Annotated in this window: 95 protein-coding genes, 6 tRNA genes and 2 rRNA genes (2 of these 103 only partly in view); 56 read left to right on the top strand and 47 right to left on the bottom strand. The window is 42.0% G+C overall.

Annotated elements, in window-relative coordinates:
- From DRZ93_RS08175 to DRZ93_RS08165, 3 genes are all read left to right on the top strand, one after another.
- Positions 1-1,273 (top strand): 23S ribosomal RNA (locus DRZ93_RS08175); it begins 1,608 nt to the left of the window's first position.
- A gap of 86 nt (positions 1,274-1,359) precedes the next feature.
- Positions 1,360-1,475: ribosomal RNA gene (gene rrf, locus DRZ93_RS08170) — 5S ribosomal RNA — on the top strand.
- A gap of 245 nt (positions 1,476-1,720) precedes the next feature.
- Positions 1,721-2,620 carry a flagellin N-terminal helical domain-containing protein gene (locus DRZ93_RS08165; RefSeq protein WP_113746287.1) on the top strand — a complete coding sequence of 300 codons (900 nt, stop codon included), beginning with the start codon at positions 1,721-1,723 and terminating at the stop codon, positions 2,618-2,620.
- A 130-nt stretch (positions 2,621-2,750) separates the two neighbouring features.
- On the opposite strand, the gene DRZ93_RS08160 is transcribed toward DRZ93_RS08165, so the two are convergent.
- Together DRZ93_RS08160 and xpt are read right to left on the bottom strand one after the other, a co-directional pair.
- Positions 2,751-4,112 carry a nucleobase:cation symporter-2 family protein gene (locus DRZ93_RS08160; protein ID WP_113746286.1) on the bottom strand — a complete coding sequence of 454 codons (1,362 nt, stop codon included), beginning with the start codon at positions 4,110-4,112 and terminating at the stop codon, positions 2,751-2,753.
- A gap of 2 nt (positions 4,113-4,114) precedes the next feature.
- A complete protein-coding gene (gene xpt, locus DRZ93_RS08155) occupies positions 4,115-4,705 on the bottom strand; it encodes a xanthine phosphoribosyltransferase (RefSeq protein WP_113745078.1) in 591 nt (196 codons plus the stop codon).
- A 195-nt stretch (positions 4,706-4,900) separates the two neighbouring features.
- Between xpt and DRZ93_RS08150 the strand changes: the two genes are divergently transcribed.
- The 17 genes from DRZ93_RS08150 (at position 4,901) to DRZ93_RS08070 (ending at position 22,497) form a co-directional block, all read left to right on the top strand.
- The gene (locus DRZ93_RS08150; protein ID WP_113743990.1) at positions 4,901-5,686 is read left to right on the top strand and encodes a DnaA ATPase domain-containing protein; all 786 of its coding nucleotides are present in this window, start codon (positions 4,901-4,903) and stop codon (positions 5,684-5,686) included.
- Positions 5,686-6,105: a Holliday junction resolvase RuvX gene (gene ruvX / locus DRZ93_RS08145; protein WP_113743991.1), complete on the top strand. Its 420-nt coding sequence runs from the start codon at positions 5,686-5,688 to the stop codon at positions 6,103-6,105. Before DRZ93_RS08150 ends, ruvX begins: the two co-directional genes overlap by 1 nt.
- 5 nt (positions 6,106-6,110) lie before the next feature.
- On the top strand, positions 6,111-6,434 hold the full coding sequence (locus tag DRZ93_RS08140; protein ID WP_146740833.1) for a YqcC family protein: 324 nt from the start codon (positions 6,111-6,113) through the stop codon (positions 6,432-6,434).
- 198 nt (positions 6,435-6,632) lie between these two features.
- Positions 6,633-8,705 carry a flagellar biosynthesis protein FlhA gene (gene flhA / locus DRZ93_RS08135; protein WP_113746735.1) on the top strand — a complete coding sequence of 691 codons (2,073 nt, stop codon included), beginning with the start codon at positions 6,633-6,635 and terminating at the stop codon, positions 8,703-8,705.
- Positions 8,706-8,941: 236 nt separating this feature from the next.
- Positions 8,942-10,525 carry a flagellar biosynthesis GTPase FlhF gene (gene flhF / locus DRZ93_RS08130; RefSeq protein WP_113743993.1) on the top strand — a complete coding sequence of 528 codons (1,584 nt, stop codon included), beginning with the start codon at positions 8,942-8,944 and terminating at the stop codon, positions 10,523-10,525.
- A gap of 21 nt (positions 10,526-10,546) precedes the next feature.
- A complete protein-coding gene (locus tag DRZ93_RS08125; protein ID WP_113743994.1) occupies positions 10,547-11,455 on the top strand; it encodes a MinD/ParA family ATP-binding protein in 909 nt (302 codons plus the stop codon).
- A 77-nt stretch (positions 11,456-11,532) separates the two neighbouring features.
- On the top strand, positions 11,533-12,270 hold the full coding sequence (locus DRZ93_RS08120) for an RNA polymerase sigma factor FliA (RefSeq protein WP_113746285.1): 738 nt from the start codon (positions 11,533-11,535) through the stop codon (positions 12,268-12,270).
- A 170-nt stretch (positions 12,271-12,440) separates the two neighbouring features.
- Entirely contained in the window at positions 12,441-12,836 is a 396-nt protein-coding gene (gene cheY / locus DRZ93_RS08115; protein ID WP_113743996.1) for a chemotaxis response regulator CheY, read from the top strand.
- Between the two features lie 14 nt (positions 12,837-12,850).
- Positions 12,851-13,612, top strand: coding sequence for a protein phosphatase CheZ (locus DRZ93_RS08110; protein ID WP_113743997.1), 762 nt, complete (start codon positions 12,851-12,853; stop codon positions 13,610-13,612).
- Positions 13,613-13,635: 23 nt separating this feature from the next.
- Positions 13,636-15,723, top strand: a complete 2,088-nt coding sequence (locus DRZ93_RS08105) for a chemotaxis protein CheA (RefSeq protein WP_113746284.1) — start codon at positions 13,636-13,638, stop codon at positions 15,721-15,723.
- Between the two features lie 28 nt (positions 15,724-15,751).
- Positions 15,752-17,110 carry a protein-glutamate methylesterase/protein-glutamine glutaminase gene (locus DRZ93_RS08100; RefSeq protein WP_113743999.1) on the top strand — a complete coding sequence of 453 codons (1,359 nt, stop codon included), beginning with the start codon at positions 15,752-15,754 and terminating at the stop codon, positions 17,108-17,110.
- 14 nt (positions 17,111-17,124) lie between these two features.
- The gene (locus tag DRZ93_RS08095) at positions 17,125-17,868 is read left to right on the top strand and encodes a flagellar motor protein (protein ID WP_113746283.1); all 744 of its coding nucleotides are present in this window, start codon (positions 17,125-17,127) and stop codon (positions 17,866-17,868) included.
- Between the two features lie 11 nt (positions 17,869-17,879).
- Positions 17,880-19,067: an OmpA family protein gene (locus DRZ93_RS08090; protein WP_113746282.1), complete on the top strand. Its 1,188-nt coding sequence runs from the start codon at positions 17,880-17,882 to the stop codon at positions 19,065-19,067.
- Positions 19,068-19,093: 26 nt separating this feature from the next.
- Complete coding sequence (locus tag DRZ93_RS08085) at positions 19,094-19,993, top strand: ParA family protein (protein WP_113744001.1); 900 nt, start codon at positions 19,094-19,096, stop codon at positions 19,991-19,993.
- A gap of 21 nt (positions 19,994-20,014) precedes the next feature.
- Positions 20,015-21,154: a chemotaxis protein CheW gene (locus tag DRZ93_RS08080; RefSeq protein WP_113744002.1), complete on the top strand. Its 1,140-nt coding sequence runs from the start codon at positions 20,015-20,017 to the stop codon at positions 21,152-21,154.
- Between the two features lie 101 nt (positions 21,155-21,255).
- Positions 21,256-21,744 carry a chemotaxis protein CheW gene (locus DRZ93_RS08075; protein WP_218564293.1) on the top strand — a complete coding sequence of 163 codons (489 nt, stop codon included), beginning with the start codon at positions 21,256-21,258 and terminating at the stop codon, positions 21,742-21,744.
- 33 nt (positions 21,745-21,777) lie between these two features.
- Complete coding sequence (locus DRZ93_RS08070; RefSeq protein ID WP_113746281.1) at positions 21,778-22,497, top strand: hypothetical protein; 720 nt, start codon at positions 21,778-21,780, stop codon at positions 22,495-22,497.
- Between the two features lie 551 nt (positions 22,498-23,048).
- Here DRZ93_RS08070 and DRZ93_RS08065 read toward each other — a convergent pair.
- The 10 genes from DRZ93_RS08065 to DRZ93_RS08020 form a co-directional block, all read right to left on the bottom strand.
- On the bottom strand, positions 23,049-24,080 hold the full coding sequence (locus tag DRZ93_RS08065) for an aldose epimerase family protein (RefSeq protein ID WP_113746280.1): 1,032 nt from the start codon (positions 24,078-24,080) through the stop codon (positions 23,049-23,051).
- Between the two features lie 205 nt (positions 24,081-24,285).
- Positions 24,286-24,900, bottom strand: coding sequence for a 3-isopropylmalate dehydratase small subunit (leuD, locus tag DRZ93_RS08060; protein ID WP_113744006.1), 615 nt, complete (start codon positions 24,898-24,900; stop codon positions 24,286-24,288).
- Position 24,901: 1 nt separating this feature from the next.
- Positions 24,902-26,302 carry a 3-isopropylmalate dehydratase large subunit gene (leuC, locus tag DRZ93_RS08055; protein ID WP_113744007.1) on the bottom strand — a complete coding sequence of 467 codons (1,401 nt, stop codon included), beginning with the start codon at positions 26,300-26,302 and terminating at the stop codon, positions 24,902-24,904.
- A 17-nt stretch (positions 26,303-26,319) separates the two neighbouring features.
- Positions 26,320-27,417 carry a 3-isopropylmalate dehydrogenase gene (gene leuB, locus DRZ93_RS08050; RefSeq protein ID WP_113744008.1) on the bottom strand — a complete coding sequence of 366 codons (1,098 nt, stop codon included), beginning with the start codon at positions 27,415-27,417 and terminating at the stop codon, positions 26,320-26,322.
- 3 nt (positions 27,418-27,420) lie between these two features.
- Positions 27,421-28,974 carry a 2-isopropylmalate synthase gene (gene leuA, locus DRZ93_RS08045; protein ID WP_113744009.1) on the bottom strand — a complete coding sequence of 518 codons (1,554 nt, stop codon included), beginning with the start codon at positions 28,972-28,974 and terminating at the stop codon, positions 27,421-27,423.
- Positions 28,975-29,249: 275 nt separating this feature from the next.
- On the bottom strand, positions 29,250-31,133 hold the full coding sequence (locus tag DRZ93_RS08040) for an acyltransferase family protein (RefSeq protein WP_172458134.1): 1,884 nt from the start codon (positions 31,131-31,133) through the stop codon (positions 29,250-29,252).
- 294 nt (positions 31,134-31,427) lie between these two features.
- A complete protein-coding gene (gene rpsT, locus DRZ93_RS08035; RefSeq protein WP_113745080.1) occupies positions 31,428-31,691 on the bottom strand; it encodes a 30S ribosomal protein S20 in 264 nt (87 codons plus the stop codon).
- 403 nt (positions 31,692-32,094) lie between these two features.
- Positions 32,095-32,928 (bottom strand): preQ(1) synthase, encoded by an 834-nt coding sequence (gene queF / locus DRZ93_RS08030; protein WP_113746279.1) that lies wholly within the window; start codon positions 32,926-32,928, stop codon positions 32,095-32,097.
- A gap of 2 nt (positions 32,929-32,930) precedes the next feature.
- Positions 32,931-33,665 carry a 16S rRNA (uracil(1498)-N(3))-methyltransferase gene (locus tag DRZ93_RS08025; protein WP_113744012.1) on the bottom strand — a complete coding sequence of 245 codons (735 nt, stop codon included), beginning with the start codon at positions 33,663-33,665 and terminating at the stop codon, positions 32,931-32,933.
- 10 nt (positions 33,666-33,675) lie between these two features.
- Complete coding sequence (locus DRZ93_RS08020) at positions 33,676-34,479, bottom strand: endonuclease (RefSeq protein WP_245933791.1); 804 nt, start codon at positions 34,477-34,479, stop codon at positions 33,676-33,678.
- Positions 34,480-34,711: 232 nt separating this feature from the next.
- Between DRZ93_RS08020 and DRZ93_RS08015 the strand changes: the two genes are divergently transcribed.
- The 3 genes from DRZ93_RS08015 to araD all read left to right on the top strand — a co-directional run bounded on the left by DRZ93_RS08015 (position 34,712) and on the right by araD (position 37,205).
- Complete coding sequence (locus tag DRZ93_RS08015) at positions 34,712-35,554, top strand: DUF5718 family protein (protein WP_113744013.1); 843 nt, start codon at positions 34,712-34,714, stop codon at positions 35,552-35,554.
- Positions 35,555-35,568: 14 nt separating this feature from the next.
- The gene (locus DRZ93_RS08010) at positions 35,569-36,150 is read left to right on the top strand and encodes a flavin reductase (protein WP_113744014.1); all 582 of its coding nucleotides are present in this window, start codon (positions 35,569-35,571) and stop codon (positions 36,148-36,150) included.
- 347 nt (positions 36,151-36,497) lie between these two features.
- On the top strand, positions 36,498-37,205 hold the full coding sequence (araD, locus tag DRZ93_RS08005) for an L-ribulose-5-phosphate 4-epimerase (RefSeq protein ID WP_113746278.1): 708 nt from the start codon (positions 36,498-36,500) through the stop codon (positions 37,203-37,205).
- 381 nt (positions 37,206-37,586) lie between these two features.
- Here araD and DRZ93_RS08000 read toward each other — a convergent pair whose 3' ends face one another.
- From DRZ93_RS08000 to yiaK (DRZ93_RS07985), 4 genes are read right to left on the bottom strand one after another with little or no spacing between them, the layout of a single operon-like run.
- Positions 37,587-38,585 (bottom strand): TRAP transporter substrate-binding protein, encoded by a 999-nt coding sequence (locus tag DRZ93_RS08000; protein ID WP_113744022.1) that lies wholly within the window; start codon positions 38,583-38,585, stop codon positions 37,587-37,589.
- Positions 38,586-38,615: 30 nt separating this feature from the next.
- Positions 38,616-39,896, bottom strand: a complete 1,281-nt coding sequence (locus DRZ93_RS07995; protein WP_113744023.1) for a TRAP transporter large permease subunit — start codon at positions 39,894-39,896, stop codon at positions 38,616-38,618.
- On the bottom strand, positions 39,897-40,367 hold the full coding sequence (locus DRZ93_RS07990) for a TRAP transporter small permease (protein ID WP_113746277.1): 471 nt from the start codon (positions 40,365-40,367) through the stop codon (positions 39,897-39,899).
- 2 nt (positions 40,368-40,369) lie between these two features.
- Positions 40,370-41,386, bottom strand: coding sequence for a 3-dehydro-L-gulonate 2-dehydrogenase (gene yiaK / locus DRZ93_RS07985; protein ID WP_113744025.1), 1,017 nt, complete (start codon positions 41,384-41,386; stop codon positions 40,370-40,372).
- Positions 41,387-41,993: 607 nt separating this feature from the next.
- Between yiaK (DRZ93_RS07985) and yiaK (DRZ93_RS07975) the strand changes: the two genes are divergently transcribed.
- The 4 genes from yiaK (DRZ93_RS07975) to ulaD are packed head-to-tail and all read left to right on the top strand — an operon-like array spanning position 41,994 to position 45,656.
- Complete coding sequence (yiaK, locus tag DRZ93_RS07975; RefSeq protein ID WP_113746276.1) at positions 41,994-42,983, top strand: 3-dehydro-L-gulonate 2-dehydrogenase; 990 nt, start codon at positions 41,994-41,996, stop codon at positions 42,981-42,983.
- 9 nt (positions 42,984-42,992) lie between these two features.
- Entirely contained in the window at positions 42,993-43,472 is a 480-nt protein-coding gene (locus DRZ93_RS07970; protein ID WP_113744028.1) for a NanQ anomerase/TabA/YiaL family protein, read from the top strand.
- A gap of 21 nt (positions 43,473-43,493) precedes the next feature.
- A complete protein-coding gene (locus DRZ93_RS07965; protein WP_113746275.1) occupies positions 43,494-44,987 on the top strand; it encodes an FGGY-family carbohydrate kinase in 1,494 nt (497 codons plus the stop codon).
- Between the two features lie 15 nt (positions 44,988-45,002).
- The gene (gene ulaD / locus DRZ93_RS07960; protein WP_113746274.1) at positions 45,003-45,656 is read left to right on the top strand and encodes a 3-keto-L-gulonate-6-phosphate decarboxylase UlaD; all 654 of its coding nucleotides are present in this window, start codon (positions 45,003-45,005) and stop codon (positions 45,654-45,656) included.
- A 57-nt stretch (positions 45,657-45,713) separates the two neighbouring features.
- On the opposite strand, the gene DRZ93_RS07955 is transcribed toward ulaD, so the two are convergent.
- Positions 45,714-46,544 carry an IclR family transcriptional regulator gene (locus DRZ93_RS07955; RefSeq protein WP_113746273.1) on the bottom strand — a complete coding sequence of 277 codons (831 nt, stop codon included), beginning with the start codon at positions 46,542-46,544 and terminating at the stop codon, positions 45,714-45,716.
- A gap of 291 nt (positions 46,545-46,835) precedes the next feature.
- Positions 46,836-48,623, bottom strand: a complete 1,788-nt coding sequence (locus tag DRZ93_RS07950; protein WP_113745559.1) for an IS1634 family transposase — start codon at positions 48,621-48,623, stop codon at positions 46,836-46,838.
- A gap of 452 nt (positions 48,624-49,075) precedes the next feature.
- On the opposite strand from DRZ93_RS07950, the gene DRZ93_RS07945 reads away from it, so the two are divergent.
- Entirely contained in the window at positions 49,076-50,659 is a 1,584-nt protein-coding gene (locus DRZ93_RS07945) for a xylulokinase (RefSeq protein WP_113746272.1), read from the top strand.
- Between the two features lie 238 nt (positions 50,660-50,897).
- On the opposite strand, the gene DRZ93_RS07940 is transcribed toward DRZ93_RS07945, so the two are convergent.
- The 4 genes from DRZ93_RS07940 to DRZ93_RS07925 all read right to left on the bottom strand — a co-directional run bounded on the left by DRZ93_RS07940 (position 50,898) and on the right by DRZ93_RS07925 (position 55,907).
- Complete coding sequence (locus DRZ93_RS07940) at positions 50,898-52,361, bottom strand: FGGY-family carbohydrate kinase (protein WP_113746271.1); 1,464 nt, start codon at positions 52,359-52,361, stop codon at positions 50,898-50,900.
- A 76-nt stretch (positions 52,362-52,437) separates the two neighbouring features.
- Positions 52,438-53,418: an ABC transporter permease gene (locus DRZ93_RS07935; protein WP_113744034.1), complete on the bottom strand. Its 981-nt coding sequence runs from the start codon at positions 53,416-53,418 to the stop codon at positions 52,438-52,440.
- Position 53,419: 1 nt separating this feature from the next.
- Positions 53,420-54,916: a sugar ABC transporter ATP-binding protein gene (locus DRZ93_RS07930; protein ID WP_113744035.1), complete on the bottom strand. Its 1,497-nt coding sequence runs from the start codon at positions 54,914-54,916 to the stop codon at positions 53,420-53,422.
- Positions 54,917-54,986: 70 nt separating this feature from the next.
- On the bottom strand, positions 54,987-55,907 hold the full coding sequence (locus DRZ93_RS07925) for an ABC transporter substrate-binding protein (protein ID WP_113746270.1): 921 nt from the start codon (positions 55,905-55,907) through the stop codon (positions 54,987-54,989).
- A 338-nt stretch (positions 55,908-56,245) separates the two neighbouring features.
- Between DRZ93_RS07925 and DRZ93_RS07920 the strand changes: the two genes are divergently transcribed.
- The 4 genes from DRZ93_RS07920 (at position 56,246) to DRZ93_RS07905 (ending at position 60,404) form a co-directional block, all read left to right on the top strand.
- The gene (locus DRZ93_RS07920; protein ID WP_113746269.1) at positions 56,246-57,256 is read left to right on the top strand and encodes a LacI family DNA-binding transcriptional regulator; all 1,011 of its coding nucleotides are present in this window, start codon (positions 56,246-56,248) and stop codon (positions 57,254-57,256) included.
- 110 nt (positions 57,257-57,366) lie between these two features.
- Positions 57,367-58,443 (top strand): alcohol dehydrogenase catalytic domain-containing protein, encoded by a 1,077-nt coding sequence (locus tag DRZ93_RS07915; RefSeq protein WP_172458132.1) that lies wholly within the window; start codon positions 57,367-57,369, stop codon positions 58,441-58,443.
- Positions 58,444-58,526: 83 nt separating this feature from the next.
- Entirely contained in the window at positions 58,527-59,516 is a 990-nt protein-coding gene (locus DRZ93_RS07910) for a galactose ABC transporter substrate-binding protein (protein WP_113746267.1), read from the top strand.
- Positions 59,517-59,546: 30 nt separating this feature from the next.
- Positions 59,547-60,404 carry an L-ribulose-5-phosphate 3-epimerase gene (locus DRZ93_RS07905; protein ID WP_113744040.1) on the top strand — a complete coding sequence of 286 codons (858 nt, stop codon included), beginning with the start codon at positions 59,547-59,549 and terminating at the stop codon, positions 60,402-60,404.
- 109 nt (positions 60,405-60,513) lie between these two features.
- Here DRZ93_RS07905 and DRZ93_RS07900 read toward each other — a convergent pair whose 3' ends face one another.
- The 5 genes from DRZ93_RS07900 to metK all read right to left on the bottom strand — a co-directional run bounded on the left by DRZ93_RS07900 (position 60,514) and on the right by metK (position 66,704).
- A complete protein-coding gene (locus DRZ93_RS07900) occupies positions 60,514-61,449 on the bottom strand; it encodes a flagellin N-terminal helical domain-containing protein (RefSeq protein ID WP_113744041.1) in 936 nt (311 codons plus the stop codon).
- A gap of 330 nt (positions 61,450-61,779) precedes the next feature.
- Positions 61,780-62,694 carry a flagellin N-terminal helical domain-containing protein gene (locus DRZ93_RS07895; RefSeq protein ID WP_113744042.1) on the bottom strand — a complete coding sequence of 305 codons (915 nt, stop codon included), beginning with the start codon at positions 62,692-62,694 and terminating at the stop codon, positions 61,780-61,782.
- Between the two features lie 329 nt (positions 62,695-63,023).
- A complete protein-coding gene (locus DRZ93_RS07890) occupies positions 63,024-63,971 on the bottom strand; it encodes a flagellin N-terminal helical domain-containing protein (RefSeq protein WP_113746266.1) in 948 nt (315 codons plus the stop codon).
- Positions 63,972-64,329: 358 nt separating this feature from the next.
- Positions 64,330-65,244 (bottom strand): flagellin N-terminal helical domain-containing protein, encoded by a 915-nt coding sequence (locus DRZ93_RS07885; RefSeq protein ID WP_113746265.1) that lies wholly within the window; start codon positions 65,242-65,244, stop codon positions 64,330-64,332.
- A gap of 311 nt (positions 65,245-65,555) precedes the next feature.
- Positions 65,556-66,704, bottom strand: coding sequence for a methionine adenosyltransferase (gene metK / locus DRZ93_RS07880; RefSeq protein WP_113744049.1), 1,149 nt, complete (start codon positions 66,702-66,704; stop codon positions 65,556-65,558).
- A 638-nt stretch (positions 66,705-67,342) separates the two neighbouring features.
- Here metK and DRZ93_RS07875 point away from each other — a divergent pair.
- The 9 genes from DRZ93_RS07875 to DRZ93_RS07835 all read left to right on the top strand — a co-directional run bounded on the left by DRZ93_RS07875 (position 67,343) and on the right by DRZ93_RS07835 (position 74,871).
- Positions 67,343-69,028 (top strand): flagellar hook-length control protein FliK, encoded by a 1,686-nt coding sequence (locus DRZ93_RS07875; protein ID WP_113746264.1) that lies wholly within the window; start codon positions 67,343-67,345, stop codon positions 69,026-69,028.
- A gap of 369 nt (positions 69,029-69,397) precedes the next feature.
- Positions 69,398-69,958 (top strand): flagellar basal body-associated FliL family protein, encoded by a 561-nt coding sequence (locus tag DRZ93_RS07870; RefSeq protein WP_113744051.1) that lies wholly within the window; start codon positions 69,398-69,400, stop codon positions 69,956-69,958.
- 9 nt (positions 69,959-69,967) lie between these two features.
- Positions 69,968-71,011 (top strand): flagellar motor switch protein FliM, encoded by a 1,044-nt coding sequence (fliM, locus tag DRZ93_RS07865; RefSeq protein WP_113744052.1) that lies wholly within the window; start codon positions 69,968-69,970, stop codon positions 71,009-71,011.
- A 15-nt stretch (positions 71,012-71,026) separates the two neighbouring features.
- Positions 71,027-71,446 (top strand): flagellar motor switch protein FliN, encoded by a 420-nt coding sequence (gene fliN / locus DRZ93_RS07860; protein ID WP_113744053.1) that lies wholly within the window; start codon positions 71,027-71,029, stop codon positions 71,444-71,446.
- Positions 71,446-71,916 (top strand): FliO/MopB family protein, encoded by a 471-nt coding sequence (locus tag DRZ93_RS07855; protein WP_113744054.1) that lies wholly within the window; start codon positions 71,446-71,448, stop codon positions 71,914-71,916. The genes fliN and DRZ93_RS07855 overlap by 1 nt, the downstream gene beginning before the upstream one ends.
- A gap of 94 nt (positions 71,917-72,010) precedes the next feature.
- Positions 72,011-72,721, top strand: coding sequence for a flagellar type III secretion system pore protein FliP (fliP, locus tag DRZ93_RS07850; protein ID WP_113745082.1), 711 nt, complete (start codon positions 72,011-72,013; stop codon positions 72,719-72,721).
- Positions 72,722-72,732: 11 nt separating this feature from the next.
- Complete coding sequence (fliQ, locus tag DRZ93_RS07845; RefSeq protein ID WP_113744055.1) at positions 72,733-73,002, top strand: flagellar biosynthesis protein FliQ; 270 nt, start codon at positions 72,733-72,735, stop codon at positions 73,000-73,002.
- Position 73,003: 1 nt separating this feature from the next.
- A complete protein-coding gene (gene fliR, locus DRZ93_RS07840; protein WP_113744056.1) occupies positions 73,004-73,798 on the top strand; it encodes a flagellar biosynthetic protein FliR in 795 nt (264 codons plus the stop codon).
- Positions 73,799-73,953: 155 nt separating this feature from the next.
- Positions 73,954-74,871, top strand: a complete 918-nt coding sequence (locus DRZ93_RS07835; protein WP_113746263.1) for a flagellin N-terminal helical domain-containing protein — start codon at positions 73,954-73,956, stop codon at positions 74,869-74,871.
- 563 nt (positions 74,872-75,434) lie between these two features.
- Here DRZ93_RS07835 and DRZ93_RS07830 read toward each other — a convergent pair.
- The 9 genes from DRZ93_RS07830 to DRZ93_RS07790 all read right to left on the bottom strand — a co-directional run bounded on the left by DRZ93_RS07830 (position 75,435) and on the right by DRZ93_RS07790 (position 85,025).
- On the bottom strand, positions 75,435-76,340 hold the full coding sequence (locus DRZ93_RS07830; protein ID WP_113744058.1) for a flagellin N-terminal helical domain-containing protein: 906 nt from the start codon (positions 76,338-76,340) through the stop codon (positions 75,435-75,437).
- Positions 76,341-76,378: 38 nt separating this feature from the next.
- Positions 76,379-77,305 carry a flagellin N-terminal helical domain-containing protein gene (locus DRZ93_RS07825; RefSeq protein WP_113746262.1) on the bottom strand — a complete coding sequence of 309 codons (927 nt, stop codon included), beginning with the start codon at positions 77,303-77,305 and terminating at the stop codon, positions 76,379-76,381.
- Positions 77,306-77,343: 38 nt separating this feature from the next.
- Positions 77,344-78,255, bottom strand: a complete 912-nt coding sequence (locus tag DRZ93_RS07820; RefSeq protein WP_113744060.1) for a flagellin N-terminal helical domain-containing protein — start codon at positions 78,253-78,255, stop codon at positions 77,344-77,346.
- Positions 78,256-78,293: 38 nt separating this feature from the next.
- On the bottom strand, positions 78,294-79,217 hold the full coding sequence (locus tag DRZ93_RS07815) for a flagellin N-terminal helical domain-containing protein (protein ID WP_113744061.1): 924 nt from the start codon (positions 79,215-79,217) through the stop codon (positions 78,294-78,296).
- 405 nt (positions 79,218-79,622) lie between these two features.
- Complete coding sequence (gene pseG / locus DRZ93_RS07810; protein WP_113746261.1) at positions 79,623-80,630, bottom strand: UDP-2,4-diacetamido-2,4,6-trideoxy-beta-L-altropyranose hydrolase; 1,008 nt, start codon at positions 80,628-80,630, stop codon at positions 79,623-79,625.
- Positions 80,620-81,315, bottom strand: coding sequence for a pseudaminic acid cytidylyltransferase (gene pseF / locus DRZ93_RS07805; protein ID WP_113744063.1), 696 nt, complete (start codon positions 81,313-81,315; stop codon positions 80,620-80,622). Before pseF ends, pseG begins: the two co-directional genes overlap by 11 nt.
- Position 81,316: 1 nt before the next feature.
- Entirely contained in the window at positions 81,317-82,483 is a 1,167-nt protein-coding gene (gene pseC / locus DRZ93_RS07800) for a UDP-4-amino-4,6-dideoxy-N-acetyl-beta-L-altrosamine transaminase (protein WP_113746260.1), read from the bottom strand.
- A 13-nt stretch (positions 82,484-82,496) separates the two neighbouring features.
- Entirely contained in the window at positions 82,497-83,525 is a 1,029-nt protein-coding gene (pseB, locus tag DRZ93_RS07795; RefSeq protein ID WP_113744065.1) for a UDP-N-acetylglucosamine 4,6-dehydratase (inverting), read from the bottom strand.
- 9 nt (positions 83,526-83,534) lie between these two features.
- Positions 83,535-85,025, bottom strand: a complete 1,491-nt coding sequence (locus DRZ93_RS07790; protein WP_113744066.1) for a sigma-54 dependent transcriptional regulator — start codon at positions 85,023-85,025, stop codon at positions 83,535-83,537.
- A gap of 746 nt (positions 85,026-85,771) precedes the next feature.
- Between DRZ93_RS07790 and DRZ93_RS07785 the strand changes: the two genes are divergently transcribed.
- The 6 genes from DRZ93_RS07785 (at position 85,772) to fliS (ending at position 92,428) form a co-directional block, all read left to right on the top strand.
- Positions 85,772-86,773, top strand: a complete 1,002-nt coding sequence (locus DRZ93_RS07785; protein WP_172458130.1) for a glucosaminidase domain-containing protein — start codon at positions 85,772-85,774, stop codon at positions 86,771-86,773.
- A 619-nt stretch (positions 86,774-87,392) separates the two neighbouring features.
- The gene (flgK, locus tag DRZ93_RS07780) at positions 87,393-89,450 is read left to right on the top strand and encodes a flagellar hook-associated protein FlgK (RefSeq protein WP_113744068.1); all 2,058 of its coding nucleotides are present in this window, start codon (positions 87,393-87,395) and stop codon (positions 89,448-89,450) included.
- A gap of 25 nt (positions 89,451-89,475) precedes the next feature.
- Positions 89,476-90,681: a flagellar hook-associated protein FlgL gene (gene flgL, locus DRZ93_RS07775; protein ID WP_113744069.1), complete on the top strand. Its 1,206-nt coding sequence runs from the start codon at positions 89,476-89,478 to the stop codon at positions 90,679-90,681.
- A 15-nt stretch (positions 90,682-90,696) separates the two neighbouring features.
- Positions 90,697-90,984 (top strand): hypothetical protein, encoded by a 288-nt coding sequence (locus DRZ93_RS07770; protein ID WP_113744070.1) that lies wholly within the window; start codon positions 90,697-90,699, stop codon positions 90,982-90,984.
- Between the two features lie 299 nt (positions 90,985-91,283).
- Positions 91,284-91,844: a flagellar protein FlaG gene (locus DRZ93_RS07765; protein ID WP_218564279.1), complete on the top strand. Its 561-nt coding sequence runs from the start codon at positions 91,284-91,286 to the stop codon at positions 91,842-91,844.
- 161 nt (positions 91,845-92,005) lie between these two features.
- Positions 92,006-92,428 carry a flagellar export chaperone FliS gene (gene fliS / locus DRZ93_RS07760; protein WP_113744071.1) on the top strand — a complete coding sequence of 141 codons (423 nt, stop codon included), beginning with the start codon at positions 92,006-92,008 and terminating at the stop codon, positions 92,426-92,428.
- Between the two features lie 169 nt (positions 92,429-92,597).
- Here the strand turns inward: fliS and pykF are convergent, their stop codons facing one another.
- The 6 genes from pykF to asd form a co-directional block, all read right to left on the bottom strand.
- The gene (pykF, locus tag DRZ93_RS07755; RefSeq protein ID WP_113744072.1) at positions 92,598-94,025 is read right to left on the bottom strand and encodes a pyruvate kinase PykF; all 1,428 of its coding nucleotides are present in this window, start codon (positions 94,023-94,025) and stop codon (positions 92,598-92,600) included.
- Positions 94,026-94,247: 222 nt separating this feature from the next.
- The gene (gene frdD, locus DRZ93_RS07750) at positions 94,248-94,619 is read right to left on the bottom strand and encodes a fumarate reductase subunit FrdD (RefSeq protein ID WP_113744073.1); all 372 of its coding nucleotides are present in this window, start codon (positions 94,617-94,619) and stop codon (positions 94,248-94,250) included.
- Between the two features lie 10 nt (positions 94,620-94,629).
- Positions 94,630-95,085, bottom strand: coding sequence for a fumarate reductase subunit C (locus tag DRZ93_RS07745; RefSeq protein ID WP_172458128.1), 456 nt, complete (start codon positions 95,083-95,085; stop codon positions 94,630-94,632).
- Positions 95,086-95,089: 4 nt separating this feature from the next.
- Complete coding sequence (locus DRZ93_RS07740) at positions 95,090-95,818, bottom strand: succinate dehydrogenase/fumarate reductase iron-sulfur subunit (RefSeq protein ID WP_373854226.1); 729 nt, start codon at positions 95,816-95,818, stop codon at positions 95,090-95,092.
- Between the two features lie 11 nt (positions 95,819-95,829).
- Entirely contained in the window at positions 95,830-97,641 is a 1,812-nt protein-coding gene (gene frdA / locus DRZ93_RS07735) for a fumarate reductase (quinol) flavoprotein subunit (protein ID WP_113744076.1), read from the bottom strand.
- A 467-nt stretch (positions 97,642-98,108) separates the two neighbouring features.
- Positions 98,109-99,011, bottom strand: coding sequence for an archaetidylserine decarboxylase (gene asd, locus DRZ93_RS07725; RefSeq protein ID WP_113744077.1), 903 nt, complete (start codon positions 99,009-99,011; stop codon positions 98,109-98,111).
- Between the two features lie 670 nt (positions 99,012-99,681).
- On the opposite strand from asd, the gene DRZ93_RS07720 reads away from it, so the two are divergent.
- The 8 genes from DRZ93_RS07720 to DRZ93_RS07685 all read left to right on the top strand — a co-directional run bounded on the left by DRZ93_RS07720 (position 99,682) and on the right by DRZ93_RS07685 (position 104,222).
- Positions 99,682-99,757, top strand: a tRNA-Gly gene (locus tag DRZ93_RS07720).
- 31 nt (positions 99,758-99,788) lie between these two features.
- Positions 99,789-99,864: transfer RNA gene (locus DRZ93_RS07715), tRNA-Gly, on the top strand.
- A gap of 26 nt (positions 99,865-99,890) precedes the next feature.
- Positions 99,891-99,966, top strand: a tRNA-Gly gene (locus DRZ93_RS07710).
- Between the two features lie 31 nt (positions 99,967-99,997).
- Positions 99,998-100,073 (top strand) — tRNA-Gly (locus tag DRZ93_RS07705).
- A 197-nt stretch (positions 100,074-100,270) separates the two neighbouring features.
- On the top strand, positions 100,271-102,952 hold the full coding sequence (secA, locus tag DRZ93_RS07700) for a preprotein translocase subunit SecA (RefSeq protein ID WP_113744078.1): 2,682 nt from the start codon (positions 100,271-100,273) through the stop codon (positions 102,950-102,952).
- Between the two features lie 683 nt (positions 102,953-103,635).
- Positions 103,636-103,711: transfer RNA gene (locus DRZ93_RS07695), tRNA-Phe, on the top strand.
- Between the two features lie 23 nt (positions 103,712-103,734).
- Positions 103,735-103,810, top strand: a tRNA-Phe gene (locus DRZ93_RS07690).
- A 151-nt stretch (positions 103,811-103,961) separates the two neighbouring features.
- Entirely contained in the window at positions 103,962-104,222 is a 261-nt protein-coding gene (locus tag DRZ93_RS07685) for an RNA chaperone Hfq (protein WP_113746258.1), read from the top strand.
- 429 nt (positions 104,223-104,651) lie between these two features.
- Here DRZ93_RS07685 and DRZ93_RS07680 read toward each other — a convergent pair whose 3' ends face one another.
- The 5 genes from DRZ93_RS07680 to DRZ93_RS07660 form a co-directional block, all read right to left on the bottom strand.
- The gene (locus DRZ93_RS07680) at positions 104,652-104,900 is read right to left on the bottom strand and encodes a hypothetical protein (protein ID WP_113745863.1); all 249 of its coding nucleotides are present in this window, start codon (positions 104,898-104,900) and stop codon (positions 104,652-104,654) included.
- A 9-nt stretch (positions 104,901-104,909) separates the two neighbouring features.
- A complete protein-coding gene (locus DRZ93_RS07675; RefSeq protein WP_113745864.1) occupies positions 104,910-105,665 on the bottom strand; it encodes an ATP-binding protein in 756 nt (251 codons plus the stop codon).
- A complete protein-coding gene (locus DRZ93_RS07670) occupies positions 105,665-107,398 on the bottom strand; it encodes a Mu transposase domain-containing protein (protein ID WP_113746257.1) in 1,734 nt (577 codons plus the stop codon). Before DRZ93_RS07670 ends, DRZ93_RS07675 begins: the two co-directional genes overlap by 1 nt.
- A 74-nt stretch (positions 107,399-107,472) precedes the next feature.
- Positions 107,473-108,093, bottom strand: a complete 621-nt coding sequence (locus tag DRZ93_RS07665) for a hypothetical protein (RefSeq protein ID WP_113746256.1) — start codon at positions 108,091-108,093, stop codon at positions 107,473-107,475.
- Positions 108,094-108,879: 786 nt separating this feature from the next.
- A complete protein-coding gene (locus DRZ93_RS07660; RefSeq protein ID WP_113744080.1) occupies positions 108,880-109,509 on the bottom strand; it encodes an HAD family hydrolase in 630 nt (209 codons plus the stop codon).
- Between the two features lie 86 nt (positions 109,510-109,595).
- Between DRZ93_RS07660 and DRZ93_RS07655 the strand changes: the two genes are divergently transcribed.
- On the top strand, positions 109,596-109,657 hold the 5' portion of the coding sequence (locus DRZ93_RS07655; protein ID WP_146741105.1) for an FAD-dependent oxidoreductase. It continues 1,351 nt past the right edge of the window; only the first 62 of its 1,413 coding nucleotides appear in the window; its start codon is at positions 109,596-109,598; the stop codon falls past the right edge of the window.

Genomic DNA, 109,657 nt, shown 5'->3' with positions numbered 1-109,657 from the left:
CGGGTAGAGGATACCAAGGCGCTTGGGAGAACCCGGGTGAAGGAACTAGGCAAAAATGTACCGTAACTTCGGGAGAAGGTACGCTGTGAGCGGTGCAATCTGCACAGATGAAGCTGCACACAGCCGCAGATAAATGGTGGCTGGGACTGTTTAACAAAAACACAGCACTCTGCGAACCTGAAAGGGGAAGTATAGGGTGTGACACCTGCCCGGTGCCGGAAGGTTAAATGATGGGGTCAGACGCAAGTTGAAGCCCTTGAGTGAAGCCCCGGTAAACGGCGGCCGTAACTATAACGGTCCTAAGGTAGCGAAATTCCTTGTCGGGCAAGTTCCGACCTGCACGAATGGTGTAACCATGGCCACGCTGTCTCCACCCGGGACCCAGTGAAACCGAAATCGCTGTGAAGATGCAGTGTACCCGCGGCTAGACGGAAAGACCCCGTGAACCTTTACTGCAGCTTGACACTGAACCTTGAACCTGTTTGTGCAGGATAGGCGGGAGACATTGAAGTAGAAGCGCCAGCTTTTATGGAGTCAACCTTGAAATACCGCCCTGACATGTTTGAGGTTCTAACTAAGTACAACACATACGAGGACAGTGTCTGGTAGGCAGTTTGACTGGGGCGGTCTCCTCCCAAAGGGTAACGGAGGAGCACGAAGGTCAGCTGATCACGGTCGGACATCGTGAGGTCAGTGCAATGGCATAAGCTGGCTTGACTGCGAGAGGCACATCTCGAGCAGGTGCGAAAGCAGGTCATAGTGATCCGGTGGTTCCACATGGACGGGCCATCGCTCAACGGATAAAAGGTACTCTGGGGATAACAGGCTGATACCGCCCAAGAGTTCATATCGACGGCGGTGTTTGGCACCTCGATGTCGGCTCATCACATCCTGGGGCTGAAGTTGGTCCCAAGGGTATGGCTGTTCGCCATTTAAAGTGGTACGCGAGCTGGGTTCAAAACGTCGTGAGACAGTTTGGTCCCTATCTACCGCGGGCGTTGGATGATTGAGGGGGATTGCTCCTAGTACGAGAGGACCGGAGTGAACGCGCCTCTGGTTTACGGGTTGTCATGCCAATGGCACGGCCCGGCAGCCAAGCGCGGAACTGATAACCGCTGAAAGCATCTAAGCGGGAAGCAGGCCCCAAGATGAGTCATCCCTGAGCATTAAGCTCCTAAAGGTTCGTTGCAGACTACGACGTTGATAGGCTGGATGTGGAAGCGCAGTGATGTGTGAAGCTTGCCAGTACTAATTAACCGTGAGGCTTGGCCATACAACCCCGGAGGGCATGGACATTTAAAGACCTCTTTATACTCAAGAGTTAAAAATCAGTTTGTTATAAGTTTTTTACAGAATTTGTCTGGCGACCATAGTGCTGTAGAACCACCTGTTCCCTTTCCGAACACAGAAGTGAAATGCAGTTGCGCCGATGGTAGTGCAACGTACGATTGTGCGAGAGTAGGTCATCGCCAGGCTCACCTTTTAAAAGAAGCCATCTCATCCGAGGTGACTTTTTTTGCTATTGGCACATATATAATTTCATCCTTCCATTTCCAACAATTAAGATCTGACTCTCTGAACTTTGCCTTTTGGGATCTATTGCTTATTTTTAAAACTTTGTAAATTTATATCAAATATTTTAAATAACAGGTTAAATTACCAATTTGTGTAGCCGATAATACATATACTAATACTATTATATTTTAAAGAGAGAAAAAATATGGCCCTGTTTGTTAATACCAATATTTCTTCAATCAATGGTCACCGCAATTTGACCAATGCCACCAATAATCTTAATACAACCTATCAGAGATTATCATCTGGTCTGCGTATCAACTCAGCTAAGGATGATGCAGCTGGCCTGCAGATTTCTGATCGTTTAACAGCACAGATCAACGGCTTAAATCAGGGTAACCGCAATACAAATGACGGCATAGCTCTTGCTCAGACCATGGAAGGTGCCATGGATGAGATGACAAATATGCTGCAGCGTATTCGTACCTTAGCAGTTCAGTCATCAAACGGAACCAATAATGCAAAGGATCGTGATGCTATTCAGCAGGAAGTTACTCAACTGTCAAACGAGATTACCCGTATTGCAGAGCAGACAAAATTTGGTGGTAACACTATTTTAAATGGTAGTGGAGCCGGTAGTATTGTAGCGTCTGGCGGTGTTATAACAATTCAGGTAGGAGCCTACAAAGGTGATACTCTGCAGATGACAGGATTTAGTGTTGGATTTACTTTAAGTAAGTTTGCATCTACAGCTGTTGGAGCAGCAAATCTTACCGCTGACAACCATGGTTTTGATAAGACACAATTTGTTGTGACTTCACAGTCTCATGCAGCCGCTGCTATTACTACAATTGATTCAGTCATTGCAGGCATTGATAAGCATCGCGCTCACTTAGGCGCTATGCAGAACCGTATGGAATCATCAATCCGTAATCAGTCAAATGTTTCTATGAACGTATCTGATGCCCGTGCCCGTATCCGTGATACAGATTTTGCTGAAGAGTCTGCCAAGCTCTCACAGCAGACCATCATTCAGCAGGCAGCAGCTTCCATGCTGACACAGGCCAACTCAAGACCGCAGCTGGCTTTATCACTGCTACGCTAGTTTCTGTTAAAGGGAGCCAGTCTCCCTTTTTTAACTCTTAAACTAATGCCGAGATCATCTGATTTGAGGTATAAAAAAAGGCAGGAAATACTTTTCTAAATCCTGCCTTTTCTTGTATTAAAATTTTGCTCTAATCTTTAATTCTGATTAAAAGATTGGCAAGAATTGCAGTAATACCGCCAGTTGTAATACCTGATGCAAAAATTCCCTTAATCATATCAGGCATGTGATTTAAGATATCAGGCACCAGTTCCACACTAAGGCCAAAAGAGAAGCTAAGACCCATAACGAGCATAGCCTTTCTGTTTATATTCTGATGGGAAATAATCTTGATACCAGAGGCTGCAACTGTTCCAAACATAAGCAGTGTAGCACCGCCAAGCACAGGCTCTGGCATAAGAGAGAACACAAGACCTACAGCAGGGAAGAGACCTAAAAGCAGTAAGAACAATGCAATAAAATAACCTACATAGCGGCTTGCAACACCTGTAAGCTGAATCATGCCGTTATTCTGGGCAAAGATTGAGTTTGGAAAGGAGTTGAGACAACCTGCTACCATTGAGTTAAAGCCGTCAGCTAAAATACCGCCTGATGCTCTTTTATGAAACTTCTCACCCTCAAGCGGCTGACCTGAGATCAAAGAGTTTGCTGTAACATCGCCATAGGCTTCAATAGCTGTAATGAGATAGACAATACCTAAAGCAAAGATTGCAGAGAACTCAAAGTCAATACCATATTTAAATGGAACAGGTACATTAAGACCGCCATAGGTATCAACAGCTGAGAAATTCACCAGACCTAAAACCCATGAGACAAAATAGCCTGATGCAATACCAAGCACAATTGAGCTCATGCGAAGGTATTTATTTGAGCTTCTGTTAAAGAATAGAATAATGCCAACCACCATGCCGGCAAGGGCCAGGTTCTTTAAAGAGCCAAAGGAACCATCCTGCATGGCATTAAAACCACCACCGCAGGCAATAACACCAACCTTGATGAGGCTCAGACCTATCATGGTTACAACAATGCCTGAGACTAAAGGTGTAATAATACGTCTTGTATATTTTAAAAGACGTGAAAGCACCATCTCAACGGCAGAGCCAGCAATGGTGGCTCCGAAGATAACAGACAGACCGCCGGTCATGCCAGCTGCAATAATAGGAGATATAAAGGAAAAGCTTGTACCCTGAATACACAAAAGTCCACAGCCTATAGGACCAACCCTGCGACACTGAATGAAGGTTGATATACCAGAGGCAAACAGAGCCATAGATACTAAAAAGCCTGTGGTCTCAAGATCAAGCTTCAAGGATCCTGCAATAATAAGAGGAGGGGTAATGATGGCTACGAAAATAGCCAGCAGATGCTGAATGGCAGCAAAGAGCGTATCTCTTAAAGGAGGTACATCATCAAGTCCATAGATAAGATCGCTTTTATCTCTCTTTTCATCAACCTCAAGCTTGGAGTCAGGATTTAATTTAATGTGTGACATTATTATTCTCTTATGGTGATCTGACAGTTATCAAGGCTGTCAATAATGGCAAGGGACTCTACATGTATATTCTTCTCACGCAGATAGTCACCTCCATGCTGGAAAGACTTTTCAATTAAAAAGCCCATACCTACAAGTGAAGCTCCTGCCATATCGATAAGATCAATAATACCGCGGGCGGCATTGCCATTGGCCAGGAAGTCATCAACAAAGAGCACTTTATCGCCTTTGCATAAAAACTCTGAGCTGACACAGACCTGATAGGCACGCTGCTTGGTAAATGAATACACCTCGGTCACCAGCATATTTTCCATGGTGGAAGGCTTTTTCTTTTTGGCAAAAACCACAGGTACGTTGAGCAGCAGACCTAGCACCACGGCAGGGGCTATGCCTGAGGCCTCAATGGTTAAAACCTTGGTGATCTCTTCATGGGCAAAACGCTTTACAAATTCAACACTCATATCCTTTAAAAGATTAGGATCAAGCTGATGATTGATAAAACCGTCTACCTTGAGAATACCGCCTTCAAGACTTTTACCTTCGGCTTTGATTTTTTCTACAAGAGGAATAAAAGGAGCGCTTGTGTGGGCCATAATTTTATTTCCGGAAAGATTGTAAGAAGCTGGAAACAGACAATTAGTATTATCCAGGTGAAAAATTTGTAGCATTTTACTCCTTTTGATGATACTGCGCATCAATTTATTATATAGGAGCAACATTTTACGCTCTATTTTGTCATTGCCTTAGTTTTACTGTAAAATTAGGAGCGTATTAAAGTAGGATGGCTTATGGATAAGAGATCTGGATTAAAACCTGCCTTTGATGACCTGAAAAAAGTTATAGAAGAGCTGTCAAATATGAAGTTTGATGAGGTCAAGACAACACCTGTTGATCTTAAAACTATGCGCGCAAGAGAAGCTGCTCTTGCCGCCAGGGAAATTGAAGAGCAGAAACGTTTAAAACGCAAAAACTGGATTAACACCATTCATAAAGAAGGACTGATTGACGGCCGTTATACCTTTGAGACCATTGTACGTGATGAACTTAACCGTCAGGCCATTGAAATGGCCAACAGCTTTTGCTATCTTGCAGCATCTGAGATGCCGCCATGTTTTTTAATACGCGGTGCCGAGGGTACAGGTAAAACTGTTATCTGCCATGCTATTGCCAACAAGTGGCTTGAATTGCACGGACATATAGTAAATATTGTCTCTATGGATGATATAAGGAAGTCCTGTCTGTACAATTCAAATGAGCTGCGCGAGGAACGCATCAGCCGTGACAGCAGATGGGAAGATCTGTGCTCATGCTCGCTTTTAATTATAGATGGTGTCTGTACCAACAGAGAGCAGCTCTCGCAGTTTGATCAGGATATATTAGGTAAACTTCTGCGTATACGCTATCAGCGCCGACTGCCGTTGGTGATTACCACGCAGATTATCTTTATGCAGCTACATGCCTCTATTGGTAATTTCTGCTATGAGTCTATAAAAGAATACTCGGTAATTGCAGCAGAGCTCTTTGGTGCATCACGCCGTCAGCCTATAGTAATCAACGGCAGAAGGCTAATGTAATGGCATCAGATCTGATTTTAGGTTTTGACTTTGGTTTAAACCATATAGGTGTGGCTATAGGAACACTGACTTTAAAACAGGCCAGTGCGCTCAAAGCGCTAAAGGCCAAAGACGGTATTGCTAAAAAGGATGAGCTTGATCGTCTGTTTGATGAATACAGGCCTGTGCATATTGTAGTTGGCATGCCGCTTAATATGGATGGAAGCATGCAGGATATGTCCTTTAGGGCGCGCAAATTCGGCAATCGTCTTGCAAACAACTATAAAGTCAGGGTTTTCTTTTTAGATGAGCGCTTGAGCTCATGTGAGGCCAAAGACATACTCTTTAGTGCTCATGGTTTTAAGGGGCTTAAGAAAAAGGACAATGTCGATGCAATGGCTGCAGCTGTAATTTTACAGTCTTACTTTGACAGTTTGTGATTATTATGACAAAAGAACAGAAAATAAAAGATATTCTTCTAAAGCTTGAGCTGGAGTTAAAAGACAGAGATATGTGGGGAGGCGATGAGAGACGACCTCATGAGAGTGCTTTAAATTCCAAAGAGCCATTTTGCATTGACACACTTGAGTTTCATCAGTGGCTTGAATATATACTTATAAAAAAAATGCATCAGATTATAGATGATAAGCTGGAGCTGCCTGGCAGCGTGCAGATCTATCCTATGGCTGTTGAGTACTACAGAGGTCAGTGGGGTGAATACAGAAGCCTTATTGACATACTACGACAGTTTGATGAAATATTTGCCTAAATGGCATTAAATTTGCATAAAAATACACAGTTTAATAAAGCAGTATAGTAACGAGATTATAACGTGGCATTACTTGACAGTATAAAAGCAAAAATGAAGGTTCCGCAGGCTGTTGCGGATCTCTATGGCAAAGCTCAGTCAAACCCTAAGGTTGCCAAAGGACTGGCTATTGGCTCCACCGCCTACAGAAGGGCCCGCATGTTAAAACTGGGTACACCGGTTTTAGTTTTAGCCTGTCTGTCGATGGTTACTCTGCCTATGCCACCGACACTGCTTGATATGCTTTTCTCCTTTAACATTGCACTGTCAATGGTTGTGCTTTTAGTGTCTATCTATGCTAAAAAGCCTCTTGATTTTGGCTCTTTTCCATCAGTTATTCTTTTAACCACCATTTTACGTCTGGCTCTGAACGTTGCCTCAACCCGTGTGATTCTGTTGCACGGTCAGGATGGTACAGCAGCTGCAGGTAAAGTTATTGAATCCTTTGGTCATGTGGTAATGGGAGGCAGCTACACTGTAGGTATCATAGTCTTCTCCATTCTCGTTATTATCAACTTCGTGGTAGTAACCAAAGGTGCCGGCCGTATTTCTGAAGTGTCTGCAAGATTTACTCTCGATGCTATGCCTGGCAAACAGATGGCTATCGACGCAGATCTTAATGCAGGTTTAATCAATCAGGAGCAGGCCAAGGCCCGCCGTGCCGAGGTAACTCGTGAGGCTGACTTCTACGGCTCCATGGACGGTGCTTCAAAGTTCGTAAAGGGCGACGCCATTGCCGGTATTTTAATTCTCTTTATTAATATCATCGGTGGCATCATCATAGGCAGCGTGCAGCATGGTCTGCCTGTTTCAGAGTCAGCAAGAATTTATACCATCCTATCCATCGGTGACGGTCTTGTAGCTCAGATTCCTGCTCTGCTCTTATCAGTAGCTGCAGCTATTATCGTAACTCGTCAGACCGGTACTGAAAAGGAAATGGGTCAGCAGGTTGTAGCCGAGCTTTCAGCCGAGCCTAAGACACTGTACATTGTATCTTTTGTACTCTTTGTCATGGGTATAGTGCCAGGCATGCCAACCTTTGCCTTTTTAACTTTATCCGCAGTCTGCGGTCTTATAGGTCTGTTTATAAAACGCCGTCAGGAAAAAGCCAAGGAATCAGAGTCTACTGCCGAGATTGTGCCTACAGAGCCAAGTCCAGATCTAAAGGAGCTCTCATGGGATGATGTTTCTGAGGTTGACGTCATCGGCCTTGAGGTGGGCTACAGACTTATTCCTATGGTTGACAAGGGTCAGAGCGGCGAGCTTCTATCCCGTGTTAAAGGTGTGCGTAAGAAGCTCTCTCAGGATTTGGGCTTTTTGATTCCACCTGTACATATTCGTGACAATCTTGATTTAGGTCCTAACTATTATCGTATTACCCTTATGGGTGTTACCTTTGGTGAGGCTGAGATTCAGCCTGACAGAGATATGGCCATCAATCCAGGGCAGGTATTTGGTGATATTGCAGGTATCAAGACACAGGATCCAGCCTTTGGTCTTGAGGCTGTATGGATTGCAAAACAGGACAATGACAGAGCGCTGGGCCTTGGCTATACAGTAGTTGATTGCTCTACAGTTATTGCAACCCACCTATCACAGGTGCTGGCCAACAACTGTGCCTCACTTTTAGGTCAGGAAGAGGTACAGAATATTCTCGATATTGTGGCCAAGAGTCAGCCTAAGCTTGTAAACGGTCTGATTCCAGGTGTGGTAAGCCTTGGTCTTTTAACCAAGATTATGCAGAATCTGCTCAACGAGGGTGTACCTGTACGCGATATGCGTACCATACTTGAAACCCTGGTTGAATACGGTCCTAAGAGTCAGGATCCTGAAGTGCTTACAGCGGCCTGCCGTATTGGTCTGCGCCGTCTTATCATTCAGGATATTGCAGGTGGCGAGATGGTTATTCCTGTTATTACTCTGGCTCCTGATCTTGAGCGTGTACTGCACAAGTCACTTGAGACCGGCGGAGCCGAGGGTGTGGGTATAGAGCCAGGACTTGCAGATAGAATGCAGCACTCACTTGCCGAGGCTACAGAGAATCAGGAGCTTGCTGGTGAGCCTGCCATTCTGCTGACATCTGGTATATTGCGTCAGACTCTCTCGCGCTTTGTTAAAAATACTATACCTGGTCTTAGAGTGCTGTCCTATCAGGAAATTCCTGATGACAAACAGATTAAGATTGTATCGGTTATCGGTAATAATCAGAATCAGGGTCAGATTAGCCAGTAGAGCGCAGTTGATAATAATTTAAAGTTGGAAAGTCGTATTATCAAGCGCGCTCAAAATAATGTATAATTGACGGATTGACAGGCCTTTGCCATATTTTTAGATTTAAATTAATGTTTTTTAAATAAAAATATAATATTATAAATATGGAAGCATGTTTTTTTACTCTTTGTTAAAGATGCTAAGGTCTGTATAAGTCTACTGTTGCATCATCAATTAAGTGCATAAAAAGAGGTTGTATGAAATTAAAACGCTTTGTTGCCAAGGATATGCGCGAGGCCCTTGTTAAGATTAAAGATGAGCTGGGCCCTGATGCAGTCATCATGTCTAACAAACGTATTGATGATGGTGTAGAGATTGTTGCAGGTGTATCAACTATCAATGACAGCCTGACTCAGAAGGTAAAGCAGGTACAGAGAAATGATATGCTCAAGGACAGAGAAAGTCTTGAGCAGATCCTTAAAATGGCCAAAGCCAGACGAGAAAGCAGAAAGGTTCTGGCTGATGACAGCGTCTCTATATCTAGTGCAGGTGCTACACGTGCCTTGGACGACATCAATGCCTCACTTGAGAGTTTAAAGAATGCAAGACAGCAGGATGTAAGTGAAGAGGATAATTCACTTGATGCATTTTTAGATTCTGTACGCAATGCACCTAATGTTAAAAACGATAGAACAGACAAATTTGCCAATTCTCTTGTAGAAATACTTGAGCGTCAGCAAAATGACGCCAAAAAAACAGCAGATGGGGCCGCAAGTCAAAAAACAGTTGCAGGATCTCCATTTCAGGAGCCTCCTCCTTCTTTGTCTGAAAATTCAGAATTTGATTCTCTGTTTAAAAAGTCACGTACCAAGCTTGAAAAAGAGCAGCATGAAAATGAAAGTGGCATTGATACCTACAGAGACAAGAACCCTCAGATTGACGACACCAATATTCAGGCTGTAGCTGAGGAAGTTCAGGTTATCAGAAAGCTTCTGCAGTTTGAGCTTGCAGGTTTGATGCAAGAGAGCAGAAACCGTCAGGAGCCGGTACGTGCTATGATTGAGAGACTGCTGGTCTCTGCAGGCTTTGATCAGGATCTGTCATCAGAGCTTGTATCTAAGGTCAGTGTGGACGCCTCATTCAATTTTGCCTGGCGCGAGCTTTCAGATATTTTAGAGAAAAAGATTATTGTCGGTAATGATGAAATAGTAAAGCAGGGTGGAGTTGTGTCCCTGATAGGCCCTGCAGGTGTGGGGAAAACCACTACACTTGCAAAAATCGCAGCCCGATTTGTGATGCGCTATGGGCCAGACAGACTTGCTATTGTGACAGCAGATCATTATCGTATTGGCGCCTTTGAGCAGGTTAAGACCTATGGCCGTATTATGGGCTGCGCCGCTTTTGCTGTTAAGTCATTAAATGAATTACCTGAGATTTTATACACTTTAAGAGATAAATCTCTGGTGCTTGTTGATACAGCAGGTGTTGGACTTAAAGATGAACGTTTTGGCACGCAAATTGCTCAGCTGAAGATGCAGTCCAGTTTAAAGCTAAAGCACTATCTGGTGTTGCCGGCAACTGCTCACAGACGAGTATTGACACAGGCTTATAATCATTTTTCGCCAATAGGTATCAGTGGACTGATATTGACCAAGGTGGATGAGTCGCAGAGTCTTGGAGATGCGATATCGCTCTCTATTAAACAGAAACTGCCTTTGACCTATGCGACTGATGGACAGAGAGTTCCTGAGGATCTCTTTGTTCCAAAATCACACCTCATGGCGATTAAGGCTTTATCATACGTTGAAGATGATGTGGCAAAACAGATTTTCAGGCAGTAAGATTGTACTTAAGGATATTAAATGCACAAAGATAACAGAAACCGTCAGGTTAAAGTAATTACAGTTACCGGAGGCAAGGGAGGCGTAGGTAAATCCTCAGTTTCTTTAAATCTTGCCGTATCTCTATGTCAGATGGGTAAGCATGTAATGCTCTTTGACGCTGATCTGGGCCTGGCAAACATCGATGTTATGCTTGGCCTTAGAGTAGATAAGAATCTGGTTCACGTATTAGATGGACAGTGCGAATTAAAGGATATCATTAAAGATGGTCCAGATGGCCTGCGTATTGTACCTGCGGCCTCAGGATTAAGACGCATGGCTGAGCTTACTGTCGATGAGCATGCCGGTCTTATACGTGCATTTTCCTCGCTTGAGGAGCCAATTGATTTTCTGATCGTTGATACTGCTGCCGGAATTTCAGATATGGTGCTCTCATTCTGCCGTGCCTCACAGGATGTGCTCATGGTGGTATGCAACGAGCCTACCTCTGTTGCTGACGCCTATGCTCAGATGAAGGTGCTGGCCAACGATTATGAGGTTAACAAGTTCAAGATTATTGCCAATCAGGTTCACTCTCTTGAAGAGGGTAAAGTTATGTTCCAGAAGCTTGTAGCTGTAGCTGATAAGTTCCTCGATGTAACTTTAGAGCTTGTATCATGTATCCCATCAGATTTAAGTGTGCGCAAGGCTATCAAGCAAAGAGCAGCAGTGGTTGATGTATTCCCTCAGTCTCCTGCCGCACGTGCTTACAAGGCACTTGCCACCAGAGCACTGTCATGGCCGTTGCCTGAGATTGCAGGTGGTCATCTTGAGTTCTTTGTGGAGCATCTGATCATTAAAGGTGACCGACTTGTAATACAGGAAGATCCTGAAACTACTAAGGAAAAATCAGAGATTTTAAATGATCCATCTGTTACTGCTGATAATTAAAGCAAAATTTTGATACATATGCTAAAATAAAGAATGTATAAACAGATGTATAAATAAATTAAGATTATAAGCGGTTGATGGCAAGCTGTAATACTGGTGCGAGAATCTATCAGAGACAACAAAAATCTGATAGACACAAGCAGATAGAGCAATATGCACCTTTAGTTAAAAGAATTGCTCTGCATCTGAAGACCAGGCTTCCTGCATCAGTGGAACTTGATGATCTGATACAGGCAGGTATGTTGGGTCTGATGGATGCACTTAGCAATTATGAAGCAGGTCATGGTGCCGCCTTTGAAACATATGCAACCATAAGAATTCGTGGTTCTATGATTGATGAGATCCGTCATGCTGACTGGACGCCACGATCAGTACACCACAATTCAAGACAGATTACACAGGCAATTACTGTACTGTCCAACAGACTGGGCCGTCAGCCTAAAGATACTGAAATTGCCGCTGAATTAGATGTAAGTATTGATAAATATCATCAGATGCTTACTGATTCTGCCAATTCGCAGATTGTAGGTATCGAGGATCTTGGTGTTAGTGAGGATGTAATCACTACCACTGAAGGAGCAAAGGAAGATAAGATTTTTTCTGCTCTGGCTTCGGTTGAATTTAAAAAGGCTCTAGCCCGAGCGATAGCTGATCTCCCAGAAAGGGAGCAGCAGATTCTCTCACTGTATTATGATGAGGAATTAAACTTAAGAGAAATAGGCAAAGTTATGGAGATAAGCGAGTCACGTTGCTGTCAGATAATGTCTCAGTCGATGGCGCGTTTGCGTTCTGCCCTAAAAGAGTGGAATACATAAATTTGTCCTATTTTTTTTTAAAATATGTAATATAGGTTTGATCATAAAACTAATATTAGTGATACATTAGTACTATTAAAGTAACTTTTACTTTAAATTATGTACTGTATTGTTGATGTTTTGACAGTGCCGTAGAAGGGAGCTGTGCATAGAGCTCTAAGGAGATAATCTTGAATAAGAACATCAAGATTTTAATTGTAGATGACTTCTCTACAATGAGACGCATTATTAAAAACTTACTGCGCGATCTTGGTTATAACAATACACATGAGGCTGATGACGGTGCCACCGCACTGCCAATGCTTGAATCTGGAGATTACCAGTTTGTTGTAACTGACTGGAACATGCCTATAATGCAGGGCATCGACCTTTTAAAGGCAATTCGTGCTAATCCAAAATTAAAAGGTCTGCCTGTGCTTATGGTTACAGCTGAAGCAAAGCGCGAGCAGATTATTGAGGCAGCTAAGGCCGGTGTAAACGGATATATCGTAAAGCCTTTTACAGCTGCAACATTAAAAGAGAAACTGGATAAGATTTTTGAGCGTATAGACGGCCCTCAGGCTTAGACGAGGTTTGGCTTATGAGCGATAATGAATGGCAAATTGGTTCACCATTAATTTCCTTAGATGAAGCACGCGATCTGGTTATGCTGCTTGAAGCAGGAATGCAGGATGAAGCAGAAGATCAATTTGTAGCACTGGCCAAAAGAATAGATAAATCTGGCCGTGTAGAAGAAGTGTTCAATGAGGTAGGTAGTCTGACACGCGGTCTGCACAATGCTATTAGAAATTTTGTTGAAGACCCGAGAATTAATGTTATTGCCGGTGTTGAATTCCCAGATGCTTCTGAGAGATTGCTCTATATCATTGAGATGACGGATAAAGCTGCAACCAGAACATTAGATGCCATTGATTTATGTACTCCACTTGCCAACAAACTGAGTCAGGCCATTGAAAAATTAATGCCTGTCTGGACAAGACTTATGCATGGTCATATTGACAGATTTGAGTTCGTTAAACTCTGTCATGAGGTGGATGAGCTTCTCTCTGAAACCAAAGAGGATGCATCACTTCTTACTAAACAGCTTACTGAAATTCTGATGGCTCAGGATTATCAGGATCTTACAGGTCAGATGTTACAGAAGGTAATTGGACTTGTAGGCGAAGTTGAAGACAAGCTTGTTTACTTCCTTAAGGCTGTTGGCAAAAATCCTGCTACCAAGGAAGAGACCAAACAGACAATTGATGCTCAGGGTCCTGCTCTTCACAGTGATAAGAAAACAGAGGCTGTTGCCTCATCTCAAGACGAAGTTGATGATTTGTTAGCAAGCCTAGGATTTTAGGTAATGTAGTAAGGTAGAGCGATATGGATGAGGAAATTTTACAGGATTTCTTAGTAGAAGCTGGCGAAATTATTGAAAAGCTAAATGAACAGCTTGTTGAGATTGAAAAAACTCCAGATGACAAAGACCTTCTAAATGCCATTTTCAGAGGCTTTCATACAGTAAAAGGCGGTGCAGGCTTCCTCGAGCTCACCGAGCTTGTAGAAATCTGTCATGCTGCTGAGAACGTATTTGATATGCTGCGCAACGGCCATATCAAAATGTCTCCTGTTCTTATGGATGCCGTGTTGCAGTCATATGATGAGATTACAACATTATTCTCCCAGGTACAAAATAGAGAGCCTCTAACTCCAGCTCCACAGGAACTCATTGAAAGACTGCATAATCTTGCCGAGGGTAAGGAAATTGGAGACAGCGCCGCTGCTGCAGCTCCTGCACCTGCCCCTGAGCCAGAGCCAAAACCTGAGCCAGAGCCAAAACCTGAGCCAGTACCTGAACCTGAGGACTCAAGGAGCCATGAAGGCGACATTACTGCATCTGATTCAATTGATGATATTACAGAAGATGAATTTGAGGCTCTTTTAGATCAGCTTCACGGTAAAGGCCATGCTCCTGGCATGGAAGAGGAAGGCAGCAGTGATGCTACCGATGCTGATTTTGATGCTATGCTCTCGTCTGTAGGTTCAGACAAGGGTAAAAAATTATCTGTTGCAACTGAAGAGCAGTACAAAGCTAAGGCAGCACCTGCACCGCAGGAAGCAGCTCCTGCTCCTAAGGCAGAGCCTGCAGCTGCGGTTAAGACAGCCACACCTGCCACAGCTCCTGTAGCTAAAGCTCCAACACCTGCACCTGCAGCTCAGGCACAGCCTGCCAAGGCACCTGAGAAGAAATCAGCAGCTGCAGTTGCAGCCGAGTCTCTTGCCGAGAGCACTGTGCGTGTAGATACCAAGGTTCTAGATGAGATCATGAACATGGTCGGTGAGCTTGTGCTTGTAAGAAACAGACTGATTTCACTTGATTCACATCGTACAGATACTGATCAGGAAATGACCAAGGTTATTGCCAACCTTGATGTAGTAACAGGTGATCTGCAGGGCGCTGTAATGAAAACCCGCATGCAGCCAATCAAGAAGGTATTTGGCCGTTTCCCTCGCGTGGTTCGAGATCTGGCTCGTAAGCTCAATAAAAAGATTGAGCTTAGAATGGAAGGTGAGGATACAGAGCTTGACAAGAATCTGGTAGATGCTCTTGCAGATCCTATGGTGCACATGGTACGTAACTGCTGTGACCATGGTGTTGAATTGCCAGAGGAACGTCTGGCAAAGGGCAAGCCTGAGCTTGGTTCTATTGTACTCTCTGCTGCTCAGCAGGGTGATCATATTATGCTACGCATCACCGATGACGGTCAGGGTATGGATCCTGATAAGTTACGTCAGGTTGCTGTTAAAAAAGGCGTTATAGATGAAGAGGCCGCCAAGAGATTATCAGATCAGGAAGCTTTAAATCTGATCTTTGCTCCAGGCTTCTCCACCAACACTGTGGTAACTGATATTTCAGGTCGTGGCGTAGGCATGGATGTGGTAAAGACCAACATTGCCAAGCTCAACGGTTCAGTACGAGTACTCTCAGAGTATGGCAAGGGCTCAACCATTGAGATCAAGGTACCGCTGACACTTGCTATTTTACCTACACTTATGGTTTCAATTTCACAGCGTACCTATGCACTGCCATTGACATCAGTGTCAGAGATTTTCTATCTGCCGCTTGATTCCATGCGCAATGTTGACGGACAAAATACCATTGTTATCCGTGACAAGGCCGTTCCACTATTTTTCCTCAAGGAGTGGTTTGACAATGTACCGCACAGAGATTATCTAAAGGGCAAGGCCCATATTGTGCTCGTACAGGCTTCAGCCATTCAGCTGGTTGGCTTTGTTGTAGATGATCTCTTAGGTCAGGAAGAGGTAGTTATCAAGCCTCTTGACAGCGCTCTGCGTCATACACCGGGAATGGCAGGTGCCACCGTAACATCAGAAGGTGGCATAGCACTTATTCTTGATATACCGGGACTTATCAGAGCCTATGCACATAAGAATCATAACAGGTACTAATAAAGAATATTTTAATTAAGGAGACAAAATGTCTGTTCGTGTGTTGATAGTCGATGACTCTTCATTCTTTAGAAAGCGTCTGACAGAGATTATTTCTGCCGACAGCTCTCTTGAGGTCATTGGCGAGGCCAAGGATGGTAAAGAGGGTGTGGAGAAAACCATTTCCCTTCGTCCTGATGTCGTGACCATGGACGTCGAAATGCCTGTCATGGATGGCATCACTGCTGTCAAAGAGATCATGAGTAAGAGTCCAACTCCTATTTTAATGTTCTCCTCTTTGACATTTGAAGGCGCAAATTCCACATTCAAGGCTCTTGAAGCCGGTGCTGTGGATTTTATGCCAAAGAATTTTGATGATATTGCCCACAAGCGTGATACAGCACTGCAGGAGTTAAGAGCCAAAATCAAGGCTGTAGCTAAATCACGTGTGTCACGTCTTGGTGTGCGTCCTGTTGCAAGTGTAGCTGCCGCACCTGTAAGAACATCAACACTTGGACAGACAGCTACTGCTGCCCGTACCGCAGGCACCTTAGGCACTACAGCAAGATCTGCATCATCACTGTCAGGTGGACTGTCTGCAACTGCTGCCCGTCCTTCTATTACAACACCAAGAGCTCCGCTTGCCGGTGCCTCTGCACCTGCCACACGTGCTGTAGCCATGGGTGCAACAGCAGCTGAACGCGGATCAACAGAAATGGCTTATGAAAAAATTCAAAGCCAGCTGTCAGGTTCAAATCCTGGCCGTCCTGCCACAGCTATGCAGTTCACTTTTGGTAACCACAAGTGCAAGGACACAGTGTTTAAAAAGTCGGGCAAACGTCATGACATTATTGCCATCGGCTCTTCAACCGGCGGTCCTATTGCACTGCAGAGTGTTATTCCAAAGCTGCCATTGCTCAATGTACCTATTGTAATTGTGCAGCATATGCCAGGTTCATTTACTACCACTTTTGCCCAGAGACTTGATAATATCTCTAACTACAAGGTAGTAGAGGCCAAGGACGGAGACATTCTTGAGCCAAATGTCTGCTATATTGCTCCTGGTGGGATGCAGATGATTTTTGAGCGCGGCATGTCCAAGACCAAAATAAGAATTCTAAAAGGTGACTCGCGTGTAGTCTACCACCCATGTGTGGACGTGTCTTTTGCCTCACTAGCGTCTATTTATTCAGGACGCGTACTAGCTATGATTTTAACAGGAATGGGTTCTGACGGCTGTGAAGGCTCCCGCTTACTAAAGCGCGCCGGATCTGTAGTCTGGGCACAAAACGAAGATACTTGCGTCGTCTATGGCATGCCACAGGCCATTGTCAATGCCGGTATTGCTGATCACGTTATGGCATTGGAGAAAATAGCTCCAAATATTGTTGAAGAAATGGGTCACTGATAAGGTAATTCTATATGAACTTAATAGGCGTATTTGCAGCTGTAGGCTGTATTATTCTAACCATGATAATTGAAGGCACCCACCCAGGAGCCCTTATCAACCTTCCAGCATTCCTGGTTGTAGTAGGTTCGTCCTTCTGCGCCTGTTTAGTGCAGTTCTCATTAGCAGAGGTTGGTTCAGCTTTAAAGCACTTTGGCTGGTTAATCTCTCCTCCTCGCATGAACATGATTTCCCAGGCAGAGCTTTTAGCCGGTATGGCTACCACTGCAAGACAGCAGGGTCTGCTCTCTCTTGAAAACTCAATCGGTTCAGCCAACGACGATTTTACAAGAAGTGGAATTCAGATGATAGTTGATGGTGTGGACAAGGATTCACTTGGCAAACTTTTAGAGTCTGCCATTCAGGTTGAGCAGGAGAAGCTTGCTCCTAATGCAAAATACTATGAGTCATTAGGCGGTTACTCACCAACAATGGGTATTATCGGTGCGGTGCTAGGTCTGATTCACGCCATGTCACTGCTTGACCGTCCTGACCTCTTAGGTCCATCAATCGCTGTGGCCTTCGTTGCTACTATTTATGGTCTGGTGCTTGCCAACATTGTTTGTCTGCCAGCTGCCAACCGTATCAAGACAATCAATACTGAAATTGCCCTTTACAAGTACATGACTTTAGAAGGCCTGGTATCAATTTGTGCCGGTGAAAACACCATGATGCTCAAGCGTCGTATTTCATGCTACACAGGTCAGAGTCCAGAATAGGGTGAATTTAAATGAAAAAGCAGCCTGAAGGACATGAGAACCATGAGCGTTGGATGGTGTCTTATGCCGACTTCCTAACCTTGCTCTTTGCTGTATTCGTTGTGCTTTATTCATTTGCTATGAGTAAGCAGTCAGAGGCTCAGTCTATGGTTCAGGGCCTGATACAGTCATTCAATGAAACTGGTTTAATCTCATCAACACCTGGCGTAATCGCTCTGCCAGGTCCTATTGCTCAGAACGCCTCTACCTCAGCTATGGAAGCTACACAGACCTCAGAGCAGGCTGTAAACGCTCCTGTGCAGGGTGGTGGCGGTGTGCTAGACTTTGGTGTAACCACCATTGCCACAGAAACTCAGACTCAAGTTGATCAGTCCTCAAGTGACAGCGAGGATATGAATACCTCTAGCGAGACCTCTACTGAGGGTAATCTAGTAGTATCAGAGGTAACCGATCCAACCTCAGGTCGTGAGATCAAAGATTTCAATACTCAGGAGCAACCAAACAATGCACAGGGTATTGCAGGTACCTCAAAGGGTGAGGATCCTGATTACCTTGATGACGGCGGTACCGGTCCTACTGATGCAGAAACTCTTGGTGAGGGCGTTTACGGTTATCCATTTGATGCCATCAAGGAGTCAATATCTGACGCTATTGCCGACAGTGCAGCCAAGAATGATATTATTCTTGAGGATGATGGCCGTTGGCTTACCATTAATATGAGCTCAGGCCTGCTCTTTGCCCAGGGATCTGCCTCTATATTAAGCTCATCACGTCCTGTACTTGAAGAGATAGGTAAAGCTTTAAGCTCCATCAACAATTACGTAAGAGTACGCGGTTATACAGACAACGTATTTGAGGATACTGGTACCTTTGCCAACAACTGGGATCTGTCAGCAGGAAGAGCCTTGTCTGTGCTCAATGAGCTGTCCAAGAACGGAATCGATCCAACCCGTCTTGCCCTTGAAGGCTATGGTCAGTATTCACCATTCTACTCAAACTCAACAAGAGCAGGTAGAGCACAGAACAATCGTGTGGTCATTGCCATTTCACGTTATGCTGTATCAGGTCGCAAGCTTGATGTAATACAGGGTGACTCAGAGCAGCTGCGTCCAACCCCTGAGGCAGTAAATGCTGTATCAGGTTCTCTTGAGATGAACCGCAATGACAAGGGCGTAATTGAACTTAACTTTGGACAGTAGACTGTAGTGTATCAGGAGAATATTTAGTGTTAGTTTGGGCGGTAGCAAGTCAGAAAGGTGGCGTAGGCAAAACCACAACTGTAGCCTCACTTGCAGGATGGTTGCAGAAGGAGCATCTGCGTGTTCTGATCATAGATACAGATCCGCATGCCTCATTGACCTCATACCTTGGTTTTGAGGATGAAAAGGTTGAGCATAATCTTTTTGATTTGTACGCTGCAGAGACTTTAAGCCGTGATGCTGTTGTCAAATGCATAACCCATACACGCTATTCAGGACTTGATATCATAACCTCATCTATGACGCTGGCGACTATTGATCGCCAGCTCTCAGGCAGATCAGGTGTGGGCCGTATTCTCTCCAAAGCACTGGCACTTGTTGATGACCTGTATGATGTGGTCTTAATCGACTGCCCACCGGTACTAGGTGCCCTTATGGTCAATGCCCTGGTATCCTCCACACTTATTTTGGTTCCTACTCAGACAGAATTTCTGGCTTTAAAGGGACTGCAGGGTATGGTTAGAACCTTCTCTATTATGAACAGTGCAGATGACTCAGCAGCTTTTGACTACATTATTCTGCCTACTATGTTTGATAAGAGAACCAAGGCTTCCAACCGTTCTATTGAATATATGCGTCAGCATTACGGACAGAAGGTGTGGGAGAGCTGTATTCCTATTGACACCATGTTCCGTGAGTCCTCATCACAGCGTATTCCTCTGCCTATCATGGATGAAAATACAAGAGGAGCAAAAGCCTATCGTGAGCTGTTCTGCTATCTTGTAGGCCATGAGCTTAGCGTACATCCTGGCAAGGTTTCACCATCATTGGCCTCTGTTCTTACAGATGATGATTTTGATGATGAGCAAAGACGTAAGGATGAAGAGGACGTTATAAGAAAGTCAGTTTCTGACATGGTGCACTAATAGGAATTTGGAATTAGCATAATGTCATTAAAGCATCAGATAAAAGAAGAAGAAACCCTCCTTGCCTATTTCAGGCAGATGCTCACTGATCCTGAAGATGAAGATAATTATGAGCAAAGTGCCAAGGAGCACGCAGATGCAGAGCAGCCTGCTGTGCAGGAGACAGCCGCTCAGGAGCCTGTCATGCAGATGCAGCTGCAAGAAGAGGTACAGAGCGCACCTGCCTATCAGACACAGACTATAACTCTGTCAGCTCCAAAATCACTGCAGACTTTACTTGAGAGTGTTGATGAGCACAAGGCTGATGTTATTGTCGCACAAGACACTAAAACCCAGGTCAGTGAGCCAGTAGTTGAGGTAGCTGTACAGACACAGGTTCCAACACAGACAGTTGCAGATACCAAGACTGACACAGACACAGCCCAAAAGAGTGAAACTGTAGTTGAGACTGTAGAGGAAAGTGCAGTTGAGACTGTACAGGAAGTCAAGAGTGATACTGAGGTTGCACCAAAGGTTGAAACAGCAGCACAGGTGGCAACTAATAAGGCTGTAGCTCTTGAGCAGGAGGCACTTGAGGCCGCTCAGTGGGAGGCTTCACTGTCTGTAGCACACAATACCGATACTGTGCAGGAGACACAGACTCAGACACAGGAGGCTGCCAAGAGCAAATACGATCCTGACAACTGGGAGAATATACACACTGAAGAGGAATTTCAGACTCTATTCTTTACAGTACAGGGTGTCAGATTTGCTGTACCGCTTATCGATCTTGGCAATATAATTGAATGTGGCAAGATAACTCAGATATTTGGCAAACCTGCATGGTACATGGGTATGACTGATTGCCGCGGTGACAAGATTAATATTGTAGATACACTGTTATGGGTAAAGCCCGAGATCGGCGAGAGCCCAGACAGATATCCTTATTTAATATCTCTATCAAGATCCAACTGGGCTTTGGGTTGCGATGTGCTTGAGGGAAACAGAACCTTAAAGCGCTCACAGGTCAAGTGGCGTGTCAACGCAGGTTCCCGCCCATGGCTTGCAGGCATTGTAAAGGATCAGATGTGCGCTCTTTTACATGTTGAAGCTCTTATTTCTCTGTTTGAAAAGGGCATGGACTTTGGCAAGCTCAAGGAGAAATTTGGAGATATATCTTGATTTTTAGCTATATTTAGCGAAACTATATATAATTATTGTACAATAGGCTTATAAAGCTTTACATACGCTGAGGAATATTAAAAATGGCAGAAGAAAAAGAGATGACATCTGGACCAATTGTACTCAATGGAGAGAAGCAGGGTGAATTACTGCGCTGGGTAACATTCCAGCTTGACAAGGAAATCTACGGTGTAAATGTAATGCAGGTACGTGAAGTGCTGCGTTACAGTGACATCGCTCCTGTACCTGGTGCACCATCTTATGTTCTTGGTATTATCAATCTTCGTGGTAACGTTGTTACTGTTATTGACACAAGAATGCGTTTTGGTCTGCCTGCTGCCGAGGTTTCCGATAATACTCGTATTATGATCATAGAGTCTGAAAAGCAGGTAATCGGCATTTTAGTTGATTCTGTAGCAGAGGTAGTAGACCTTAACACTGCTGATATTGACGATACTCCAAATGTTGGTACTGAGGAGAGCGCCAAGTTTATCCGTGGTGTGTGCAATCGCAATGAAGATCTGCTTATCCTTATTGATCTCAACAAACTGCTTACCGATGAAGAGTGGCATGAAGTAGCCAATCTCTAACATCTATAACAGATCAGAGTAAGAAATAGTTGAATGTTATCATTTGTTGATCTTCTACTTATATCTTTAGCATCAGGAGGAGTATTTTTACTGCTCCTGATTCTGGTATCCTTCGTCTTGAGTGCAAGACGGACATCTGCGCTTGAAAGTACCATTGAGGATTTAAACTCCAAGATTACCATTCAAAACGCCACCATAGATCAGCTTACAGCTGAGCTCTCCAATCTCAACAGCAAGTTATCCAATACTCAGAAAACAGTTTCATATCTGGCTAAAAACCAGGATGATATTATTGATTCCTATGAGGCTTTAAAGAAAAAACTCTCACGTCTTGATAACAAGCAGGAAGAACAGCAGAAGCTTATTGTGCAGAACACCCCTGAGAGTCAGGCCATAAAACAGGCTACAGCTCTTATCAGAAAGGGGATGACACAAGAAGAGGTAGCCAGGCGTACCAATTTAAATCCAACCGAGCTTGAAATGCTCTTTGCTGTTACCAAAAAAGAAATGCTCAAAGAAAAGAAAGAGGCTGCAGCCGCCGCTGCAGCCGCCGCTGCCGCCACTGCCGCCGCAGCAGCCACTGCTGCAAAAGAGCAGGTCAAGGAGGCTGCAGCAGAGCCAGTACAGATTCAGGTGCAGGAAGATATGAGCTTTACACAGCCACTGCCATCGGCCCACAAGGTGGCAGGACGCAAAGCGCGCAATGCCTATGGCATGGGCTCATCAAAAAGTCTTATCTCGAAGAACAGATAATAATAAAGGCCATTAATAAGTGGCCTTTTTCTTAGTTCTAAAAATACCATTAAAAAAGATAATTTGTGCTACTTTTTGTCTGTAGTTTTTATGTATACATTACAAATGTAAAGCTTTTGTGGAGTTTAGGATAGAAAAAAAGGGTCATATAGATCAGCCATATGACCCTAAAAATGTTAAGAAATCTTAACATTAATCAACAAATAAGGATAATACAAATGTATAGGACTCCATTATAGCGCATTTTTCTAATCAGTACAGTAGTTTTTGTATATAAATGTTAAAGCTATGGACTAGATCACAGACTAATATGCATATTTTTGTAGAGCCTTATATTCTTTTCACTTGCAAAGTTTTATGCGTTTAAAATTGTTTTTAATGTAAAAATTTATGTTATGCATATCATATGATTTTTAGAAGAAGAGTAACGTATATACTAATTATCAGTAACTTTTTAAAGCTCATGTATAAAAATAATATTCATCTATCTGATGCAGGAACATTAAAAAGGCCGCGGAAGGCGACCTTTTTGCGGTGTATTTAAATTGAATTTATGATCTGGCGCTAAAGCGATAGGCAATAAACTTTTCAAGTGGATTGTGCTGATCGACAATAGGGTTGACAGAAGCAAAATCTGGCAGGTGTACGCTGTCAGGATAGTACTCAGGCTCAAGGCAGAAACCAGACTGATTGGCATAAACCTGATTGTCATCACGGGCAATGATATCGTTGCCGGCGTGTATATAGTTACCTGTATAGAACTGAAAGGCCGGATAATCACTAAAGACTTCCATGGTAAGTTTGCCATCATCAGAAGTGGCACGGGCAAAGGCCTCGCAAGGCTCACCATCTCTAAGATATGGGTGATCATAGCCGCGGGCTGAGATCATCTGGGCATGATTCATAAAATCAAGACCGATCTTTTTCTCCTTTGAAAAATCAAAAGCACTGTGATCCTTGGTGTAAAGAACCTTGCCGGTTGGAATGGCGCTATCATCAAGTTCAAGGAAGGCATGTGAGTTTAAATACAGGGTATGATTTAAAATACTTGAGTTATAGCCATTTAAATTGAAGTAGGCATGATTGGTAATACATGATGGGCATGGAGCATCACACATACCTTTATAGTCAACTCTTAGTGTATTGTCATCGTTAAGGCTGTAGCAGACAATAAGATCATAATTGCCAGGAAAGCCCTGATCGCCATCTGCTGAGTGCAAGGTCAGGGTTATGGCATTGTCCTTTATATCAATGACCTCAAAGCGTCTTTTATCAAAGCCATCTATACCTCCGTGCAGTGTATGTCTGTCATGGCTTGCAAGAGTGTAGTTTTTAAATCCTAAGGTAAAGTTTGAATTGGCAATGCGATTGGCATATCGGCCAATGGTGGCATTGAAATAGCAGGTCTGATCTTTCCAGTCGCTGGCATTTTTAAGACCAAGCAGGGTCTCTCGCATGGAGCCGTCGGTCATTGGCACCTTAATGGAAATTAAAGTGGCACCCCAGTCCATAACGGTAACACTCATGCCAGAGGCATTTTTAATTCTAAAAAGTCGTGGATTTTGAGAGTAGATATCTTGCATGGCTAGATCCTTATTATGTGTGTACAGCTTGATTATACTCTTTTAGATGTCACATACTTAAAATAGCCACAAATTTGCTATCTAAAAGTAGATCTTTTTAATCTAATTGTAAAAAGTCTTCTGTAGCTGCTTGGATTAATAAGGCAGGTTTTTTTAAAAGGCCCCATATTGTGACAATATGAGGCCTTATTTTGGATCTTGTCTTTTACTTATCAAGAGCTATATAGGATGGCACACATTTGCTCTCAAAGTCCTTAATCTTATCTTCATTCTGTAAAGTCAGTGAGATGGCATCAAGCCCCTGCAGCAGACAGTGGCGTCTGAAAGGGTCAAGAGAAAAATCAAAGATATAATCTTCAATATAAACCTTGCAGGTCTCAAGATTAATCTTAATTTTAAGGCCTGGATTTTTATCTATGCACTTGAAAATAGTATCAACTTCATGCTCTTTTAAAACCACGGTCAAAAGGCCGTTGCCAAGAGCATTGTTATTAAAGATATCGGCAAAGGATGGAGCAATGATGGCTCTAAAGCCATAGTCCATCAAAGCCCATGGCGCATGCTCACGAGAGGAGCCGTTGCCAAAATTATCTCGTGCCACCAGTATGCTGGCTCCTGCAAATTCCTTTTTATTAAGATTGAAATCTTCATTTAAGATCTGCTCTTTATCATCAAGATAGCGCAGATCATGAAACAGATGCACACCAAAGCCTCTGCGGCTTACAGCAAGTAAAAACTGCTTTGGTATAATCTGATCTGTATCAATATTGGCCGCATCTATGGCTACAGCCACGCCTTCATGCTCTACAAACTTTTCCATATTACAGATACTCTCTTACATCAGCTATGTAACCTTTTATGGCACAGGCGGCTGCAGTGGCAGGACTCATAAGATGGGTTCTTGCGCCCTTACCCTGACGGCCTACAAAATTACGGTTTGAAGTTGAGGCCACTCGTGAGCCCTCAGGAGCCTTGTCATCATTCATGGCAAGACACATAGAGCAGCCTGGCAGGCGCCACTCAAATCCTGCATCTTTAAAGATGACATCAAGTCCTTCAGACTCAGCCTGCTTTTTAACCCACATTGAGCCAGGTACAGCCAGTGCTGTAACATGCGGAGCAATTTTGCGGCCCTTTAAAACCCTGGCGGCCTCTCTGAAATCCTCAATACGGCCATTGGTGCATGAGCCTATAAAGACAAGATCAACTTTGGCCTCAGTTAAACTCTGTCCCTGTTTTAAATCAATGTAGCTAAGGGCATCAAGCAGCGATTTTTTAACCACATCATCGCTAAAATCGCTCTCATAGGGCACATTCTGGGTTATGGCACATACCTGACCTGGATTGGTACCATAGGTTACCTGTGGCTCAATTATTGAGGCATCTATCTCTACAACTTTGTCAAAAACAGCATCTTCATCGGATTTAAGCTGCGACCAGGCAGCACAGGCTTTGTCAAACTCCTCACCTTTTGGCGCATACATACGGTTTTTTAAATACTCAAAGGTAGTCTTATCCGGGGCAATCATGCCGGCCTTGGCGCCAAATTCTATGGCCATGTTGGATAGGGTCATACGCCCCTCCATTGACATCTCGTCAATGGCCTGACCTGCAAATTCAACACAATAGCCGGTGCCGCCTGCTGTTGTTAATCTGCCTATGATATAAAGAATAAGATCCTTGGCATACACGCCTTTTTGCAACGAGCCATTACACTTTATAAGCATGGTCTTTAATCGCCCCTGCTTTATAGTCTGTGTAGCCAGCACATGCTCAACCTCTGAAGTGCCTATACCAAAGGCCAGGGCTCCAAAGGCACCATGAGTTGCTGTGTGCGAATCGCCACACACAAGGGTGGTGCCTGGCAATGTAAAGCCCACCTGCGGACCTATGATATGGACAATACCCTGATTGTCATCGCCCAAGGCAAATAAAGTGACATCATGCTTTTTGGTATTGTCAATTAAGGTTTCAATCTGCGCCCTTGCCATAGCCGAGCAGGCATCAAGGCTCTGCGTCTTGGTTGAAACATCATGATCCATGGTGGCAAGAGTAAGATCGGGGCGTCTTACTTTGCGACCTGCAAGATCAAGACCTGAAAAGGCCTGAGGGGATGTCACCTCATGTATAAGATGTCTGTCGACAAAAAGGGTAGGCAGTTCGCCTTTATTGTGAAATACCACATGGGCATCAAATACTTTTTCATATAAAGTCTTTGCCATTTTATCTACCTTGCACTCTATACCTTATCAATAAACTCAATTATTTTCTGTCCCATCTCTTTAGTGCCAAGCACTGTGCCATCTTCATGCGCAGCGACAAGATCTGCAGTCTTAAAGCCTGCACAAAGTACATCCTGTACAGCCTTTTCAATGCATTTTGCTGCCTCCTCCTCTTTGAGCGAGTAGCGCAGCATTAAGGCAGCAGAGAGGATCTGAGCTATAGGATTGGCAATATTCTTACCTGCAATATCTGGAGCAGAGCCACCTGCAGGCTCATACAGACCAAAGCCACCATCCCCAAGGCTTGCAGAGGGCAGCATACCCATAGATCCTGTAATCATGGCACATTCATCAGAGAGAATATCACCAAAGATATTAGAGCACAAAAGCACATCAAACTGCTCAGGATCGCGTATGAGCTGCATGGTGGCATTATCAACATAGATATGCTCAAGTGTTACATCCTTGTACTCTCTGCCAACCTCAGTCACCACCTCACGCCAGAGCACTGAGCTTTGCAGTACATTGGCCTTGTCTACAGATGTAACCTTGGATCGGCGTATTCTTGCAGCCTCAAAGGCAATACGGGCAATACGCTCAATTTCATAGCGGTGATAGATTTCAGTATCAAAGGCATTTTCATAAGGACCTGTACCTTCACGCCCTTTAGGTTTGCCAAAATAGATACCGCCTGTAAGCTCTCTGACACAAAGAAGATCAAAGCCCTTTTTTGATATGTCTTCTCTTAAAGGGGAGAGATGATTGAGTCCTGCGTAGATACGTGACGGTCTGAAATTACAGTAAAGATTAAAGATTTTACGCAAAGGTAGCAGTGCTGCGCGCTCTGGTCTTTCATCAGGTGGCAGTGTATCCCATTTAGGACCGCCTACAGAGCCAAAGAGTACAGCCCTTGAGTTTTTACAAACCTGCACTGTTTCATCTGGCAGGGCTTTGCCTGTTGCATCTATGGCAGCTCCGCCTACCAACATATGAGTGAAATTTAAATTAAAGTCAAATTTCTTTGCAACGCTCTCAAGCACCAAAAGAGCCTGTGCCATAACCTCAGGGCCTATTCCATCACCACTGAGCACTGCAATATCGTAATTTCTGGACATGTTTTACTCCTTATTCTCTTTTGTATGTATGATTTTGGCTCTGTAGACACTGTTGTAGGCATTAATCAGAGCCAAAGCCGCAGCCTCTATGACGTCTGTTGACAGACCTTTGCCATGATACTGTCTGCCCTCATAGAGCACATCAACATCAACCTGACCCTGGGCATTCATACCCTCGCCCTTGGCATTTATATTAAATGAGGTTAAAGAGGCATCAATTCTGGTTAAACGGGTAATACAGTTGTACACTGCATCAATAGGGCCGTTGCCTGTTCCGGCATCAATGCGCGTGCGTTTGCCTACGCGCAGTTTGACTGAGGCTGTTGGTATGATATTTTTATCTCCTGCCACCACATTAAGACCTAACAGGCCAAACTGAGCCTCGTCATCATCCTCAGAGAAAAAGAGCAGGGCCTCAAGATCATAGTCAAAGACCTGACCCTTTTTATCTGCAAGCTTTAAAAATCTCTGATAGATGCTGTCCAAATCATAGGTATCATCCTGATAGCCTAAATTCTTTAAACAGGCTTTAATCATATGGCGCCCCGATCTTGCTGTCATATGCATATTATTGTCTTTAAAGCCTACAGACTCAGGGGTGATAATTTCATAGGTTTCACGGTTTTTAAGTACACCATCCTGATGTATGCCTGAGCTGTGGGAGAAGGCATTTGATCCGACAATGGCCTTGTGTGATGGTACTGGCTCATTGCAGATGCCAGATACCACCTGACTTGCTCTTGCTATATTGGTAGCTACAATATTGGTATACAGCCCCTCAAAGTATTTAGAGCGTGTCTTTATAGCCATGGCCACCTCCTCAAGCGAGCAGTTGCCGGCTCTCTCACCAAGACCGTTTACAGTACATTCAATCTGTCTTGCGCCATATTCAAGTGCTGTAAGTGAATTGGCTGTGGCCATACCCAGATCGTTATGGCAGTGTACAGAGATGACAGCCTTGTCAATATTAGGTACTCTGTCAAACAAGGTTTTTATAATGCCGCCAAACTCCTGAGGCAGTGTGTAGCCTACGGTATCTGGAATATTTACCGTGCCGGCACCTGCATCAATGGCAGCCTCAACCATGCGGCAGAGATGATCAATAGGGGTACGGCCGGCATCTTCACAGGAAAACTCAACATCATCTGTGTAATTGCGAGCTCTTTTTACAGCGCGTACAGCCATCTGTACCACGTCTGAAAAATCTTTTTTAAGCTTATCTTGCACATGTATGGCAGATGTTGCAATAAAGGTATGAATTCTGTAGTGATGGCTATCCTTTAATGCCTCATAGACAGCATCAATATCCTTATCCACGGCACGTGACAGACCGCAGGGTATGGCATGTTTCAGGGCAAGACCAATCTCGCGCACCGAGGCCATATCTCCAGGGGATGAAACAGGAAAGCCTGCCTCGATTACATCCACACCCAGATTCTCAAGCATCAGGGCAATCTGCAGTTTCTGACGGGCAGAAAGTGAGGCCTGTAGAGCCTGCTCACCATCGCGCAGAGTTGTATCAAAAATAATCACTCGATTTTTGTCATTGCCGCTCATATATACCCCTTTAATGTCTTATATATGTATTTTGTGTTGGTAAAAATATATTAAAAGCGGCCTTTTAAAAAAACAATTTTCAATTGCAAAAAATAAAAATTTAAAAAGCGAAGTTGTTGATTTTAAATAAGATATTTTTGCAATTATTAAGGTTTTTGCAAAAATATGCACCTGTATGTTGCAGAAAAATGGCTCTTTGTATCTTTATAGAGCAGTATGTGGTGTTTTTTGTGCAGACAAAAAAAATGCAGGATATTAAATCCTGCATCCTTGTATCAGTGCTGCCATTTATCCTTGAGCACAGTCTTTAAGATAAGATCAACTACAGGAGCCGAGCCTGTAATTGAGTAGTGCAGACCATCCTGGAACACTGGTATATAGTCATTAGTAAGGATCTGACAGTTACCCTCACTGTCACATATGGCCTCATTAGGATCAATGACATGCACATTTTTATATTTGCCTATCTCGGCCTTTAAATGGGCATTTATCAAAGGCGTTTTCAGATGACGGGTGCGTGAGCATGTCAGAGTGTTTTTAAGTAGAGAGGACAGTGCATTGTCCATTCTTTGTATGAACATACAGGTTGAGCCTATATCAAAAATAGGCTGAGCCGGATTTAAAATAACATAGATCTCACGCTCAGGCAGGGCCTCAATCAAAGCTTTAAGATCGGCAAAGATAGCTTTGTAGAAGTTTTCAACTCCTGCATATTCATGTGTATCACGTGTCACCAGAGTTCTTTGATATCTCTCCCAGTCCTGACCTATGACAATAGGCAGATCTGCATATTTGCGTGCTGTTTTTAGCATATTTTCATAGCGTATGGCACATTTTTCATCCACCACACCCTCAGGACGGCGTGTTACATAGTTTTTATAGGAATAGCAGCCATCTTTAAAGACAGTTATGATATTAACGCCTTTATCCAGCATATTGCGTGTATAGTGTCTGGCAAAGCTGTCGCCTGTGAGAATAAAGTCAGGCTGTCTGTCAGAGCGGCCGTAAAGGTCAAGTTCATCACCTGTATGATCAATGGTTTTACCGCCATAAAGTGAGCCTGATGGAATAGTCTGATTAAAGCGCCAGGCACCGCCATTTATGGTCAGGGCAAAGGCTGCGGCACCAAAGATGGCATATATAGCTGTAGTCTTGTAGCCATAGCTGCGCCTTGTCTCAACTGAGCGGTAAAGAGCATAGGAGAGCAGCATGATAATAACAAGTACACTTAGCACAAAGGCATCAAAGCCCAGCTGTGTGACAAAGACAATAACAGGCCAGTGAATAAGATAGATTGAGTAGGAGTAAAGACCTAGCTTTTGCAGCACTATATTGCCAAGCACTGTTTTATCTGTATTGGCAGCAATACAGATATAGGTACCGATACATGGCAGCAGTGAGTAGATGGTAGGCCAGCCGCTGTCTTCATTGACAAAGAACAAAGACAGGGCAAGAAGGATAAGACCTGCAATCTCCATAAGACGTGGAGATATGGATTTTATCTTTATTGGATAGAAAAAGGCCACAGCGCCAAAGAGCATTTCATAGGCACGTGAGTAGAGCATGAAATATGATGCCTTGGCATTGATATGGGTATAGACAATACCAAAGATGGCAAGAGCTATACATAAAAATAAAATAATATGCTTTATATGCTCCTTTTTAACATGCTTATGACAGAGCATAAGCACAAAAGGATAGAAAATATAAAACTGCCACTCAACGGATAGAGACCAGGTGTGCAGTAAAGGCTGATTTAAAGCGGCATTGGCAAAATAATCTGTATTTGAGGCAAAAAAGATATTGGAAACAAAAAGCAGGGCATATAAAGCCTGATAGCCAAGACGTTTAAGATCGCCTGTCCCTAAAATAAAATAGCCTACTAAAAGCGTTAAAATAATGGTGACTAAAAGGGCCGGAGCAATTCTTTTGGCGCGGTTTGTATAGAAGGCATAAAGGGAAAAAGAGTTTTTATCAAGACCTGAGATAATAATCCTGGTCATAAGATAGCCTGATATTACAAAGAAAATATCAACGCCTACAAAACCGCCCTGTATGTATTTAAAGTCTGGCAAAAGACTTTGACATATATGAAAAAGAGTTACAGAAATAACAGCAATAGCTCTAAGGCCTGTAATGTCGTCTCTTAATTTTTTCATAGGCATTATCCATAATTTGTTTTAAGTGTGCATATATTAGCTTTAAAACTATTGCATAGGCAACAAAAAAATATTATGATGTTAGCTATTGCTAACTTATAAGAATCTTGGTGGTTCTAAATGAAGGACAGGGAGTAAAGGCCTTGTCCTTTTTCTTTTAGCAAAAGGAAAAGTTCTTGCATACGGGAAGGATAAAAAACAGATCTGAGATGATTTTTATGGGTATGAAATAAGAAATCGCCTGATGACAGGCGATTTCAAGAGTCTAGACTTTTAAGTTTTTATGGTTAAAGATTAACCTAAAGCTTTAATTCTAGCTGCAAGCTCGCTCTTATGGCGGGCAGCCTTGTTCTTGTGAACAAGACCCTTGCATGCTGCGCGATCTAAAACTGGCTCAGCTACCTTGAAAGCAGCAACTGCGGCTTCTTTATCACCCTGAAGGCATGCATTGATTACTTTCTTCATTAAAGTGCGCATCTTTGAGCGGGCAGCAACATTACGCTGACGGGCTTTCTCTGATACGAGTACGCGCTTCTTTGCAGACTTGATATTAGGCACAAAAAGCTCCTGAATATATTCACTAAAAAACAGCCACATTACAGGTGGCACTAAATCACGCTATTTTAACAGCTTTATTCTCAATTTTAAAGTAAGTAGTAAAAAAAAAGTGTAAGAACAATGGCTGTACAAAGCTTCAGGACAGGGGATTGCAGGCACATAAAAGCTGTTATGATCCGACTCTACCCCATATAGCTCTTAATTTATATTTACATAATGAGTCAGAGCAAAGCCCTACTAAAGTCATCCATATCAGGTTTTAATTTAGGATCTGCTTTTAATCCTGAGGCAAAGATCTCAAGGGCAACTGCTCTGTCAGCCTATTTTGCAAAAGTTATATAAATTAAAAATACTGTTTATATAAAAAGGCTTTGAGAGCTTCTTGCTATCAAAGCCTTTATTATTACTGTCTTAGAGTACGTATATGAGAGCACTTACAGGTAAGATCAAGTGAGTCGGCTCTGCATGGATTGATGTCAATACCGCCACGCCTTGTAAATGAGGCTGCAACACACAGTCCGTCTGGATTTAATACATTTTTTAAATCATTATAGATATTTTCCGTGCAGGCCTCATGAAAGCCCTGATGATGACGATATGAACACAGATAGGCAAAAAGGGCAGTAGTATCTATAGCCCTGCCTGTATAGCTTATAACTACCGATGCAAAATCTGGCTGTGAGGTTACAGGGCAGAGGGTACGTACAATATTGGAATGATAGGTGCGCGAAGATACAGCCTTATCCTCGTCATTATCAGATTGGCTGTATTTTAAAAGCGTAGGATTAATAGTATCAAAATCAAGCTTTATATCGCCTGCACTATCATCAATGCAGATACCAGGCAGTTTTTCTGGCATAAAGCTCATATCCTCAGGTGGATAGAGTTCAACCTCGACCTTTGAGGCTGTAACCTTGTGCAGATCCCGCTCTATAGTCTCCTTTACATGTGACAGGGAGAGAAATTTGGTATTGGTAAAGGAGCCAATATAGAGCTTTAGTGATTTTGACTCTACAGTAAACTGACTTGCTGCATTTATTTTAATAGAGCCCATGACAATACATGGTATGCCTCTGGCATTTAAATAGGTAATTTCATAAAGACGCCAGAGATCATAGCCAATTGAGGTGTCAGTACTAAAAGCTGCACGTGGCAGATGACGCATAATAGGTTCTAAAAGCGATGGATTGTACTGTGAGTAATATCTGCTGTTATGACCAAGATGGGTAAGTTCCATAGTTATAAATCTCCAAAATGACTGCCAAGCACAGACAGAGCCACAAGAGCTGCAGTTTCTGTACGCAGTATGCGCGGACCTAGGGTGACACCTACAAAGCCATGCAGGCGTGCAAGCTCGATCTCATCATCGCTAAGACCACCCTCAGGGCCTATTAAAAGTTTGACATCTGTGCCTTTTAGCTCAAGATCCTGAATTTTGCATTTGGCCTTTGGATCAAGTGTCAGACACAAAGTATTGCTAAAATCAGCATTTTTAAGATAATCAGCAAGATCACAGGAGGCGTTGACCCTTGGCACATAGGCTCTAAAGCACTGCTCACAGGCGCTGTCGACAATTTTCTGCCATGAGACAAGTTTTTTTTCAAGACGTTTGGCATCAAGTTTTACACCACAGCGGCTTGAGCTTAAAGGGGTGATAGCATGCACTCCCAGCTCCACTGCCTTTTGCAGTGTAAAATCCATTTTATCTCCGCGGCTTATAACTTGCAAAAGCTCAACTTTAAGTGGCGATTCACTGTTACGCTCAAGAGCACTTAAAACCTGACATAAAGCTCTTTTGCCAGGCTCTTTGATGATGGCTTCATACTCATGTCCACAACCGTCAAAGACATAAAATCTGTCATTCTCTCCCATGCGTAGCACACGGCACAGATGCCCAGAGCCGTCTTCATTTAAAGTAAAATCAACGCCAGGCTCAAGTGCAGCCTTACTTTCATAGATTCTTGGAATTCTCATGCTAATCCTGCTACTTAAGCTGTGTGTAATTGCTGATAAATGGATTGTCATTGCCCTGAGCTTTTTTAATAAGCTCATTGCGCTTTATCTCAAGAGCAGTAGGGGCATTGTCATTATTCCATCTGTACATCATTCTTTTTTCATTATCATTAAGTTTAATGCCGTATTTATGGGCCATATACAGATAGGCTCTTGCAATCATGCCGTGAGTGTGCTCAGGAGGACTTGCTCTTTTGCCTTTAAATTCAACCTGCATAGGACAGGAGCCATAGGTTGCCACATTGTTCTTTGAGCTTTTGACAATTTCATCGACAAATCTGAAATTTGATCTGTCTCCGTTGACCTCGCCAATGGCCGGAGCCAGATTGTGCAGATCAGACTCCATACGGTTAAACTTTGCATCTTTTTTGCAGTTTTTTCTGCCGCCTTCGCGCCAGCATGGCAGCTGTCGACCAAAGTTGTAGGCAGGCATTATGTGCTCAGCTTCAATACGCTGCGCTCTCTGCGCATTTTTGCGTACTTTATAGCCGCAGCTTTTAAGATCGGCAGGTCCAAAGCGATTGTCCAGAAGAGTTATAGGACAGCTGCAGTAAAAGGTTGAAGGGCTGTCAAATCTTTTGTAAATCCAGAACAGCTCTTTTTTAGCCGCTTTAAAGTTTTTAAGTTTGTGTCTTGTATCTTTTTGTGCCTCAAAGGCTTTGACAATAGTGCTATAGTCATTATCTGAGGCCATGGCTGTGTGTACTGGCAGTGTCAGGCTAAGGCTTAAAGAGCAGATGGCTGCTGTCACAAAGGTTTTAAAATTTACAGGCATAATCTTAGGTCAATCCAACAAATATATAGCTTTAGTGAGCTTTTATTATAAAGGTATTTGACCCAAGTTTAAAATCATAGCTGCTTAATCATGTACAGGTCTGCAGTATAAGGCAGTGTGCACATTTTTCACAACAGAGTTCTTTAAATTAAAAGAGCGTCATTGACGCGATTTAAAGCTTGTGTGTTAATATAAAAATGATTGAGCACAATAACTTTTTTGAGGATTTTATATGTACTTTGAACTACGCGATATTCCATGTTTTGGTGTGGCAGGCAATTTTACAGGACATCTTGAGCAGGCAGGAGAGGATAGGGATTTTACCTCTGTTGTAGTTGAGGATGCCAATGCACCTAAGGCTGTATTTCCAACTTATATACCAAAGGCTACAGAGGCAGTACCTGCACATCTGCACCCGTTTCCATTTGATGAGTATCGTATTATTTTCCCAAAGGGCGAGAGCAAGGTACAGATAGAGCCTGAGTGTGCTGTTATCTGTGATGTAAGCTGGGATGGGGACAAGGTCAGTCAGATAAAGCCTCTGGTCTTTGGCGCAAGCAATGACTGCTCTATAAGAAAAGAAGGGGCTAAAAAGATTTCACAAAAGAAAAACTGGGGCGCCTCAAGCAAGGGTCTTGCTTCAAATCTTATAAAGATTGATAAGTTTGAAAAAGGCGGCATCATGGATCGCTACAGAATAGCAAGCTTTATGGTGCGTGACGGTATTCCTCATGTCTATGGCGAGGACAGTGCTGTAAGTGATTATTCTTACTTTTATGAAAAACTTATAGAGTGGATGAAAGATAAATTTAACAATCAGGCTGATGCAGGTCCTGCCGAGAATATCAACTCCTATCTTTTAGAATGCGGCAAACCTACACAGTTTATGATCTCAGTTGGTGCCACACGCTACAGCGAATTTGGCAAGACCAATTTCCTTAAGGATGGCGACAAGGCCATTGTGGTATTATATCCAGGTGACGTCTATTCATTTGATGATATTTTCAAAAGAGTAAATTCAGATAATCTTGAAGAGGATGACATTTCTGTGCTGATGCAGGAGGTTGTGCTCTAAGAGGGCTTTTGATTATGAACGCACAGTTTTTAAAGAAAATTGATGATGAGCGTGCCTACAGGCTTTTAAATGTAGGTGCCACCGTCTTTGTAGGCTCATGTGTGGCAGATGACTTTGATATTATGGCTGCTGCCTGGAATACAGCTTTGAATATCAATCCATGCCGCTCTCTTGTGGTGGTGGATGCACCGCACTATACAAGAAAGCTTATAGACACAAGCGGGCACTTTATTCTGTCCGTACCTTCAGTCAAGGCAGCCTCTGAGCTTTTATACTGCGGCTCTGTGTCAAAAAATGACAATAAAGACAAGCTAAAAAAAATTGTGGACAGACTTGTACAACTAGATGATCTGCCTATGCCAGTGGTAGATGACTGCCTAGGTCATCTGTACTTTAAAGTGATTAAAAATGAGGTTAATGAAAAGAGCTATGATCTTTTCATGGGCGAGCTTGTCTGTGCCTATGCCGACAGCCGCTACTTTGATGGTCACTTTAAATCAGATGTCAGTGATGATGCTTCACTTAGCGTGCATTATGTGGCAGGGTCACACTGCTTTAAGTTAGGTCAGGAGTTTATCCCAAAAAGCATAGAGTAGTTTTATAAAGTATTGATACAGGATAAAGTACAGAGCTTTTTCATATCTATGTTAAAAGCTCTGTTTTTTTTAGGCTCTGTAATAAAAAGCAATCCGTATAGTGAAACAATATTTTAAAAATCTTATAGATGTGATTTAGCTCATTGTGATTTATTGTGTGCAGGCTAAAAATACATTAAAATGACAACGATAACAATTTTATGCAAAAGCACCGATTAAGCCTATGCACAGCCCTTTAAGTTTCTGATTTTAAAACAATAAATTTAAAGTTATCCTGTGGCTTTAGACATATGTGTCAGATAGTGTATAAAAGAGTTTGAAAAATACATGTTGTTCAAGGAGTATGTATGTTAGAGAGTTTAAAAGAAGAGGTTTTTGAGGCCAATTTACTTCTGCCAAAGCACAATCTTATCACCTTTACCTGGGGTAATGTATCAGGTATTGACAGAGAAAACGGTCTTGTGGTCATCAAGCCTTCAGGTGTTGAGTATGACAACATGCGCGCAAGTGACATGGTTGTAGTTGATCTTATGACAGGACAGAAGGTTGAGGGCTCATTAAATCCATCAACTGATACTCCAACCCATCTTGAGCTGTACAAGGCCTGTGAGGATATTAAGGGTATTGTGCACACCCATTCAAGAAATGCCACATCATGGGCTCAGGCCGGTCTTGATATTCCAGCTCTTGGAACAACAGGCGCTGACTATTTCTACGGTGATATCCCATGCACCCGTCAGATGACAGATGAGGAAATCAACGGTGAGTATGAAAAAGAAACAGGTACTGTCATTATTGAGACCTTTAATAAGCGTTCTCTTGCCTTTAAGGATATGCCAGGTGTCATTGTCTACTCCCACGGTCCTTTCACCTGGGGCAAGAGCCCTGAAAATGCAGTGCACAATGCTGTAGTGCTTGAGGAAATTGCCTTTATGGCCTATCAGAGCACCATGCTGCGTGGCGGCAGGATAGAGCCTATGCAAAAGACTCTGCTTGATAAGCACTATCTGCGCAAGCACGGTAAAAATGCCTACTACGGTCAGGGTAATAAATAAAAACAACAGAGGCTCGTATGAGCCTCTGCCTGTATCTGGCCATATCCCCAGGCCCCATCTTTCTTTACTCTCCCATACTCATAGCCTCTATCTGCTCATAACCTGCTTGCATCTAAGATTTACCTAATTGACGTATAACTGTCTTCATATCTATAAATCAAGCTCTGTGCTCCTGATATCAGGTTTTAAGTCAATGGCATAGTGTGCTTTAAGATAAAGGACATAAACAGGGGACTATCTTAGTGACATACAGCCATCAGACAGAGGTGATGGCAAGTTCTGCTCATAAAAAATGTGAAAAATTAATACTGTATAAAGGCAGTGGAATAAAAAAGGGGCTGAAATATTTCAGCCCCTTAGTGAGTTACAATTTATAAAAGACTATTTTTTCATTGCTGCAATTTCAGCATTGATGTCTTTGATTAACTGATCACCACACTGATCGGTGTAGAATTTTGATACCTTGTCAAAGGCTACATCTCTAAATGGCTGTGGATCAATTGAGTTTATAACCTCAACGCCAGCCTTCTTGAACTCTTCAATCTGAGCTGCCTGATTGTCAGCATTGTACTGACGCTGGAAGTCACGGGCCTTCTTGGCGCCTTCCATAATGATCTGCTTGTGCTCATCAGAGAGTTTATTGTACTTCTTGAGGTTCATACCAAAGAAGAGGGCTGAGTACTGATGGTTGGTCAGTGTCAGGTATTTCTGTACTTCATAGAATTTTGAAGAATAGAATACGTTAACAGGGTGATCCTGACCGTCAACAGTGTGGGTCTCAAGAGCTGTATAGAGCTCACCAATGGCCATAGGCACTGGGTTGGCACCTAGGGTCTCAAAGAGTTTTACAGACATTGGGTTGCCAGGTACACGCATCTTGATGCCTTTGACATCATCTGGTTTGACTATTGGATGCTTGTTGTTGGTCATGGCTCTAAAGCCGTTGTCCCAGTAGGTCAGACCCTTGATGTTTACACCCTCAAGGCCCTTGTACAGATAGTCACCTACCTTGCCGTCAAGTACGTGGAATGCTTCATCCTTGTTGGCAAAGATAAATGGAATATCAAGAACATTAAGCTCTTTTGACAGACCAGAGAGGTTATTAAGGCCTACAATAATCATATCGACGGTGCCGTTTCTTACACCGTTGATAAGAGCAGGAGCGCCGCCTAAGGTGCTGTCAGGGAAGAGTTTTACACTGATCTCGCCGCCTGTCTGCTCTTCAACATATTTCTTAAAGACCTCGGCACCTTTGTGTTGACTGTCGGTGCGTGGGGTTTCATAACCCATACGCAGTGTTGTTTTGGCACTTGCAGTTGTGGCAAAAGCTAAGAGTGAGGCTAAAGCTGAGGCCAGAGCTACTTTAGTTAGTTTTTTCATAATTACAATCTCCAGTTTACGGGTATGATATTAATTTAAAATCCACTGCAGCGGTACTGTAATAAGCGGTGGGAAGAATAGAAATACTATCAGCATCGCAAACAGACCGATGATATATGGGAAGACACCGACAACGGCTCTGTCAAAGGAGAGCTTTGACACACCTGCAATAACGTTGAGAACATTACCTACAGGAGGGGTGATAAGGCCAATTGAGCAGTTGATGATGAACATAACACCAAAGTATACAGGATCTATGCCTGATTCATAAACAATAGGCATCAGAACTGGACAGAGAATGAGCACTGTTGGTGTCAGATCCATAACCATGCCGACAATAAGAACTATAAGCATGATAATGGCCATAAGCAGAGTCTGATTTTCCATATATGGAGCTAAAAGCTCTGTTACCATGTCAGGCAGCTCGGCTACAGTCATAAGCCAGGCAGATACCTGGGCTGCGGCTACTAAAAAGAGCACTACAGCTGTGGTTTTACCTGAGGCCAGAATTACCTTGTATAGTGCCTTTAATGACATCTCTCTGTAGACAAACAGTGAGATGAACAGGGCATAGAAGGCAGCTACGGCACCAGCTTCAGTTGGGGTAAAGATGCCAAGACGGAAACCGCCGATGATAATAATAGGCAGCATTAAAGCCCAGAAGGAGCTGATAAAGGATTTGGCAATCTCTTTGCCGCTGGCCTTTGGCATAGTCTGGGCATTCATGCCTTTGGCAATAAAGTACCATATGGTGCAGAGCATAATGCCAATCATAATGCCAGGGGCAATACCTGCCAGGAACAGCTTGGAGATGGAAACACCTGAGGCCACACCAAAGATGATAAATGGAATTGATGGCGGAATGATTGGGGCAATAATACCACCTGAGGCTATAAGACCTGCAGATCTTTCCTGGGAATAACCTGCATTTTTCATCATAGGGAAGAGCATGGCACCTACAGCTGCAGTATCTGCCACAGCAGATCCTGAGAGTGAAGCCATAATCATGGCAGCCAGAATAGCCACAAAGCCAAGACCGCCTGTGTAGTGACCTACAAGCTTCATAGGCAGATCGATAATACGCTTGGACAGACCGCCCTCATTCATAATCTCGCCTGCAAGCACGAAGAATGGAATGGCAAGCAGTGAGAAGTTGTTGGCACCGTTGATGAGGTTCTGAGCCAGAATCTGTGAGTCAACAAAGTCAAGATGTACCATCAGGGCAAGGCCTGTTACCAGCAGTGAGAAGGCAATTGGCAGACCTATGACAATACAGAAGAGCAGAACGCCTATAAATATAAGTAAAGTCATTTATTCCTCCGCAGCTGTAAATTCGGCCACTGTCTTTAAAAGACAGACAATGATAAGACCTACACCACCAATGACACCTGATATATAGACATAGCTCATAGGGATCATGGTTACCGGTGAGAGTTCATCTACGCCAATTTCAACCAGAAGGTAGCTGCCGTAGGTGATAAAGCAGCTGCACAGTATGATAAAGGCATTGACCACAAGGCGAATCAGTTTTTGTGAGGACTGATTTAGCTTTTTGACCAGAAAATCGACACAGATGTGCTGATTTTCATGGTAGGCCAGAATAGATGCCAGGAAGGTAAGCCACACGAAAAGATAGCGTGAGAGCTCCTCTGAGGAGGTTATGGATGAATTGGCAAGGTAGCGCAGCACTACATTGCCAAAAACCATGAGCGACATAATGCACATGATTGCAACAACCATTACCTCAAGTACTCTTTTTGTAAAAAGTCCAAGGGTTTGCATAACTAAACTCCTGCAATTTTGCTTACAGCGGCAAAGACACCATCATCTGCTGGAATGCCTTCTGCCATATTCTTCTTACGGCGCATAAGTGATCTTTGACCTGGATAGCATACAAGTGAGGTATGCTCATCAGGCTCTGAGGCATTGACATAGTCACAGACAGTCTTGGTAATGTGCTGTGTCATCTCGGCTCCTGCAAATGATTTTGGATCAAAGACCATGAAAATCTGTGAGCAGCCTGTGCAGCTGCCGCGGTTAATCTCATCAATCTCCTTGGTGCATGAGCCTGCTGATAAAGCTGCAGCTAGAGCATCGAGCATAATGGTCATAGCAGCGCCCTTCCACATGCCTGTTGGCAGAATACGCATTGATTTTTCAATGGCACCTGGATCATCTGTCAGAACACCGTTTTCATCAAAACCGCCAGGATATGGAAGTTTTTCACCGGCAAGACGGGTAGTAGTAAGTTTGCCATATGAGTACTGTGACATGGCCATATCAAGCAGCATGACATCATCACCCTGAGGCAGAGCTATAACAAAAGGATTGTTGCCAAGGTGATTGTTGACAGCACCCCAGGCTGGCATACAGGATTCTGTATTGGTAAAGCAGATGGCCATATAACCTTTTTGTGCAGCCATAAGACCGTAAGAACCGCCGCGCATCCAGTGGGTGGTATTGCGCAGAGCCACAATGCCTACGCCGTGGGCTGAGGCAAGTTCCATAGCCTTATTGACAGCTGTTATGGCATTTTTGATACCTATGCCGCGGTTGCCGTCTAAAATACAGATACAGCCATTTTCCTTGACTACATCAACGCAGGCTTTGACATCAACATATCCTTCTTTAACATAATTACAAAAGCGTTCAACACGGTTGAGGCCATGTGAATAAACGCCATCTGCACTTGATTGAGTGTGAACGGTGGCACACAGCTCGGCATCATCTTCTGAAAGACCTACATTGATAAATGCCTTTTTAATAGTATCCTTCATCTGTGCAAAAGGTATAAGTGCCATATACAGTTCTCCATTCGGCTAATTTTACTAATATATAAAATAGCGTTTCATATTATAAAATTCTATAAAAAATTTTTATAATTAAACGCTGTATCACAATTTGTCTATAAACAGATGATAGAACAATAGACGCCAGCATAATCCGATATACATCACACTTTTAAGAGGGGGTGATAAAACTTATGACTCAATGTGTTGTTTGTTTTGGATATATTGTTTATAAATCAATATGTTATATTGGTTTTTTGCATTGGGATCCTAGTGTATTAGATTGTGTAAAATGTGATGTGAATCATTCATTTTGTTAACTCTTATGCGGCATGATATTAAAAATATACGAGTTTTTATGAAATTATTTTTAAAAAACACTGCTGTTTTTAAGGTGTGTATTTTCAATTACCAGTCTACAAATGATGTTTTAAAGCCACTTGCAGCTAAGATTACAGATGTTAGGATCCAAGTGGTGATAGTGGCTGCAAGTGCCATGTATACGCGCCTTAAAGCTATTTTTGTGAGAGGCTTAAAAAAAATGTACTCTTGAGTATGAATTTTTTAAATATTAAAATATAATTTTATAGAATGAAATTTTTAGCGGTGTGAGGTATGTATGCGCGTTACCTATGAAGAATTAAAACAGGCTTTTTTAAATCCCCTTTTAAAAAGAAATGTAGATCCTACACTGGCGCTTGAGTGTGCCACTGAATTTGCAGATACCACAGCCTATGGTGTGCTCTCTCATGGTATCAACCGCTACAGCGTCTTTATCTTGCAGATGGATAAAGGGGAGGTTGTAAACAAAGTCAATCCTGAACTTGAAAAGCAGATGGGCTGTATTGAGGTTTACAACGGCCACAGGGGTATTGGCAATATTACAGCAAGACGTATGATGCAAAGAGCCATGGATATAGCTAAAGATGACGGTGTGGGCATTGTAGCTCTGCGCAATACCAGTCACTGGATGCGTGGCGGATCACTTGGCTATATGGCAGCTAAAAATGGCTATATTGGAATGTGCTTTACCAATTCAATTGCTGTAATGCCCGCCTGGGGTACCAAGGAATGCTGTATAGGAACCAATCCACTTATTATAGCTGTACCATCTGATCCTGTGACTATGGTTGATTTTTCAATGTCAATGTTCTCCTACGGACAGCTGCAGAATTATGCACTGCGCAATGAGCAGCTGCCTATTGACGGCGGCTTTGATGATAAGGGTAATTACACCCGTGACCCTGCCACACTGCAGAAAAACAAACAGATTCTGCCAATGGGCTACTGGAAAGGTTCAGGTCTGTCTATTGTGCTTGATATGATAGGTGTGGCCCTCTCTGGAGGTCTTAGTGTCAGAGAAGTTACAGAGCAGGGCTGTGAAAAGGGTGTAACCCAGATCTTTATGGCCATAAAACCTGTAGCTGATGCCAATACAATGCAGCAGAAATTTGCAGGCATCTGTGATTATGTACTTGAGGCTGCAGCACGCTGTGAGGATCATCCTGCCCATATTCCAGGTCATCTGCTTGAGAGCCGCTATCAAAAATCAATAGAGCAGGGCATTGAGGTTAATGAGGACATTTATAAGAATATACTCACCCTTTAGGATACAGCTATGATTTATGGACACATTGCCAATAAGGATGACGCCTTTTTGCCTCCACCTGTAAAAAAGGCTCTGCACTTTTTAAGAAATACAGATCTTTTAAAGTTAAATGCAGGAGAGGTTGAGATTGTTGGGCGTGAGATTTATGCACAGATTATTGATATGCAGACAAAGGATAAGGATCTCTGCCCCCTTGAGTCACATAGGCGCTATATAGATATACAGTATTTAGCCTCAGGTCGTGAGAAAATTGGTTTTGCTCCCGATCTTGGCACAGCACAACCTTTAAAGTCACATCTGCCAGCACGGGATATTATTTTCTATCAGAGTGTTGAGCATGAAGGTATTATAGAGATGACACCTGGCAGCTATGCCATGTTTTTTCCATATGATATTCACCGTCCTGGCATCAACTTTGAGGAAAATGTGCCTTTGGATATACGCAAGGTTGTGGTAAAAGTGGATATAAATCTTTTAAACTTTATATAGCGTGCTAAGAGGACAGCTTTCATGGCCTACTTTTTAGGTATAGACTGTGGCGGTACAGCCATCAAGTCAGCAGTATATGATGAGTCAATGCGTGAGTTGGGTTCAGCCCGTGAAACACTTGAGATAATAAATCCAAAGCCAGGCTATGCCCAAAGAGACATGCAGAGGCTTAAAGAGCAGTGTTTTAACACCATAAGAGGAGCCATTGCCAAGTCAGGTGTTGACAGTGCTGATATCAAGGGTATTGGTATTTCAGCTCAAGGCAAGGGTCTGTTTGGTATTGATAAACAGGGCAATGCCGCCCCATGCGGAGGTATTCTCTCTGCTGATAAGAGATCGCTGAATATTGTAAAAATCTTTGAAAAGGATAAAGTCAGAGAGAAAATCTATCCTAAGACCCGTCAGGCCTTGTGGACAGGACATCCTGCTACAATACTGCGCTATCTTAAGGAGCATGATTTAAAAAGCTATGAGAGTATAAGCGATATTCTAATGTCGCATGACTATCTGCGCTTTTGTCTTACAGGTACACGCAACTGTGAGGTAACAAATATCTCTGAATCTAATCTGTACAATATTATGCAAAGTCGTTATGACAGGGATCTGTGCACAGAGCTAGGCATTGAGGAGGCTTATGACAAGCTGCCTGATATTGTAGAGTCAACTCAGATCTGCGGTCAGGTGACAAAGGAGGCGGCCGCCCTTACAGGACTTAGCGAGGGTACAGCTGTAGTTGGCGGTCTTTTTGATGTGGTCTCTGTTGCCATCTGCGCAGGCTTAAAAGATGAAAGTGCGCTTAATATCTCCATGGGTACCTGGGCTGTGGCTACAGGCTTTACCCATAAGATTACAGATGATGAGGATCTTTTTGTCTATGGCAGACACTGCAGCAAGGACAGCTTTATTGTCCATGAGGCAAGTCCTACCTCATCTGGCAATCTTGAGTGGATCTGCAATGCCCTGAATATAAGTGACTTTAATGTCATAAATTCCATGGTAGAGCAGGTTGCCCATGAGAAGCATGATGTCTTTTTCATGCCGTTTTTATATGGCTCTAATGTCTCACTTGACAATACAGCAGGTTTTTATGGTCTGCAAAGCTATCATACTAATGCCCATCTGTTTAGTGCCGCCTTTGAGGGTGTAGTCTTTTCGCACATCAAGCATATAAAATCCATAATGCGCAAATTTAAAGATGTGCAAAAACTTATTGTCACAGGTGGTCCTACCCATTCTCCTGTATGGATGCAGATGCTCTCTGATGCAGCAGGCAAGGAGATCTATATTCCAAGGCTCAAAGAGACAGGCTGTCTTGGCGCTGCCATTACAGCTATGGTAGGCCTTGGAGTCTATAAGAGCGTGCATGAGGCTATTATGGCTTTAAATGTTACCAATGACATAGTGACACCAGATAGCTCACGTTTTGACTACTATGCACAAAAATATGAAAAATATACACTTTTGACACAGGCTCTGTCTGACTATCATGTCAAAGTCAACGCTTTGCAAAAATAAACGGAGATAAATAATATGGCTTTACCATTACTGCAGATTGCCCTTGATGATACAGTTTTAGAAAATGCTCTGTCTACAGCCAAGGCTGTGGCCGATGGCGTGGATATTATCGAGGCCGGTACCATTTTATGTGTATCAGAGGGTGTAAGGACAGTAAGTCTTCTGCGCTCACTGTATAAGGATAAAATCATAGTCTGTGATTTAAAGGTTGCAGATGCCGGCGATGTGCTTGCCCGCAAGGCCTTTGGTGCCGGCGCAAGCTATATGACTGTAATCTGTGCCGCTCCTATTGCCACCATGGTGGCAGCAAGACAGGTGGCTGATGACAACGGCGGTGAGATTCAGATTGAGCTCTTTGGCGCATGGACCTTTGATGATGCCAGGCAGTGGCTTGATAATGGCATACGTCAGGCTATATATCACCGTGGCCGTGATGCTGAAAAATCAGGCGTCTCATGGAGCAGTGAAGATCTTGACAAAATGAAGAGATTATCTGATTTAGGTATTGAGCTTAGCGTCACAGGCGGCATCAAACCTCAGGATATTCATCTGTTTAAAGATATCAATGTCAAGGCCTTTATTGCAGGTCGCTCCATTGCCACAGCAGCAGATCCTCTGCAGGCCTGCAACGAATTTAAAGAGAAGTTTAGAGAGTATTTTAAAGCTTAAATCTTCACTATAGTCTGTATAGGGACTAGTCAGGGGCAGAGTTAAACTCTGCCTTTTTTATACAGCTGATCTGGCGTTTTTAAAATAGTCGGCGCAGCCAAGATCCTTTGATATGGCGGCGGCTGTTTTTAGTACATGCTCTTTAACTTTGTCAATGCCTAAAGACTCAAGGCGCTTGGTGGTGGCCGAGAGTGAAATGGCATAGATATTTTCATTGTTCAGATCAAAGATTGGCGCTGCAATACAGGAAATACCAAGTTCATTTTCCTCATTGTCAAAGGCAATGAGCGACTGTCTTATATTTATAATTTCATTTTTTAAAGCTGCAGGATCTACAAGGGTATTTTCTGTAATCTTGTTGAAAAGATGCTGATGATTGATGATATAGGCATCAATGCTGGCATCATCAGAAAAAGCCAGATAGACCTTGCCCATGGCAGTGCAGTATAAAGGCATGGACTGACCTATGGAGGTTCTGGTCTTTAAAAGAGAGCTTGATGGATTGAGCTTATAGAGTAATATGGCATGATCATTGTCACGCATGGAGAAATTGACTGTCTGTGAGTAGCAGAAGTTAAGTCTCTCAAGATGAGGGGTAATAACATTGTAGATATTAGTTGATGATACAACATTATGCCCTATGACTAAAAGCTTGCTTGTAAGTCTGTAGTTGCCAGGGTTGATGCAGTTTTGCACATATTCATTGCTAATTAGCTCCTGCAGCAGACGATGTACAGTACTTTTGTTAAGACCAGCCTCCTCTGAGATCTTGGCAAGAGGGCAGCCATCTGGATAGCTGGCCAGAATATCAATAATTCTAAGACCGCGGGCTAATGACTGACAGCTTGGCTGAGACTTTTTTGAGCTTTTTACTTCTTTTTCTGACATGGAAGACTCGGTTTATTGTTTTTATAAAGTTTTCGTATTTAATTTTTTTTAATATTGTATACTAAAGATACCTAATTGCTAAATAGTCAGAAAACAAAATCCCCCAAAAACTTGGCGCTCTGCCCTTAGGCTTTAAAAGGTATAAGAGGTTACAACTGCCATATAAGCCCAGTCAAAAATACACAATCTACACAGCACAGGCTCTCTTTTGTAGGTATATGCTCACAGGCAGTGAAAAAAGAAGGGCACTTATAACCTAAAGTCCCATGATTTGTGTTACAACTAAATTTGTTATTTTTTCACTCTAACTTTTGTTTTTTTTCTTTTGACCTTTAGATTTAAGTATGATTTTTTTACTATAAGCCCATCCGGATCTACTATTGCTGCCAGCAAAGATTTTGCAAACTTGGTTGGAGCATTAACCTGATGTAAGTAATCAAGATTTTTCTCAACCTGACCTGATTCAAGTATTGCGATCTCGCTTTCTCTAAACTCAACTTTAATATTGTTCAAAGTCTCAACGGCATATTTATAAGATTTATTATTAGAGCGCAGAAAGCCTCTAATGCGTTGCATAATGGTTCTTTTTATAACCAAAGCTATGAAGAGAATAAAGAATTTGCCGTCTAAGGAGCTCTGGTTGTGAATGCCCAACGGCAGGCCGTTAAGGTCATTTTTTAAAATATCAAAGTTAGCCTCATCAATTTCACGCCTTCTATAATATTCCAAAGCATTCTGTGCTGTATAGTTAGCTTCAGGCTCTGAAAATAAGGCAAAAGTACCAAGACGATTAACATATTTTTGAGCTATAGCTTCATCAAGAACTAATTTTCTACCTCGGCCTTTTCCTTGATACACAAAGCAGTTTTTTACATCTGCCATTATACAGGCTCCTGATGGAAGCTCTTTGGTATCGGCAATAGCTCTCTTACACTCCTCAAGGGATGAAAAGAAATCTGCCATCTTATTGGCACGCCTTTGAACGCTTTGGTATAAATGCAGTTTGAGTTTTACATCGTTCCAGATAAAGTCCTCAGTGTAGCAATATAAGGTCTCGCACTCACCACTGCGCGTCTTTAAAGTTATGGTATTGGTTATAGATTGCTCTTTAGTAGCAATAGAGCTCAGATATTCGTCAACAGCCTTTATAGTTCCAGGAACACCTACAATAAATTTTAATTTAAGCTCTTTAAGGTGTCTGAGATTATCAAGCGTTGTCATACCTCTGTCCATAACGAGAGTAATATTCTCTGGGAGGTTGCGATCTAGCGCTGTATCAATAATATTCTTGAGATTGGCTTTGTCGGTAAGACTTCCTGAATAATGATCAAAAAAGACAGGTATGCCAGTACGCTCATTGCTAAATAAGGCATAGTTTACAAGTGGCAGATTTTCTACAGTTCCATGTGTGTAGCCATACTCTGCCTCTCTCATAAGTTTTGCTTTTGAAGTAAAGGCAGTTACATCATAAGCCAGACAGTCGCTTCCTGATGCATAAGGGATCCATAACTTGAAGAAATCACGCAGTTTTTTGGTATCAAGATTGCGCATTAGGTAAGATGCAGCCTGCGATGTTACTCCTTGTGCATCATTGAAAGCGTTAAAGGTAGTAGACAGCTCTTCAAGTGCTTCAAGCGATGTTCTGCCAGATGCGTATACTGTTGCTATAAAGCACATAGAGTCAACAAGTCTTGAATCTTTAAAGGCTTCTATGAGTTTATCGTATAACCCTGACTGAAGGAGTGCTATATAGGCAATGGCCGGAAACGCTGGATATATTACAGCACCTGGTGCGTATTCAAAAGATGTGTGCTTCCCTGGCAGACCAACTTTAGCGTAATTAGCCTCAGGTAGTGCAAGATTTCTTAGTTTGTAATAGTTTTCATTTGGGTGCATTTGTGTGTCAGTACGCTCGCCATTTACAGGTACCCCGATGATGCGACGCTTGCGATTGCTCTTTCTTGAGCCATCATCATCTTTCCAAGGCTCTATAAATTCACAAATGTATAAATCAGGGCCTCTTTGGCGAAAGTATACATTAGATACTGGAATATCAACCGTTTTGTCTAAATAAATCATTTTTACACCGCCCAGTTGTAACACAGTAAGCACACAATTTATATAAGAATAATAGAACAATAGCCTTAAAAAATCAAGGTTAAATTGATAAAAATAAGCTTTAATTACAATGGGATATGAACAGATGCGAGGGTGTTAGAAGTAGAAGTGCTATAAGTTGTAACACAAATCATTGGATTTTAGGTTATAATATCTTATAAAGACACTAAATATGCTTATATTTTAAAAAGCTTTTTATAATATAAGTAATATATAAACACTAAAAACTAATAGCATTTAACACATATTTAAATTTTACAGTATCTGTCTGTGTCAGTCAAAGATGCTTTATATTTTACAGACAGCAGAAATTTATTTGATGTGCCTGTGCTTTTTTAAAGTGTAGGCTGAAAATTTGAATGTTTTATATTAGAATATAAAGATAGTATTTTATATTACCTGAGGATTTGAATATGACAGATAAGACTCTTGATTTGACTAAAACCTATCTTGGTATTGAGTGCGGCTCAACACGTATCAAGGCTGTATTAATCGACAGTGAGTACAATGTAGTTGCCACAGGTGTACATGACTGGGAGAACAGGCTGGAAAACGGAATCTGGACATATTCACAGGAAGATATCTTTGCAGGTGTCAAAGACTGCTACAGAGATTTAAAGAAAAATGTAAAAGATAAATACGGTCAGACCATAACCACCTTAGGTGCAATTGGTATATCCGGCATGATGCATGGCTATCTTGCCTTTGATAAAGAGGGCAGACTGCTTACTCCTTTTAGAACATGGCGTAATACTAATGCCCGTGATGCCTCGGCACAGCTTACAGAATTATTCAATTTCAATATTCCAGAGCGCTGGTCCATCTCCCATCTGTATCAGTCCATTCTCAACAATGATGAGCATGTACACAAGCTTGATTATATCTGCACATTGTCAGGTTATATACACAGAATTCTGACCGGCAACAGATATCAGGGCATAGGCGATGCTGTGGGAATGTTCCCAATCGATCCTAAGACCAATACCTATGTGCAGAAAATGGTAGATCAGTTTGATGAGGCTGTAGCCTCCAAAAATTACAGCTGGAAGCTTCTGGACATATTGCCAAAAGTTATGGTGGCAGGTGAAAATGCCGGAACACTGACAGAAGAGGGAGCCAGATTTTTAGATGAGGACGGTGATCTCAAGGCTGGCATTGTACTGTGTCCTCCAGAGGGTGATGCTGGTACCGGCATGGTGGCTACCAATTCTGTTAAGGTAAGAACAGGCAATATTTCAGCAGGTACCTCAATCTTTGCCATGATTGTGCTTGAGAAGGCTTTAGACAAACTGCACCGTGAAATTGACATGGTCACCACACCAGATGGTCATCCTGTAGCTATGGCCCATGCCAACAACTGCACCTCGGATCTTAATGCCTGGGTTTCACTATTTGCCGAGTTCTTAAAATTAAGTGGCCACAAGGTTGATATGAACGAGGTCTTCTCGCTTTTATACAACAATGCTCTGACAGGTGATGCCGACTGCGGCGGTCTGCTCTCCTATGGCTATTACTCAGGTGAGTTCATTACAGATCTTGAAGAGGGGCGTCCTTTATTTGTAAGAAAACCTGATGCCAATTTCAATCTTGCAAACTTTATGCGCTCTCACCTGTACTCATCTCTTGGAGCTACCAAGATGGGTATGGATATTCTTATCAAAGATGAGAATGTAAAATTAGATTCTCTTTTAGGTCATGGCGGTCTTTTCAAGACCAGGGGCGTAGGTCAGCAGATTATGGCCGATGCCATGAATGTGCCTGTATCTGTCATGGAGACAGCAAGTGAGGGTGGTCCATGGGGTATTGCCATATTAGCCTCCTATGTGATTAACAGCTCAGGTCTTAAGCTTGATGAATTCCTGTCACAGAAGGTCTTTAATGCCAATAAGGGCACAACCTTACAGCCAAATCCTGAAGGCGTCAAAGGCTTTGAAAAATTCATGGAAGATTACAAAAATGGTCTTGCTATAGAAAGACAGTCTACTCTGTCCTTCTAGGTTAAACACATTTACCTGCAGATCAGCCATAAACTCTATGGCTGATTTTTTTTGCCTGCAGTTTATAAAACAAGAATCAAGATTAAATATTATGTAAAGGCTTAGATAAAAATATTATATAAAGGCTTTTATATAAGATTACAGAAAATGGGAGATGAGTTTTAAAAAATAATAAGCTGATATAAGATACTTGATATTATATCAGCTTAGCCTGTATAGGATGGGTTATATAAATCTATTAGAGAGATTTGTTTATTTCAAGGAATCTTGCATAACGCTCTCTTAAATAATCATGCTGACTTGCACAAGGCTCAATGGCAACTGAGGCTTTATGTGTGGCCTTTACTGCCTCACTAAAATCTTTAAAGTGACCTGAGCCTACGGCTGCACATAAAGCTGCAGCCATACAGCCTACCTGCTTGATACTTGAGATCTCAATTGGCAGATTGGAGGCTGAGGCAAACATCTGCATCCATGGTTTTGAATTGGTAGGACCACCTGCCATTCTTATAGTCTTTAGATTTGGTGAAATTTTAACCACCTTATCCTGATTGATAAGATGTGAAAAGACTATACCCTCATACAGAGCATTGACTATATCCTGCATATCATGGTGAGCCTGCAGACCATATAAGGAGGCATGCTGACCTAATTTGAAGTTTGAGCCAAAAAGGTATGGGAAGTAGAACAATGAGCTGTCCTTACGCTCTTTTTGTGCCTTGTCTACATAGGCATTGCACTCATCAAGACTTACATTCTTCAATAAAAGATTTCTCCACCAGGCAAGATTTGAAGCTGAGGTTGGAGAGCCTTCGTGGACAAAATACAGATCAGGTATACAGTAATTGCCCCAGATATAATGATGAGGATCATCCTTGATGCTCTTGTGTACAGTAGTGGCAATAGACCAGGTACCTGAGGTTGCAGATAAAACTGTATCATCTGTTACACCTGAGGCAATGGAGGCTGCTACTACATCAAAAAAACCGCCAAAGACAGGAGTGCCTTCTTTAAGACCTGTAGCCTCAGCAGCCTCTTTGGTTACGCCGCCGCAGTTCTGTGCTGACTGAACAATAGGTGGAAGTCTGTCATAGCACTCATCAATGCCAAAGTTACTGGCAAGGATCTTATCATAGGTGCCTGTTTTGACATTGTAGAGATTGGAGCCTGAAATATTGGTGATTTCAGCGCCTTTATTGCCTGTCATGCAGAATCTTACATAATCATGCACCATGAAGATAGAATCAATCTTATCGTAATTCTCTCTTTCATTTTCATAAAGCCAGCGCAGTATGGCCACAGGATGGCCGGTCCAGATCTGCTGCATACCATAAGGATAGGCCTTGTCGGCACTGCCATCTTCAAGCCATTTCTTTACAATAGATAAAGCTCTGGTATCTGATGAGATAATACCGTTGCGCACAGGACGGCCTGCCTTATCAACAGCATACAGACCCTTGCCGTGGGATGAGAAGGATACACCTTTGACATCAGCGTTGTTTACTGATCCGCTTTTAAGAGCGCCTTGAATTACAGTACATACAGACTGCCATAGCTCATCCATATTGCGCTCTGAAAAGCCCTCATGCTGTGCAATCAGTGTGGAATTGTGCTCGCATACTGAAACTTCATTGCCGCACTCATCATAAATACCGGCTTTAATTACTGTGCCGCCAAGATCGATACCGATAAAATAGCTCATTGCAGATCCTTAATTTTGCTGTTGTTTTAAAAAAATGATGTGTGCCGGGGCACACATCATCACTTGGTTATGAAGATTAGCTTCTTGCTTTTTTCTTCTCAGTACCTACATAGATGGCAATGAGAATAATTATGCCTTTGATTACGTTCTGAACATATGGGTTGATACCGATGAGGTTCAGACCGTTGTTTAGTACACCAAGGAGCAGCGCGCCTATAAGAGTACCTATGATTGTACCTTTACCACCGTTCATGGCTGCACCGCCAAGTACTACAGCTGCGATGGCATCAAGCTCAAAAGCAACACCGGCATTTGGCTGACCTGACATCAGACGAGAGGTTAAGATTAAACCTGCAAGTGCTGAGGTGAAGCCTGAGATAGTATAGACTAAAAACAGAATCTTTGAGACCTTGATACCAGAGAGTCTTGAGGCCTCGGCATTACCGCCTACAGCATAGACGTGACGGCCAAATGGGGTGTAGGTTAAAACCACATAGGCTACTGCATAGACAATGAGCATGATGAAGATCGGAGTCTCAATACCCATGATGCTGCCACGGCCAAAGAGGGCAAATGACTTGTCAAGACCTGAGATTGGATAACCGCCGGTATAGATAAGAGCAAGACCACGGGCAATACCTAACATGGCCAGGGTCACAATAAAGGCAGGCATCTTGGCATAGGCTATAAGTAAACCGTTAATGGCACCAAGAACTGAGCCTAAACCTAAACCTATTAAAATAGAGAGTGACATTGGCATGCCGCCAGCCATAAGGCCAGCCATAATGGTTCCAGAGAGCGCCATCACAGAGCCTACAGCAAGGTCAATACCTGAGGTTAAAATAGCAAAGGTCATACCTACAGCAATAATGGCGTTGACTGATACCTGTCGGCCGATATTGGTAAGGTTGTTGGCTGTAAGGAAGTTGTCTGTCACTACAACCATGATAATGAATACGCATAAGAAGCCCATTAAAGGATAGAAAACAGGGTTTCTTGACAGTTGCTTAAATGTAGTCATCATTGAATTCTCTTGAGTAATAGTTTCGCTAGCCATATTAGTTGTTTCCTGTTGCATAAAGCATAATAGTATTTGATTCGATATCCTTGCCTTCAAGTTCTGCTACAATTGAGCCTTCTCTGAATACCTCCACTCTGTCGCAAAGGCCGATGATTTCTGGCAGCTCAGATGAGATCATGATTACGGCAAGACCTGTTTCTGTCAGTTTGCGCATTAGCTCATATATTTCAGCCTTGGCGCCTACGTCAATACCACGGGTTGGCTCGTCAAAGATTAAAACCTTACAGTCATTGTTGAGCCAGCGTCCAATAACAACCTTCTGCTGATTACCTCCTGAGAGGTTGCCAACCTTGGTAGATGAGGACGGAGTCTTTACTCTTACCTTCTTGATAAGCTCATTGGCTGTAGCTTCCTCCTGCTTATCAGAGATAAAGATACCGCCCACCATCCACTTGGAGAAGTTGTTCATGGAGATATTGCTCTTTACAGAAAACGGCAGGATAAGACCTTCAGCCTTTCTGTCCTCAGGCAGAAGACCAATACCTTTGGCCAGTGACTCTGCAGGATCTGAGAGTTTTTCTTTAACCCCGTCCAGGATAACTTCCTTTGAATATGGTTTGTCAGCACCAATAAGTGCACGGGCAAGCTCGGTACGGCCTGAGCCTACAAGACCTGCAAAGCCTAAAATCTCGCCTTTGTAAATCTTGAAGCTGTTTGGTGTATCACCCTTGTTGCGACACAGGTTGTTGACCTCAAGTATTGGCTTGTCGCGCACTATGGTGCTGCTCTTTGGAGGATAAGTGTTTTCAACCTTGCGACCTACCATCATCTCAACCAGCTCATCTACGGTGGTGTTGGCAACAGGTCTGGTGCCTATGTACTGACCGTCACGCAGTACTGAGATGTTCTCGCAGATCTGGTAAATTTCCTCAAGGTGGTGGGAGATAAAGAACATGCCAACACCAGTCTGCTTAAGGTCGCGCATGATTTTAAACAGTCTGTCAGCCTCTTTTGGTGTTAAAGTGGCAGTAGGCTCGTCTAAAACCAGAATTTTTGCATGTAATGACAGTGCCTTGGCAATTTCAACGAACTGCTGCTCGGCAACTGAGAGCTCTTCAACAGGAACATCAACGTTAATATTGATCTCAAGCTCATTTAAAATCTTAAGAGTTTCCTCTTTCATTTTCTTAAAATCGATAAGACCCAGCTTATTTTTGATCTCGCGATTTAAGAAAATATTTTCAACGGCATTTAAATACGGTATTAATGAAAATTCCTGGAAAATGATACCAATGCCTTTATCAATAGCATCTTTATAGTTATCAAAAGTGACTTCAGCACCGTCAATTAAAATCTTACCCTTGTCATTACTGTAAATGCCGCAAAGAATTTTCATAAGGGTAGATTTGCCGGCACCGTTTTCGCCTAAGAGGGCGTGAATCTCACCGTAATCTAAAGACAGCGTAATATTATCTAGCGCTTTTACGCCAGGAAAAGATTTTGATATTTCCTGCAGTTCCAGTAGTTTTGGCATTGTATCTCCTAATCTATAAGCACCCTCTATGCAGCATAAAGGGTGCGGTACTACTTAAACGTAATTTAAATTACCAAGAGAAGCCTTCAGCATTTTCTTTGGTGATTAGCTTAACGTCGATAGGGATTGCGCTAGGAACGTTGGCACCCCAGAACTTGGCCAGAGCAATACCGATACCTACACGGATCTGATCGCGTGGGAACTGTGCAGATGTTGCAATAAATGGACCGTCGCCTTTGGCAATAGCCTCTACAGCCTCTGGGTTACCATCAACTGATACGAGTTTAACATCACGGCCTGAAGCCTCAATTGCAGCTAAGGCACCCATTGCCCCGCCGTCGTTTACTGAGAAGATACCATCAAGCTCTGGAGCTGACTGTAAAATGTTCTCAGTTACGTTAAGAGCGATGGCTCTGTCCTGCTGACCGTTCTGCTTGGTTACGATCTTGATGTCAGGATAGTTCTTCATGGCATCTTCAAAGCCACGTACACGCTCAAGAATAGGTACTACAGGGATACCGTCAAGAATGGCAACCTCACCCTTGCCGTCTAAGGCTTTGGCAAGAGCCTCACCGGCCATAACGCCTGCATCATAGTTCTTTGAACCTACGAATGAATCGATTGGGCCTTCAGCCTGGGCATCGATGGCTACAGTTACAACACCGGCTTCTTTGGCATCGATAACAGCTGACTGAATACCTACAGAGTCAGTTGGATTTAATAGAAGAATATCAATATTCTGCTGTAACATATCCTCAACGTCTGAAATCTGTTTTGCTACGTCGTGACGTGCGTCGGTGATAACAATTTCAGCACCTAATGACTTGGCAGCCTCTTCAAAAGCCTGCTGCATGGTTACGAAGTATGGGTTGTTGAGCTCCTGGAATGACATACCAATCTTGAGCTTGCCATCATCGGCTGCAGAGGCAGCGCCTGCAAAGGCCATAGCTGAAGCTAAAGCAACTGCACCTAAAGTTTTAGTAATCTTCATATTCAATTCCTCTATAAACGATAAAAACATGTTAGTTGTTTTTAATGACAACGATAACATGGTTTAAATATAGTAAATGAATTATATTTTTTTAGTGACATAGGACAACTTTTTCTCTATTTTTGTATAATTTGTTTAAAAAACGAGCTATATATCACAAAAAAATATTGAAAAAAGTATTTTTTGGAGAAAAATTCGTTGTTTTAGGACACAGTTAACAAAAGTTTTCATTGCAATATATTACTTTTAAATAAGAGCTTCTTAGTATTTAGAAGCTTTTTAGTTGTGCTAAATATTTGATTATAAATATAATAATAAGAAAAAATGGTAGGTTTATAATGAATGATGACGTTACCAAAAAGGCTTCGACCATAGTTGACATTGCTCTTAAGGCCAATGTTACCAATATTACAGTATCCCGCGCCTTTGCTCATCCTGAGCTGGTTAAAAAAGAGACCAGGGAGAGGATTTATGCTATAGCCAAAGAGCTTGATTATAAACCAAATTTATTTGCCAGATCGCTAAAGAGCAATGATTCTAAAATCATTGGCGTAGTGTCAGATTCAACCTATAACAGGGTTTATGCCGACGTCATCAAGAGACTGTGCCTTGAGAGTGATAAAAAAGGGTATAGTGTCATGATGTTTGAAACCAACGGCAATGAGGAGGCCGAGCAGAGAGCTATCAATGCCCTTGTCAGCTACAAGGCCTCGGGCATTGTTCTATCTGTGGTCAATGATGCAAAACATTACAATCCAGGCTATCTTGATATTGTCAAAGCCCAGAATATACCTCTGGTGCTGCTTGACAGAGATATATATGACAAATCTCTGCCAGGAGTGTTTTTAAACAATATCGAGCTTGGCATCAAGGCCGGACAGTATCTCTCATCGCTAAAAGATATTGAGAGCATGATTGTCATATCAGGCCCCAAAGACTCTATGATTTCTATAAACCGTCTTGAAGGAATTAAAAAAGTATTTGATTTATCAAAGATTAAATATGATGTCTGTTATACAAGCTACAATTACGACGGTGCACGCAGTGATGTTTATGAGTATTTAAAGAACCTAGGCTATATACCATCAATTGCTGTGGGGCTTAACGGTCCTATGATGCTTGCCACCATAGGTGCGAGCAGACGTCTTGGAATTCACCGCTCTATGCGCTATTTTTCATTTGACGAGGTGCCTTTTGCCAAAGACTTTGGCTATAGCGTACCATGCGTCTACAATTCAGCCGATGAATGGGGTGATGAGATCACTAAACTCCTGTTTTCTCTTATAAATTCCAATAATGATTTTGCATCCTTTGACAGGGTGTACATTTACGGAAAACTGATTATCTGATTTGTTTTGCTTTTTATCAAAAAATAAAACATAGATCACTAATTGGTGTTTTTTGCTAGGCTATAATGACAACGTTGTCATTAATTTACAGACATAGTGAGGATTTAATTATGGCAGTACAGATTCCTGAGAAAATGAAAGCTCTTGTTAACCACGGTCCACATGACTACCGTCTTGAGATGATTGACACTCCAAGACCAGGTCCAAATGAGCTTTTAATCAAAGTTTCAGCTTGTGGTGTATGTGCAGGCGATATCAAGTGTGAAGCCGGCGCAGCAATGTTCTGGGGCGAGGATCCATGGGTTAAGACTCCTGTAGTTCCAGGCCACGAGTTCTTCGGTACTGTAGTAGAGCTCGGTGAGGGTGCTGAGGAGTTCTTTGGCGTCAAGTTAGGTGAGAGAATTTTAGCCGAGCAGATCCTTCCTTGCGGCAAGTGCAGATTCTGTAAGTCAGGTCAGTACTGGATGTGTGAGCCACACGATATGTATGGCTATCAGGGCAAGATTGCAGACGGTGGTATGGCCGAGTACATGCTCTTCCACAAAAACTCAGTAATTCATAAGATCCCCGAGAACCTGTCTTTAGAAGATGCCGCTTTAATTGAGCCAATGGCCTGTTCAATGCACACTGTACAGCGCGCCAACATTCAGTTTGAGGATGTTGTAGTGTTAGCAGGTGCCGGAACCTTAGGTCTTGGTATTGTTCAGGCTGCCAAGTTAAAGACACCTAAGAAATTAATTGTGCTTGATACTATCGATGCCCGTTTAGAGCTTGCCAAGAAGTTTGGTGCAGACCTAGTTATCAACCCAGCCAAGGAAGATGCCATCAAGATTGTTAAGGATCTGACTGACGGCTATGGCTGTGATGTATACATCGAGGCTACTGGCAACCCACGCGGTGCTGTCCAGGGTCTTGAGATGATTAGAAAGTTAGGTCGCTTTGTTGAAATGTCAGTATTTGGTCAGGAGACTACAGCTGACTGGTCAATCATCGGTGACAGAAAGGAAATCGATTTGTTAGGTTCACACTTAGGCCCTTACTGCTATCCAACAGTAATCGATCTTTTAGATCGCGGTCTGATGACTTCAAAGGGTGTAGTAACTCATTCATTTGGTCTTGATGACTGGAAGAAGGCCTTTGAGATTGCTCACAGCACCGAGGCCATCAAGGTTATCTTAAAACCTTAAGGAATTTTAATAGAACCGTAGAGAGTGTAGAGCACCTAATCAATACTGTTTAGGTGCTTTTTTTGCTAATAGGGAGTAAATGTATGGATAATAAATATAAAGCTCTTGCCTGTGCTCTTGCTCTTACAGGATGCAGCGCTGCATGCGCTGATGAGGTAAAACTTGATGCCTTCTACTTTGATCTGAGCAATGAATTTATAAATTCTCTGCAAAAGAGTATAGACAGTTGTGCCAAGGAAAAAGGGGTTAAGGTTAAAACCCACAATGCTGCAGATGATCTTCTGCTACAGTCACAGCAGATTGACTCAGCTATCAATACCAAATCTGTAAATCTGCTGTTAAATCTTGTTGATACCTCATATGCCTACGATGTGGCAGATGGTCTTAAGGATAAAGACAGCCGCGTTATCTTTGTTAACAGACTGCCAGATAAAAAAGTGCTTGATAGTTTTGAGCATGCTGCCTTTATAGGTACCGATCCTTCAAGCTCTGGCTATTATCAGGTAGAGATTTTAAAAGACTATATAGCCAAAGGTCATAAGGTTGATACCAATGGCAATGGCAAAATAGATATTGTGCTTTTAAAGGGTGAGGTTGACCATCAGGATACACGAGATAGAACTCAGGCTCTGTTCAATGGTTTAAAGGAAAATAAAATTGATTTTAATATTGTCCATGTTGAATATGCCAACTGGGGTTTTCAGCAGGGCTTTGATGCCATGGATAGAGCTATAATCAGAAACGGTTATGATAAAATTGAGCTTATAGTTGGTAACAACGATGCTATGGCTCTAGGTGCCATTGCCCGTCTTAATGAAGATAAATACAATATAGCAGGTGGTGACAAGACAATACCTGTTATTGGCATTGATGCCATTAAAGAAGCAGTGGATGCAGTAAAGAGCGGTACTATGATAGGAACTGTATGCAATGACAGTCAGACCATGGCCAGGGTTGCTATAGATCTCTTTACCATGCCTGATATGGATCTGCAGGCATTAAAGGACAAATATGATCTTAGTGTCGAGGGCAGAGTTATAACCGTGCCATACTCCAAGATTACCAAAGAATAACAGTGCTTTTTAAGTCAAAGTGAGGTTAGTATGAGACAGCACCCAATTGGTATTTACGAAAAAGCGATGCCTAAATCTTTAAGCTTTGCTGAGAGATTTAAAATGGTCAAGGCAGGTGGCTTTGACTTTATGGAAATCTCTGTAGACGAAACTGACGAGAGATTGTCACGTCTTGACTGGACTAAAGAGCAGAGACTTGATTTTGTTAAATTAAAGTCAGATCTTGATGTGCGTGTGCCTTCAATGTGTCTGTCAGGTCATAGAAAATATCCATTTGGCTCTCATGATGCCTCAGTACGTGACAGAGCCATGGAAATCATGGTCAAGGCTATTGATTTTGCCTGTGACACTGGAGTGCGTACTATTCAGCTTGCAGGCTATGATGTTTATTATGAAGATCAGGACGAGGGCACAAAAGAGCGCTTTATTGAGGGAACCAGAAAGGCTGTTGAGTATGCTGCCGCATGTCAGGTTATGCTGGCCACGGAAATTATGGATACTCCATTTTTAAATTCCATTACTAAGTGGAAGGAGTATGATGATCTTATCAAATCTCCATGGTTTGGCGTATATCCTGATGTAGGCAATCTTACAGGCTGGAACAATGATGTACCACATGAGCTTGAGGTAGGAATTGATAAGATTGCAGCCATTCACTTAAAGGAGACACTGCCTGTAAGTGATACCTGCAAGGGACAGTTCCGTGATCTTTATTTTGGACAGGGTACTGTTGATTTTCTTACTATATTCAAAAAGCTCAAGGCATTAAACTATCGCGGTGCTTTCCTGCTTGAGATGTGGGGAGAGAATGATCCTCAGGCACTAGATAAGATTATTGCAGCCCGTGAGTTTATCGAGAAGAAGATGGCAGAGGCTGATTTTAAATAAGAATGCGTAAAATCGATGAAAATAGCTCACATCTGTGGGCTATTTTTTTAATTAAAAGCCTGGATGAATGGCAATCTATCCAGGCTTTTAACTCAGGGAAGATTAATAATTAACCGCCAAGCAGTGACAGAGCAATCTGTGGTCTCTGATTGGCCTGGGATAAAATAGACTGTGAGGCCTGCTGCAATATCTGATTGGCAGTAAGTGCAGCGGTCTCCTCAGCAAAGTCGGTATCACGAATACGTGAACGTGCATCAGATTCATTTTCCTGAATGTTGGCCTGATTTCTGATGGTTGACTCCATACGGTTCTGTACAGCACCAAGCTCGGCACGTTTTGAATCAATAACCTGAATCATAGAGTCAATATTGCCTAAAGTTAACTGAGCCTGTGACTGATTAGTTACAGAGAAACGTACTAGTCCATTAGAGTTAACAAAACCAGTTGTGTCATTAAAAGCTGTTATACCTGCTCTTGAGGCGATAATTGAAAGCATAAAGCCTTTTGACATATCTGTTACGGCAATGGTGTCATTGGCATTGGCACCAACCTGGAAGGTTACTTTACCATCTGATCCTATGATGGTTGTATTACTGTTACCGCCACCTGCTGCGTTTACTCTAAATCCATCTAAAACAGTTTTACCAGCATATGTTGTTTTGCAGGCAATACGGGTAATTTCTGTTGAAAGCTGAGTAATTTCCTGCTGAATAGACTTTCTGTCCTCGGTAGAATAAGTGCCGTTGGCAGCCTGAATGGAGAGGGTTCTGACACGCTGCAGCATATTGGTCATTTCATCCATAGCGCCTTCAATTGTCTGGGCAAAGGCAATGCCGTCATTACAGTTTCTGTTGCCCTGGCCTAAACCGTTGATCTGAGAGGTAAGACGGTCAGAGATCTGAAGACCTGCAGCATCGTCTTTAGCTGAGTTGATTCTAAGACCAGATGCTAATCTCTGATATGAAACATTAAGGGCATTTGTAGAGTTGGTAAGCTTACGCTGGCCATTAATGGCAGAAACGTTGGTATTGACGTAAAGAGCCATACATGTATTCTCCTGAGTTTCTTTTTGTCTAATGACAAAATAACGACGTATAATAATTTATTGTCTATATGAAAAAACTATGCCAAGACTAAATTATTTAAAAATATTGAAACTGTGGTGGATTAATGCGCAGACAAGATTTAATTTTAGATATTTCTTAGAGATGAGATTCAAGAAAAAAGGCTTATGCTCAGTAATTAAAGACATGAGCCTGTCTTGAAAAGAAAATAGATAAGTTATAGTAGTAAATATAATCTCTCTAAAAAGGGCCAGAGAAAACTCTCTGGCCAATGAGCATATTGCTCAGGAGAGAAAGCTTTAAATAATTTATTAACCTCCAAGCAGAGACAGAGCAATCTGTGGTCTCTGATTGGCCTGGGATAAAATGGTCTGTGAGGCCTGCTGTAATATTTGATTTGCAGTTAATGATGCAGTCTCCTCAGCAAAGTCTGTATCACGGATACGTGAGCGGGCATCTGACTCATTTTCCTGAATGTTGGCCTGATTTCTGATGGTTGATTCCATACGATTCTGTACAGCACCAAGCTCAGCACGCTTTGAGTCGATAACCTGGATTAATTTGTCAATATTACCAAGGGTTAACTGTGCCTGTGACTGATTGGTAACTGAGAATCTAATTTGACCATTTTCTGTATGAAGGCCTGTTGTAGTATTAAAGTTTGTAATACCGGCTTTGGATGCAATCATGGATAACATGTAGCCGGTTGACATATTAGTAACCAGAATAGTGTCATTGGCATTGGCGCCAACCTGGAAAGTTACATTGCCGTCAGAAGCGATAATTGTATTATTATTTGCTGCCCAGCCATTTAATACAGTTTTACCTGCATATGTGGTCTTACAGGCAATACGGGTAATTTCAGTTGATAACTGAGTTATTTCCTGCTGAATTGATTTTCTGTCTTCCTGTGAGTAGGTACCGTTGGCAGCCTGAATGGAGAGAGTTCTTACGCGCTGCAGCATATTGGTCATCTCATCCATAGCGCCTTCAATTGTCTGGGCAAAGGCAATGCCGTCGTTACAGTTTCTATTGCCTTGGCCTAAACCGTTGATCTGAGAGGTAAGACGATCAGAGATCTGAAGACCGGCAGCATCGTCTTTGGCTGAGTTGATTCTAAGACCTGATGCTAATCTCTGATATGAAACATTAAGCGCATTGGTTGCATTTGTAAGTTTACGTTGGCCGTTAATGGCTGAAACGTTAGTATTTACATAAAGAGCCATATAATTCTCCTGAGTTTAATATTGCTATTAAAACTTTGCCGTTTAAGGCAGTTTGTAATGTATGACTCCTATAAAGAAAAAAGTGTGCCAAGATTAAAAATAAATATAAATTAATAAAATGGAAGCGAGATCTGCTGGTATCTCATATGAGAGGATATGGATTTAAATTAATGAAAAAAGGCTTATGCTCAGTAATTAAAGACATGAGCCTGTCTTGAAAAGAAAAAAGATAAGTTTTATCAGTAAATATAAATCTCTCTAAAAAGGGCCAGAGAAAACTCTCTGGCCAATGAGCATATTGCTCAGGAGAGAAAGCTTTAAATAATTTATTAACCTCCAAGCAGAGACAGAGCAATCTGTGGTCTCTGATTGGCCTGGGATAAAATGGTCTGTGAGGCCTGCTGCAATATTTGATTTGCAGTTAATGATGCAGTTTCCTCAGCAAAGTCTGTATCACGGATACGTGAGCGGGCATCTGACTCATTTTCCTGAATGTTGGCCTGATTTCTGATGGTTGATTCCATACGGTTTTGTACAGCACCAAGCTCAGCACGCTTTGAGTCGATAACCTGAATTAATTTATCAACATTACCAAGTGTTAACTGTGACTGAGACTGATTTGATACAGAGAAGGAAATACCAACGCCATTTATAGCTTTAAAACCTGTTGTATCATTTAGAGTTGTAATTCCTGCTTGTGAGGCTATCATGGAAAGCATAAAGCCTTTTGACATGCCAGCTACTGCAATGGTGTCGTTGGCATTAGCACCAACCTGGAAAGTCACGCTACCATTTGAACCGATAATGGTTGAGTCACTGTTACCGCCAGCGGCACCACCTGTTTGTGCTGTTCTAAATCCATTAAGGACAGTTTTTCCGGCATAGGTGGTTTTACATGAAATACGGGTAATTTCAGCTGATAACTGCTCAATTTCCTGCTGAATAGCAACACGATCTTCAGCTGAATATGTGCCGTTGGCTGATTGAATGGAGAGAGTTCTGACACGCTGCAGCATATTGGTCATCTCATCCATGGCGCCTTCAATTGTCTGGGCAAAAGCAATGCCGTCATTACAGTTTCTATTGCCTTGGCCTAAACCGTTGATCTGAGAGGTAAGACGATCAGAGATCTGAAGACCTGCAGCATCGTCTTTAGCTGAGTTGATTCTAAGACCTGATGCTAATCTCTGATATGAAACATTAAGCGCATTGGTTGCATTTGTAAGTTTACGTTGGCCATTAATGGCTGAAACGTTAGTATTTACATAAAGAGCCATATAATTCTCCTGAGTTTAATATTGCTATTAAAACTTTGCCGTTTGTGGCAATTTATAATGTATATGTTTAATTAAGAAAAAAGCATGCCAAGTTTTATAAAATAATACAGATACGGTTCATCAGCTCAGTAGATAAGATTTAAGATAAATGAATGGAAGACTAATAATTAAAAGGGATTTGGACTATAAAGGTGATTTCAAGAAAAAAAGGCTTATGCTCAGTAATTAAAGACATGAGCCTGTCTTGAAAAGAAAAAGATAAGTTGTAATAGTAAATAAAATTCTCTCTAAAAAGGGCCAGAGAAAACTCTCTGGCCAATGAGCATATTGCTCAGGAGAGAAAGCTTTAAATAATTTATTAACCTCCAAGCAGAGACAGAGCAATCTGTGGTCTCTGATTGGCCTGGGATAAAATAGTCTGTGAAGCCTGCTGCAATATCTGATTTGCAGTTAATGATGCGGTTTCCTCTGCAAAGTCTGTATCACGGATACGTGAACGGGCATCTGACTCATTTTCCTGAATGTTGGCCTGATTTCTGATGGTTGATTCCATACGGTTTTGTACAGCACCAAGCTCGGCACGCTTCGAGTCAATAACCTGGATTAATTTATCAATATTGCCAAGAGTTAACTGTGCCTGAGATTGATTTGATACTGAAAAAGATATACCACCATTAGCAGTTTTAAATCCAGTTGTATCATCTAATTGTCTTATATTGGCTTTAGATGCGATAACAGATAACATAAAGCCAGTTGACATATTAGTAACCTGAATAGTGTCATTGGCATTGGCGCCAACCTGGAATGTTACATTTCCGTCTGAGCCAATAATGGTGTTGCCGCCTGCTGCCCAGCCATTTAATACAGTTTTACCTGCATATGTTGTTTTACAGGAAATACGAGTAATTTCAGCTGATAGCTGCTCAATTTCCTGCTGAATAGAAACACGATCATCAGCAGAATAGGTACCGTTGGCAGCCTGAATGGAGAGAGTTCTGACGCGCTGCAGCATATTGGTCATCTCATCCATGGCGCCTTCAATTGTCTGAGCAAAGGCAATGCCGTCATTACAGTTTCTATTGCCTTGGCCTAAACCGTTGATCTGAGAGGTAAGACGATCAGAGATCTGAAGTCCTGCAGCATCGTCTTTGGCTGAGTTGATTCTAAGACCTGATGCTAATCTCTGATATGAAACATTAAGCGCATTGGTTGCATTTGTAAGTTTACGTTGGCCATTAATGGCTGAAACGTTAGTATTTACATAAAGAGCCATATAATTCTCCTGAGTTTAATATTGCTATTAAAACTTTGCCGTTAAAGGCAGTTTGTAATGTATGACTGCGGTAAAGAAAAAAGTGTGCCAAGTTTTAATTTCATTTTTATAAATGGATTATAAATAGGTTTGCTAGAAATTTTGTCTTGAAGCTACACATACTTAAGTTTGGTAAAAAGTAGGGTAATAACAAAAAATTTATGGTTAAAACGGCAATTTCAGATATGTAAAGCACTTGGCTTTCATGGGTAAAAAAAAGGGCGCCTTTTTAATATCGGCGCCCTTATATAAAGGAGTTAAGTATTTAAAAGCTAACTTAGAGCCTGCTTTAAATCTTCAACCTTGTCGGTTCTCTCCCATGGGAATTCATCACGACCAAAGTGGCCATAGGCTGCAGTCTTGAAGTAGATTGGCTTTTCAAGATCAAGCATTCTGATAAGGCCGTAAGGTCTTAAATCAAATACCTCATTGACAACATCGGCAATTTTATTGTCATCAACTGTACCGGTGCCAAAGGTATTGACAGCAATTGATACAGGCTTGGCCACACCGATTGCATATGAAACCTGGATTTCACACTCTTTGGCAAGACCTGCTGCTACAATGTTCTTGGCAACATAGCGGGCAGCATAGGCTGCAGATCTGTCAACTTTTGAAGGATCCTTGCCGGAGAATGCACCACCGCCGTGACGGGCAGCGCCACCGTAAGTATCAACAATAATCTTACGACCGGTAAGACCGCAGTCACCTACAGGGCCACCGATAACAAAACGTCCTGTTGGATTGATAAAGTATTTGGTCTTATCTGTGAGCATGGCATTTGGAATAACCTTCTTGATGATTTCTTCCTGAACGCCTTCTATTACAGATGAAAGTGAAACATCTGGACTGTGCTGTGTTGATAGAACTACAGTATCAACATAATCTATAGAACCGTCATCCTTATAGGCAAAAGTGATCTGGCTCTTGGCATCTGGACGCAGCCAAGGGAGAAGACCTAATCTGCGCACCTCTGACTGTCTTTTTACAAGCAGGTGGGCATAGGTAATTGCTGCAGGCATAAAGACAGCTGTCTCAGAGCAGGCATAGCCAAACATCAGGCCCTGATCACCTGCGCCCTGATCTTCGCTCTTTGATCTGTCTACACCCTGATTGATATCAGGAGACTGTTTGCCAAGTGCATTTAAAAATGCACAGTAGTGACCATCAAAACCAACCTCGGTTGAGTTATAGCCTATGTCGCATACAGTTTTTCTTACGACAGACTCAAGATCAACATTTGCTGTGGTGGTAACTTCACCGGCAAGCACAACCATACCTGTCTTGACTAGAGTCTCGCAGGCTACGCGGGCTTTTGGATCCTGGGCAATGATGGCATCTAATACAGCATCAGAAATTTGATCTGCAACTTTATCTGGATGACCTTCTGAAACAGATTCAGAAGTAAATAAACGTGACATGTTTTACTCTCTTTTTTATTTTTAGCACATTAAAGCAAAAAATCGCCTCAGACATATGCTGAATAACTACAAAAAATCAAATCCATTATACTGTAAAGTAGCGTACAAATCTCTTTAACTTGCAAAAATTAGTCACAGCCTTCTGACGTAGGTAAATCTATATAAGGCCGATAGAATGTGCCTTGTGGCAAAAAAACACGATATAAACTGGCTTTGTAAAGATTGTATGCTGTAATGCCGGGGCTTTGCTTTAAATTGGGAATAGCAGCCACATATATAAGTATTGATGTGATGAGTTTTAATTGCCATGAGATAAGAGCTCTTATAAATAAAGATAGGAGCTTTGAGCATAGTGCAAACACCTGTGGCAATATCAAAGCTCTAAGGGCTTTGCAGACAATGCTTAAGTCTTATGCTCTTTTGGTAAATAAGTGCATGGCAAATACAGGATATAAGTTATAGTGGCTAAAGAACATAAAAGCGCTGAGATACAAGCTTTAGCATTGCTTTTATATCTAAAAAATTAAAAGTGGTACAGCATTTGCAAAGATACAAGCATACGGCAAATAAATATAATTTTTTATAGACAGTAATTGCCTGATTTATAAAGAATTATTATGAATAAATGAGGTAGCAATATGCAAGTTTCATATGCTAATGATGTAAGAGACAACTCAAGTGTTGCCACATACGGCAAATTTGAGCAAAAAGAGAGTAGCAGAGGCAAAGGTGACCTGTTCAGTTCCATACTGCAGGGCATGAATGCCAGTGCTATGGCTTTTAATGATAAGACATCTTCTTTTGTCGGCAATATAAGTTCAAACTCTATAAATGCCTTAAAGCAGAGTGTATCTAAAAGTCAGATGCTAAAAGACAGACCTGTTAACAGAGGTAATGACTTTACCAAGGTAGACAGGAATGATGGCAAGGTCCAGGCTACAGATAAAGATAACAACAAGGTTTCAGATTTAGAAAAGACACAGGAATCTTCTCAGAATCGGGAGGACATGTCCGATACTGCTATAGCCCTTGCAACTCTTACTGCAGGTGCTTTAGGTCAGTTAAAGGATAATGTTGCAGCAGAGCAGCAGAATGCTCAGAATGGAAGCTGTGTCTTTACCAAGGAGTCTCAGGCTACAGCTGGCGCTGCAGTTTTAAATACTGATGGTACAGAGCAGGGTGAGATGGTAGCAGATAAGACTGTCAATGCCTTTGCAGAGATTCCATCTGATGACAGCGAAACTGCTGAGATTGATGCTGATCTTATCGACAGACTGGTAAAGACCAAGGATACAGCCAAGACTGATAGCTCTTTTGTAAAGCGCGAGACAGTAAAGGCTATAGATGAGATGGCAAAAACAGCCAATGTCTCAAAGATTTCTCTTGAGGATATAAAGGGAGCGTCAGCACACATCAAGGCATCAGATACTGCCTTTAGTGATGATCTGACTTTAATTGAGAAGTCTATGGCTCAGACTTTAGGTCTTGACAAGATGTATAGCAAATCTTTCCAGGAAAATGCCATGAAAGATCGCATACATACAACCTTAGGTTCTGTTGCATCTAATAATCCAACATCACAGAGTGTTATTATCTCTCAGGCTTTAAACACCTTAAAGATGAGTGTTTTAAAGTCACAGAGTACACTCTCTGAAAGATTTAGCAATGTTTCACTTGAGAGTGCCAATACATTAGTAACATCTGCATTAAAGACCTCTGCATTTAATATGCAAAACGGTTCTGCAAATTCACAGTCTGGCGAGGGCTCATCATTCTTCAACAGCTTTGCCCAGTCTGGACTTGTAAAGAATGGTATTGAGTCAAATCAGCTTCAAAAAGGTAAAGAGACATTCTCTTCAATGCACCTTGGTGACAATGCCAAAGCCAATGCCGAGGAAATTGCCTCGAAGGTTATGGCCATGGCTGCACGTAACATGAAGCAGATGGTCATTGACCTAAATCCGCAGAATCTTGGCAAAATGCAGATCAGGATTGCTCTTAACGAGTCACAGGAGGCAGGAATGGTCTCCATGTCAGCCACATCAGCTCAGACAAGAGAGCTGCTTGAGGGCAGCATTGGACGTCTGCGTGACATTCTGATGCAGAGCGGTATTGCTACAGATACTTCTGTTCATGAGCTTGCCGACAATGCAGGTTCATCATCAGATGGTGCCTTTGCCCAGGATCAGGGCTCAGGTCAGCAAAGAGATCAGGGTTTTGATTTCATCTTTGGCAATGCTGAAGAAGAAAATGCCGAGACAGAGTCAGAGCAGGTTGCAATGAGCAATGCTCTAAATGACGGCAGATTACACTTGTTTGCATAAAAACACATTATTTAGCTCTTATATAAAAGGCCGCAGTAAAAATGCGGTCTTTTTTTTACATAAAAAGTAAAAAAAGGTTTATAGTTTGTTAATGTTGCCTTATTATGTTGCTGCAAAAAGGCATATTAGTCTTAATTTGCACCAGAAACCTAAAAAGTGTTAAATGGTGTAAAATTTTATAGCACAAAAGTAATAGTGGCATATAGTTTGCAATGTGCACATTGTCATGATTTATATGTAAATAATTTGACACATTTTGTTCAAAACATACAATATAAATTATTGACACTCAGCTTAAAGCTAAGCTGCAGGCACTTTTACAGGTGCAACTAACTTAGATTTTGAATAACAACTCAAAGCAGGTGAAATATGGCTGGTAGAGATGACGACGATGATGATGTAGAAATCAAAGACGAAAACGGCAGTAAAAGAAAAAAGAAGATTATAATTATCGTTGCTGCAGTTTTTGCTCTTTTAATAGTTGCTGGCGGTGGTTACCTTGGCTATGCCTACTTAAAGAACCTGCCTCCATTTGAACCTGCAGGTCCTACACCTGAGGAAATTGCCATGGAAAAGGCAGCTCAGGAGGCCGCCCTGCGTGAGCAGATTAAAGATGTATTTATCAAGTTTGACTCAGGTTTCACCTTCAATCTAAAGGATCAGAGGGGCCGTCCTCATGTACTGCAGCTTGATATTGTGCTACTTACAGTAGGACAGGAGAATGCCGATCTGTGTACCAAGCATCTGGCTTTAACCGGTTCTGTTATTGATTCTGTAGTAAGTGCTCAGACCTATGAGAGTCTGACTGCTCCTACAGGCAGACAGAGATTAAAGGATCTGCTTTTAGAGGCAGTGCGTTCCAAGATGTCTGGTGTAACAAATCGTGTGGTTGTAGATCAGATTCTGTTTACTAACTTTGTATTGCAGTAGGGGTTATTTGTGACCGATTTTCTGACACAGGATGAGATCGATGCCCTGTTGCACGGGGCAGATGATGTAGAGCCTGAAAAGGTCGAAGAAGAAGCTGGTGTTAAGGCTTTTGACTTTGGTTCGCAGGAGCGTATTGTCCGTGGACGTATGCCTACCCTCGAGCTGGTTGATGAGCGTTTTGCCCGTCATATGCGCATCTCACTGTTCAACATGATGCGACATAGTGCCGAGGTGACCTGGATTGGTGTAAAGATGATTAAGTTTGGTGAGTATGTACAGTCTCTGTACGTTCCTACCTCTCTTAACATGGTGCGTTTCCGTCCGCTCAAAGGTACTGCGCTTATTACTCTTGAGGCCCGCCTTGTATTTATTCTTGTAGAGAATTTCTTTGGCGGCGAGGGTAGATTCAGAGCCAAGATTGAAGGTCGTGAGTTTACACCAACTGAAAGACGTATTATTCAAAAGCTCCTGAAAATGGTTTTTGAAGACTACAAGGAAGCCTGGGCTCCGGTTATGGACGTAGAGTTTGAATACCTCGATCACGAGGTTAACCCAGCCATGGCCAATATTGTAAGCCCATCTGAGGTGCTTGTAGTAAACCATTTCCATATCGATCTTGATGGTGGCGGCGGTGACATGCACATTGCCTTCCCTTACTCAATGATTGAGCCTATCAGAGAGCTTTTAGATGCCGGCGTGCAGTCCGACAAGGGCGACACCGATGTGCGCTGGAACCGTGCTCTGCGTGAAGAGGTCATGGATGTCAATGTTGATATGCGCGTCAAGCTGCTTGATACTGACCTGACTCTGCGCGAGATAATGGATTTTAAAGAGGGCGATGTTCTGCGCATTGATATGCCTGAGGATCTGTTAGTTTATATTGAGGATCTTCCTTCATATCATGCCAAGTTAGGTCGTACCAAAGAGAAACTGGCAATTAAGATTTCAGATGTTCTAAAACGTCCGCAGTCTATGAAGAGCGATATTTCATTCCTTAAGGGCGCTGTCTCATTTGATGACGATGATGAATTAGAAGAGTTTGATGACGATTAATTTAAGGAGATAACAATGTCAGATGATCAGAAATTAGCCGATGACTGGGCTGCCGCCCTTGATGATCAACACGGCAATGCTATACCTGATGATCTTAACAAGGCTGAAAATGCTGAGCTTGAGCATTTTGCCGAAGGTGGCGCCGCATCAAAGGCTCCACTTTCACGTGAGGAGAGAAAGAAGCTTGACGCTATTTTAGATATACCTGTAACCATTACTATGGAAGTAGGTCACGCTAAAATCTCCATACGCAATCTTTTACAGCTCAATCAGGGCTCAGTAATTGAGCTTGAGCGTCTGGCCGGTGAGCCTCTTGATGTGCTGGTTAACGGTACACTTATTGCCCACGGCGAGGTTGTGGTAGTTAACGATAAGTTTGGTATCAGACTTACAGACGTTATCAGCCAGGTTGAGCGCATTAAGAAGCTGCGTTAATGAAATATTTATATATAGTTGTAGGCGCATTGCTGCCTACAATATCTTTAGCCTCTCAAAGTGGTGAAGATACTCTTAAAAACAGCTCTGTTATGACAACACAGGGACTGCTTAACTGGGTACTTTCCACTTTTGCCGTTTTAGGCATCATACTGGTTGTTGCCTATGTCCTTAAAAAAGTACGTTTTATGCCCTCAGCTACAAAGGGTATAAATATTGTCTCACAGGTCTCTGTAGGTCCTAAAGAGCGCGTGCTGCAGTTAAAGCTTGCTGATGACAGACAGATCCTGATAGGTGTTACTGCACACAATGTCAATTTTCTGTGTGAACTCAACAGCAGTGAAATGAAAGGCGATAAAGGCAATGTCAAAAGTGCCAAGGAAACCTTTGAGAGCATTATGAATGAGCAGACCCAAACTGCTCATAAAAAGGAAAGCCCTGAGAGTTCAAAGAATGATGCAGAGCACTGATATTACAGGTTTAAAAGCAAAACTTGAGCGACATAAAAGAACATTTTTTATATCCTCAACTTTAAGTCTTTTGCTTTTTGCAATTTTGTATTTTATGTCTGATGTAAAGGCGGCAGATCTTGATATGACTGCCTTTACCGTCAAGACCAATCCAGATGGCACACAGGATTACTCAATCTCCATTCAGGTTGTAATCCTGATGACGCTTTTGACCTTCTTGCCGTCAATCATCATTATGATGACGTCATTTACCCGTATTATTGTGGTACTGGCAATTCTTCGTCAGGCTCTAGGTCTGCAGTCAAGCCCATCCAATCAGATTTTAATCGGTTTAACTCTGTTCCTGTCTCTTTATATCATGGCTCCAGTCTTTGACGAGATCTATGAGGAGGCTATTGTTCCTTATGCCAATGAGGAGATACAGGCCCGAGATGCTCTGGTTCTGATGCAAAAGCCTATGCATCGCTTTATGCTGGCGCAGACACGTATGAGTGACCTCAATGCTTTTGCCGAGTATGCAAATGTTAAGGTGGACAATCTGCAGGAAATGCCGCTGCGTGTGCTCATTCCTGCCTTTATGGTAAGTGAGCTAAAGACAGCTTTTCAGATTGGCTTTATGCTCTTTTTGCCGTTTTTGATTATTGACCTTGTAGTAGCATCCATTCTCATGGCCATGGGTATGATGATGCTCTCGCCTATGATCGTATCGCTGCCGTTTAAACTCATGCTCTTTGTGCTGGTTGACGGCTGGTCACTGATTATGGGAACGCTGGTGTCGAGTTACGGCATAGGTGTGCCTTTGTAAAGGAGTAATCTATGGAGCCAGAGGTCTTTGTCGATGTGGTAAGAAGTGCTTTGACACTAGTTGCTATTTTAGTGTGCGCTTCTATTATTCCATCACTTGTTGTTGGTCTTATAGTCTCTATTTTCCAGGCGGCTACATCTATCAACGAACAGACGCTCTCATTCCTGCCGCGTCTTATTGTTACGGTGCTGGCACTGATTTTAGGTGCCCACTGGGGTCTTGAGAAGATGATGTCATTTTTCAAAGAAATGATACATCTTATTCCTCAGGTAATAGGCTAGTATGAACTTTTTAGAACCACTTGCTCTTGAGTCAGTCTCATCAATTGTCTGGCCTTTATGCCGCATAGGCGGCTTTTTAATGGCCATGTTTGCAATTGGCGGTGGTACTATTCCTACACGTGTCAGAGCCTTGTTCACTCTGGCTATGACAGTGTGCATGCTGCCATCAATTCCCAAAGTTGATCCAAGCCTGCAGCCTTTTACAGTATTGGGTATTGTTACAACTATCAATCAGGTCATAATTGGCGTAGGAATAGGTCTTATGACGCAGTTTCTGGCCCAGGCTTTTGTTATTGCAGGTCAGATTGTAGCAATGCAGACAGGTCTTGGCTTTGCCTCACTGGTAGATCCTGTATCTGGTACCAATGCTCCTGTTGTAGGACAGTTTTTCACAGTTCTTGTAACTCTCGTCTTCTTTGCTGTGGATGGGCATCTTTTATTTTTCAGATTGCTGCTCATGTCTTTTGAGACTATGCCAATAGGTCCTGAGAGCTTTGATACTCTGCATCTGCGCGAGCTTATAAGCTTTGGTACAGTTATGTTTCAATGTGCCATTGCCATGTCAATCAGCGCTATCTGTACCATGCTTGTGGTGAACTTTACCTTTGGTGTTATGACCAAGGCAGCTCCTCAGCTTAACGTATTCTCAATGGGCTTTGCTGTAAGTATGATTGTAGGATTCTTTGTGCTGGTGCTGGCACTTGATGCCTTTATGGGTAATTTCTACATTGCTCTTAATGCTATTTCAGAAAGAACCTGCTCCTTAATAGGCACAAGCTGCGAAGGTCCGTATTAATATTTTAAGATCCTCTCTTTTTGGCTGCAGTAGTTTGACTGCAGCGCAATATCAAAGAAAATATTTCATAAAATAAATATAAAAAATATTAAAGTTGCTATTTTGATAGCCGTTAATTAAACATTCAACAAACAGAATTCATTTGGAGGCTAATTATGGCACTTTTTGTAAATACCAACGTTTCATCAATTAATGGTCAGCGCAACCTTACCAATGCTACTAATAATCTCAATACTACATATCAGAGATTATCATCAGGTATGCGCATTAACTCTGCAAAAGATGATGCCGCCGGCCTTCAGATTTCAGATCGTTTAACCTCACAGATCAATGGTTTAAATCAGGGCAACCGCAACACCAATGATGGCATAGCTTTAGCTCAGACAGCCGAAGGCGCCATGGATGAAATGACCACTATGCTGCAGCGTATTCGTACTCTTGCAGTGCAGTCTGCCAACGGTACCAATAACGCCAAGGATCGTGATGCTTTGCAGCAGGAAGTAACACAGCTGTCTAATGAGATTACCCGTATTGCCTGTCAGACCAAGTTTGGTGGTGAGCAGATTCTGGCAGCTGGTAAGACAGGTGCTCTTATAAATACAAAAGGTATTGTGTCAATTCAGGTTGGAGCTTATCAGGGAGATAAGCTTGAGATGACATTTTACAGTAACGGCTTTACTTTAATGGGAATAGCCTCTAAAGCAGGTTCTAAAGTAGCAGCCGATGCAACAGCATCAACAAGTGGTCTAGCTGGAGCAGCAGGTTCTGAAAGATTTACAGTATCTGCTCAATCTTTAGCTACACTTACAATTGCAACAGTTGATTTGTTAATTGACACTGTAGATAAGCAGCGCGCTCACTTAGGTGCTATGCAGAACCGTATGGAATCATCAATCCGCAATCAGTCAAATGTTTCCATGAACGTATCTGATGCCCGTGCACGTATCCGTGATACAGACTTTGCAGAAGAATCTGCCAAACTATCACAGCAGACCATTATTCAGCAGGCTGCAAGCTCAATGCTGACACAGGCCAACTCAAGACCACAGCTGGCTCTGTCACTGCTTGGCTAGTTTTAAACAATATTTGATATCCTCTGGGGGGCTAAATGCTCCCCTTTTTTATTGCAAAATTTATAAAGACAATAGCTTAATATAAAAGCAGTAATTATGTGCCACCGACATGTATTGGGACACAGGTTAATAAAGCCGGTTTTGTAAACTCTGACCTCATCTTAAGATCTGAAAATTGGAAATGTAAAGTGGAAATTATTTATAAAAAAACTTATGTTTAAGTTATTTGCACCAAAATTTCCACATTGCAAAAAATATCCCATTTTACCAAAAAAGAGAAATTTCCCATTTATCGAAGAATAAACCGCTATTATGGTTGGAGCATCTATACTATAAATTTATAGCAGTGACAGCAGTACTAAAAATTGGTTTAAAAGAATAGAGCTATTCAACGGTCATATATTTACGGGTTCTGCTACGGTATAAGATTGACTTTCTGGCTATGAAAGATATGTATAGTAGCTTAGATTTAAAATGAATGTGAACTGTAGGATATGAGGAGTTGGATTTAGAGTGAAATATCTGCGATCTTGTAGCAAGATCGCAGATACAATATTTAGGTATTAACCTCCAAGCAGGGACAGAGCCAGCTGAGGTCTGGTATTAGCCTGTGTCAGCATGGATGAGGCTGCCTGCTGAATGATGGTCTGCTGTGACAGTTTGGCAGATTCTTCGGCAAAGTCTGTATCACGAATACGTGATCTGGCATCAGATACGTTCATAGAGATATTGGACTGATTGCGTATGGTTGACTCCATACGATTTTGCATGGCACCTAAGTGAGCGCGCTGTTTGTCAATAACACCAACAAAGCTGTCAATCATGGTAATTGCAGCAGCTGCCAAAGACTGTGTGCTTACAGCTAATCTGTTAGTACCATCATTAACCAGTGCGGTATCATTAGCAGCCTTGATACCGGCAGAATCGGCAATTCCTGACAGGGTAAAGCCAAGGCTAAAGCCGGTCATCTTTAAGGTATCACCATTGTAGGCTCCAACCTGCAGAGTTATAACGCCACCAGACCCCAATAATGTGCCAGCTGCTGCTGTACCATTTAAAATTGAATTTCCACCAAATCTGGTCTGACATGCAATTCTTGTAATCTCATGTGACAGCTGAGTTACTTCCTGCTGAATGGCATCACGATCTTTTGTGTTGTTAGTGCCGTTGGCAGACTGTACTGCAAGAGTACGCATGCGTTGGAGCATGGTGGTCATTTCATCCATGGCGCCTTCAACAGTCTGGGCAAGAGCTATGCCATCGTTGGTATTGCGGTTACCCTGGTTTAAACCATTGATCTGTGAGGTTAAACGATCTGAGATCTGAAGTCCGGCAGCGTCATCTTTTGCAGAGTTGATGCGAAGACCTGAAGATAATCTCTGATAGGTAGTATTTAAATTATTGGTAGCGTTAGTTAAATTGCGCTGGCCATTAATTGAAGATACGTTAGTATTTACAAAAAGTGCCATTTTTAAATTCCTTTAAAATATCGCATCGTTAAACACAATTAGCCAAGCAGGGACAGAGCCAGCTGTGGTCGGGTGTTAGCCTGTGTAAGCATAGAGCTTGCAGCCTGCTGAATAATGGTCTGCTGTGAGAGTTTGGCTGACTCTTCGGCAAAGTCTGTATCACGGATACGTGATCTGGCATCAGATACGTTCATAGAGATGTTGGACTGATTGCGTATAGTTGATTCCATGCGGTTTTGCATGGCACCTAAGTGGGCGCGTTGCTTGTCAATAACCTCAATCATCTTATCTACAGATGCAATAGCATCCATAGAGTCAGTTTGAGTTGAAATAGCAAAACGGGCGGCACCAGCTGCTGTCATGATTAAACCGTCTTTTGTTGCAGCTGCAGGTGTAAGACCAGCTTCCTTGGCGATACTACTTACAACAAAACCGCTTGAAAAGCCAGTCATCTTAAGTGTGTCACCATTATAAGCTCCAACCTGAAGCTGAATGCTACCATCAGTGGCAATAAGACCTTTCATGACGCCGGCCTGACCTGAGGCACCGGCAAGTACAACTTCACCACCAAAACGGGTCTGGCAGGCAATACGGGTAATTTCAGTTGAGAGCTGAGTTACTTCCTGCTGCAGGGCGTCACGATCCTTCTGATTATTGGTACCGTTTGATGACTGAACAGCAAGAGTACGAATGCGCTGGAGCATGGTGGTCATTTCATCCATAGCGCCTTCAACTGTCTGGGCAAGAGCTATGCCATCGTTGGTATTGCGGTTACCCTGATTTAAACCATTGATCTGTGAGGTTAAACGATCTGAGATCTGAAGACCTGCGGCATCATCTTTGGCTGAGTTGATGCGCATGCCAGATGATAATCTCTGATAGGTTGTGTTTAAATTGTTGGTAGCGTTGGTTAAATTACGCTGGCCATTAATTGAAGATACGTTAGTATTTACAAAAAGTGCCATTTTTAAATTCCTTTAAAATATCGCATCATTAAAAACTGTTAGCCAAGCAGGGACAGAGCCAGCTGCGGTCTGGTGTTGGCCTGGGTAAGCATAGAGCTTGCAGCCTGCTGAATAATGGTCTGTTGAGAGAGTTTGGCTGACTCTTCGGCAAAATCTGTATCACGGATACGTGATCTGGCATCAGATACGTTCATAGAGATATTGGACTGATTACGTATGGTTGATTCCATACGATTCTGCATGGCACCTAAGTGAGCGCGCTGCTTATCTACAGCCTGAATTAATTTATCTACACCAGAAATAGTATTTGCTGATACTGTCTGTGTACTTACAGAGAATCTAACAAGATCGCCGTCTTTTAATAAACCATCAGTATTTGCATCACCATTAATAGTTGCACCACCACCCTGTGAGGCAATACCAGATACTGTAAAGCCAAGAGAGAAGCCGGTCATGGTGAGGGTGTCACCATTATAGGCACCTACCTGAAGTTTAATAGTTCCTTCAGCACTGATTATGCCTTTATCTGCACCGGCTAGAACTAATTCACCACCAAAACGAGTCTGGCAGGCAATACGGGTTATTTCAGTTGAGAGCTGAGTTACTTCCTGCTGCAGGGCATCACGATCCTTCTGATTATTGGTACCGTTTGAAGCCTGTACTGCAAGAGTGCGAATACGCTGCAGCATGGTTGTCATTTCATCCATGGCGCCTTCAACTGTTTGGGCAAGAGCTATGCCATCGTTGGTATTGCGGTTACCCTGATTTAAACCATTGATCTGTGAGGTTAAACGATCTGAGATCTGAAGACCTGCGGCATCATCTTTAGCTGAGTTGATGCGCATGCCAGATGATAATCTCTGATAGGTTGTGTTTAAATTGTTGGTAGCGTTGGTTAAATTACGCTGGCCATTAATTGAAGATACGTTAGTATTTACAAAAAGTGCCATTTTTAAATTCCTTTAAAATATCGCATCATTAAAAACTGTTAGCCAAGCAGGGACAGAGCCAGCTGTGGTCTGGTGTTGGCCTGGGTAAGCATAGAGCTTGCAGCCTGCTGAATAATCGTCTGTTGAGAGAGTTTGGCTGACTCTTCGGCAAAATCTGTATCACGGATACGTGATCTGGCATCAGATACGTTCATAGAGATATTGGACTGATTACGTATGGTTGATTCCATACGATTCTGCATGGCACCTAAGTGAGCGCGCTGTTTATCTACAGCCTGAATTAATTTATCTACACCTGCGATGGTACTTGCAGATGTTGACTGCATACTTACTGAGAATCTTGCAATATTGCCCTCTACTAACAGACCTTCTGCGTTGGCGTCTGCTGCAATGGCTGCGCCATTGGCCTGAGAGGATATTCCTGATACAGTAAAGCCCTGTGAGAAGCCAGTCATGGTCAGGGTATCACCATTATAGGCACCTACTTGAATCATAATGGTACCAAGACTGGAAACAAGACCGCGTCTGTTATTACCATCTGTACCGTAGAGAACCTGCTCACCACCAAATCTTGTCTGCTCAGCAATACGAGAAATTTCAGTTGAGAGCTGAGTTACTTCCTGCTGCAGGGCATCACGGTCCTTTTGATTGTTGGTACCGTTGGCTGACTGTACTGCAAGAGTACGGATGCGCTGGAGCATGGTGGTCATTTCATCCATGGCGCCTTCAACTGTCTGGGCAAGGGCTATGCCATCGTTGGTATTGCGGTTACCCTGATTTAAACCATTGATCTGTGAGGTTAAACGATCGGAGATCTGCAGACCGGCGGCATCGTCTTTGGCTGAGTTGATGCGCATACCAGATGATAATCTCTGATAGGTAGTATTTAAATTATTGGTAGCGTTGGTTAAATTGCGCTGACCATTGATTGAAGAGACATTGGTATTAACAAAAAGTGCCATGTCATTCCCTCCTAATTAAAATATTATTTTTAATTACATATAGTGCCTGAGGAAATTGTTATCTTTTGCCATAGAAAAGGTGGCAAAAGGAAAAAATTGCCTCGAAAAAACTGGTTTTAAAAATAAAAGCAATTTATAGACCATATGTATTATATAGATGAAAAATAAGGTAATTTTGCTAAAAATTGGTAAAAAAAGAGGCAAATTAGGGGCAAAAAAAAGCCAGATATATAATCTGGCTTAAAAAATTAATTGGGATGAGATTACATCTAAAGTCTTTAAAAAATCTGCGATTTATCTGAAATCTAATACTTTGACCTGCATAAAATTAAAAAGTTCATGCATTATTAATAAAAAATTAAATATTTTCTTGAGAAAAGTTCAAGTTGTTGAATTGTAAGAGATTTATTTTAATAAAATTTTAATTATATTGTTGATTCTCTCAAGAGACTTGCCATCAAAGACTTTTTTGCACTGACTTACATAAAAGCCGTAGTGTGTTTCAAGCTCAAGCAGGGCGCTGAAGATAAGATCCTTATTCTCAAGCTCAGACAGCTCAAGATTGACTCCTACCTGTGTATTTTGAATAATGCTGCGTCCTCTATCCTGATTGGAGGCAATAGAGGTACAGATAGATGGCACCTTGCTTATAATGCGCTCTGAGAACATGCCGCCGTAGGCACCAAGGGCCAGGGAGTGCTGCAGTATAAGAGCAGGGACATTATCACTGTGGCGCAGAACTTTAATATTGTCAAAAGGGGCGCAGAGATCTTTTATAAGATCATAGTCTGGATTGACCTTACCAGAAAGCACGGTAAATGTGTAGTCAGCAACTCTCTTATCTGCAGTTATACTTTTTACAGCCTTTAGTGTGGCATGAGCCGGATCGGCGCCGCCATAGGCAATTAAAACTCTGCGGTCACATACTCTGTCAGAGCTGTTTAGAATCTGTACAAAGTCATCCTTGATAAGAGCATACAGCTGCCCTGTATACAGCTCACACTCTTTATTGACAAGATCTGCATAATCTATACTCTGCCTGCCAATACTTGGATCTATAAGCACATGGGCTTTGTGTTCTCTGTTGGCAAGATCATCAATTATGATAATTTTACTGTCTACATAAAAGAGACTTTCAAAAGAGGCATCTAAAAAGTAGTGATCAAAGATGATGGCATCAGGCGACATCTCTTTGATTTTTCTCTCAAGGGTACAAAGAGGGGCACAGACAATATCTTTATACTCTGTGGCAAGGGCTTTGAGCTTATCATCAAAGTCTGTTGCAAAAAGATAATAGTCAAAATCACTGCCAAGGGAGTTTAGCAGGGTTTTGACACGCATAAGATGCCCCGTGCCTAAAGCAAAATCGGCACGCAGCACCACGGCAATTGTCTTTTTATCTTTATTTGACATGCATACTTTCTATGACTGTAGCCATGACTTTGGCAATTTCAAAGTCCTCAGGAGTATCAATATCAATTACTCTAAGGCGTGGCATTTCATAGGCTCTTCTGACAAGATTGGCTTTATCTTCTAAAAAGTTGCGGGAGTAGAAATAAAACTGTCCTGCATCCTGATAGGCTTTTTTAAGATCTTGTGAGCGCATATTATAGCAGTCTGGCATAAATGGGCATGGAGTACCGTCTTTATCAAGATACTGAGCTCTTTGTACAGGGAATGGAAATTCACAGCAGGAGTACAGATAATCTGCCTTTTCGGTTATGAATTTATCATAGGCCTTTTGCAGATCATAAGGTTTTAACAGCGGAGCTGTGGCATAGATGCAGGCAAAATAGTCATAGTGGACACGACGTATGCTCTCCATCTGACGTACAGCATCTAAAGTTACATCATCTGTGCCTGTAAAGTCATCGGCCAAAGCACTGTCGCGCATAAATGGGGTAACAGCGCCAAAATCACGGGCAATAGCTGCAATCTGCTCATCGTCAGTTGAGACTACAACCTCATTGAACACTCCTGAGTAGAGGGCAGCCTCAATTGAGTAGGCAATAAGCGGTTTGCCGTTAAAATCCTTGATATTTTTTAAAGGTATTCTTTTTGAACCGCCGCGAGCTGGAATAATGGCAATACTCTGCATACTATGATCCTTGTCTGATTGAAGCCATTAAAGACTTAATATTGGCAATAACAATTTCTATCTGCTGCTCTTTGGTTAATTTTACAAAAAGCGGTATAGACAGAGTCTGACTGAAAAAGCTCTCTGCTCCGGCCAAAGGGGCGTATTTTTGCATAGCCTGATAGTAAGGATGTCTGTAGATTGGCAGATAGTGCACCTGCACGCCTATGTCATGCCCGCGCATGGCTGTGTACAGAGCATCACGTTTATTATCCTGCACTCTTATCTGAAACAGATGCCATGATGATATATTGTCAGTACTGTCAGGCACTGGCAGCTCTATACCATCTATATCAATAAGAGAGAGATAGTTGCGCGCAAGCTCACCTCTTTTGGCTACAAAGTCATCAAGCTTTGTAAGCTGTGAGAGGCCTAAGGCTGCCTGCATATCAGTCATGCGGTAGTTATAGCCAAGATCGCACTGCTCATAGTAAAAAGATGGCATATCCTTATTTTGCATATGCTCTTTGTCATGGGTAATACCATGCGAGCGCAGCAACTGCAGTTTGTAGGCAAGATCGGCATTATTGGTCAGGGCAAGACCGCCTTCGGCTGTAGTTATGATTTTTACAGGATGGAGTGAAAAGACTGTAATATCGCTGTAGCGGCAGCATCCTACCTTAGAGCCATCATAGGAGGCACCAAGAGCATGGGAGGCATCTTCAACCACTGCAAAACCATATTCTTTAGATAAAGCGTGTATGGCCTTCATATCACAGCTACGGCCAGACAGATGCACGCAGACTAAAGCCTTGGGCAGGGTATTGTTCTTTTTGGCCTGACTTAGCATTGCTGTCAGAGCATCAATATCAAGATTGCCAGTATCTTTATTGACATCTACAAATTCAACTGAAGCATTGCAGTACAGTGCGCAGTTGGAGCTTGCAACAAAGGATATGGCACTGACATAGACAATATCACCAGGTTTTATTCCAAGAGCTAACAGGGATATATGCAGTGCGGCTGTGGCCGATGACATGGCGCAGGCATGAGCTGCGCCTGTATAGGCGCAGATGGCCTGTTCAAATTCAGGTACCTTAGGACCTGTGGTTAAATAAGGTGATCTCAGGACAGAGGTTACTGCCTCTATATCCTTATCATCGATACATTGTGTACTATAGGGCAGCATTCTCTACTCCGTATCAGCATTTGGCGTTTAGTTCTTCAAGCTCCCTGACTGTCAGATAATGCGGATTGTTAAAGGAGTTGTACTCAAAGCCGCACTCTACAGGATGTCCTTTTTCACCAAGTTTTGTGACATCATAGTTAAAGTCACCGCTAGTAAAGGTGATAGATGGTTTTATGATAAAGAATGAATCAAATTCAAGAGTGTGCATAAAATCATCGCGCGGACACATGATCTCATGTATCTTCTCTCCAGGTCTGATGCCAATTTCTCTTTGTTCTACATCAGGAGCAATGGCAGTTGCCAGATCGGTAATCTTGATAGATGGAATCTTTGGTACAAAGGTCTCACCGCCGTGCATTCTGACTAATGACTTGAGCACAAAGGCAATACCCTGATCAAGAGTAATCCAGAAGCGTGTCATTGATTTATCGGTAATTGGCAGATAGGTGGCACCATCTGCAATAAGCTTTTTGAAAAACGGTACAACTGAGCCGCGTGAACCTGCAACATTGCCATAGCGCACCACAGAGAATCGGCAGGCACCGACACCAACTAAATTGTTGGCGGCCACAAAGAGCTTGTCTGAGCACAGCTTGGTGGCACCATAAAGGTTTATAGGGTTTGCAGCCTTGTCAGTTGACAGAGCAATAACTCTCTGTACATTGTGGGTCAGGGCTGACTCAATAATGTTTTCAGCACCGTTGATATTGGTTTTGATACATTCCATAGGATTGTATTCTGCAGCCGGTACCTGCTTGATGGCGGCAGCGTGAATAATGATATCTACCCCGTTCAGAGCCATATCAAGACGGGCCTTGTCACGTACGTCACCAATAAAGAAACGCAGAGTTTTTAAATGATCTTTAAACTGCTGCTGCATTTCAAACTGTTTGAGCTCATCGCGTGAATAGACAATGATCTTCTTAAGATTGTACTTGCTCAATAAGGTGGCAATAAATCTTTTGCCAAAAGAACCAGTTCCGCCAGTTACAAGAATAGTCTTATTATCTAAAAACTCGGCAATTTTGCTTTCAATATCCATTTTAAATCCTTACTGTGCACTGATACCGTATTTCTTCATCTTCTCAACGAGGGTGGTGCGTCTTAGACCAAGCACTTCTGAGGCCTTGGCTACCACACCGCCGCACTGATCAAGTGCCTGTTTAATCATTGATATCTCAATATTTGAAACCATATCCTTGAGGTTTACACCCTCCTGTGTCAGGGTAGGAGTAAAGGCTTTGGCCAGATCATCTTCACCTTCGATAACAGGCAGAGGAGGCAGATCAATTGGCTGATTGTCCTCATCACCAAAGAAGTTCTCTGTACCAAAGAAGTCTGGTGTAGAGAATGCATCAAGCAGGGCCTCACGTTCGGCATTTGGATCATCAATCTTGGCAATGCCTCTGTATTTAGGAGGAAGATCTCCTACATCCACAATTTCATTAGGGTGAAGAATAAGCAGTCTTTCTACAAGGTTAGACAGCTCTCGTACGTTGCCTTTCCACTCATTCTGCATCAGAGTCTGCATGGCGCTTTGTGTAAAGCGTATAGTACCTTTCTGCTCTTTTGAGTGACGGTTGACAAGCTCCTGTACCAAAAGAGGAATATCATCCTGTCTGTAGCGCAGTGGTGGGGTTTCAATTGGAAATACATTAAGTCTGTAGAAGAGATCCTCACGGAAGGTATGCTCTTCGACCATTTTCTCAAGATCCTGATGAGTAGCGGCAATAATGCGCACATTAGCCTCAATAGTCTTGTTTGAGCCCACACGCTCAAATTTACGCTCCTGCAGTACGCGCAGAAGTTTTACCTGCATCTGCAGTGGCATATCGCCAATTTCATCTAAAAATAAGGTACCGCCGTTGGCCAGCTCAAAACGACCCTGACGGGCGGCAAAGGCACCGGTGAAGGCTCCTTTTTCATGACCAAAGAGCTCTGATTCTAAAAGCTCTCCAGGTATGGCTCCACAGTTTACAGGTACAAAAGGTTTATCGGCACGATTGGAAATGCCGTGAATGGCGCGGGCCACAACTTCCTTACCTGTACCTGATTCACCTAAAACAAGTACATTGGCATCTGTCTTTGCCACCTGCTCGATAAGACGACGTACTAAAGTCATAGCAGGGGCCTTGCCCACGAGCATCTTGATTAAGGTATTGGAACTCTCACTCTTTTGAGCATACTTGCGCATGGCTCTGAAGGACTGACTGTAATGCAACAGTGAGACAAGTTCATCGTATGAAGGAGCCTCGCTTAAAGTTCCGATAAAGTTTGGGGCTTCTGACTTTTTGTTGGAACTTTCAATAGCAATAAAAGCAGTGGCCGGATATTTTTTAAGGAGCTCCTGCAGTGTGCTGCTGCCTTCAATATCACCGACAATGCAGATGTCAACGTTTTCATAGCATGAGTCTATATAGGATAGACAGTCTTCTATCTGTCCGCTCTGTGTAGATGCGCCAAGGAAGGAAAAAATAGTTTCAAGCGTTTGTCGTTTACTGTCATTCTTCTCAAGTATAAGTACGTTTAAAGAAAACTGCATGTTTATCCCCAATCAACAAAAACTAACAAAGACAGCTTTTTGACTATGTGTCAAATTTTTGTAATACCGTACATTTTATTACTTTTAGAAACATTTTTTCAAATAATTATGTTTAAAAAAGCAGCTAAGAGTGTGATCTTTAACAACTTGTGCGATATTTGTTAAGTAAATCTACAAATTAAAAGAGATTAAACTATTTGTATAATCCCTGCATCGGCACATTATATCATTGATTTAATTGACAAGACTTTAGTTTATACGATCTGATGCATAAAAGTGCGCCGTGTTAACTTATAGTTAAAAGGTATAATAAAGAAAGACTGTCTACGGGTGGCTTTTTACTTTGAACTAGCATTAGAGCAAAAGCGCATATTTATGTTGATTTGAGCTATATTTGCAAAAGCTTTCAGCTGCTATTTTTTGTAATTATATTTTACTCTTGAAAAGCATAGATCAGTGATTTGTTCCGCCTGATAAAATTAAATATCATTTTTTTTTGCCAGCTTTTTATTTTGATTGACAATTTTGTTAATGAACTTAATAAAGGATATACACAATACCCCTCAGACCTTGAATATTATCTCTATCCTGCGTGCATAAAATTGGCATCAAAGTTGCAATTTAGGGCATATAAATACTATAAATGACTGGTTTAAACCAGCTAAATTGCTGAATATAAAAACATTTTTATTGTTTATATAAAAAATAGAGTTCTTATAAAGTCAGGAAATTGACAGGGTGTGATGATGGAAAGTCAAAAAGGTTTTAATATCAAGGATAGTGCCGATATCGGTCTTATCGGCGATCACAGAGGCCTTAACAAATTAAAGAAGCTGGCATCTGGCAGTACCGAGGATAAAGCCAAAGCTTTGGTGACAGCAGCCCAGCAGTTTGAGTCTTTACTGATGCAGTACTGGATGGATGGTATGCGCAAAGGTAATGATGTTATCAATCCAGATTCCCCACTTCACTCCAAACACTCTTCTTTCTTTGAAGATATGCTCTCACAGCAGCAGATAGGCTCCATGGTTTCAGGCTCAGGCGGTCTTAATAAAAACTCCATTACTTATCTTATTACCAAACAGTTTGCCAAATCACTTGGCGATGAGGGCAAGGAAATTTTAAAGAGTCTTGCAGCCACTGGCAGTTCTTATAATTCAAAGGAAGTAGTGCTGAAGGGTTCAAGAGTTGACTACAACTCTCCTAGTGCCATCAGAGCACTGCAGAACAAGAATGCTACAGTAGCCTCACTGCGCAAGGTTTACGATGATCTCCCACATCCTGATACCATGCGCAGTTTTGATGGTCCTGAGGACTTTGTCAAGAAGATGATGCCTTATGCTCTAAAAGCTGTATCCAAGGTTCCAATGAATCCACTGGTGCTTGTAGCTCAGGCTGCTCTTGAGACAGGCTGGGGTAATCATGTACCTGACAACAATAATTACTACGGTATTAAAGCAGGTAAATCCTGGACAGGTCCTGTTCAGAAATTAAGCTCAGGAGAGTTTGAAAACGGCAGATATGTAGACAGAGTCTCTGCCTTTAGAGCCTATCCTAGTGTGCTTGAGTCTATGGAAGACTATATAGCCCTTATCAGAGGTAACAGCAGATATGAAAAAGCCTCTGAAATCTCCTATGACCCAGACAGATACTTTGAGGAAATTCAAAAGGCAGGCTATGCTACAGATCCAAACTATGCCGACAAGCTAAAGGGAATAGTAAGACGTATTGCCTTTATGACCTATTAAAAAAGAATAACACCCCTGGCAGTTTTCAGATCTCTTTTATCTCCCTAAGATTTGAAAACTGCTTTTTTTATTTCTAGACCCAAAAGCTCTTAACTCATATTTCTAAATAACAAAGCTTCATATCTTTTACAGAACACAACAGCCTGGCATGAATTCTTCCTCCTGCAGCTCCATTTATAAAGAGGCAGACGCTTCTTGAGTCAATATAAAAGTAGCAGGGTAGATAGCCTGAGGGTTGCCATCTTGCAAGGCAGCTCTCTTTTGCAGTAAAAGAGGCAATAAGAGAGGAAAAGGGACATTATTTATACTTTATACGGCAAAATGTTGCCGATTTTGTAATTTTCAGGTGGCAAAGATATAGGGCTGAATATTTAATTTTTGCCACTTTGCCATGGCTAAAAAGTGGCAAAAAATGCAAAAAACGCATAAAAGAAACAATATTTATAAAGAAGGTGATATATAAATAAGATATTGATATTTTGATATATTTTTAATAATAATCGCCTAAATCAGCTTCCTGTATAAGGTCGTTCTTTAAAAGTGGCACGCTTTTAGCATTACCTTAATCAGATGATGTTTTTTTGGCAACGATTGCCAATAAATTAAGGCGGTAAATAAAATGATCGATATTTTAAAAACAGGCAAGTACGGAATCTTAGCAAATCAGAAATTACTTGCAACTACATCAAATAATATTTCAAATGTTAATACCACTGGCTATACACGTCAGAGAACCGATGTTTATACCAACTGCATAGAGTGGGGTATTGGCGATACTTATACACGTCGTATTTATAATCAGTACGTACAGCGCGAGATGTTCCGTGATCAGGGCAACAAGGGTTTTTACGAGTCATACAAGACTGGTATGGGTACTGTAGATGAAATGTTATCTGACGATAGTATGAATATCGCATCATCTTTAAATTCATACTTTAAATCTCTGCAGGATGCAGTACAAAATCCAACATCAACCGCCACACGTCAGGAGCTTTTATCACAGCTGGGTATTATGGTAGACAGATACCATACCTTAAATCACAATATCATGAATGAAATGCATGATATCAATCTGGCTGTAGATGACACTGTAACTAAGATTAACTCTTTAGTTTACGGTATCTATGAGACAAATAAGCGTATCGGTCATAACAACAAACAGGACAGTGATATCAATCTGCAGCTGATGGACAAACGCGATCAGCTCATCAATGAACTGTCATCACTTGTTGATTTAAACACTACCGTAGAATCAGATGGTTCAATCAGTGTTTACATGGGTAACGGTCAGTTACTGGTAAACGGTGATACCTATGGCAAATTAAATGCGATGCAGGACAAATTAGATCCTACACGCAGAGAAGTTTCTATTACCTTCTCCACCAATAACAAGAGTGAAATTGTGGTTAACCACAAAGGCTGGGGCGGTAAATTAGGTGGCTTATTACAAAGTACAGACGAGATCCGTCAGACCATGCGTGATATGGGTCAGCTGGCCATTGCCTTTGCTGATGCCATGAATCAGCAGAACAAAGGTGGTATCACCCTTGAGGGTATTGCTGGCAAGGATCTTATCACTCTGCCATCAATCAATGCTACAACTACACATCCAACCTTAGAGATGGACGTAGACTTCATACCAGGCAAGGGTTCAAATGTAAGAGCTCATGACTATGCCATTGATTTTGATCATCAGAATGGTACACCTACCTTCTACTATATTGATGAAAACGGTGAGAAGCAGACCTTAGAAGTTCCACAGGGCCAGCCTCAGGTAGTAAATGGCAAGACTGTTTATACCTTTGAAGATTTAGGTATCAAGATGAGCTTTAACATGAACATCCAGCAGCAGGCTCAAAACCTGCGTGGTGCCAAGGTTTTAGCTCAGCCAATGGTACATGCAGCCTATGATATTCAGATGAATATTACCAAGCCAGAGGAATTTGCCTTTGCCTCAGCCTTAACTGTAAATACAACAAATGGCAACGTAGGTAATGCAACTATAGCTTTCAACGGTGTCTACAAGATGGGTCCAGCCTATGGTGTAGATATTGATATGAATGAAACTCTTCCAGGTGGTGGTAAGAACCCAAATTACTTAAAGCCAATGTTAAATCCTGGCGCACCAGTAAAGGTTCAGGTAAATGATGATGGTAACTACGATGTACTTGATGCTGCTGGTAAAGTTATAGGTACAGCTCCGGCTTCATGTAATGGTCAGAATGTATTTGCCAATACCAAGTGGGTAGCTACCAACCATCCAGATGGTTTCCCAGGTTATGACGTATCCATTACCGGTACAGTTAAACCAAATGATTCCTGGACAATTGCTATCAATACCAATGGTAAGGGTGACAACTCCAACGGTGTGCTGCTTGGCAAATTGCAGTCAGCAGATCTTGTAGCCAAGAATGGCGGTCACAAGGTTTCATTCACCGAAGGTTATGCCGATGTTGTAACCAACTTAGGTGCTGAGGTTATGAAGGCTGAGACTGACTTTAAGGCAGCTGATGCCAAGTGCACTCAAACTCAGGACATGTTTGCCTCATCAGCTGGTGTTAACCTTGATGAGGAGGCTGCAAACCTGGTTAGATTCCAGCAGACCTATACATCATGTTCAAAGATTATTCAGGCCTCACAGACAGTATTTGACTCACTGCTGGGTGCCATTAAATAAGAATAAAATAGGGGAGATAAAGTAAATGCGTATTTCAACCTCAATGCAGTATACAAGTCAGCTGCGTTATATGCAGTCTGCAAATACTCGCCTTGACAAGGCCTCTGAGAAATATAACACAGGCCTTAAGTTCCAGAACTCTGGCGAGGATCCTTCTGGCATGTCTCAGAAGATCAAATATACAGGCGATATATCTGCTTTTGAACAGTATAAGCTTAACTCACATATGGTAGCAGGCTATCTGTCAGAGGAAGAGACCGCATTAGGCTCTATCTGGACCGCTCTGTCATCAGCTCAGAGCCGTCTGCATCAGGCTGTAAACGGTACTCACGACAAGAACAGTCTTACAGCTCTTGCCGAGGATATCGAGCAGACTATCAATCAGTTATACGATCTGATGAACACCAGAAATGCTGAGGGTGAGTACATTTTTGCAGGTTCAGACTCATCAAGACCTGCTTTCACCTTAGCCTCTGATGGTAACTACTACTGCCAGGCCAATGGCTCTGTACGTTATGTCCAGGTTTCACCTACTGTAGTAGTACAGTCATCAGACAGTGCTTTAAACGTATTCCAGAACGTACCTCTGTCTCATACTATGAAAGATACAGCAAATCCTGCTATCACCTCATCATATATTGAGAACTTTGAGGACTTCAACGATTTATATAATCAGTTTTACTCAAGTAAGACCGGTGCCAATAATGATATTACCATTGAAGTAAATGGCGGTAAGTTTGAGGTTAAAAGCCCTAACGGTAATGTAATCGGAGGTGGCGAGGTTACCAAAAAGGGTGTTATTGAGTACAAAGGCATGGTCTTTGAAACAGGTGACCAGAACTATAACGGTAATATTACAGTTACTCTGGACAAGCCAAAGAAGGACAATATTTTAAATACTCTGACCAATGTGGTTAAAGAGATCAAAAATGGCAACTTAGGCCGCAATGAGCTGACACAGATGCTCTCAGAGGCTCAGATCTCAGTTTCAAACTGCAAAGACAATGTAGATATGTACAGAGGTCAGGTAGGTGCACGTGCTGCCAATATCGACAATATCATTACATCTAATGAGTCACTGTCTGTAGTAAAACAGACTGCCAGAGCTGGTGTTACAGAAATTGACGCATATGAGGCAGTATCAGAATTATTAATGGTACAGAACGCTCTGCAGGTATCGCAAAGCTCCTTTGCCAAGATCCATCAGTCGAATTTATTTGATTATATCTAATTAGGGAGAGATATTATGATAAATGTAAATTCTGTAGGCAGCACAGCTGCAACTGTAGCGGTAGGTAATGCAGCTCAAAGTTCAGCCTTAGATGCTGTAGAGACCAAGGATAGAGTAAACCACTCAACTGTTGTTGATATTCAGGGCCGTAACCTCGATGTTTCAAGCTCAGCTGGCATCAAGGTATCAAAGGACAGCGCAGCCTCAATGGCCAAGGACATTGCTTCACTGCTCGGCTCAAGAGGCATGGGTGTTCAGGCCAACTTAAATGGCTTTGATGCTGCAAGACTCCTTGCTGACTAATATAAAAAAATTAAAAACCTAATTTTTCTATCATTTGAGCAATGCCCCTGCAAAGGGGCATTTTTTGATCCTGCCACGTCTAAATAAAAATAACAATTGTTATATATCAAAAGATAAATTAGTCTAAATAAACGGCTTTTTGTGCGTAATATCACGTTTTTTGTTATATATAGTATATTTTTTAAGGCACACCCTAAAGTTGAACTTTCAAATGCCGTAATCTCATGTAGGCGCTGAATATAATTATTTGGCGATTGGAGAGATAAATTATTAAAGCACCTCAGCTGGAGGGCGGTATTATGGAATTACAAAATTTAGATAGCTCATATACCAAGATAAACAGCTCAACAAATAGGACATCAGTGATTAACGATAGACAGAAAAATGATGATCTGTCTGTACCTAAGGATCCTGCATTTCCTAAAGGTCCAATTGGATCTCAGAGTATGTCATTGGAAAAAATAATTAAGCAGGGTGAGGCCAGACAGGCAGAACTTGAGTCTTCAACTATATCTAAAAAAGATCCTGAAAAGGCAATAAAAGATAAGAAGGAAGCTGCAAAGCTTGCTGCTGAAGAGAACAAGGAAAGTCTTGAAAAAGCAAAAGAGCTGATTGAAAAGCTCTCATTAAAGCAGATTGGTCTATCATTCAAGATTGACAAGGATCTAAATAACAGAACTTTAATTTCTGTTAAAGACAAGGCCACAGATGATGTAGTAAGACAGATTCCTTCAGAGGAATTTGTACGTATGGCCAAGGCTATGAGTAAGCTGCAGGAATCCTTTGAGTCAAAAGTTGACAAGGATACAAAGGACAATAAGGAATTGCTCAAGGGTCTTATATTCGATAATCTTGTATAGACCTAAGAAAAAATAAAGGCTGTAGTTATAAACTACAGCTTTTTTTTCACCTGAAGCTAAGATTTATAGTAAAATTTAACTGTTTTTTCAGAAATAATGATGTTTTAAAACATTGTGTCATTATATAATATACAAAATTATTTTATGACAAGGAGCACTTAATGTACGGCAGAAACCTAAAGGCATATCGTAAAACCAATCTCGAGGCAGAGCTGTCTGTTGCCGATCCTCACAGAGTGGTACAGATGATGTTTGAGGGACTGCTTGAAAGGCTCTCTCAGGCTAAAGGTGCCATATTACGCAAGGATTATGAGTATAAGGCCGACAGAATATCCAAAGCCACAGGTATTATAAATGGTCTGCAGATGTCACTTGATGACAAGCAGGATCCTGAGCTGGCTCAGAGAATGTATGCCCTTTATGACTATATGAAGGAGCTTTTAACCTCAGCCTCAGTCAAGCTTGATGTTGCACCTATTGATGAGGTGATTGAGCTGCTGCTGCCAATTAAACAGGCATGGGACAATATACCAGAGTCTGAAAAGCAAAAGGCACAGGCTGTACTTGATAAAAAAGGCAGCTAAAAACACTCAACAGGCAGCCTGTCTTTAGGCTGTCCTATCCTACCTTATATACAAATCATCTTTTTTAAACCCCTGAGGCAAGAAATCCTGACAATAGGGTTTTTGTCTTTAAATTATGCAGATACAAAAAGAAAAGGCACCATTTGGTGCCTTTGCATAAAAGTATATATTAGATTGTGTGTACTGATAGGGTGTTGGTGGTGCCTGATGGAACCAGGGCGCCGTTTACCAGCACAATGTTGTCACCTGCCTTGGCAAGACCGGTCTCAATAGCCAGCTTCTTACCAAGCTCAAAGAACTCGTCAGTTGAGCTGATTCTATCAACAAGCTTAGGAGTAACGCCACGGACAATGCATAGCTGACGGGCTGTTCTCATGTGTGGAGTTAAAGCCAGGATGTGGCAGTTAGGGAAGAACTTGCGGATAGCACGTGGTGAATTGCCATGCTCTGTGGCAACTACGATAAGAGGTGACTTTAAGACCTCTGAGGCCTCAACTGCACTCTTACATACAGCATCAGTTACAGAAACCTCGAATTCTGTGGCACATGAGCAGTCAAGATTGTGGTAGCGAGGGTTTACTTCTCTGTCAGTGCGTGAGCAGATGGCTGACATGGTTGTTACAGCCTCTAAAGGATATTTACCCTTGGCTGACTCGCCTGATAACATAACTGCATCAGTACCGTCTAAAATAGCATTGGCAACGTCACCGGCCTCGGCACGGGTAGGACGTGGGTTCTTGATCATAGAATCAAGCATCTGAGTGGCTGTGATAACAAACTTGCCAACCTCATTGCAACGGTGAACCATATGCTTCTGGGCGAAAATAACTTCCTGAGCTGGGATCTCTACACCAAGATCACCACGGGCCACCATGATACCATCGGCAACTTCTAAGATGTCCTCAAAGTTATCAAGACCTTCCTGATTCTCAATCTTGGCAATGATCTGAATCTCTTCACCGCCGTTGGCATTTAAGAACTCACGTACGTCCATGACGTCGCGACGGTTTCTGGTGAATGAGGCTGCAACGAAGTCAACCTTGCGCTCAATACCAAAGAGCAGATCTTTCTTGTCGTGCTCTGAGAGGAATGGCATGGTGATGTGAGTATTTGGCAGGTTAACGCCTTTTTTCTCACCTAACATACCGTTGTTTAATACCTCGGTAAAGACGGTGGTGTCGGTCTTTGACAGAACCTTAAGAGCAATAAGACCGTCATCGAGCAGTACAGTATCACCAACTTCTATATCTACAGCAAAGTTCTTGTAGTTGACAGCAATGATCTCTCGGTTGCCTACAGTAGACATGTCGGTGGTGATAGTGATTTTCTGACCAGTTACAAGCTGAATGTCCTGACCGCCCTCAAGAGTACCAGTACGGATTTCAGGGCCTCTGGTATCAAGCAGTACAGCAAATACTTTGCCGGTTTCCTGCATGATGCTCTCTAAATTGTCAATTCTGTAGCCATGCTCTTGAAAATCTCCGTGGGAGAAGTTAAGACGCATTACGTTCATGCCGGCATTTAATAGGGAAGTAAGGACTTCTTTGTTCTCAGATTTTGGTCCAATGGTGCAGACCATTTTGGTTTTCTTTGTCACTGTTGTAACCTCAAAATACTATTGTGGGGTCCTGCCTGATATGATTTGTCAGGACTTATTAAAGCTACTTTATTATTTTTATTTCGGTGATGATTATATCAAAAATCTGCGCAGTACTTCGCATTTTTGTGGGCATATTTGATAAATATTATTCGCTTTTTAAAAAAGAAAAAGGGCTGATTTCTCAGCCCTTGCGGGAGGTCAAAAAATGACTACGTCAAATTAGCAGGCTTTAACATAGGCAAATAAGTGGAAGCCTAAAGCCATGAATGATAAGGCAGCGCAGGATCCGTATAAAACGAACCAGTGCAGCTTGGTCACACGTATACCAAAGTCATGCAGAGCATGATAGATACGGTGGAAGCAGTGCCAGAACAGTAACATGGTGCAGGCAAAGATCACAAGTGATACAAACCAGTTGCCAAGCATGCCTTTGACATGCTCAAAGCTTAAAAGACCGGTCTGTACATCAGGTGAGCTGAGACCTGCAACTAACAGCAGAATTAAAACTGCTGGGAAAACGATGCCTAGGACCATGCCACCAGCACCGAATAATAACCAGTAAATTGGTTCGTCTGAACGTGGTTGATGCATAAAAATCTCCTTAAGGCATTGTTAAGAAAGCTAAAGCCAGAATAACTACAGTGGCGCCACCAAAAGCAGCATACAGGGCACCCTGAACCATCATCTCAGGAACAAGCTCGGTTGTGGTCTTGTTCATGAATACGCGTACAGCCTTTGGCATAAGAGCAAAGAATGTAACAGCGTGGAAAAGAGCAGCGCCTAAAACAGCTACGTTAATCAGCAGAACCAGTGGGTTGCCCAGGAACTCCTGAACAAACCAGAGGTATGGTGCTGTTGACTGAGCTGTTGCAACAGGGGCAGTGAAATCACACAGGGCGAACATAAATACGCCAAGCATAATCTCAAGACCTGCAAATACAGCGGCAAAAGAAGTGCCTTCACGTAACATATAACGGAAGTAGAATGGGTGTTTGGCCCACCAAGTCTTATCAATCGGAGGATTGTAAGGTTTACGGTATGAATTTGTCTGACTCATATTACTACTCCGGCTTAAACATACTGATAACATAATCAGTAGCACTCATCTTCTTGCCAAGCTGAATAGCTGAAGATGGGTCTACATGCTTAGGACATACTTCTGAGCAGTAGCCAACGAATGTACAGCTCCATACACCTTCTTCCTGGCTCAGGAATGGCATACGTAACTTCTTGCCACCGTCACGGCTGTCAATATTGTAACGATAGAGCAGAGTTAAAGCGGCAGGTCCGATGAACTCTTTGTTGAGCTTGTACTGAGGGCAGGCAGCATAGCAACAGCCACAGTTGATGCACTGAGCGAACTGACGATAGGCCTCCATCTGCTGAGGAGTCTGCTTATAGGCCTTGGTTAAAGGCATATTCTTGTCCTTCTCAGTTGGAATGATGTATGGCTTAATGCGCTCAATCTTCTCAATAAGATCAGAAATATCAACAACAAGGTCACGCTCGATAGGGAAGTTATCGAGTGGGGCAATGCGCATGGTCTTGCCTTCGTAATCACGAAGGAAGGTCTTGCAGGCAAGCTTTGGTACATTGTTTACCATCATACCGCAGGAACCGCATACGGCCATACGGCATGACCAGCGGAATGAAAGGCTTGGCTCAAAGTGATCCTTGATGTAGAACAGGGCCTCTAAAACTGATGTCTCATTGATATATGGAACATCAAAGGTCTGCTCCCATGGCTTGTCGTCCTGCTCCGGGCGGTAGCGAACGACTGTAATCTTCATAGTTTTATCCATTATTTATCTGCCTCCTTGGCCTTCTTAGCAGCTTCAGCAGCCTCTGCCTCAGCACCGTATACACGCTTGGCTGGCTGGAAGGTAGTAATCTTAACGTCGCTGTAGGAAATATCTGGCAGACCAGTTTCCTTGTTGTAGATAGCTAAGGTGTGTTTGAGGAACTTAGCATCATCACGCTCTTTGTATGCGCCGTTAGGGCCATCGAGACGTTGGTGTGAACCACGTGACTCTTTACGGTTGATAGCAGAGTGAACCATGGTCTCGGCACAGTCTAAGGTGTAGCCAAGCTCGATTAAGTTCATCCACTCAGTATTGAATACACGACCTCTGTCGGTTAATGGAACATTCTTCAGACGTGTGCGCAGTACCTTGAGGGTATCCAGAGTTTCCTGCATAGTCTCTTCAACACGGTAGATACCAACACCCTTCTCCATGGACTCACCCATTTCAGAACGGATCTTGTACTGTGACTCATCGCCCTTGACATCGAACATAGACAGAGCACGTTTCTCAGCTTCTGCTGCCTGACGATCAAGCTCTGGGCTGTCAAAGTCATTGATTTCGTGTGCACGCTCTGCAGCAGCATCACCTGCAACTTTACCAAATACAATGGTCTCAACCAGTGAGTTGGAGCCAAGACGGTTAGCGCCGTGAATACCAACTGATGCACACTCACCTGCAGCATACAGACCATCCATACGGGTCTTGGTGCGGCCGTCAGTCTCAATACCACCCATGGTGTAGTGAACAACTGGACGTACAGGGATTGGCTGCTTGACAGGATCAACACCTGAGTAGGTCTGAGCCAGCTCGCAGATCATTGGGAGACGCTCGTGCAGATACTTCTCACCTAAGTGGGTAAGATCAAGGTGTACAGCCTCGCCTAATGGATACTTGATGGTGCGGCCTTTCTGTGATTCCTGCCAGAATGCCTGGGATACACGATCACGTGGACCTAATTCCATGTATTTGTTCTTTGGATGACCAACAGGGGTCTCAGGGCCTAGACCGTAGTCCTGGAGGTAACGGTAGCCGTCCTTGTTGTACAGAACGCCGCCTTCACCACGACAACCCTCGGTCATTAAGATACCGCAGCCTAAGAGGCCGGTTGGGTGATACTGAACGAACTCCATATCACGGATAGGCACGCCATGACGGTAGGCAAGTGAAATACCGTCACCGGTAACGATACCACCGTCGGTGTTGAAAGCATAGGCACGACCGGCACCGCCAGTTGCAATAATTACAGACTTGGCATTAATCTGACGGAATACACCATTTTGCAGATCGTAGCAGACTACGCCGCGGCAAACGCCGTCCTCAACCAGCAGATCAAGCACGAAGTGCTCGTCAAAACGGTTGATTGATGGGAACTGAATTGATGCCTGGAACAGGGTGTGAAGCATATGGAAGCCTGACTTGTCAGCGGCGAACCATGTGCGAGGCACCTTCATACCGCCGAAACGACGTACGTTTACGTCACCGTCGTCCTTACGGCTCCATGGGCAGCCCCAGTGCTCTAACTGGAACAGTTCTTCAGTTGTGTGACGTACGAAGTACTCAACAACATCCTGCTCACATAACCAGTCACCACCGGCTACTGTATCTTCAAAGTGTTTCTGATATGAGTCATCATCTCTAATAACACCGGCTGCGCCACCTTCTGCAGCTACAGTGTGGCTTCGCATCGGGTAAACTTTGGAAATGAGTGCAATGCGCAGTTTTGGATCAGCTTGTGCTACAGCAATAGCAGCACGTAATCCAGTACCACCAGCACCTACGATTGCAACGTCAGTTTGAATTTTTTCCACGTGAATCTCCTAAGCTTCGGTAGGGATAAAAATTGAATTACCGATTAGCAAAATAAACACTATAAATATATCAGAAAATTGAAAATAATTATTGAGATATTAGTTTTATTTTTTAAAAAAAGTTTTACATTGCAATAAATTAATAATTAATAAAAGTGCACTAAAACGGCACTTGCAGCGTCAGATTCTGGTTAATTTTAGAGGATGATTAGGGTAACGGCAGGCTTAAACATGGAGTTTTAGTAAAGCGCTGATTAAGGATAAATGTAAAAATTATTCACATCAGACAGATAAAAGAAGTGTGATTCAGATCATTTTTTTCACATGATACGCATTTTCTCCATATTTTTTTACAGGATTTTAATTTTGTCTGCATGCTCATTATTTGCGCCTGCTGTACAGTTTTTTCTGCCTGCAGATTAAAACAGGATGGCAGTGCCATCCTGTATGTTAATAAATATATGCCTTTAGCTCTTAAGAGGGCAGCTGCCTTCATCCTTGCCTTCATCAAGACTGTTATCATCACTAGGACCTGGCACAATCATGCTCTGACCCATCTTTACAGCATAACCTTCTACAAACATATCATCTATAGAGCCAAAATCTGCTGAGAACAGACATACAACGGTTGAGCCGTATTTAAACAGACCTATTTCATCACCTTTTTTAAAGTGCTTGTCTGTAAAGGTCTCAGCTAAAATATCCTTGCGTCTTTTAATGGTGCCAGACCATGGAGTGGCAATTGAGCCTACAAGGGCAGCGCCTACCATAACCACACCTAAATAGCCATGTGCAGTCTTGAATATGCACACCAGTCTTTCATTCTTGGTGTAAAGCTGCTCAAGATGATTTATATTGGATGTGCCTACAGGAAAGTGCTTGCCTGGTATATGTATGGTTTTGACAAGCTCACCGTCAACAGGCATATGAATTCTGTGATAGTTTGAAGGTGACAGATAGATACAGGCAAACAGACCTTCTCTAAAAAGCTCCTCGTCCTTGGCAGAGCCTCCTACCAGGGCCTTGAGTGAGTAGTCAATACCTTTAGCCTGCATTAGGCGGCCTGCCTTGATATCGCCTGCCTGACCTACAGTACCATCAACAGGTGACACGGCAATGGCCTTTTCATCAAGAGGTCTTTGACCTTCGGCAAGTTTTCTTGTAAAAAAATCATTAAAGGTTTTATATGAGGAGAGATCTTTATTCTCTATCTCTTCTAAGTTGATATTAAAGGACTTGATAAACTGTCTGATTAAAAACTGTGTAAATGAACCTAATGGTTTTTCAGTAAGTTTGGCTGACAGTGAGGTCAGGGTAGAGAGTGGAGTCACTGTCTCTGTAAGCTCAAGAAGTTTGTTGATAACTGGCATATATTTAACTTTCCTTGCAAAAAAACGCTACAAAGTATACAGCAAAATTGCTAAACCTTGCATAAATACTGTTGTTTTATGTCTATGGTGGTAAGTTTAGCTCTCTTTTCTTATATAAAACTTAGAGTGAAAGAAGCGCACAAATATTGAAAAACTGCACATAAAAAAAGTATATGTACTTAATATATTTATAAGCTTGCAGCTGCGTGTTGCGCAATAGTTTAAATATAGTTCAAAATGTTCTGAAACCAGCAAAAGATGCAGTATTATCTGTCTGTACAGAAAGCACAGCAGATGGAACAGTGCGTGACTCTATTAAAGCTATTTAAAAGATAGCAGACAAAATGAATAAGACACAGAAAAGCTTAAGACAGAGATCTTTCATGTAGGCTTTATATTGTACAGCGGCCTGATACTCAGTAAGATAAAGGCGGCAGGGGGTATGGCTTATGATCTTATCTTATTATGTACACAGCATTTTCATAAAGTGAGTATATTTACATTAAAAATGTTTAATTTTCAAAGACATAGCTGATTTTGTGTAAAATTTTTGTAAAAAATAACTTGCAAAAGCGAAAAATTTAATTATAATGGCATGCACTTGATTTGAAGAGCTCTGAAAATATGTTTGATTTCAGTCTCTTTGAGATAAGTAATAGTATTTATCATTGCGGGAATAGCTCAGTTGGTAGAGCATAACCTTGCCATGGTTAGGGTCGCGAGTTCGAACCTCGTTTCCCGCTCCAGATAAAACTGGAAATGATAAATGCAACGGATGCGGGAATAGCTCAGTTGGTAGAGCATAACCTTGCCATGGTTAGGGTCGCGAGTTCGAACCTCGTTTCCCGCTCCAAACTAAAATTTAACGTATTTATCATTGCGGGAATAGCTCAGTTGGTAGAGCATAACCTTGCCATGGTTAGGGTCGCGAGTTCGAACCTCGTTTCCCGCTCCAGATAAAACTGGAAATGATAAATGCACAGGATGCGGGAATAGCTCAGTTGGTAGAGCATAACCTTGCCATGGTTAGGGTCGCGAGTTCGAACCTCGTTTCCCGCTCCAAATCTCAAAGGCAGTTTCAGACTGCTTTTATTTTTTCTGCAACATCACTTTTCTATCTTTTCCAAAGCACTGTCTTAGCTTAATTAATTGATGAATTAAGTCATAAATTGTGTTAGATTAACGCTTATGTTTATTTAAGCTGGTGATATCAGCTAATATTAGATTTTCAGAATATTAAAGCAGATAGTGATAACAATATGTTTTTAACCACTCTAGTTACCAAGATTATAGGTAGTAGCAATCAAAGGACCCTCCGCAAGCTTAATAAGATAGTTAAGCAGATAAATGAACTTGAGCCAAAGTATCAGGCACTGCAGGATAGCGATTTTATTAATCTGACCAAAGAATTTAAAGAGAAAATCTCACAGGGTGCAACACTTGAGTCACTGCTGCCTGAGGTTTTTGCAGCAGCCCGTGAGGCTTCTGTACGTACACTTGGTTTAAGACCATTTGATGTACAGCTTATGGGTGGCATGGTTTTAAATGAAAAACAGATTGCAGAAATGAAGACAGGTGAAGGTAAAACCCTCACCGCTTTACTGCCTTGCTACTTAAATGCTCTTACAGAAAAGGGTGTACATGTTGTTACAGTAAATGACTATCTGGCAAGACGTGACAGTGACTGGAGCCGTCCATTCTATACCTTCTTAGGTATGACAGTAGGATGCAATATTCCAGGAATGGATCCAGAGCAAAAGCGTGCAGCCTATGCCTGTGATGTAACCTACGGTACCAATAATGAGTTTGGCTTTGACTATCTGCGTGACAATATGGCCTATGCCAAAGAGCAGAGAGTTCAGAGACCTTTATATTATGCTCTTGTTGACGAGGTTGACTCTGTACTTATCGATGAGGCCAGAACCCCTCTTATTATCTCAGGTGCAGCCGAGGACAGCTCAGAGCTTTACCGTCAGATTGACACCATTATTCCAAATCTTAAAAAGCAGGATAAGGAAGATACTGAAGAGTATGTAGGCGATGGTCATTTTACTGTTGATCTAAAAATGAAGCAGGCCTACCTTACAGAGCGCGGCCAGATCTATGTTGAGGATCTGCTGCGTGAAAAGGGTCTTTTAAGAGCAGGTGAGTCATTATTCTCAAGCTCAAATATTGTTCTTCTGCATCATGTTATGGCAGCTCTGCGTGCCCATGCACTGTTCAGACGTGACGTTGACTACGTGGTAGCCGGTGGTCAGGTTGTAATTATTGATGAGCACTCAGGCCGTAAGATGGAAGGCAGACGCTGGTCAGACGGACTGCATCAGGCAGTTGAGGCAAAGGAGCATGTAGAGATCAAGGCTGAAAATCAGACTTTAGCCTCTATTACCTTCCAGAACTACTTTAGAATGTATGAAAAGCTTGCCGGTATGACCGGTACAGCTGATACAGAGGCTTTTGAGTTCCAGCAGATATATGGTTTAAGAACTGTTGTGCTGCCAACCAACAAGCCTATGATACGTAATGATATGGCAGATCTTATTTATCTTACCGAGGCAGATAAGTTCAAAGCCATTATTGAGGATATTAAAGAGCAGGTTAAAAAAGGCCGTCCAGTGCTCGTTGGTACCATCTCTATTGAAAATTCTGAAAAGCTCTCATCACTGCTTAAGAAAGAGGGTATTGCCCATCAGGTATTAAATGCCAAGTTCCACGAGCAGGAGGCCCATATTGTAGCTCAGGCCGGCCGTCCAGGTACTGTGACCATTGCCACCAACATGGCCGGTCGTGGTACAGATATTATTCTTGGCGGTAATCTGCAGGCAGATATTAATGCCTTAGGTGACAAGGCTACAGAGCAGGCTGTCAAGGAGCTGCAGGAGCAGTGGCAGCAGCGTCATGATGCAGTTGTGGCTGCAGGTGGTCTGCACATCATAGGCTCTGAGCGTCATGAGTCACGTCGTATTGACAATCAGCTGCGTGGCCGTGCCGGACGTCAGGGTGATCCTGGTTCATCACGTTTCTATCTGTCAATGGATGACAGCCTGATGCGTATGTTTGGCTCTGAAAAGTTAAAAGCCTTCATGCAGAGAATGGGTATGGAAGGTGATCAGCCTCTTGAGCACAAGCTGGTTACAAGATCAATTGAAAATGCCCAGAGAAAGGTTGAGACCAGAAACTTTGATATACGTAAGAGCCTGCTTGAGTTTGACGATGTGGCCAATCAGCAGCGTAAGGTTATCTATGAGGAGAGAAATGCTCTGCTCGATGGCGAGGATATTGGTCAGACCATCAATACTATACGTGAGGACGTATTTAACAGTGTTATTGATGAGTATATCGAGCCTAACTCACTTGTTGAGACCTGGAAGGTTGAGGATCTGCAGAACAGACTTAAAGAGGAGTTTGATGTCGATGCTCCTATTGCCGCCTGGATGCAGGAAGATGACAAGCTGGTTGAGGATGACATCAGAGAAAAGGTTATAGGAGTTGCTGCTGATATCTATGCTAAAAAGTGTGAGCTTATCGGCGAGGAGAACAGGGTTCGCCTTGAGAAGAGCGTCATGCTGCAGGCTATAGATACTCTGTGGAAGGAGCACCTTGCCTCTATGGACTATATGCGTCAGGGTATCGGTCTGCAGGGTTATGCTCAGAAAAATCCTAAGAATGAGTATAAGATTCAGTCCTTCAATCTCTTTACCAAGATGCTTGATAACCTCAAGTATCAGGTAGTAAGAACCTTATCCCGCATTCAGGTAAGAATGCCAGAGCTATCTGAAGAGCAGATTGCTCAGTTAAAGAGAATGCAGGAAGAAAAGGAGAAAAATCTCTCCCGCCCTAAAAAGGCTACCCTGACTGACGGTCATGATCATGTAGGTCGCAATGACCCATGCCCATGCGGCTCTGGCAAGAAATACAAAGACTGTTGCGGTAAGCTATAAGAGCCTTGTACAGATCTGTGCGCCTGATGTTTTAATCAGGCCATCAACAGACCCCAACTTAGTGTGGGGTCTGTTCTTATAGACCTTATAAAAACTTTTATCCTCTCATCTAAAAGATAAGATCTGATCTATGCTCTAACCCCATGCGGCACAGATTTTACTATTGCTTAATCTTTAGCATACGCAGCTCAATCACAATTTACATAGATTGTTCCCATATGTGCCATAAAAGCTCTTAGAGAGCTTAAAACTGGGGGCTTATATAAGATTATGCGCACAGATGTAAGACTGAAATCTAAAAGGCTCAAAAGAATAGTGTCTTTTGATACAGTACAGGTAGCAGGCTTTATTTAAATAACTCCTGATAAGATAGCTGGCAAATAAATTAATGGGCAGGCATAAGTTTTGTACGTGATTGCACTTTTTTAATCGAGAGTGCAAAAATTAAAATATTTTTTATGATGCCACTTTGGCGCAAGCCTTTTTTTTACAAATAAAATAAAAAAAATTTTAGATAATTTATTTTTAAATGCATAATGTCAACAAATGGCATATATAAGGCAAAAATCAGGGTTTTATCTATGTCTTTGACTTTAGATGAAGGCAGAAATCTGAAGAAATTTTAAAATTTTTTTTAAAATTTCTTGACATGAAATCGTATAAATGGTTTAATAATCGCCGTTGCCCAGATAGCTCAGTCGGTAGAGCAGGGGATTGAAAATCCCCGTGTCGGTGGTTCGATTCCGCCTCTGGGCACCACTTAAAAATTTACCTCTTTTTGTGCCCAGATAGCTCAGTCGGTAGAGCAGGGGATTGAAAATCCCCGTGTCGGTGGTTCGATTCCGCCTCTGGGCACCATCTTATTTTAAACTCAAATTTTCATTTCAAACCTAAGTGTTTTTATAGACATTTTTCATCTTGGTATACAAAACTAGTTCTATTTTGTTTATAATCTATACGACATACATTAATTATCCTAATAAAAATAATTCTAATAAGTGAAATAGATATGAACCATACCAAAAATAATAATAACTGGGCCAATTCACATGCAGGTAATTTTAAATCCTTAAGTTCAGCCTTTGCTTTAAATGGCGGACAGGATGGAGCCCTGCGCTTTCTTACCGATAATAATATATCTATTTGTGTTTTCCTTGTAACAGGCATGAAGTTTGAAGGAGTGCTGCAGTCTTTTGATCAGTACACCATCTGTATCATGGATATCAAAGGCAGACAGCAGTTAATCTATAAAGTGGAAAATCCGGTCTAAAATCTCATCTGATCCGGTAGTGCCTCAGTATTAGATCTTGAAAACGGACGACACCAATTCCTATTAAATCTCATCTGATCTTGAGCTAAAATTTGTCCTAAACTCTAGCAGTAGTTCCTGCCTACTTTTGTTCAATACTGTTTTTATACATCTGATCCTGACCTAAATCAGTATTTCCGCTCTTCTTACACATGATCTTTTGTCTATTAAATCCTTCTGGTAATCATGCCATCTTTAAAGGCATCGTCAGATCCTGAGGGTTATCAGAAGTTCCTATTGCACCAAAACAGTACTTCCGTTACATCATCTATTGATCTTGTATAGCACGTCAGATCTTTAGGCAGTTACTCTGTAAACTGACGCCATAAATATAGCTTTTATATAGGCTTATTAGAGATAAAACCCTGACACTAGGCCAGGGTTTTTGTGTTATAAAATGATATCGATTTTAACAACTCTGCCAAGATGAAGTTGCGGCCTCATTGGTTTACCTCCTAGAAACCATTCATGGCTGTTTAAATTAAAATCGACCATATGGGAGATCCATTTTGATTTGCCATGTCTATCCTTTTTTTTCAGATAGATGGTATCTCCTATATTTATTTCATAGTCATCAATATAAAGACAGTTACTGTCATTATTAAATGCAAGACGGCCTAATATTTTTAACTTATACACGACAAGCTCCTAGACAAAGTCATATGGCAGAAGTGTAATATCTTGTACACACTGATTAATGCGCCTAGTTACAGCATCTGTTATGGCTGCATCAATATTTACAAACCTTTTAGCCATACCTACAGATGTAAGCTGTGTTGCTATCAGTGTAGACGCAGTATTAATACGATCATTTAAAATATCATTAAGATATTTAGCATACCTGGCTTCATAAAAGTCGGTCAAAAATAAATCATCTATTATCAGCAGGTGCACCTTTTTAAGCTTTTCTCTGAATTTAAGTCTTTGCTCTACGTTAAATATAGAGAATTGCTCTAGGAGATCATTGGCTATTGTATATTGTACACTCATGCCTCTGAGGCAAGCTCTTCTACCGATATTGCATATGAGCTCTGTCTTACCTGTTCCAGATGCTCCTCGTACTATGACATTTTGTTTTTTAACTACAAAACTCAGCGAGGCAAGCTCTGCCATAGTTGTATTACTAAGCCCTCTCTTTTCACTCCTTAAAATAAAATCTAAATCTTGATTTCCTCTGAGTTTACTGCGCTTTAACAGCGTCTGACCTTTAACCTCATTAGCATAATCAATATGCTCTTGAAGCGCCATCAGCAGTCTTTCATTAAATGTCAAACCGCTAAATATGTCTGGCGTTGTAAACTGGCGATGAAAGGCCAGAGCAAGGCCTTTTAAACGAATGTCTTTAAAAGCTTTTATTATACGGCTTTCATCTTCAGTTAGAGTGTAAGTTTGTTCATTTGACATTATTTATTCTCCTGTGCTTTACCCAATTTTCTGGCCATAGCCACATCTCTAGAGTTGCGCAGAACACCATCGTCATCAACACTAAATGTTAAATTACCTTGCTCACTGGCTTTGTCAGATCTGGGCTCATTGATGACGGGCTCTTCTGCAGTACAGGCTATATCGGCAATATCATCCTCACGCGGTTTTAAAGACTCTGATACCATCTGCTTATAAATTTGGACTAAATTTGTTATGTTTCTAACAGCTGGTTCCATCTGCATTATTTTCATGAATGTCTTATCAGCAAGCTCTGTGTTGGCAGATCCTTTATAGAAATTAATGGCCGCAACACATGCTTTGAGGGCATGTCCGTTTTTTTGCTTATTTTTCCATGAACAGTATGAGTGCAGATTTTTACTGAGATTAAAAGCTTCATCCAGCGCCTGTTCAATCTTTAAATACTTCCTTTCATCTTGAACGGCCTTGTGGTTCTCAGGCATATGTGCTCTAATCGTATTGACGCTGTTATTTTGTGCAAAATTAATAGGATGCGTGGCAATAAGGCGATCATCGCATGATATTGTTAATATATTTTCATACACTCTGACTGTTACCACCTGACCTATATAGGTATATGGGACAGAATATTTATTTGTACCAAATGTTATATGGTAGTTACGAGGCACTTTGAGGATATAGATATGGGCAAATTGAGGTATGGTAGAGATCATGGCGCGGGCTTTAGGTTTTTCACAATGCTCAAACAGATAGGCTCTGTTTTGCTCTAAATCTCCACGCAGCTGGGCCTGATTAATACGCTTTTCAATCAGATCCTGTAATAGGTGGTTATGTTCCTCCAGTGATCTTGGTGTGTCACTGTCATAATTGTTGATAACACGTTCAGTTATTAACCTTACAGCGTATTCAACCCTGGATTTATGAGTTGGCGCACGTGGTGATGTTGGATGTACAAATACATCAAAACGCGACATAAAGTCTTCAAATGATTTATTTATGATAGGCTCTGATATAATAGAGTGATCTTCTACCCATGCTTTGGCATTGTCAGGTATTATTTCCTGGGGTAGACAGTTAAAGTGCTTAAATGCAGCGCTTATAGCTATGCATGTAGCCTCTGTGGTCTGTCTTTCTACGAATCTTGCAAAAACGTAACAACTGGCAGACCACACAATTACAAATACATTAAAATCTGTCTTAACGCCTCCAGGAAGTGTCAGAGCACACTTTTTTCCGGCAAAATCAATTTCGCAGCTTAGTCCATATGTCTTGTCCATGATAAATACTGGATCAGCCGTTTTTGCAAAAAGCTCATCTTCTGCCTTTTTTAAATAATGATAAAACTGACTGCGAGATAAGTAGTGCCATTTATTGGCAATACAGTTTTCCATGTAATTAAAATAATAAAATTGCTTGCTCATATGCCTTTCCAGGCGGTCTACAGCCATCTCCAAAAAATCTGGCATAAACTCTGAGCGGGAGACATGCTCCTCCTGAGTACCATTATCTGTACCTGATGCCAGATAGCATATATCTACAAGTTGCTGATTACTAAGAAGCTCAAGAGAGTATCGGGAGCAGATGTCTGCTTTAAACAGCCTCTCTTTTATGTGCGATACAGTAAAACGGGAGACACCAACTCTAGCTCCAATCTGGGTATTATTCAGCCCTCCAAGAATAAGCTTGGCTATGTCTTTGAGCTTGTCTGCGCTCAAATGCTGTCTTTTTGTCATTAAAAGTTCCTTAAAAAAATATGACAAACCCCATGTTTGTCTTCAACAAAGGGTATTTTAAGGACTTTTAAAAATTAGTCGTTATTTGCTGTACGAAAGCGCATAAGTATGGCATTTTGTATATTTTCACTATTATGGAGCAACAGGCAGAACCTAGGGGCCGTCAGGCATGAAACCGTAATATCAAAAAATTTAAATACTCTATGCTTGAGAGAGTTAAACTGTTTTATATGATATTTCCATCTTTGTATCAGCTTTAATACTTTCTTACATTCTTGTTTAAATAGACTGAGATCCCCGCAGCGAGCTTCTAAATCTTTATTTTGTACATTTTCTGATTCTGCTGCTATATAGTCTTCAATAACTTGTTTTAAATGACTTTGGCCAGGCTCAAAAATATCTGGCTGTACAAGATGGTAACGTGACACCTTATGCTTCTTGCAAGCACCACAATTACAATCTTTGTTTTCGCAAAACATCTGAGGAATAAGCACTGTAATTTTCACTCCATAGATCAGGCGTTTGGCCTTGCTAATATAAGCTTTAAATTTGAGTTTCTTATTACAGAGTGGACAGATTAAATATTGAAAAGCATCTTTATGTAAAAGCAATCTTATAGGCTTTGAAAGGCCATTTTTGATGGCTTCATTGAGCTCATCAATATTGGAAAATAAATTTTGTGTTAAAATAAACATTCAAGTAGTGTGAGCTCTTTATTCTTGGCGGAAGTGAGCTCACCTCTCCTTCTAATATCCTAGCAAAACAACTTTTTAGTTGATTCTAACAATGTTCAATAGTTTACATAAAGTAGCCATAAAAAGAGCTGCGTTGTAGACGAGTGCATTAAAATAATGCAATAAGATCTGATGTATATGCTTAAGAATAAAGGTTTGCATAACATAAGATATGTGCAAAAGGCAGAACTGCGATTACAAGATCAGGCGAGAAGATTAGGAATTCAAGAGCAAATTTAGGAATGATATAAAACGTCCCGGATCTATAGTTAAAACCAAGATTTAAAGATTAAAGATCAGATTCATTGATTGATATATATAGGATTTGGTGTTGGTTATTAATAAGATCAACCGAGATTGAAACCCGGAAATTTCATATAAAGATAAGATTTCAACTCTTATGGTAAATAATAAGGTAAATTAATATTTAAATAATAATTTTATTTACAAGTGCAAAGCCTCTGCCTTTTTCTGTTATTTTTACCAGGGCTTTTGCTTCTCTATATTAGCTTTTAATAAAGCTCTATCCAAATAATTGTTTATCCATGCGCGCCATTAATCATATTTATGATGGATTTTCTTATATATTAAAGCTTTAATATTAACATGTAAGACATGATATAAAAGTTATAGGATTTAAAGACAGTAGCACTATCAATATATGTTTTTGTCTTTTACATATAATTTATACAAAAAAGGCAGGATGTCCTATTCCTGCCCTCTGTACTTTTAATTTATAAAGACTGTTTAAAGACTTGTCTTAATTGCAAAGTCGCACTTGCAGTCAACAACCTCAACGCAGTGCATGCCACCATCAATAGCTGCCTGAACACCAAGCTTGCCATCCTCAAAGACCAGGGTATCTTTAGGTTCTACACCCATTAAGGAGCAGCACTTTAAAAATGTGTCTGGAAATGGTTTGTGGCGTTTTACATCATCGGCACAGACTATGGCATCAACATAGCGTTCAAGACCAAGTTTTTTCAGAATATCGACAGCATTGATACGCTGTGTGCCTGTACCCACGGCTATTTTTATACCAAGCTCATGACCCTTTTTTAAAACCTCTTCTATAGGCTTTATAGTCTCAACCTTATCCATATTTTCACGATAGAGCTGTACTTTTCTTTTGACAAATTCATCAATATCACCAACATCATGGCCTTGTGATGCAAAATAGGTTACAACGTCACGAGAGGATACACCGCCCATGCTGTAAATCAAAGCAGGATCAACGACAAAACCGTGCTCGGCGCCTACCTGTATCCAGGCTTTGACATGAAAGGGCATGGAATTGATGAGTGTTCCGTCAAGATCAAAGATAAAAGCCTTATAGGAAAAAATTTTCTGCATGGCAGGGGTCATTTCCAGAGTCATAACAGTGTAAAACCTCCAAAAGTTAGATTTATTTATTTAGATTTTAAAGTATTTTGCATACAATATATAAAAAATTAGGAGATATTTTGAAAAATATAAGTTGTGATACTCTGATCATAGGAGCCGGCAGCGCCGGCCTTGAGGCCTA

It is taken from the genome of Anaerobiospirillum thomasii, from assembly GCF_900445255.1.
GTDB lineage: Bacteria > Pseudomonadota > Gammaproteobacteria > Enterobacterales > Succinivibrionaceae > Anaerobiospirillum_A > Anaerobiospirillum_A thomasii.
Note: the sequence above shows the minus strand (reverse complement) of the source record. Positions and strands in the feature narration are given on the sequence as shown.

Excerpts from the sequence above, each read along its gene's own strand:
- DRZ93_RS08090 (WP_113746282.1), top strand. The coding sequence starts at position 17,880 with ATGAAAAAGCAGCCTGAAGGACATGAGAACCATGAGCGTTGGATGGTG.
- DRZ93_RS07685 (WP_113746258.1), top strand. The coding sequence starts at position 103,962 with ATGAACCATACCAAAAATAATAATAACTGGGCCAATTCACATGCAGGT.
- DRZ93_RS07940 (WP_113746271.1), bottom strand. The coding sequence starts at position 52,361 with ATGAGCTATTTTATCGGTATCGATCTTGGCGGCACAGTAATTAAAGCC.
- pseC (WP_113746260.1), bottom strand. The coding sequence starts at position 82,483 with ATGCTGCCCTATAGTACACAATGTATCGATGATAAGGATATAGAGGCA.
- DRZ93_RS08165 (WP_113746287.1), top strand. The coding sequence starts at position 1,721 with ATGGCCCTGTTTGTTAATACCAATATTTCTTCAATCAATGGTCACCGC.
- DRZ93_RS08070 (WP_113746281.1), top strand. The coding sequence starts at position 21,778 with ATGTTATCATTTGTTGATCTTCTACTTATATCTTTAGCATCAGGAGGA.
- leuB (WP_113744008.1), bottom strand. The coding sequence starts at position 27,417 with ATGTCCAGAAATTACGATATTGCAGTGCTCAGTGGTGATGGAATAGGC.
- DRZ93_RS07830 (WP_113744058.1), bottom strand. The coding sequence starts at position 76,340 with ATGGCACTTTTTGTAAATACTAACGTATCTTCAATTAATGGCCAGCGC.
- fliS (WP_113744071.1), top strand. The coding sequence starts at position 92,006 with ATGTACGGCAGAAACCTAAAGGCATATCGTAAAACCAATCTCGAGGCA.
- DRZ93_RS07815 (WP_113744061.1), bottom strand. The coding sequence starts at position 79,217 with ATGGCACTTTTTGTTAATACCAATGTCTCTTCAATCAATGGTCAGCGC.
- DRZ93_RS08125 (WP_113743994.1), top strand. The coding sequence starts at position 10,547 with ATGCACAAAGATAACAGAAACCGTCAGGTTAAAGTAATTACAGTTACC.
- DRZ93_RS07670 (WP_113746257.1), bottom strand. The coding sequence starts at position 107,398 with ATGACAAAAAGACAGCATTTGAGCGCAGACAAGCTCAAAGACATAGCC.
- DRZ93_RS08020 (WP_245933791.1), bottom strand. The coding sequence starts at position 34,479 with ATGCCTGTAAATTTTAAAACCTTTGTGACAGCAGCCATCTGCTCTTTA.
- DRZ93_RS08105 (WP_113746284.1), top strand. The coding sequence starts at position 13,636 with ATGGATGAGGAAATTTTACAGGATTTCTTAGTAGAAGCTGGCGAAATT.
- DRZ93_RS07820 (WP_113744060.1), bottom strand. The coding sequence starts at position 78,255 with ATGGCACTTTTTGTAAATACTAACGTATCTTCAATTAATGGCCAGCGT.
- leuD (WP_113744006.1), bottom strand. The coding sequence starts at position 24,900 with ATGGAAAAGTTTGTAGAGCATGAAGGCGTGGCTGTAGCCATAGATGCG.
- yiaK (WP_113746276.1), top strand. The coding sequence starts at position 41,994 with ATGCGCGTTACCTATGAAGAATTAAAACAGGCTTTTTTAAATCCCCTT.
- DRZ93_RS07745 (WP_172458128.1), bottom strand. The coding sequence starts at position 95,085 with ATGAGTCAGACAAATTCATACCGTAAACCTTACAATCCTCCGATTGAT.
- DRZ93_RS07905 (WP_113744040.1), top strand. The coding sequence starts at position 59,547 with ATGAGACAGCACCCAATTGGTATTTACGAAAAAGCGATGCCTAAATCT.
- pseF (WP_113744063.1), bottom strand. The coding sequence starts at position 81,315 with ATGCAGAGTATTGCCATTATTCCAGCTCGCGGCGGTTCAAAAAGAATA.
- DRZ93_RS08025 (WP_113744012.1), bottom strand. The coding sequence starts at position 33,665 with ATGAGAATTCCAAGAATCTATGAAAGTAAGGCTGCACTTGAGCCTGGC.
- DRZ93_RS07955 (WP_113746273.1), bottom strand. The coding sequence starts at position 46,544 with ATGTCAGAAAAAGAAGTAAAAAGCTCAAAAAAGTCTCAGCCAAGCTGT.
- DRZ93_RS07950 (WP_113745559.1), bottom strand. The coding sequence starts at position 48,623 with ATGATTTATTTAGACAAAACGGTTGATATTCCAGTATCTAATGTATAC.
- DRZ93_RS08080 (WP_113744002.1), top strand. The coding sequence starts at position 20,015 with ATGTCATTAAAGCATCAGATAAAAGAAGAAGAAACCCTCCTTGCCTAT.
- DRZ93_RS07915 (WP_172458132.1), top strand. The coding sequence starts at position 57,367 with ATGGCAGTACAGATTCCTGAGAAAATGAAAGCTCTTGTTAACCACGGT.
- DRZ93_RS08160 (WP_113746286.1), bottom strand. The coding sequence starts at position 4,112 with ATGTCACACATTAAATTAAATCCTGACTCCAAGCTTGAGGTTGATGAA.
- DRZ93_RS07660 (WP_113744080.1), bottom strand. The coding sequence starts at position 109,509 with ATGACTCTGGAAATGACCCCTGCCATGCAGAAAATTTTTTCCTATAAG.
- DRZ93_RS07930 (WP_113744035.1), bottom strand. The coding sequence starts at position 54,916 with ATGCCAAAACTACTGGAACTGCAGGAAATATCAAAATCTTTTCCTGGC.
- leuC (WP_113744007.1), bottom strand. The coding sequence starts at position 26,302 with ATGGCAAAGACTTTATATGAAAAAGTATTTGATGCCCATGTGGTATTT.
- DRZ93_RS07965 (WP_113746275.1), top strand. The coding sequence starts at position 43,494 with ATGGCCTACTTTTTAGGTATAGACTGTGGCGGTACAGCCATCAAGTCA.
- flgL (WP_113744069.1), top strand. The coding sequence starts at position 89,476 with ATGCGTATTTCAACCTCAATGCAGTATACAAGTCAGCTGCGTTATATG.
- DRZ93_RS08000 (WP_113744022.1), bottom strand. The coding sequence starts at position 38,585 with ATGAAAAAACTAACTAAAGTAGCTCTGGCCTCAGCTTTAGCCTCACTC.
- DRZ93_RS07855 (WP_113744054.1), top strand. The coding sequence starts at position 71,446 with ATGAAATATTTATATATAGTTGTAGGCGCATTGCTGCCTACAATATCT.
- DRZ93_RS08100 (WP_113743999.1), top strand. The coding sequence starts at position 15,752 with ATGTCTGTTCGTGTGTTGATAGTCGATGACTCTTCATTCTTTAGAAAG.
- DRZ93_RS07970 (WP_113744028.1), top strand. The coding sequence starts at position 42,993 with ATGATTTATGGACACATTGCCAATAAGGATGACGCCTTTTTGCCTCCA.
- ulaD (WP_113746274.1), top strand. The coding sequence starts at position 45,003 with ATGGCTTTACCATTACTGCAGATTGCCCTTGATGATACAGTTTTAGAA.
- DRZ93_RS08065 (WP_113746280.1), bottom strand. The coding sequence starts at position 24,080 with ATGCAAGATATCTACTCTCAAAATCCACGACTTTTTAGAATTAAAAAT.
- DRZ93_RS07910 (WP_113746267.1), top strand. The coding sequence starts at position 58,527 with ATGGATAATAAATATAAAGCTCTTGCCTGTGCTCTTGCTCTTACAGGA.
- xpt (WP_113745078.1), bottom strand. The coding sequence starts at position 4,705 with ATGGCCCACACAAGCGCTCCTTTTATTCCTCTTGTAGAAAAAATCAAA.
- DRZ93_RS07785 (WP_172458130.1), top strand. The coding sequence starts at position 85,772 with ATGGAAAGTCAAAAAGGTTTTAATATCAAGGATAGTGCCGATATCGGT.
- flhF (WP_113743993.1), top strand. The coding sequence starts at position 8,942 with ATGAAATTAAAACGCTTTGTTGCCAAGGATATGCGCGAGGCCCTTGTT.
- flgK (WP_113744068.1), top strand. The coding sequence starts at position 87,393 with ATGATCGATATTTTAAAAACAGGCAAGTACGGAATCTTAGCAAATCAG.
- fliP (WP_113745082.1), top strand. The coding sequence starts at position 72,011 with ATGTCTGATGTAAAGGCGGCAGATCTTGATATGACTGCCTTTACCGTC.
- DRZ93_RS08150 (WP_113743990.1), top strand. The coding sequence starts at position 4,901 with ATGGATAAGAGATCTGGATTAAAACCTGCCTTTGATGACCTGAAAAAA.
- DRZ93_RS07790 (WP_113744066.1), bottom strand. The coding sequence starts at position 85,025 with ATGCAGTTTTCTTTAAACGTACTTATACTTGAGAAGAATGACAGTAAA.
- DRZ93_RS07870 (WP_113744051.1), top strand. The coding sequence starts at position 69,398 with ATGGCTGGTAGAGATGACGACGATGATGATGTAGAAATCAAAGACGAA.
- flhA (WP_113746735.1), top strand. The coding sequence starts at position 6,633 with ATGTTAAAACTGGGTACACCGGTTTTAGTTTTAGCCTGTCTGTCGATG.
- DRZ93_RS07920 (WP_113746269.1), top strand. The coding sequence starts at position 56,246 with ATGAATGATGACGTTACCAAAAAGGCTTCGACCATAGTTGACATTGCT.
- yiaK (WP_113744025.1), bottom strand. The coding sequence starts at position 41,386 with ATGGCACTTATACCTTTTGCACAGATGAAGGATACTATTAAAAAGGCA.
- asd (WP_113744077.1), bottom strand. The coding sequence starts at position 99,011 with ATGCCAGTTATCAACAAACTTCTTGAGCTTACAGAGACAGTGACTCCA.
- DRZ93_RS07825 (WP_113746262.1), bottom strand. The coding sequence starts at position 77,305 with ATGGCACTTTTTGTAAATACTAACGTATCTTCAATTAATGGCCAGCGT.
- fliR (WP_113744056.1), top strand. The coding sequence starts at position 73,004 with ATGAACTTTTTAGAACCACTTGCTCTTGAGTCAGTCTCATCAATTGTC.
- DRZ93_RS07895 (WP_113744042.1), bottom strand. The coding sequence starts at position 62,694 with ATGGCTCTTTATGTAAATACTAACGTTTCAGCCATTAACGGCCAACGT.
- leuA (WP_113744009.1), bottom strand. The coding sequence starts at position 28,974 with ATGAGCGGCAATGACAAAAATCGAGTGATTATTTTTGATACAACTCTG.
- DRZ93_RS08110 (WP_113743997.1), top strand. The coding sequence starts at position 12,851 with ATGAGCGATAATGAATGGCAAATTGGTTCACCATTAATTTCCTTAGAT.
- araD (WP_113746278.1), top strand. The coding sequence starts at position 36,498 with ATGTTAGAGAGTTTAAAAGAAGAGGTTTTTGAGGCCAATTTACTTCTG.
- DRZ93_RS08015 (WP_113744013.1), top strand. The coding sequence starts at position 34,712 with ATGTACTTTGAACTACGCGATATTCCATGTTTTGGTGTGGCAGGCAAT.
- DRZ93_RS08010 (WP_113744014.1), top strand. The coding sequence starts at position 35,569 with ATGAACGCACAGTTTTTAAAGAAAATTGATGATGAGCGTGCCTACAGG.
- pseG (WP_113746261.1), bottom strand. The coding sequence starts at position 80,630 with ATGTCAAATAAAGATAAAAAGACAATTGCCGTGGTGCTGCGTGCCGAT.
- DRZ93_RS07835 (WP_113746263.1), top strand. The coding sequence starts at position 73,954 with ATGGCACTTTTTGTAAATACCAACGTTTCATCAATTAATGGTCAGCGC.
- metK (WP_113744049.1), bottom strand. The coding sequence starts at position 66,704 with ATGTCACGTTTATTTACTTCTGAATCTGTTTCAGAAGGTCATCCAGAT.
- DRZ93_RS07770 (WP_113744070.1), top strand. The coding sequence starts at position 90,697 with ATGATAAATGTAAATTCTGTAGGCAGCACAGCTGCAACTGTAGCGGTA.
- pseB (WP_113744065.1), bottom strand. The coding sequence starts at position 83,525 with ATGGATATTGAAAGCAAAATTGCCGAGTTTTTAGATAATAAGACTATT.
- DRZ93_RS07995 (WP_113744023.1), bottom strand. The coding sequence starts at position 39,896 with ATGACTTTACTTATATTTATAGGCGTTCTGCTCTTCTGTATTGTCATA.
- DRZ93_RS08120 (WP_113746285.1), top strand. The coding sequence starts at position 11,533 with ATGGCAAGCTGTAATACTGGTGCGAGAATCTATCAGAGACAACAAAAA.
- DRZ93_RS07665 (WP_113746256.1), bottom strand. The coding sequence starts at position 108,093 with ATGTTTATTTTAACACAAAATTTATTTTCCAATATTGATGAGCTCAAT.
- fliQ (WP_113744055.1), top strand. The coding sequence starts at position 72,733 with ATGGAGCCAGAGGTCTTTGTCGATGTGGTAAGAAGTGCTTTGACACTA.
- fliN (WP_113744053.1), top strand. The coding sequence starts at position 71,027 with ATGTCAGATGATCAGAAATTAGCCGATGACTGGGCTGCCGCCCTTGAT.
- secA (WP_113744078.1), top strand. The coding sequence starts at position 100,271 with ATGTTTTTAACCACTCTAGTTACCAAGATTATAGGTAGTAGCAATCAA.
- DRZ93_RS07990 (WP_113746277.1), bottom strand. The coding sequence starts at position 40,367 with ATGCAAACCCTTGGACTTTTTACAAAAAGAGTACTTGAGGTAATGGTT.
- DRZ93_RS08040 (WP_172458134.1), bottom strand. The coding sequence starts at position 31,133 with ATGAAAAAATTAAGAGACGACATTACAGGCCTTAGAGCTATTGCTGTT.
- DRZ93_RS07875 (WP_113746264.1), top strand. The coding sequence starts at position 67,343 with ATGCAAGTTTCATATGCTAATGATGTAAGAGACAACTCAAGTGTTGCC.
- DRZ93_RS07740 (WP_373854226.1), bottom strand. The coding sequence starts at position 95,818 with ATGAAGATTACAGTCGTTCGCTACCGCCCGGAGCAGGACGACAAGCCA.
- DRZ93_RS07675 (WP_113745864.1), bottom strand. The coding sequence starts at position 105,665 with ATGTCAAATGAACAAACTTACACTCTAACTGAAGATGAAAGCCGTATA.
- queF (WP_113746279.1), bottom strand. The coding sequence starts at position 32,928 with ATGGAACTTACCCATCTTGGTCATAACAGCAGATATTACTCACAGTAC.
- DRZ93_RS07925 (WP_113746270.1), bottom strand. The coding sequence starts at position 55,907 with ATGAAGATTACTAAAACTTTAGGTGCAGTTGCTTTAGCTTCAGCTATG.
- DRZ93_RS08075 (WP_218564293.1), top strand. The coding sequence starts at position 21,256 with ATGACATCTGGACCAATTGTACTCAATGGAGAGAAGCAGGGTGAATTA.
- DRZ93_RS07885 (WP_113746265.1), bottom strand. The coding sequence starts at position 65,244 with ATGGCTCTTTATGTAAATACTAACGTTTCAGCCATTAATGGCCAACGT.
- ruvX (WP_113743991.1), top strand. The coding sequence starts at position 5,686 with ATGGCATCAGATCTGATTTTAGGTTTTGACTTTGGTTTAAACCATATA.
- DRZ93_RS07900 (WP_113744041.1), bottom strand. The coding sequence starts at position 61,449 with ATGGCTCTTTACGTCAATACCAACGTTTCTGCCATTAATGGCCAGCGT.
- frdD (WP_113744073.1), bottom strand. The coding sequence starts at position 94,619 with ATGCATCAACCACGTTCAGACGAACCAATTTACTGGTTATTATTCGGT.
- DRZ93_RS08095 (WP_113746283.1), top strand. The coding sequence starts at position 17,125 with ATGAACTTAATAGGCGTATTTGCAGCTGTAGGCTGTATTATTCTAACC.
- DRZ93_RS07935 (WP_113744034.1), bottom strand. The coding sequence starts at position 53,418 with ATGGCTAGCGAAACTATTACTCAAGAGAATTCAATGATGACTACATTT.
- DRZ93_RS08140 (WP_146740833.1), top strand. The coding sequence starts at position 6,111 with ATGACAAAAGAACAGAAAATAAAAGATATTCTTCTAAAGCTTGAGCTG.
- DRZ93_RS07890 (WP_113746266.1), bottom strand. The coding sequence starts at position 63,971 with ATGGCTCTTTATGTAAATACTAACGTTTCAGCCATTAATGGCCAACGT.
- DRZ93_RS07945 (WP_113746272.1), top strand. The coding sequence starts at position 49,076 with ATGACAGATAAGACTCTTGATTTGACTAAAACCTATCTTGGTATTGAG.
- DRZ93_RS07765 (WP_218564279.1), top strand. The coding sequence starts at position 91,284 with ATGGAATTACAAAATTTAGATAGCTCATATACCAAGATAAACAGCTCA.